The sequence below is a fragment of the Bacillus tequilensis genome (assembly GCF_012225885.1).
GTDB classification, from domain to species: domain Bacteria; phylum Bacillota; class Bacilli; order Bacillales; family Bacillaceae; genus Bacillus; species Bacillus tequilensis.
This window is the reverse complement of the sequence record NZ_CP048852.1, coordinates 906,493-1,021,835: the sequence shown is the minus strand read 5'-3', so window position 1 is coordinate 1,021,835 and position 115,343 is coordinate 906,493. Positions and strand designations below refer to the sequence as shown.

The 115,343-nt window shown below is 44.3% G+C and carries 116 protein-coding genes and 6 pseudogenes (2 of these 122 only partly in view); 48 read left to right on the top strand and 74 right to left on the bottom strand.

From position 1 onward, the window contains the following. From hemY to G4P54_RS05385, 4 genes are all read right to left on the bottom strand, one after another. Positions 1 to 1,375: the 5' portion of a protoporphyrinogen oxidase gene (gene hemY, locus G4P54_RS05400; RefSeq protein WP_167872009.1), read on the bottom strand. Its footprint begins 38 nt before the window's first position; 1,375 of the gene's 1,413 nt are visible here — the first part of the coding sequence; the start codon lies at positions 1,373 to 1,375; its stop codon lies beyond the left edge, outside the window. Positions 1,376 to 1,389: 14 nt separating this feature from the next. Then, entirely contained in the window at positions 1,390 to 2,322 is a 933-nt protein-coding gene (gene hemH / locus G4P54_RS05395) for a ferrochelatase (RefSeq protein WP_167872008.1), read from the bottom strand. A 71-nt stretch (positions 2,323 to 2,393) separates the two neighbouring features. Continuing rightward, a complete protein-coding gene (gene hemE / locus G4P54_RS05390) occupies positions 2,394 to 3,455 on the bottom strand; it encodes a uroporphyrinogen decarboxylase (protein WP_024712899.1) in 1,062 nt (353 codons plus the stop codon). 121 nt (positions 3,456 to 3,576) lie between these two features. Next, positions 3,577 to 5,721 carry a transglycosylase domain-containing protein gene (locus tag G4P54_RS05385; protein ID WP_167872007.1) on the bottom strand — a complete coding sequence of 715 codons (2,145 nt, stop codon included), beginning with the start codon at positions 5,719 to 5,721 and terminating at the stop codon, positions 3,577 to 3,579. A gap of 121 nt (positions 5,722 to 5,842) precedes the next feature. On the opposite strand from G4P54_RS05385, the gene hmoB reads away from it, so the two are divergent. The 4 genes from hmoB (at position 5,843) to sndC (ending at position 9,342) form a co-directional block, all read left to right on the top strand. Then, complete coding sequence (gene hmoB, locus G4P54_RS05380; RefSeq protein ID WP_024712897.1) at positions 5,843 to 6,343, top strand: heme-degrading oxygenase HmoB; 501 nt, start codon at positions 5,843 to 5,845, stop codon at positions 6,341 to 6,343. Between the two features lie 43 nt (positions 6,344 to 6,386). Further along, a complete protein-coding gene (locus G4P54_RS05375; protein ID WP_167871449.1) occupies positions 6,387 to 6,620 on the top strand; it encodes a hypothetical protein in 234 nt (77 codons plus the stop codon). 68 nt (positions 6,621 to 6,688) lie between these two features. Continuing rightward, on the top strand, positions 6,689 to 8,080 hold the full coding sequence (locus G4P54_RS05370) for a hypothetical protein (RefSeq protein ID WP_167872006.1): 1,392 nt from the start codon (positions 6,689 to 6,691) through the stop codon (positions 8,078 to 8,080). Positions 8,081 to 8,151: 71 nt separating this feature from the next. Beyond that, positions 8,152 to 9,342 carry an N-acetyl amino acid acetylase SndC gene (gene sndC, locus G4P54_RS05365; protein WP_167872005.1) on the top strand — a complete coding sequence of 397 codons (1,191 nt, stop codon included), beginning with the start codon at positions 8,152 to 8,154 and terminating at the stop codon, positions 9,340 to 9,342. Positions 9,343 to 9,358: 16 nt separating this feature from the next. Here sndC and G4P54_RS05360 read toward each other — a convergent pair whose 3' ends face one another. From G4P54_RS05360 to ecsA, 3 genes are read right to left on the bottom strand one after another with little or no spacing between them, the layout of a single operon-like run. Beyond that, a complete protein-coding gene (locus tag G4P54_RS05360; RefSeq protein ID WP_167872004.1) occupies positions 9,359 to 10,069 on the bottom strand; it encodes an EcsC family protein in 711 nt (236 codons plus the stop codon). 20 nt (positions 10,070 to 10,089) lie between these two features. Further along, complete coding sequence (locus G4P54_RS05355; protein ID WP_024712892.1) at positions 10,090 to 11,316, bottom strand: ABC transporter permease; 1,227 nt, start codon at positions 11,314 to 11,316, stop codon at positions 10,090 to 10,092. Then, positions 11,309 to 12,052 carry an ABC transporter ATP-binding protein EcsA gene (gene ecsA, locus G4P54_RS05350; RefSeq protein WP_024712891.1) on the bottom strand — a complete coding sequence of 248 codons (744 nt, stop codon included), beginning with the start codon at positions 12,050 to 12,052 and terminating at the stop codon, positions 11,309 to 11,311. Before ecsA ends, G4P54_RS05355 begins: the two co-directional genes overlap by 8 nt. Positions 12,053 to 12,540: 488 nt before the next feature. Here ecsA and G4P54_RS05345 point away from each other — a divergent pair, with 488 nt between their 5' ends. The 3 genes from G4P54_RS05345 to trpP all read left to right on the top strand — a co-directional run bounded on the left by G4P54_RS05345 (position 12,541) and on the right by trpP (position 14,845). Then, entirely contained in the window at positions 12,541 to 12,978 is a 438-nt protein-coding gene (locus G4P54_RS05345; RefSeq protein ID WP_024712890.1) for an HIT family protein, read from the top strand. Positions 12,979 to 13,123: 145 nt separating this feature from the next. Continuing rightward, complete coding sequence (serC, locus tag G4P54_RS05340; protein ID WP_167872003.1) at positions 13,124 to 14,203, top strand: 3-phosphoserine/phosphohydroxythreonine transaminase; 1,080 nt, start codon at positions 13,124 to 13,126, stop codon at positions 14,201 to 14,203. Between the two features lie 123 nt (positions 14,204 to 14,326). Beyond that, complete coding sequence (gene trpP, locus G4P54_RS05335; protein ID WP_024712888.1) at positions 14,327 to 14,845, top strand: tryptophan transporter TrpP; 519 nt, start codon at positions 14,327 to 14,329, stop codon at positions 14,843 to 14,845. A gap of 73 nt (positions 14,846 to 14,918) precedes the next feature. Here the strand turns inward: trpP and yhzF are convergent, their stop codons facing one another. Further along, positions 14,919 to 15,110: a membrane protein YhzF gene (gene yhzF, locus G4P54_RS05330; protein ID WP_024712887.1), complete on the bottom strand. Its 192-nt coding sequence runs from the start codon at positions 15,108 to 15,110 to the stop codon at positions 14,919 to 14,921. A 131-nt stretch (positions 15,111 to 15,241) separates the two neighbouring features. Between yhzF and G4P54_RS05325 the strand changes: the two genes are divergently transcribed. Continuing rightward, positions 15,242 to 15,598 carry a YtxH domain-containing protein gene (locus tag G4P54_RS05325; RefSeq protein WP_024712886.1) on the top strand — a complete coding sequence of 119 codons (357 nt, stop codon included), beginning with the start codon at positions 15,242 to 15,244 and terminating at the stop codon, positions 15,596 to 15,598. 177 nt (positions 15,599 to 15,775) lie between these two features. Further along, positions 15,776 to 16,387 carry an HTH-type transcriptional regulator Hpr gene (locus tag G4P54_RS05320; protein ID WP_024712885.1) on the top strand — a complete coding sequence of 204 codons (612 nt, stop codon included), beginning with the start codon at positions 15,776 to 15,778 and terminating at the stop codon, positions 16,385 to 16,387. On the opposite strand, the gene G4P54_RS05315 is transcribed toward G4P54_RS05320, so the two are convergent. Further along, positions 16,384 to 16,725, bottom strand: a complete 342-nt coding sequence (locus G4P54_RS05315; RefSeq protein WP_167872002.1) for a YhaI family protein — start codon at positions 16,723 to 16,725, stop codon at positions 16,384 to 16,386. The genes G4P54_RS05320 and G4P54_RS05315 overlap by 4 nt on opposite strands. 208 nt (positions 16,726 to 16,933) lie before the next feature. Here G4P54_RS05315 and G4P54_RS05310 point away from each other — a divergent pair, with 208 nt between their 5' ends. After that, positions 16,934 to 17,452, top strand: coding sequence for a DUF3267 domain-containing protein (locus G4P54_RS05310; protein ID WP_024712883.1), 519 nt, complete (start codon positions 16,934 to 16,936; stop codon positions 17,450 to 17,452). 107 nt (positions 17,453 to 17,559) lie between these two features. After that, positions 17,560 to 17,742, top strand: coding sequence for a hypothetical protein (locus G4P54_RS05305; RefSeq protein ID WP_024571667.1), 183 nt, complete (start codon positions 17,560 to 17,562; stop codon positions 17,740 to 17,742). A 50-nt stretch (positions 17,743 to 17,792) separates the two neighbouring features. Here the strand turns inward: G4P54_RS05305 and yhzE2 are convergent, their stop codons facing one another. Next, positions 17,793 to 17,879 (bottom strand): sporulation protein YhzE2, encoded by an 87-nt coding sequence (gene yhzE2, locus G4P54_RS05300; protein ID WP_032681524.1) that lies wholly within the window; start codon positions 17,877 to 17,879, stop codon positions 17,793 to 17,795. A 124-nt stretch (positions 17,880 to 18,003) separates the two neighbouring features. Then, positions 18,004 to 18,090: a sporulation protein YhzE1 gene (yhzE1, locus tag G4P54_RS05295; RefSeq protein ID WP_003327753.1), complete on the bottom strand. Its 87-nt coding sequence runs from the start codon at positions 18,088 to 18,090 to the stop codon at positions 18,004 to 18,006. A 159-nt stretch (positions 18,091 to 18,249) separates the two neighbouring features. Between yhzE1 and prsA the strand changes: the two genes are divergently transcribed. Further along, positions 18,250 to 19,122: a peptidylprolyl isomerase PrsA gene (gene prsA / locus G4P54_RS05290; protein WP_167872001.1), complete on the top strand. Its 873-nt coding sequence runs from the start codon at positions 18,250 to 18,252 to the stop codon at positions 19,120 to 19,122. Between the two features lie 41 nt (positions 19,123 to 19,163). On the opposite strand, the gene yhaL is transcribed toward prsA, so the two are convergent. The 6 genes from yhaL to G4P54_RS05260 all read right to left on the bottom strand — a co-directional run bounded on the left by yhaL (position 19,164) and on the right by G4P54_RS05260 (position 26,902). Next, a complete protein-coding gene (yhaL, locus tag G4P54_RS05285) occupies positions 19,164 to 19,376 on the bottom strand; it encodes a sporulation protein YhaL (RefSeq protein ID WP_024712881.1) in 213 nt (70 codons plus the stop codon). A gap of 125 nt (positions 19,377 to 19,501) precedes the next feature. Beyond that, positions 19,502 to 20,446 carry a 3'-5' exoribonuclease YhaM gene (yhaM, locus tag G4P54_RS05280; RefSeq protein ID WP_167872000.1) on the bottom strand — a complete coding sequence of 315 codons (945 nt, stop codon included), beginning with the start codon at positions 20,444 to 20,446 and terminating at the stop codon, positions 19,502 to 19,504. A 73-nt stretch (positions 20,447 to 20,519) separates the two neighbouring features. Next, entirely contained in the window at positions 20,520 to 23,417 is a 2,898-nt protein-coding gene (locus G4P54_RS05275) for an ATP-binding protein (RefSeq protein WP_167873827.1), read from the bottom strand. 4 nt (positions 23,418 to 23,421) lie between these two features. Then, positions 23,422 to 24,648 (bottom strand): metallophosphoesterase family protein, encoded by a 1,227-nt coding sequence (locus tag G4P54_RS05270; protein ID WP_167871999.1) that lies wholly within the window; start codon positions 24,646 to 24,648, stop codon positions 23,422 to 23,424. Between the two features lie 105 nt (positions 24,649 to 24,753). Continuing rightward, complete coding sequence (locus G4P54_RS05265; protein WP_024712877.1) at positions 24,754 to 26,013, bottom strand: ABC transporter permease; 1,260 nt, start codon at positions 26,011 to 26,013, stop codon at positions 24,754 to 24,756. Further along, positions 26,006 to 26,902, bottom strand: a complete 897-nt coding sequence (locus G4P54_RS05260) for an ABC transporter ATP-binding protein (RefSeq protein WP_024712876.1) — start codon at positions 26,900 to 26,902, stop codon at positions 26,006 to 26,008. Before G4P54_RS05260 ends, G4P54_RS05265 begins: the two co-directional genes overlap by 8 nt. 127 nt (positions 26,903 to 27,029) lie before the next feature. Here G4P54_RS05260 and G4P54_RS05255 point away from each other — a divergent pair, with 127 nt between their 5' ends. Then, complete coding sequence (locus tag G4P54_RS05255) at positions 27,030 to 27,215, top strand: YhzD family protein (protein ID WP_167871998.1); 186 nt, start codon at positions 27,030 to 27,032, stop codon at positions 27,213 to 27,215. 20 nt (positions 27,216 to 27,235) lie between these two features. On the opposite strand, the gene G4P54_RS05250 is transcribed toward G4P54_RS05255, so the two are convergent. Then, positions 27,236 to 28,003 carry an enoyl-CoA hydratase gene (locus G4P54_RS05250; protein ID WP_024712874.1) on the bottom strand — a complete coding sequence of 256 codons (768 nt, stop codon included), beginning with the start codon at positions 28,001 to 28,003 and terminating at the stop codon, positions 27,236 to 27,238. 164 nt (positions 28,004 to 28,167) lie between these two features. Between G4P54_RS05250 and G4P54_RS05245 the strand changes: the two are divergent. The 3 genes and pseudogenes from G4P54_RS05245 to khtU all read left to right on the top strand — a co-directional run bounded on the left by G4P54_RS05245 (position 28,168) and on the right by khtU (position 30,289). Continuing rightward, positions 28,168 to 28,507 (top strand): annotated as a pseudogene (locus G4P54_RS05245) (hypothetical protein). Between the two features lie 60 nt (positions 28,508 to 28,567). Then, complete coding sequence (gene khtT / locus G4P54_RS05240) at positions 28,568 to 29,065, top strand: K(+)/H(+) antiporter subunit KhtT (RefSeq protein WP_024712872.1); 498 nt, start codon at positions 28,568 to 28,570, stop codon at positions 29,063 to 29,065. 6 nt (positions 29,066 to 29,071) lie between these two features. Then, on the top strand, positions 29,072 to 30,289 hold the full coding sequence (khtU, locus tag G4P54_RS05235) for a K(+)/H(+) antiporter subunit KhtU (protein WP_167871997.1): 1,218 nt from the start codon (positions 29,072 to 29,074) through the stop codon (positions 30,287 to 30,289). Between the two features lie 17 nt (positions 30,290 to 30,306). Here the strand turns inward: khtU and G4P54_RS05230 are convergent, their stop codons facing one another. Further along, positions 30,307 to 31,812: a coproporphyrinogen III oxidase gene (locus tag G4P54_RS05230; protein WP_167871996.1), complete on the bottom strand. Its 1,506-nt coding sequence runs from the start codon at positions 31,810 to 31,812 to the stop codon at positions 30,307 to 30,309. A 110-nt stretch (positions 31,813 to 31,922) separates the two neighbouring features. Continuing rightward, entirely contained in the window at positions 31,923 to 32,789 is an 867-nt protein-coding gene (locus tag G4P54_RS05225; RefSeq protein ID WP_167871995.1) for a Cof-type HAD-IIB family hydrolase, read from the bottom strand. 485 nt (positions 32,790 to 33,274) lie between these two features. Between G4P54_RS05225 and G4P54_RS05220 the strand changes: the two genes are divergently transcribed. Further along, on the top strand, positions 33,275 to 34,348 hold the full coding sequence (locus G4P54_RS05220; RefSeq protein ID WP_167871994.1) for a DNA alkylation repair protein: 1,074 nt from the start codon (positions 33,275 to 33,277) through the stop codon (positions 34,346 to 34,348). Positions 34,349 to 34,390: 42 nt separating this feature from the next. Here the strand turns inward: G4P54_RS05220 and G4P54_RS05215 are convergent, their stop codons facing one another. Together G4P54_RS05215 and G4P54_RS05210 are read right to left on the bottom strand one after the other, a co-directional pair. After that, positions 34,391 to 34,744: a YlbF/YmcA family competence regulator gene (locus tag G4P54_RS05215; RefSeq protein WP_167871993.1), complete on the bottom strand. Its 354-nt coding sequence runs from the start codon at positions 34,742 to 34,744 to the stop codon at positions 34,391 to 34,393. A 92-nt stretch (positions 34,745 to 34,836) separates the two neighbouring features. Continuing rightward, positions 34,837 to 35,970 carry a DUF445 domain-containing protein gene (locus G4P54_RS05210; protein WP_167871992.1) on the bottom strand — a complete coding sequence of 378 codons (1,134 nt, stop codon included), beginning with the start codon at positions 35,968 to 35,970 and terminating at the stop codon, positions 34,837 to 34,839. A gap of 266 nt (positions 35,971 to 36,236) precedes the next feature. On the opposite strand from G4P54_RS05210, the gene spaC reads away from it, so the two are divergent. The 6 genes from spaC (at position 36,237) to G4P54_RS05180 (ending at position 40,553) form a co-directional block, all read left to right on the top strand. Beyond that, positions 36,237 to 37,328, top strand: a complete 1,092-nt coding sequence (gene spaC / locus G4P54_RS05205) for a spore coat associated protein SpaC (protein ID WP_167871991.1) — start codon at positions 36,237 to 36,239, stop codon at positions 37,326 to 37,328. Then, entirely contained in the window at positions 37,318 to 38,679 is a 1,362-nt protein-coding gene (yheD, locus tag G4P54_RS05200) for a spore coat associated protein YheD (RefSeq protein WP_167871990.1), read from the top strand. Before spaC ends, yheD begins: the two co-directional genes overlap by 11 nt. Positions 38,680 to 38,829: 150 nt before the next feature. Then, positions 38,830 to 39,048 (top strand): YheE family protein, encoded by a 219-nt coding sequence (locus G4P54_RS05195; protein WP_167871989.1) that lies wholly within the window; start codon positions 38,830 to 38,832, stop codon positions 39,046 to 39,048. 211 nt (positions 39,049 to 39,259) lie between these two features. Continuing rightward, entirely contained in the window at positions 39,260 to 39,463 is a 204-nt protein-coding gene (gene sspB / locus G4P54_RS05190) for a beta type acid-soluble spore protein SspB (RefSeq protein WP_003233287.1), read from the top strand. Positions 39,464 to 39,768: 305 nt separating this feature from the next. After that, entirely contained in the window at positions 39,769 to 39,894 is a 126-nt protein-coding gene (locus G4P54_RS05185; protein WP_167871988.1) for a hypothetical protein, read from the top strand. Between the two features lie 38 nt (positions 39,895 to 39,932). After that, positions 39,933 to 40,553 carry an NAD(P)-dependent oxidoreductase gene (locus G4P54_RS05180; protein WP_167871987.1) on the top strand — a complete coding sequence of 207 codons (621 nt, stop codon included), beginning with the start codon at positions 39,933 to 39,935 and terminating at the stop codon, positions 40,551 to 40,553. A gap of 48 nt (positions 40,554 to 40,601) precedes the next feature. Here the strand turns inward: G4P54_RS05180 and bmrD are convergent, their stop codons facing one another. Both bmrD and bmrC read right to left on the bottom strand, forming a co-directional pair. After that, the gene (gene bmrD / locus G4P54_RS05175; protein ID WP_167871986.1) at positions 40,602 to 42,623 is read right to left on the bottom strand and encodes a multidrug resistance ABC transporter ATP-binding protein/permease BmrD; all 2,022 of its coding nucleotides are present in this window, start codon (positions 42,621 to 42,623) and stop codon (positions 40,602 to 40,604) included. Continuing rightward, the gene (gene bmrC, locus G4P54_RS05170; RefSeq protein ID WP_167871985.1) at positions 42,620 to 44,377 is read right to left on the bottom strand and encodes a multidrug ABC transporter ATP-binding protein BmrC; all 1,758 of its coding nucleotides are present in this window, start codon (positions 44,375 to 44,377) and stop codon (positions 42,620 to 42,622) included. Before bmrC ends, bmrD begins: the two co-directional genes overlap by 4 nt. A 443-nt stretch (positions 44,378 to 44,820) precedes the next feature. Here bmrC and G4P54_RS05165 point away from each other — a divergent pair, with 443 nt between their 5' ends. Together G4P54_RS05165 and nhaC are read left to right on the top strand one after the other, a co-directional pair. Beyond that, positions 44,821 to 45,321: a universal stress protein gene (locus tag G4P54_RS05165; protein ID WP_024712859.1), complete on the top strand. Its 501-nt coding sequence runs from the start codon at positions 44,821 to 44,823 to the stop codon at positions 45,319 to 45,321. Between the two features lie 125 nt (positions 45,322 to 45,446). Then, positions 45,447 to 46,808, top strand: coding sequence for a Na+/H+ antiporter NhaC (gene nhaC / locus G4P54_RS05160; protein WP_167871984.1), 1,362 nt, complete (start codon positions 45,447 to 45,449; stop codon positions 46,806 to 46,808). A 40-nt stretch (positions 46,809 to 46,848) separates the two neighbouring features. Here nhaC and dat read toward each other — a convergent pair whose 3' ends face one another. Continuing rightward, positions 46,849 to 47,697 (bottom strand): D-amino-acid transaminase, encoded by an 849-nt coding sequence (dat, locus tag G4P54_RS05155; protein WP_024712857.1) that lies wholly within the window; start codon positions 47,695 to 47,697, stop codon positions 46,849 to 46,851. 250 nt (positions 47,698 to 47,947) lie between these two features. On the opposite strand from dat, the gene G4P54_RS05150 reads away from it, so the two are divergent. Continuing rightward, positions 47,948 to 48,796: a polysaccharide deacetylase family protein gene (locus G4P54_RS05150; protein WP_167871983.1), complete on the top strand. Its 849-nt coding sequence runs from the start codon at positions 47,948 to 47,950 to the stop codon at positions 48,794 to 48,796. 25 nt (positions 48,797 to 48,821) lie between these two features. Here the strand turns inward: G4P54_RS05150 and srtN are convergent, their stop codons facing one another. The 3 genes from srtN to G4P54_RS05135 all read right to left on the bottom strand — a co-directional run bounded on the left by srtN (position 48,822) and on the right by G4P54_RS05135 (position 51,007). Continuing rightward, positions 48,822 to 49,565 carry a sirtuin NAD-dependent deacetylase gene (srtN, locus tag G4P54_RS05145; protein WP_167871982.1) on the bottom strand — a complete coding sequence of 248 codons (744 nt, stop codon included), beginning with the start codon at positions 49,563 to 49,565 and terminating at the stop codon, positions 48,822 to 48,824. A gap of 73 nt (positions 49,566 to 49,638) precedes the next feature. After that, complete coding sequence (mscY, locus tag G4P54_RS05140) at positions 49,639 to 50,754, bottom strand: small-conductance mechanosensitive channel protein MscY (RefSeq protein WP_167871981.1); 1,116 nt, start codon at positions 50,752 to 50,754, stop codon at positions 49,639 to 49,641. A 145-nt stretch (positions 50,755 to 50,899) separates the two neighbouring features. After that, complete coding sequence (locus tag G4P54_RS05135; protein ID WP_003224203.1) at positions 50,900 to 51,007, bottom strand: YhdX family protein; 108 nt, start codon at positions 51,005 to 51,007, stop codon at positions 50,900 to 50,902. Positions 51,008 to 51,239: 232 nt separating this feature from the next. On the opposite strand from G4P54_RS05135, the gene G4P54_RS05130 reads away from it, so the two are divergent. From G4P54_RS05130 to crcB, 3 genes are read left to right on the top strand one after another with little or no spacing between them, the layout of a single operon-like run. After that, positions 51,240 to 51,971, top strand: coding sequence for a glycerophosphodiester phosphodiesterase (locus tag G4P54_RS05130; RefSeq protein ID WP_167871980.1), 732 nt, complete (start codon positions 51,240 to 51,242; stop codon positions 51,969 to 51,971). Further along, a complete protein-coding gene (locus G4P54_RS05125; RefSeq protein WP_167871979.1) occupies positions 51,958 to 52,350 on the top strand; it encodes a fluoride efflux transporter FluC in 393 nt (130 codons plus the stop codon). Before G4P54_RS05130 ends, G4P54_RS05125 begins: the two co-directional genes overlap by 14 nt. Beyond that, positions 52,350 to 52,706: a fluoride efflux transporter CrcB gene (gene crcB, locus G4P54_RS05120; protein ID WP_167873826.1), complete on the top strand. Its 357-nt coding sequence runs from the start codon at positions 52,350 to 52,352 to the stop codon at positions 52,704 to 52,706. Before G4P54_RS05125 ends, crcB begins: the two co-directional genes overlap by 1 nt. Positions 52,707 to 52,719: 13 nt before the next feature. Here crcB and G4P54_RS05115 read toward each other — a convergent pair whose 3' ends face one another. Both G4P54_RS05115 and G4P54_RS05110 read right to left on the bottom strand, forming a co-directional pair. Then, complete coding sequence (locus G4P54_RS05115) at positions 52,720 to 54,102, bottom strand: hemolysin family protein (RefSeq protein ID WP_167871978.1); 1,383 nt, start codon at positions 54,100 to 54,102, stop codon at positions 52,720 to 52,722. A 291-nt stretch (positions 54,103 to 54,393) separates the two neighbouring features. Next, on the bottom strand, positions 54,394 to 55,575 hold the full coding sequence (locus G4P54_RS05110) for a pyridoxal phosphate-dependent aminotransferase (protein WP_167871977.1): 1,182 nt from the start codon (positions 55,573 to 55,575) through the stop codon (positions 54,394 to 54,396). Positions 55,576 to 55,728: 153 nt separating this feature from the next. On the opposite strand from G4P54_RS05110, the gene cueR reads away from it, so the two are divergent. Both cueR and G4P54_RS05100 read left to right on the top strand, forming a co-directional pair. Beyond that, positions 55,729 to 56,160: a Cu(I)-responsive transcriptional regulator gene (gene cueR, locus G4P54_RS05105; protein ID WP_032681536.1), complete on the top strand. Its 432-nt coding sequence runs from the start codon at positions 55,729 to 55,731 to the stop codon at positions 56,158 to 56,160. A 60-nt stretch (positions 56,161 to 56,220) separates the two neighbouring features. Continuing rightward, a complete protein-coding gene (locus G4P54_RS05100; protein ID WP_024712847.1) occupies positions 56,221 to 57,555 on the top strand; it encodes a hemolysin family protein in 1,335 nt (444 codons plus the stop codon). Positions 57,556 to 57,615: 60 nt separating this feature from the next. On the opposite strand, the gene G4P54_RS05095 is transcribed toward G4P54_RS05100, so the two are convergent. The 3 genes from G4P54_RS05095 to G4P54_RS05085 form a co-directional block, all read right to left on the bottom strand. Then, a protein-coding gene (locus G4P54_RS05095) for an IS3 family transposase (RefSeq protein ID WP_167871594.1) occupies positions 57,616 to 58,766 on the bottom strand; the annotation gives its coding sequence in 2 pieces (ribosomal slippage) (positions 57,616 to 58,493 and positions 58,493 to 58,766; 1,152 coding nt in all). Positions 58,767 to 58,913: 147 nt separating this feature from the next. Continuing rightward, positions 58,914 to 59,513: a 1-acyl-sn-glycerol-3-phosphate acyltransferase gene (locus tag G4P54_RS05090; protein ID WP_024712846.1), complete on the bottom strand. Its 600-nt coding sequence runs from the start codon at positions 59,511 to 59,513 to the stop codon at positions 58,914 to 58,916. A gap of 133 nt (positions 59,514 to 59,646) precedes the next feature. Further along, positions 59,647 to 60,642, bottom strand: a complete 996-nt coding sequence (locus G4P54_RS05085; protein WP_167871976.1) for an aldo/keto reductase — start codon at positions 60,640 to 60,642, stop codon at positions 59,647 to 59,649. A gap of 196 nt (positions 60,643 to 60,838) precedes the next feature. Between G4P54_RS05085 and sigM the strand changes: the two genes are divergently transcribed. Genes sigM through G4P54_RS05070 form a run of 3 tightly spaced genes read left to right on the top strand, consistent with a single transcriptional unit; the run spans position 60,839 to position 62,674 of the window. Beyond that, the gene (sigM, locus tag G4P54_RS05080) at positions 60,839 to 61,330 is read left to right on the top strand and encodes an RNA polymerase sigma factor SigM (RefSeq protein WP_024712844.1); all 492 of its coding nucleotides are present in this window, start codon (positions 60,839 to 60,841) and stop codon (positions 61,328 to 61,330) included. Next, the gene (locus G4P54_RS05075; protein WP_167871975.1) at positions 61,320 to 62,396 is read left to right on the top strand and encodes an anti-sigma factor; all 1,077 of its coding nucleotides are present in this window, start codon (positions 61,320 to 61,322) and stop codon (positions 62,394 to 62,396) included. Before sigM ends, G4P54_RS05075 begins: the two co-directional genes overlap by 11 nt. After that, entirely contained in the window at positions 62,384 to 62,674 is a 291-nt protein-coding gene (locus G4P54_RS05070; RefSeq protein WP_167871974.1) for an anti-sigma factor, read from the top strand. Before G4P54_RS05075 ends, G4P54_RS05070 begins: the two co-directional genes overlap by 13 nt. 30 nt (positions 62,675 to 62,704) lie before the next feature. Here G4P54_RS05070 and G4P54_RS05065 read toward each other — a convergent pair whose 3' ends face one another. Next, the gene (locus G4P54_RS05065; RefSeq protein WP_024712842.1) at positions 62,705 to 63,133 is read right to left on the bottom strand and encodes a GNAT family N-acetyltransferase; all 429 of its coding nucleotides are present in this window, start codon (positions 63,131 to 63,133) and stop codon (positions 62,705 to 62,707) included. Between the two features lie 109 nt (positions 63,134 to 63,242). On the opposite strand from G4P54_RS05065, the gene pdxR reads away from it, so the two are divergent. Next, entirely contained in the window at positions 63,243 to 64,652 is a 1,410-nt protein-coding gene (pdxR, locus tag G4P54_RS05060; protein WP_167871973.1) for a MocR-like pyridoxine biosynthesis transcription factor PdxR, read from the top strand. A 34-nt stretch (positions 64,653 to 64,686) separates the two neighbouring features. Here the strand turns inward: pdxR and G4P54_RS05055 are convergent, their stop codons facing one another. The 4 genes from G4P54_RS05055 to citA form a co-directional block, all read right to left on the bottom strand. Next, complete coding sequence (locus tag G4P54_RS05055) at positions 64,687 to 66,042, bottom strand: sodium-dependent transporter (protein WP_167871972.1); 1,356 nt, start codon at positions 66,040 to 66,042, stop codon at positions 64,687 to 64,689. Between the two features lie 117 nt (positions 66,043 to 66,159). Beyond that, entirely contained in the window at positions 66,160 to 67,557 is a 1,398-nt protein-coding gene (gene bcaP, locus G4P54_RS05050) for a branched-chain amino acid transporter BcaP (protein WP_024712840.1), read from the bottom strand. Positions 67,558 to 67,804: 247 nt separating this feature from the next. Continuing rightward, positions 67,805 to 68,674: an SDR family oxidoreductase gene (locus G4P54_RS05045; protein ID WP_167871971.1), complete on the bottom strand. Its 870-nt coding sequence runs from the start codon at positions 68,672 to 68,674 to the stop codon at positions 67,805 to 67,807. A 76-nt stretch (positions 68,675 to 68,750) separates the two neighbouring features. Then, positions 68,751 to 69,851, bottom strand: a complete 1,101-nt coding sequence (citA, locus tag G4P54_RS05040; protein WP_024712838.1) for a citrate synthase CitA — start codon at positions 69,849 to 69,851, stop codon at positions 68,751 to 68,753. Positions 69,852 to 69,959: 108 nt separating this feature from the next. On the opposite strand from citA, the gene citR reads away from it, so the two are divergent. Beyond that, positions 69,960 to 70,835 carry a transcriptional regulator CitR gene (gene citR / locus G4P54_RS05035; RefSeq protein ID WP_167871970.1) on the top strand — a complete coding sequence of 292 codons (876 nt, stop codon included), beginning with the start codon at positions 69,960 to 69,962 and terminating at the stop codon, positions 70,833 to 70,835. A gap of 70 nt (positions 70,836 to 70,905) precedes the next feature. On the opposite strand, the gene lytE is transcribed toward citR, so the two are convergent. Further along, a complete protein-coding gene (gene lytE / locus G4P54_RS05030) occupies positions 70,906 to 71,910 on the bottom strand; it encodes a peptidoglycan endopeptidase LytE (protein ID WP_167871969.1) in 1,005 nt (334 codons plus the stop codon). Between the two features lie 484 nt (positions 71,911 to 72,394). Here lytE and phoA point away from each other — a divergent pair, with 484 nt between their 5' ends. Beyond that, the gene (gene phoA, locus G4P54_RS05025) at positions 72,395 to 73,771 is read left to right on the top strand and encodes an alkaline phosphatase PhoA (RefSeq protein WP_167871968.1); all 1,377 of its coding nucleotides are present in this window, start codon (positions 72,395 to 72,397) and stop codon (positions 73,769 to 73,771) included. A 29-nt stretch (positions 73,772 to 73,800) separates the two neighbouring features. Here phoA and spoVR read toward each other — a convergent pair whose 3' ends face one another. Next, positions 73,801 to 75,207 carry a stage V sporulation protein SpoVR gene (gene spoVR, locus G4P54_RS05020; protein WP_024712834.1) on the bottom strand — a complete coding sequence of 469 codons (1,407 nt, stop codon included), beginning with the start codon at positions 75,205 to 75,207 and terminating at the stop codon, positions 73,801 to 73,803. 169 nt (positions 75,208 to 75,376) lie between these two features. On the opposite strand from spoVR, the gene G4P54_RS05015 reads away from it, so the two are divergent. The 3 genes from G4P54_RS05015 (at position 75,377) to lytF (ending at position 79,057) form a co-directional block, all read left to right on the top strand. Then, entirely contained in the window at positions 75,377 to 76,903 is a 1,527-nt protein-coding gene (locus G4P54_RS05015; RefSeq protein ID WP_167871967.1) for a mechanosensitive ion channel, read from the top strand. A 111-nt stretch (positions 76,904 to 77,014) separates the two neighbouring features. Next, on the top strand, positions 77,015 to 77,455 hold the full coding sequence (gene nsrR, locus G4P54_RS05010; protein WP_167871966.1) for a nitric oxide-sensing transcriptional repressor NsrR: 441 nt from the start codon (positions 77,015 to 77,017) through the stop codon (positions 77,453 to 77,455). 150 nt (positions 77,456 to 77,605) lie between these two features. Continuing rightward, positions 77,606 to 79,057 (top strand): peptidoglycan endopeptidase LytF, encoded by a 1,452-nt coding sequence (gene lytF, locus G4P54_RS05005; protein WP_167871965.1) that lies wholly within the window; start codon positions 77,606 to 77,608, stop codon positions 79,055 to 79,057. A 43-nt stretch (positions 79,058 to 79,100) separates the two neighbouring features. Here lytF and G4P54_RS05000 read toward each other — a convergent pair whose 3' ends face one another. Continuing rightward, entirely contained in the window at positions 79,101 to 79,424 is a 324-nt protein-coding gene (locus tag G4P54_RS05000) for a YqzG/YhdC family protein (RefSeq protein ID WP_167871964.1), read from the bottom strand. Between the two features lie 203 nt (positions 79,425 to 79,627). On the opposite strand from G4P54_RS05000, the gene G4P54_RS04995 reads away from it, so the two are divergent. Then, positions 79,628 to 79,870, top strand: a complete 243-nt coding sequence (locus G4P54_RS04995; protein ID WP_003224139.1) for a YhdB family protein — start codon at positions 79,628 to 79,630, stop codon at positions 79,868 to 79,870. Positions 79,871 to 79,884: 14 nt separating this feature from the next. On the opposite strand, the pseudogene G4P54_RS04990 reads toward G4P54_RS04995, so the two are convergent. The 14 genes and pseudogenes from G4P54_RS04990 to G4P54_RS04930 form a co-directional block, all read right to left on the bottom strand. Next, positions 79,885 to 80,353 (bottom strand): annotated as a pseudogene (locus G4P54_RS04990) (NADPH-dependent FMN reductase). Further along, the gene (locus tag G4P54_RS04985; RefSeq protein ID WP_167871963.1) at positions 80,350 to 80,997 is read right to left on the bottom strand and encodes a response regulator; all 648 of its coding nucleotides are present in this window, start codon (positions 80,995 to 80,997) and stop codon (positions 80,350 to 80,352) included. Before G4P54_RS04985 ends, G4P54_RS04990 begins: the two are co-directional and overlap by 4 nt. Then, on the bottom strand, positions 80,994 to 82,136 hold the full coding sequence (locus G4P54_RS04980; protein ID WP_167871962.1) for a GAF domain-containing sensor histidine kinase: 1,143 nt from the start codon (positions 82,134 to 82,136) through the stop codon (positions 80,994 to 80,996). Before G4P54_RS04980 ends, G4P54_RS04985 begins: the two co-directional genes overlap by 4 nt. Before the next feature lie 151 nt (positions 82,137 to 82,287). Continuing rightward, positions 82,288 to 84,033, bottom strand: coding sequence for a phospho-sugar mutase (locus G4P54_RS04975; protein ID WP_167871961.1), 1,746 nt, complete (start codon positions 84,031 to 84,033; stop codon positions 82,288 to 82,290). 132 nt (positions 84,034 to 84,165) lie between these two features. Then, positions 84,166 to 85,833, bottom strand: a complete 1,668-nt coding sequence (gene glpD, locus G4P54_RS04970; RefSeq protein ID WP_167873825.1) for a glycerol-3-phosphate dehydrogenase — start codon at positions 85,831 to 85,833, stop codon at positions 84,166 to 84,168. Between the two features lie 141 nt (positions 85,834 to 85,974). After that, on the bottom strand, positions 85,975 to 87,465 hold the full coding sequence (gene glpK / locus G4P54_RS04965; protein WP_167871960.1) for a glycerol kinase GlpK: 1,491 nt from the start codon (positions 87,463 to 87,465) through the stop codon (positions 85,975 to 85,977). Between the two features lie 18 nt (positions 87,466 to 87,483). After that, positions 87,484 to 88,308, bottom strand: a complete 825-nt coding sequence (glpF, locus tag G4P54_RS04960) for a glycerol uptake facilitator protein GlpF (protein WP_024714721.1) — start codon at positions 88,306 to 88,308, stop codon at positions 87,484 to 87,486. Between the two features lie 176 nt (positions 88,309 to 88,484). Next, positions 88,485 to 89,060, bottom strand: a complete 576-nt coding sequence (gene glpP, locus G4P54_RS04955) for a glycerol uptake operon antiterminator GlpP (RefSeq protein ID WP_167871959.1) — start codon at positions 89,058 to 89,060, stop codon at positions 88,485 to 88,487. A 30-nt stretch (positions 89,061 to 89,090) separates the two neighbouring features. Continuing rightward, positions 89,091 to 90,443, bottom strand: coding sequence for an aspartate aminotransferase family protein (locus tag G4P54_RS04950; RefSeq protein WP_167871958.1), 1,353 nt, complete (start codon positions 90,441 to 90,443; stop codon positions 89,091 to 89,093). Positions 90,444 to 90,591: 148 nt separating this feature from the next. After that, a pseudogene (locus G4P54_RS21610) lies at positions 90,592 to 90,709 on the bottom strand (AEC family transporter); the annotation flags it as partial. Positions 90,710 to 90,843: 134 nt separating this feature from the next. After that, positions 90,844 to 92,385: a bifunctional GNAT family N-acetyltransferase/carbon-nitrogen hydrolase family protein gene (locus G4P54_RS04945; protein ID WP_024714725.1), complete on the bottom strand. Its 1,542-nt coding sequence runs from the start codon at positions 92,383 to 92,385 to the stop codon at positions 90,844 to 90,846. 15 nt (positions 92,386 to 92,400) lie between these two features. Next, positions 92,401 to 93,063, bottom strand: coding sequence for an HAD family hydrolase (locus tag G4P54_RS04940; protein ID WP_167871957.1), 663 nt, complete (start codon positions 93,061 to 93,063; stop codon positions 92,401 to 92,403). 125 nt (positions 93,064 to 93,188) lie between these two features. Then, the gene (locus G4P54_RS04935; RefSeq protein WP_024714727.1) at positions 93,189 to 93,611 is read right to left on the bottom strand and encodes a CBS domain-containing protein; all 423 of its coding nucleotides are present in this window, start codon (positions 93,609 to 93,611) and stop codon (positions 93,189 to 93,191) included. 137 nt (positions 93,612 to 93,748) lie between these two features. After that, positions 93,749 to 94,144, bottom strand: a complete 396-nt coding sequence (locus tag G4P54_RS04930; RefSeq protein ID WP_167871956.1) for a YhcU family protein — start codon at positions 94,142 to 94,144, stop codon at positions 93,749 to 93,751. Positions 94,145 to 94,253: 109 nt separating this feature from the next. On the opposite strand from G4P54_RS04930, the gene G4P54_RS04925 reads away from it, so the two are divergent. Further along, complete coding sequence (locus tag G4P54_RS04925) at positions 94,254 to 95,162, top strand: RluA family pseudouridine synthase (RefSeq protein ID WP_167871955.1); 909 nt, start codon at positions 94,254 to 94,256, stop codon at positions 95,160 to 95,162. 30 nt (positions 95,163 to 95,192) lie between these two features. Here the strand turns inward: G4P54_RS04925 and srtA are convergent, their stop codons facing one another. Next, the gene (gene srtA, locus G4P54_RS04920; RefSeq protein WP_167871954.1) at positions 95,193 to 95,789 is read right to left on the bottom strand and encodes a sortase SrtA; all 597 of its coding nucleotides are present in this window, start codon (positions 95,787 to 95,789) and stop codon (positions 95,193 to 95,195) included. 397 nt (positions 95,790 to 96,186) lie between these two features. Here srtA and G4P54_RS04915 point away from each other — a divergent pair, with 397 nt between their 5' ends. After that, positions 96,187 to 96,840, top strand: a complete 654-nt coding sequence (locus G4P54_RS04915; RefSeq protein ID WP_167871953.1) for a spore coat protein — start codon at positions 96,187 to 96,189, stop codon at positions 96,838 to 96,840. Here G4P54_RS04915 and G4P54_RS21225 read toward each other — a convergent pair. After that, positions 96,772 to 97,741, bottom strand: a pseudogene (locus G4P54_RS21225) (gluzincin family metallopeptidase). The gene G4P54_RS04915 and the pseudogene G4P54_RS21225 sit on opposite strands and share 69 nt — an antisense overlap. A gap of 119 nt (positions 97,742 to 97,860) precedes the next feature. Further along, the gene (locus tag G4P54_RS04900) at positions 97,861 to 98,430 is read right to left on the bottom strand and encodes a YhcN/YlaJ family sporulation lipoprotein (protein ID WP_167871952.1); all 570 of its coding nucleotides are present in this window, start codon (positions 98,428 to 98,430) and stop codon (positions 97,861 to 97,863) included. A gap of 149 nt (positions 98,431 to 98,579) precedes the next feature. Here G4P54_RS04900 and G4P54_RS04895 point away from each other — a divergent pair, with 149 nt between their 5' ends. The 3 genes from G4P54_RS04895 (at position 98,580) to G4P54_RS04885 (ending at position 100,466) form a co-directional block, all read left to right on the top strand. Next, a complete protein-coding gene (locus G4P54_RS04895) occupies positions 98,580 to 99,017 on the top strand; it encodes a hypothetical protein (RefSeq protein ID WP_081719841.1) in 438 nt (145 codons plus the stop codon). A gap of 575 nt (positions 99,018 to 99,592) precedes the next feature. Continuing rightward, on the top strand, positions 99,593 to 99,910 hold the full coding sequence (locus G4P54_RS04890; RefSeq protein ID WP_024714736.1) for a PadR family transcriptional regulator: 318 nt from the start codon (positions 99,593 to 99,595) through the stop codon (positions 99,908 to 99,910). Next, positions 99,897 to 100,466 (top strand): DUF2812 domain-containing protein, encoded by a 570-nt coding sequence (locus G4P54_RS04885; protein ID WP_167871951.1) that lies wholly within the window; start codon positions 99,897 to 99,899, stop codon positions 100,464 to 100,466. Before G4P54_RS04890 ends, G4P54_RS04885 begins: the two co-directional genes overlap by 14 nt. Before the next feature lie 72 nt (positions 100,467 to 100,538). Here the strand turns inward: G4P54_RS04885 and G4P54_RS21220 are convergent. Together G4P54_RS21220 and tcyP are read right to left on the bottom strand one after the other, a co-directional pair. After that, positions 100,539 to 100,649 (bottom strand): annotated as a pseudogene (locus G4P54_RS21220) (hypothetical protein); the annotation flags it as partial. A gap of 114 nt (positions 100,650 to 100,763) precedes the next feature. Further along, positions 100,764 to 102,155, bottom strand: a complete 1,392-nt coding sequence (tcyP, locus tag G4P54_RS04880) for an L-cystine transporter TcyP (protein WP_167871950.1) — start codon at positions 102,153 to 102,155, stop codon at positions 100,764 to 100,766. A 159-nt stretch (positions 102,156 to 102,314) separates the two neighbouring features. Here tcyP and dgcK point away from each other — a divergent pair, with 159 nt between their 5' ends. Further along, on the top strand, positions 102,315 to 103,394 hold the full coding sequence (dgcK, locus tag G4P54_RS04875; RefSeq protein ID WP_167871949.1) for a diguanylate cyclase DgcK: 1,080 nt from the start codon (positions 102,315 to 102,317) through the stop codon (positions 103,392 to 103,394). 2 nt (positions 103,395 to 103,396) lie between these two features. Here dgcK and G4P54_RS04870 read toward each other — a convergent pair whose 3' ends face one another. Continuing rightward, on the bottom strand, positions 103,397 to 104,227 hold the full coding sequence (locus tag G4P54_RS04870; RefSeq protein WP_167871948.1) for a MetQ/NlpA family ABC transporter substrate-binding protein: 831 nt from the start codon (positions 104,225 to 104,227) through the stop codon (positions 103,397 to 103,399). 425 nt (positions 104,228 to 104,652) lie between these two features. Here G4P54_RS04870 and cspB point away from each other — a divergent pair, with 425 nt between their 5' ends. After that, the gene (cspB, locus tag G4P54_RS04865) at positions 104,653 to 104,856 is read left to right on the top strand and encodes a cold shock-like protein CspB (RefSeq protein ID WP_003224086.1); all 204 of its coding nucleotides are present in this window, start codon (positions 104,653 to 104,655) and stop codon (positions 104,854 to 104,856) included. A gap of 91 nt (positions 104,857 to 104,947) precedes the next feature. Here the strand turns inward: cspB and G4P54_RS04860 are convergent, their stop codons facing one another. The 13 genes and pseudogenes from G4P54_RS04860 to prkA all read right to left on the bottom strand — a co-directional run. After that, positions 104,948 to 105,889, bottom strand: coding sequence for an ABC transporter permease (locus tag G4P54_RS04860; RefSeq protein ID WP_167871947.1), 942 nt, complete (start codon positions 105,887 to 105,889; stop codon positions 104,948 to 104,950). Further along, on the bottom strand, positions 105,882 to 106,799 hold the full coding sequence (locus G4P54_RS04855; protein ID WP_024714742.1) for an ABC transporter ATP-binding protein: 918 nt from the start codon (positions 106,797 to 106,799) through the stop codon (positions 105,882 to 105,884). The genes G4P54_RS04860 and G4P54_RS04855 overlap by 8 nt, the downstream gene beginning before the upstream one ends. A gap of 12 nt (positions 106,800 to 106,811) precedes the next feature. Next, positions 106,812 to 107,510 (bottom strand): ABC transporter ATP-binding protein, encoded by a 699-nt coding sequence (locus tag G4P54_RS04850; RefSeq protein ID WP_024714743.1) that lies wholly within the window; start codon positions 107,508 to 107,510, stop codon positions 106,812 to 106,814. A gap of 1 nt (position 107,511) precedes the next feature. Continuing rightward, positions 107,512 to 107,877, bottom strand: coding sequence for a GntR family transcriptional regulator (locus tag G4P54_RS04845; RefSeq protein ID WP_024714744.1), 366 nt, complete (start codon positions 107,875 to 107,877; stop codon positions 107,512 to 107,514). A gap of 2 nt (positions 107,878 to 107,879) precedes the next feature. Beyond that, positions 107,880 to 108,641 (bottom strand): hypothetical protein, encoded by a 762-nt coding sequence (locus G4P54_RS04840; protein WP_167873824.1) that lies wholly within the window; start codon positions 108,639 to 108,641, stop codon positions 107,880 to 107,882. A gap of 9 nt (positions 108,642 to 108,650) precedes the next feature. Then, positions 108,651 to 108,796 (bottom strand): annotated as a pseudogene (locus G4P54_RS04835) (hypothetical protein); the annotation flags it as partial. Continuing rightward, positions 108,796 to 109,170, bottom strand: a complete 375-nt coding sequence (locus G4P54_RS04830; protein ID WP_167871946.1) for a hypothetical protein — start codon at positions 109,168 to 109,170, stop codon at positions 108,796 to 108,798. The gene G4P54_RS04830 and the pseudogene G4P54_RS04835, both read right to left, overlap by 1 nt. A 12-nt stretch (positions 109,171 to 109,182) precedes the next feature. Beyond that, positions 109,183 to 109,713 (bottom strand): NAD(P)H-dependent oxidoreductase, encoded by a 531-nt coding sequence (locus G4P54_RS04825; RefSeq protein WP_024714747.1) that lies wholly within the window; start codon positions 109,711 to 109,713, stop codon positions 109,183 to 109,185. A gap of 22 nt (positions 109,714 to 109,735) precedes the next feature. Continuing rightward, positions 109,736 to 111,340 (bottom strand): MFS transporter, encoded by a 1,605-nt coding sequence (locus tag G4P54_RS04820; protein WP_024714748.1) that lies wholly within the window; start codon positions 111,338 to 111,340, stop codon positions 109,736 to 109,738. A 40-nt stretch (positions 111,341 to 111,380) separates the two neighbouring features. Continuing rightward, positions 111,381 to 112,046, bottom strand: a complete 666-nt coding sequence (locus G4P54_RS04815) for an HlyD family secretion protein (protein WP_081719842.1) — start codon at positions 112,044 to 112,046, stop codon at positions 111,381 to 111,383. A 35-nt stretch (positions 112,047 to 112,081) separates the two neighbouring features. Further along, entirely contained in the window at positions 112,082 to 112,546 is a 465-nt protein-coding gene (locus G4P54_RS04810) for a MarR family transcriptional regulator (protein ID WP_024714750.1), read from the bottom strand. Between the two features lie 159 nt (positions 112,547 to 112,705). After that, positions 112,706 to 113,884 carry a sporulation protein YhbH gene (gene yhbH, locus G4P54_RS04805; RefSeq protein ID WP_024714751.1) on the bottom strand — a complete coding sequence of 393 codons (1,179 nt, stop codon included), beginning with the start codon at positions 113,882 to 113,884 and terminating at the stop codon, positions 112,706 to 112,708. 179 nt (positions 113,885 to 114,063) lie between these two features. Next, positions 114,064 to 115,343, bottom strand: the 3' portion of a protein-coding gene (gene prkA / locus G4P54_RS04800; RefSeq protein ID WP_167871945.1) for a serine/threonine protein kinase PrkA. It continues 616 nt past the right edge of the window; only the last 1,280 of its 1,896 coding nucleotides appear in the window; its start codon lies beyond the right edge, outside the window; it ends in the stop codon at positions 114,064 to 114,066.

The window sequence follows — 115,343 nt, the reverse complement described above, 5'->3', positions numbered from 1 at the left end:
CTTTTCCTTGATCGATGCAATCGGGAATTCCGACACCCTCAAAAGAAGCGCCTGTCATATAGACACCCGGATACGCGGAAGCCAGTGCTTCGCGCAGCTCTTTGACGCGCTGCTTATGGCCGACATGGTACTGCGGCATGCTTTCATGCCAGCGGGTGACACATGTCATTTCCGGCTCCCCGTTTATGTTCATGACTTTCTTTAAGTCTTCTAACACAATGTTGATAATGTCGTTATCTGAGAGATCGACAATGGATTCGTCTCCGGCTTTTCCGACATATGCCCGAAGCAGCGTTTTGCCTTCCGGCGCTGCGTGCGGCCATTTTTTGTTCGTCCACGTACAAGCTGTGATTGCGAAATCACTGTTTCTTGAGATAACAAAGCCCGTGCCCTCATGTTCCATTTGGACGGCGCCTTCTGGGAAGCCCAGGGCGACATTTGCCACTGATGTGGAGTGCATATTTTTCAAATGGGAAATGGCCGGAAGCTCAGAAAGCATTCCTGCAGCCGCTTTATGCGGAGCGGTCACTATTACTGAATCAGCATCAAGTGTGACGCCGTTATCCAGCTCAAGGGAATAGCCAGTATCGCTGCGGCTGATCTTGGTCACTTTTGTGCCTTTGTATACCTTCGTCAGCTTTAATTGCTTTTCAATCTCTTCTACAAGGGTCTGCAAACCGGTTGACAGCGTTTGAAACTGCCCTTGTTTTTTTGCCGTCAGCTGTTGGCCGGAGCCTTGGGGTCTTGTTTTTTTCATGCCGAGAATCAGGCTTCGGTGCTTTTGTTCTGTCTGGTAAAATTGCGGGAATGTCGACATTAGGCTGAGCTTGTCAATGTCGCCCGCGTAAATGCCTGACAGGAGCGGCTCGATTAAATTCTCAACCACTTCATCTCCGACACGTCTGCGGAAAAATTCTCCCAATGACTGGTCGTCTTTTGACTTGCTTGCAGGCAGAATGAAATCCATAGCGGCTCTCGCCTTACCGGACAAGGAAAACAGACCCGTAGAAACAAACGGCGCAATTTTTGTTGGTATCCCCATCACGGCGCCCTTTGGCATTGGATGCAGGGTGCTGTTTACCAGCACATAGGATTGTCCTGTCGCATTGTTGACAAGCAAATGCTCAAGCCCTAAGTCTTTGACGAGCTGCGGAGCGCTTTTCTTCCGTTCCAGAAATGAATCAGGCCCTCTTTCGATGACATAACCGTCTTTCTTGATTGTCTGGATTTTCCCGCCGACTCTCGGACTTGCCTCAATAAGCGTCAGCTCAAGCGGCAGATTTTTTTCTTTGATTTCTTTTTCCATATAGAAGGCGGCGGCTAAACCGGTAATGCCGCCGCCGATGATGACTACATTTTTTTTGCCGTCACTCATGTTCATCGCCTTCTTTAACGTCCTATTTTTTTTAATACAACTGTTGCTAATGCATCAATAAATTCCGGCTTGGCATTGGGCATTTCCGGGCGGTAGTAGCTTGCGCCGATATCGTCAGCGACCACTTTGCATTCATAATCATTATCATAAAGCACTTCTAAATGGTCCGCGACAAATCCGACAGGGACGTATACAAATGCCTGATAGCCTTTTTGTTCGAACAAATCACGTGTTAAATCCTGTACATCAGGACCAAGCCAAGGATCAGGCGTGTTCCCTTCGCTTTGCCAGCCGACAGCATATTCGGAAACGCCTGCGCCTTCAGCAATCAATTTCGCAGATTCATGAAGCTGATCCGGATACGGGTCTCCAAATTCTTTGATTTTTTCCGGCAGACTGTGTGCGGATACGATAAGCATCGCGTTTTCTCTTTCATTCTCAGACATTGACGCATATGTGTCCTTCACTCGGTCAACCCAATATTTCACGAACTTTGGTTCATCGTACCAGCTTTCAACAGACGTAATCGTTAAGCCGCCTAGTTTCTCAGCCTCTTCTTTGGCACGTTTGTTGTAGGACTGCACGCTGAACGTGGAGAAATGCGGTGCCAGCACAATGCTGACCGCTTCTGTAATGCCGTCCTTATGCATCTCTGCCACAGCGTCTTCAATAAACGGCTCAATATGCTTCAGACCGATATATGCTTTAAATGCAATCTCGTCCTGAATCTCATTTAGGTGCTGTTCAAGCTTGTGCGCTTGCTCTTCTGTGATTCTCGCAAGAGGTGAAATGCCGCCAATTGCTTCATATCTGTCTTTCAAATCTTGAAGCATTTCAGGCTCAGGCTTTCTGCCTCTTCTGATATGTGTATAATAACGTTCGATATCTTCTTCTTTATAAGGCGTGCCGTACGCCATCACGAGAAGCCCCATTTTCTTTCTACTCACTGTTTACACCCTCTTTAATGATCTGATACAAACATTTTGACAGGATATCACCATGATACCAAAAGATATGCTTAGGAATATTGACCCATTTTCTTGTTTTGTGAATATTTATGGACAAATGCTGTCAGTTTTTTCAAAACCTCAGGACTGACGTCAGGAAATACCCCGTGTCCAAGGTTAAAAATGAAGTTGTCCGATTTCATGCCTTGATCAAGTATTTCAGTCGTTTTCTTCTCAATGACTTCCCAAGGCGCAAGCAAAATAGATGGATCCAGGTTGCCTTGCACTGTTTTGGTAATGCCTTTTGATCTGGCTTCATCTATGCTGAGTCTCCAATCAAGCCCGACAACATCGAGAGGAAGGTCATGCCAATCATTTGCCAGATGGCTTGCGCCGACGCCAAACATGATCAGCGGCACATTCTCCTGTGCAAGCTCTGAAAAGATTCGGTTCATCACCGGTTTGATATATGTTCTGTAATCTGCCTGGTTCAGCGCGCCGACCCACGAATCAAAGATTTGAATCGCTTTTGCGCCTGCCTTAATCTGCGCTTTCACATACATGATGATCATGTCGGCAAGCTTGGACATCAGCAGATTCCATGCATCCGGCATGCTGTACATGAAAGCTTTTGTTTTATTGTAGTTTTTCGACGGGCCGCCTTCGATCATGTAGCTTGCCAGCGTAAAAGGCGCACCTGAGAAACCGATGAGCGGGACGTTCAGCTGCTCATTGACAAGCAGTTTAATCGTCTCAAGCACGTAGGGCACGTCCTGTTCCGGATCAATCTGGCCGAGTTTTTCAATGTCCGCCATAGACCGGATCGGCTGATCAATCACAGGTCCGATCCCGTTTTTAATTTCAACATCGACACCGATTGCCGGAAGCGGAGTCATGATATCTTTATATAGGATTGCAGCATCGACTCCGTATTGCTCAACCGGCAGTCTTGTGACATACGCACAAAGTTCGGGCTGATGCGTGATCTCAAACAATCCGTATTTTTCCTTCAGCTTACGGTATTCCGGCTGTGAGCGCCCTGCTTGTCTCATATACCATACAGGCGTGTGATCCGCTTTCTCTCCCCGTGCAGCTTTTAAGAACGTCTCGTTAAACGTTTCTCGTTTACTCATCTGATTTCCACCTTTCATACTGCAACCATACGTTCGTATTTCTTGACTTATTACACTATACCTTGTTTTAGGCAAATGGTATAGAAATGAAGCTCAAAGTTCAAAAAATCGCCGAATTCCATTATGAGGAAAACAACTTAGGCTGAACGTAATCGGTTCCTTCCCCTTCTCTTTTTGTCTGTGTATTATAAGGCACGACTTTATAAGAAGCGCCTGAAAACAAGTTGGCATAAGGGATTTCATAGCTTCCCTTTCCTTCGACTGAATCAAGAAGCGTCTCCTTGCCGTCCTTGTTTACATAAATTCTGTATACAGCCCGGTCATCCTCTTGAGCGTTCCAATTTAATTCAATGGTAAAGAGCCCCGCAGCTTTAAATGTGTAATCCGCTTTCAGCGTTTTGACCGGATCCAGCTCAATCGGGCTTTCCAGTTCTTTGACGTTTTTAGGCTTCGTAAACACATCACCGGTTTCTCCAGCCTGTGTCAAAATATCCTTAAACAGTCTTGTTGAATATGCGCTTCCGCCTTTTAAGTAATGGCTTTGATCTGTTTTGTCATAGCCCATCCAGACAGCCCCGGTGATTTTTGGCGTATAGCCTGCAAACCAGGCGTCCTTTGTCGCTCCGGAAACGCCTGTATAAGTCGTAGAACCGGTTTTCCCCGCCAAATCGCCGTGATAGGTGCCGGACGTTGCCGTTCCCTTTTTGACCACCTGCTGCAGCATTCTCGTCATATTCCAGGACGTCTGCTTGCTGAATACCCGATTTCCTTCTTCCTTATGATCGGCTATTGCTTCTCCGTCTTCATCTATTATGCTGGAAATAAAGTATGGCTCAGTATACAATCCATTCGCGGCGAACGTATGAAACGCGCCGGCAAGCTGAAGGGGGGAAACACCTTTTTCCAGGCCGCCGAGAGCGAGCGCAAGGCCTTCGTCAGGGATATCAATGCCGTTTGCTTTCAAATATGATTTTCCTGTTTCGACGCCAATCTCATTCAGCGTCCATACAGCCGGCGCGTTTTTGCTGTACGTAATGGCGTCAGACATGGTCACTTCGCCCTCATACCGGCTGTCATAGTTTTTTGGAGTATAATCTCCGTAGGATTGCAGCTCATCCTTTAATAGAGAATATGGTTTGAATTTCTTTTCCTGCATCGCCGGTCCGTATACGGCAAGCGGCTTAAATGTGGAACCCGGCTGGCGGACAGCCGTGACGCGGTTATATCCTTTGGCTGTGTAATCTCTTCCGCCGATCGCCGCTTCCACACCGCCTGTCTTATTATTGATAAAGACCGCGCTTCCTTCAGCATGCTGATCTGTTCCCGGATAATAGCTTCCCTGCTTCATCACTTGATAAGCCGTCTTTTGCAGCTTCGAATCGAGCGGCACCTTGATCGTGTATCCGCCTTGAAGCAGCTGCTCTCCGGAAATTGAATACTTATCCTCGGCCTCTTTTATCACAAGGTCGATATAGCTGTCAAACCATGGTGTTTCCGACTGTTTCTTTACGTTCAGCCCGAGCGTCCTTCCCTGCGCGCTGACAGCCTCTTTCGCACTGATGTAGCCTTGGTCATTCATCATGCCAAGAATCGTATCACGCCGCTCCTTGCTTTTATCAGGGTGCAAAACAGGAGAATACATGGAAGGCGCCTTCGGAATAGCAGCCAATACCGCGCCTTCGGAAACGGTTAAGTCTTTTACTTCTTTATTAAAGTAATAATGGGATGCGGCTTGGATGCCGTAGACTCCATGTCCGAAGTAAAGCTGGTTCAAATACATTTCCAGCAGCTTGTCCTTGCTGTAATCCCGTTCAAGGTTGATCGCAATAATGACTTCTTTCGTTTTTCTTAAAAACGTTTTGTCGTGTGTCAGAAAAATATTTTTGGCAAGCTGCTGGGTGATCGTGCTTCCGCCCTCCACCTTTCCGCCAGCTAAAATATCGCGGTACACCGCCCTTCCGACAGATTTTGTATCAATGCCGCGATGCTCATAGAACCTTTTATCCTCAACAGCGATAAACGCTTCTCTAACCTGCTTCGGAATCTCATTGATCGAGACTGGCTCGCGATTTTCTGTATACAGGCTCGCAACCTCATCCCCGTTTTGATCAACGATTTTTGAAGAGGCATGAAGGATCAGTTTTTTTTCATCTATCACATAATGGCCGAGAAAAATAATTGAAATATATCCTATTAAAGCGAGAAAAGCAGTTAGCACTAAAATAATAATAGGTATAAAAAGTTTCTTTTTCTTTATCTTAAACATGAACTCACCTCGCCTTTCTAAAGGTAGTATGGGAAAAATTGTTTTGAATTATGTTCGAAGCACTCGCCAATAGAAACTTATACCATTGTTTTGATATACTAGCAAGCAGGAGGTGGCTGATATGAAGGTTTATATTACATATGGAACAGCCGATTTTTTAAAAACGATCGTAGAGAAGCATCCCTCAGAACATATCCTTTTGATGCAGGGGCAGGAAAACGCGATTTTAATCCACGAAACCAGCGGAGAGACGGTTTTCCAGGCACCACATGCTTATGAAGTCATTGATCAAGCCGGAGAGATGAAGCATCCCGGTTTTGCAGTGTTGAACAATATTGCTGTCACTCAGGAAGGCCGTCCGCTGTTTGAAAACAGATTTAAAAACAGAGCGGGAAAAGTCGAAAATGAGCCTGGTTTTGAAGCGATTCGTGTGCTCCGTCCTCTTGACAGTGACACCTACGTCATTCTTACCTTGTGGGAAACCGAAAGAGCCTTTCAAGACTGGCAGCAATCAGCGTCATACAAAGAAGCCCATAAAAAACGAGGCACGTCTGCCGGAATTGACACAACGTCGATCTTCTCCCGTCCTTCTTACGTCACCACGTTTTTCGCTGTCGAATAGCTGCCGGCATGTCCGGCAGCTTATTTATTTGGAGGCATGCAAAATGAAGCATACTTGCCAAGGCTGCGGGTTTAAGGGATTGACGAAACCGCCATATGATCATGAAATCTGCCCGTGCTGCGATTTCCAGTTCGGATTTGATGATTACGAGATGCATCGCCAGGATGGTTCATATTTAGATCCTTCGGAAAACCTCGTCCCTATAGAAAACACATGCTTGCTGACAGTGCTGTTATTTTTTTCTCCTGATTGCTATGCGGCACATCTTCCATTATAACCCTTCCTTCTGTCCCGGCACCTTCCGCCCGCCTATGAATAATCTGTAGGAAGCGGAAGGAGTGATCAATGATGGAAGCCGGGATTTTGCCTATCCATATTCTGTACGTGTTATTTATCGGGGCGATTATCCTATTTATGCTGCTGCGGAAAGACACAACCTTTATCTCCTTATTTGGTATTTTCACCCTATCGTTATGGGCGAGTCATTCACTTGCAGCTTCTGTCAGCAGTTTATTCCGCAGCTTTATCTACGCGGCGGGCGAGCTGCTGCCTACAATTTTCATCATTTGTTTTATCGTTTCGATGAGTGATTTGTTAACTAAAACAGGGATAAATGAAGCAATGATTTCTCCCTTTGCAAGCCTTATGAAAGGTCCTGTGACTGCCTATTGGCTGATTGGCGGCCTGATGTTTGCCATTTCTCTCTTCTTCTGGCCTTCACCTGGTGTCGCTTTGATCGGCGCCGTGCTGCTTCCGGCAGCTGCCCGCGCCGGTTTTCCGCCTATTGCCTCCGCCATGGCCATGAGCTTATTTGGACATGGTTTCGCCCTGTCAGGAGACTTTGTCATTCAGGCTGCGCCAAAGCTGACAGCCGATGCGGCCGGTATTCCAGTCGGCGATGTCATTTCGGCCAGCATTCCTCTTGTGCTGATTATGGGCGCGACCACAACAGCCGCCGCCTTTCTCATGATTCAGCGCGAGCGCAAAAAACAGCTGGCTCCAGCTTCTTTTCCCCCCTTACATGCTGGTGAGCAAGACACCTCGCTGTACTTGCCGAAACGTCTGCGGTCCATACTAGCTTTGTTGATTTTGCTTATCTTTCTTGCGGATATCGCCTGCATGCTGTTGTTTAACCTGCAGGGAAATGATGCGACCGCGTTAATTGGCGGGTCTGCGATCAGTATCCTTCTGACCGTTCATTTTCTCGTGTATAAACACAAAGGACTTGAAAAAATCACTGGTTATTTTATTGATGGATTCCAATTCGGCTTTAAGGTTTTCGGCCCCGTCATCCCGATTGCCGCTTTCTTTTATCTTGGCGATTCAGGCTATGAAAGTATCATGGGCGATTCACTCCCTGAAGGTTCTCACGGAATTGTCAATGACCTTGGCATTGCATTATCCCATATGATGCCTATGTCAAAGGAGTTTGCCGCGGTTGCTTTAACTGCCGCCGGAGCCATAACCGGCCTCGACGGATCAGGTTTTTCAGGCATTTCCCTCGCCGGCTCTATCGCTAAGCTCTTTTCGTCCGCTCTTCATACTGACCCCGCCGTTCTGACCGCGCTCGGACAAATATCTGCCATCTGGGTAGGCGGCGGAACACTGGTTCCATGGGCGCTGATTCCCGCCGCTGCCATTTGCAAGGTTGATCCTTTTGAATTAGCCAGAAAAAACTTCATCCCCGTCGCAATTGGCCTTTCAGTCACAACCATCGCAGCCATGTTTTTCATTTAAATCACGACGAGTTGAAATATTCAGACTTTTTATATACAATATGGAAAACCATAGAAAAGGGGGAAGCGGCTTTGTCCATATCCACACTCCAGAAAGAGATAAACAAACAGCTCGACAGCTGTTTTGAAGAAATGGTCGAGATCAGGCGCCATTTTCACATGTATCCCGAGCTCTCGTACCAAGAAGAAAAAACTGCCGCGTTTATTGCTTCCTATTATGAATCGTTAGGCGTTCCGATCCGCACGAACGTCGGCGGCAAAGGGGTTTTAGCATATATAGAAGGAAGCGAACCCGGCCCTGCCGTCGCTTTGCGGGCCGACTTTGACGCTCTCCCCATTCAAGATGAAAAAGATGTTCCTTATGCCTCCAAAGTGCCCGGTGTCATGCATGCATGCGGCCATGACGGCCATACGGCAGCTCTTCTCGCAGTGGGAAAGGTCCTTCACCAAAACAGACATGAGCTGAAGGGAACATTTGTAATGATCCACCAGCATGCGGAAGAGTATTATCCGGGAGGCGCAAAGCCAATGATTAATGATGGCTGTCTTGAAAACGCGGATGTAATATTCGGCACGCACCTTTGGGCAACCGAGCCGACTGGAACCATTCTCTGCCGCTCTGGCGCCGTAATGGCGGCGGCGGATCGATTCACGATCAAAATCCTCGGGAAGGGCGGCCACGGTGCCCACCCGCATGATACTAAGGACGCCGTCCTGATTGGCTCGCAAATCGTTTCCTCTTTGCAGCATATTGTCAGCCGCAAAGTCAATCCGATTCATTCCGCCGTCATCTCGACAGGCTCTTTCATCGCAGACAATCCGTTTAATGTCATCGCAGACCAAGCAGTACTCACCGGCACAGCGCGTTCTTTTGACGAAAATGTCCAGAGCATTCTGGAAAAAGAAATCGAAGCCGTTGTAAAAGGAGTGTGCAGCATGCACGGCGCATCCTACGAGTACGACTATGAACGGGGCTATCCGGCGGTTGTGAACCATCCTGCAGAAACAAACCATTTGGTGAGCATCGCAAAGAATACGGAGGGCGTTCAGCAGGTCATTGACGGCGAACCGCAAATGGGCGGCGAGGATTTTGCTTACTACTTACAAAACGTCAAAGGCACCTTTTTCTTTACAGGTGCCGCTCCTGAACAACCGGAGCGAGTCTATTCCCACCACCATCCTAAATTTGATATCAATGAAAAAGCGATGCTGACAGCGGCAAAAGTGCTTGCGGGCGCCGCGATCACCTATCATACGCTATAAAAAACAGCCGGAGTGTTTATTCTCCGGCTGTTTCCTTTCCTATTCTCAAATGAAAAACGTGCCTCGCCGTCTCACCAAGCTGAGCGAGCAGCTTATAATTAGCAATGCCGCCGACTGCGGCTCCTACTCCCGGCAACAGCTGAAACAGCTTCACGACGTCGATATAATCGCGATATTCCTGCTGGAACACTCTCCAGTCGATGCTTTTTTTCTCCGTCTCCCAATTGTCAATGACAGAAAAAAGCGATTTACGGCCATCATCACTTGAAAACGCAAGCTGAAATACAAGCAGTAAAAACATTCTTTCTTCTGAATCCTTCACATCAAAGCCATAAATTGAGGATAAGGTAAATAAACATTTCATCTTAATCGAAAGCAGCAGCGGGAAATCGGCAATGCCTAAAAATATGCCACCCGCTCCGGTGCCGACTCCCTCAGCAGCCGCCACCTTCTGATAAGATGCAATCGTTTTTTTCGCCAGTTCGTTTTTTTCACTGAGCGAAAGTGCGCTTGTATCCTTCTTATAGGTAATGATATTGGAGCCCGCCATCGTCGCTTCCACCATCTTTTTCACACTTTCGGTGACGACCGAATGGATTTTTTCAGGAATCCGCTCATTCACCTTCGTTTGCACACGCTTCGAAAAGCGTTCAAACATGGAATCTTTTCGCAAAAAATGCATTTTCCATTGAAGGGCTTCCTGCATCAGCAGCTGATTGTCTGTCATTTGACCTACCCCTTTTCAGCTCACAGCTTGCCATGTTTTTTCAGTCTGGTTGTCATATAAGACGGCAGAACAGCAAAAATCAAAACGGCAGAACCGAGCAGCGCGTACAGAAGACCTGTCATGCCGGCAGCATAGGCAGATGCAGCAGACATCAGCAGCGCTTGAACGCTAAGTGCAGTTTTTAATAAAGAGAAATAGCTTTTCAGCTTCATTTCTTTTTTGACAGGGTAAAGCTCTTGAAGCGCCAGGTGATCAAAGTGCCCAAACAGCGGCAGAAGCTGAATCCCCGTAATGAAAATGGTAAACACAGTCAAAACCCCTGCAATGAGCGGGCTTGCCGACACATACATAATAATCAGCGCGAAAATAATCGTTAATCTGACGAGAATGCCTAAATAATCACTTGAACGCAAAAAGGCGCGAGTGAACATGTAGGCAAACGTTTTCCGCTGCTCAAACGGCACAAGCCGCAGCAAAAAGTCGAGATACGCCCTGCGTTTCGCTTGCTTTCGTAAATGGGGCACATCAGTGAACAGGTTGGCAATCCGATAGAAACGCTGCTTTCGTCTCAATTCGGACTCAATATGGCTTTCCCATTTAAATGTTTTCCGCTTTGCTGAGGAAGACATATACAGATAAAAAGCAGCCATAATGGCATAGACAACAAGCGCATACATATAAACAGATTGCAAAACAAAATAGAGAACGAGCGTATTCGCCACGAAGCGAATGATAAGATCCATCCGTTTCATGCTTCGGTCATTCTGAAAGGTCGTGCGCCATTCCAGCACCTGATTCCACGCTTTCAAAAGCAAAAGCTGGATGAAGACCGCCGCATACGATATGAGCGAAGCCCCCGGTGAGACAGCGAAATACAGCGGCATTGCGACAAGACTCAGTGCAATCAGCGGAAACAGCTGAGACACAAAGCTGTAGACAAACGCCTGCTTCAAGTAAGGCTCCATTTTTGCCTCAAGCGGCAATAAGAAAACAAGGTCAGCCTCCTTCAAAAGCGTCCGCACATAAGAGCTTGTCAGCACGAGCGAAAACAGTACGGCCATCACCCAAAAGGACGGAAAATGAGCGGGAATGTCCCGTATCCATTTGCTGTACCAGCTTGCAGCGCCCGCGAGAAAAAAGATCAAAACAATGACGAGGTGATCGTTGAGCATGTATTTCATGTAAGTTCTTGTTTCTTTGATATGCTCCTGCAGCCGCGACTGCCAAATATCAAGCATATTATTCATGGCCAGCGTCTTCCTTTGTAAGCTCAAGATACAAATCGTCCAGCGCCGCGTCTTTCATTCCAAACTGCTCTCTGAGCTCGGACAGCGTGCCGCGCGCCCGCACCTCGCCGTTATGTAAAATAATAAACGAATCACAATAGCGTTCTGCCGTTGCCAAAATATGCGTTGACATCAGCACGCTCGCCCCGCCCTTTTTCGCTTCATTCATTCGCTCAAGCAGCGCGTTAATCGCAAGCGGATCAAGCCCCAGAAAAGGCTCATCAATAATATAGAGCGAGGGCTCAGCCAAAAATGCGCACATGATCATCACCTTCTGTTTCATTCCTTTAGAAAAATGAGCCGGGAACCACTTCAGCCTCTTTTCCATTCGGAATTCCTTTAACAGCGGCGGCAGCCTTTTCTCCATCGTTTCTTTTGACAGGCCGTATGCCATGGCTGTTAATTCAAGATGCTCCATCAGTGTCAGCTCTTCATATAAAACAGGCGTTTCAGGTATATAGGTGAATTGTGAACGGTAGCCTTCCGGATCCTCAGCAAAGGTTTTTCCATTTAATTCGATCGATCCTTTATGCGGGTCCATCAGCCCGATGATATGTCTGATTGTTGTACTTTTACCAGCACCATTCAGCCCGATTAAGCCGACAATTTGATTCGGTTCAAGGGTGAATGACACGTTTTTCAAAACCGGATTTCTTGTATACCCGCCGGTTACATCATTTACTGATAGCAGAGACATAGTTTCTCCCCTTATATTGTTTTTCTTCATAGTACCAAAAACGAAGCCTGATTTGAAACAATTCCCTTTTAACAAATAATCAATTTGCTGTCATAAAGAAACAGGGTTCTGGACATGATAATAGTCGTAGAGGAAAAGCATATCAACTGAAAAATGAGGTGTTTGTCAAAGACGTCTTAGATACAGTTGGATAGAAAATCAACATGTCCAATGCTGAAACCATTTCTCTTCACTGAATTGATGAATTCTTCATCTATGAAGCAAATTGTCAAATGAGGTGTTTATCGCAGGAATCGTTAGGCATTAAACAAGTCTTCATTTTATTAACAAATGAGGTGCTTACCAAAGGCATATCACATTTTCTTCATATAAGCTCTTCCTCTGCATTCAGGGTGAACGCTCGCCGTTCATCCTGTTTTCTATTTCCTGCATTTCTGTGGTACGATGAGTGTATACATACTAAACAATTTCATAAGGAGGAACCCCTCATGCATTGTGCAGAGAATTGTATCTTTTGTAAAATTATCGCCGGCGACATCCCGTCCGCAAAAGTGTATGAAGATGAACATGTGCTGGCCTTCCTTGATATCAGCCAAGTGACAAAGGGTCATACGCTTGTCATTCCGAAAACGCATATCGAAAATGTGTATGAATTTACGGATGAATTAGCAAAACAATATTTTCACGCCGTTCCAAAAATCGCCCGCGCCATCCGGGATGAATTTGAACCGATTGGCTTAAATACGCTGAACAATAACGGCGAAAAAGCAGGACAATCCGTTTTTCATTACCATATGCATATCATCCCGCGCTACGGAAAAGGAGACGGATTCGGAGCGGTTTGGAAAACGCATGCTGACGATTACAAACCGGAGGATCTGCAGAAGATTTCTTCCTCTATCGCAAAACGCCTGACCTCATCATAGGATGAGGTTTTTTGTTTGTGAACATTTCACAAACATTCGTCAATTTCTTTTGATTATTCTAATTTTTTTATCTAAAAACTGAATTTTTGTGATAGGATAATTGTATTATTTTATACATAATCGTGGAAAACAGGGAGAGATCATAATGGAACGTACAACGAATTTTAACGCAGGTCCTGCAGCGCTGCCATTGGAAGTTCTGCAAAAGGCACAGAAAGAATTTATTGATTTTAACGAATCCGGCATGTCTGTTATGGAGCTTTCTCACCGCAGCAAAGAATATGAAGCGGTGCACCAAAAAGCGAAAAGCCTTTTAATTGAACTGATGGGCATCCCGGAAGATTACGAAATTTTGTTTCTTCAAGGCGGGGCAAGCCTCCAATTCTCCATGCTTCCGATGAACTTTTTAACACCTGAAAAAACCGCGCATTTTGTGATGACAGGGGCTTGGTCTGAAAAAGCCCTCGCTGAAGCAAAGCTGTTCGGGAACACCTCTGTGACAGCCACTAGTGAAGCGGATCATTACAGCTACATTCCGGAGGTTGACCTTACGAAGGCAAAAGACGGCGCGTATTTGCATATCACGTCCAACAATACGATTTTCGGCACACAGTGGCAGGAATTCCCGAATTCCCCTATTCCGCTCGTCGCTGACATGTCCAGCGATATTTTAAGCAGAAAAATCGATGTGTCCAAGTTTGACGTGATCTACGGAGGCGCTCAAAAGAACCTCGGCCCTTCCGGTGTAACAGTAGTTATCATGAAAAAAACGTGGCTGCAAAATGAAAATGCGAACGTTCCAAAAATCCTGAAATATTCAACGCATGTCAAAGCGGATTCACTCTACAACACGCCGCCGACATTTGCGATTTATATGCTGAGCCTTGTTCTTGAATGGCTAAAGGAAAACGGCGGTGTTGAAGCTGCCGAACAGCGCAATGAACAAAAAGCGCAGGTTCTCTACAGCTGTATCGATGAAAGCAGCGGATTCTATAAAGGACATGCCAGAACGGACAGCCGCTCCCGCATGAATGTGACCTTCACGCTTCGTGATGACGAATTAACAAAAGCATTCGTTCAAGAAGCAAAAGAAGCCAAAATGGTCGGCCTTGGCGGACACCGCTCAGTGGGTGGCTGCCGCGCTTCTATTTATAACGCGGTGTCTCTCGAAGACTGTGAAAAATTAGCTGCGTTCATGAAGAAATTCCAGCAGAAAAATGAGTAAAAAGTCTGGCTATGCAAACCGTTCGTTTGGTATACTGTTTGCATATCACATTCTTTAAGCCTTCGCAATAAATGATGAGCATATTATTGGAGGGCAAGAAGCTTAGCAGAGGAGAGCATAGATATGAAAACAAAAGAGTTAGTTATTATGGCTCTGTTTGCCGCAATCGGCGCAGCGCTCCATTCCATTATTCCGCCCTTTTTAGGCGGCATGAAACCAGATATGATGCTAATCATGATGTTCATGGGCATCCTCCTGTTCCCAAGAGTGCAAAATGTACTCGTCATCGGAATTGTGACCGGAATTATTTCCGCGCTTACAACCGCATTTCCGGCGGGACAGATTCCCAACATCATTGATAAACCCGTGTCAGCGTTTCTGTTCTTCTTCCTGTTCCTCATGTTCAGAAAGAGCCGGAAAACAAGCGCAGCCGCTGTACTGACAGCGATCGGGACTATTATATCGGGGATTGTCTTTTTATCATCAGCTTTATTGATCGTCGGTTTGCCTGGCGGTTTCGCCGCATTGTTCGCAGCTGTTGTTCTGCCTGCCGCTGTACTGAATACAATCGCAATGATCATTATTTTTCCGATTGTGCAAACCATTTTAAGGCGTTCGAGCATTATGGAAGCTGTTAAATAATTACCATCCAAAACCTCTTCCGCTTCCGGGAGAGGTTTTTTCGGACAGAGAGCCCGCAGCATGTCTGCATGTTTTAAGCGAAGAGTTTTGTGAAAAAGATAAGACATAGTGTAAAGGCAGTTCCGGTTGAACAAACAAACGCTTTCTGCCGGATAACCTTCTTGGGCGGATAAGAAGCAGCCTGGCTGAGAAGTCTGATATAGTAAACAGCCCCTGAAGCGAAGGCGAGGGTGATACAGGACAATACAATCATAAAGACAGACAACCTTCTCCCTCCTTTTCACTTAAAAAATATGCTAAAATAAAGCAAGCTATGTATAGAAGTTCAGGGCTTTCAACAAAAATTGAAACATGCTGAATGAATCCTATTTTCAAGAAAAAGACGGGGTGATTGTAATGGCAAGCGGACGTTCTCTATTAACAGGACTATTCGTAGGCGGCATCATCGGAGGAGCAGCGGTTCTTCTTACCGCACCTTCCTCAGGAAAGCAGCTGCGTGAAAAAATGAAAACCAATTATGATTCTTTCGAAGAAACGATCAAACGCTTAAAATCAGACGGGCTTGCGTTAAAAGACCAGCTGATCAAAGCGGCCAAAGAAAGCACAGATGTGATTAAAGACGTGAGCGGCGAGCTCCAAACGTCAATTAAAAAATGGCGGGAAGAGATCAAGCCTCATCAGCAGGATCTGCAAAAAGAAATTGCTGATATTGAAGAGAAAATCAGACAGCTGGAGAAAACCTTACAAAACTAATATCCTATTCTAAACAAAAAAATGCGGACCCAATGGGAACCCGCATTTTTTGTTTCCGAAAAAGCCTCTCACCGCAACGGATTTTGAATTTATTAAAAAATTCTTACACTTTCATCTTTATTAATCTTTATTTTATTGGCATAATAGAGAAAAAGAAAAAGAGAAGCAGGTGACGTAATGAATCGAGTGGAACCGCCTTATGATGTGAAAGAGGCTCTTGTCTTCACCCAGAAAATGGCTCAGCTTAGCAAGGCTCTTTGGAAATCGATAGAGAAGGATTGGCAGCAATGGCTCAAACCGTATGACTTGAATATTAATGAACATCATATTTTATGGATTGCGTATCAGCTGAATGGAGCATCCATTTCTGAGATCGCGAAATTCGGGGTCATGCATGTATCAACGGCATTCAACTTTTCAAAAAAGCTGGAAGAACGGGGATATTTAAGGTTCTCCAAACGGCTGAATGATAAACGGAACACATACGTCCAATTAACCGAGGAAGGCACTGAGGTTTTCTGGAGCTTGCTTGAGGAATTTGATCCGACTCGCAATGCGGTTTTTAAAGGGTCACAGCCTCTGTATCATTTATTCGGAAAATTCCCTGAAGTGGCAGAAATGATGTGTATGATACGCCATATATATGGCGATGATTTTATGGAAATTTTTGAAACGTCTCTGACCAATATTGATAATGACTTTGAAAGCGTAAACGGAAAACTGAAGAAAAAAGCTAAGGACAGTGCGGCGGATGAACTGGCAGAAGAGCTAGAACCTGTAAACAGTTAATCAAAGTGCTTCATAATGTCGATAAAGACTTCCATCAGCTCTTGATAAAGCCCCTGTTCATACAGGGCAAAAATCGTTTCATGAACATCTAATTTTTCATTCAGCTGTCCGGCAAAAAGCGCAAGGAGCTTATCGAAGGTTACAAATCCTTGCGCTTTTTGTGCTGCCAGCTCTTCTGACAATTCAACGCATATCCTCATAACCTCTTCCCCTTCTTCCTTGCTCAGCCCTTTATCAATGAGAAGCGCATAGAAAGGGTACTTGTCCATATCTACTGTTTTCACTAATAATTGTATGTAATATTCCAATCGCTCAATGCGATGATCCATCGAATCCATCCACACCACTTCTTTCTATCTTTAATCTTATTTTAGCTGATAATTGACTGAGAAGAAAGTTCTAAACCCATATTTCGCAGTTTGTTTGCCCGCTTCAAAAAAATACCTGCCTTATGATATTTTTTTCTCAAAAAAGCATTGATTTTTTCTCTTGGGAGGAGTAAATTATTTTGAGATTCTATTCAAGATGTATGGAAGGATGACTTTGATGAATTGCTGGAAGACCATAAATCTCATGAAGGATTATGGCGCCATTCGCATAATATTAACTGCTGTATGTTTTATGATTTCGGTTTTTATATCTACTTTTTTAGCATTTGAGCTGCTGCGGCCTGGCACAAGCTTAAGCGATGAATATGTACCTTTATTCGGCGGTTTGCTCGTCGTTATTTTATTTGTACATAAAGTCATTCATGTCCTGCCAATCATCTGCAAAAAAAGAAAAATAGAAAAAAAGTTTTACATCTTGCGTATGCGCACATGGAAACGAATACCAAAAACAACAATGCTGATTTCACTCGTAAGCCCGTTCTTGCTGATTACGCCTGTATTATTTTACGCCGCGCTGGCATTTCCAAATCACGCTCATTATTTCTGCATGATTTCAGGCATTCATGCAGGCTACTGTCTTCCTGACTTTTTGCTGGCTCTCAAGCTGATACAAGCGCCAAAAGCCTGTTTTATTGATCAGGAAGCGGACGGCTTGGATATTCTTGTTGAAAAGTAGCACAACCTTGGCGCTATTGGCGATTTTTCAATTTGCATTCTATCTTTTTTAATAAATATTTGGTAATGTAATATGGGACAGTTCAGAGAGAGGGGGAATCTCCCATCATTTTATTCTATTTTATCGTGGCTGCCGTGTTTATTTTATATTTTATAAACAGGCTCACCAATACATTATGCCTTGTCAGAGAGATTCCTGAAGAGCGGCAGGATAAGGTATTTCGATTTATTAATGTTTCTATATTAATTTTACTGATCTCTTCGTTTGTGGAGATCTCCTTTACAGTGTAAATACGAAAGAAAGCATAGCTGCGATTTAGCAGCTATGCTTTTTATTTTGATTAGCACAGCCAAGAAGCGCCGATGATAATCAATAAAATAAATAACACAACCAATAAAGCGAATCCGCCTGCAAATACCTCACCCATCTTAAAAAGCACCTCCTGTAAAAAGCTTTATTTACCAATTACATCTTATGCAATTCATGATTGAAACGATTAGGCGCTAGTGAAAATAAAGGATCGCTTATCTTGCAAGCGATCCCCGGGCTGCTTAGTAGATGTAAGCTGCACCTACGATGATAAGCAAAATGAACAGTACTACGAGCAACGCGAATCCGTTAGAGTATCCTCCGCTCATGTTACATACCTCCTTTTCTTGATCAATATATAAGTATGTCATCAGCAAAAATTTGACTAGACGAATGCCCTTTATTTAAAATCTTTTTACAGAAAGCCACAATATGTTATGATACGCATAGGTAATTTAATTTGGAATGATTAGGAGTGTTTGAAAACTATGAAGAAAATCGCAATAGCAGCTATCACTGCAACAAGCATCCTCGCTCTCAGTGCTTGCAGCAGCGGCGACAAAGAAGTGATCGCAAAAACAGACGCAGGCGATGTAACAAAAGGCGAGCTTTACACAAACATGAAGAAAACAGCCGGCGCGAGCGTCCTGACACAGCTCGTGCAAGAAAAAGTATTAGACAAAAAATACAAAGTGACGGATAAAGAAATTGACACCAAGCTGAAAGAATACAAATCACAGCTTGGTGATCAATATTCAGCCCTCGAAAAGCAATATGGAAAGGATTACCTTAAAGAGCAAGTGAAATATGAATTGCTCACACAAAAAGCGGCTAAAGATAACATTAAAGTTACAGATGCTGATACTAAAGAGTACTGGGAAGGCTTAAAAGGCAAAATCCGCGCAAGCCACATCCTTGTCGCTGATAAAAAGACTGCTGATGAAATAGAGAAAAAGCTGAAAAAAGGCGAGAAATTTGAGGACCTTGCGAAAGAATACTCTACAGATACACGTTCAGCATCACAAGGCGGGGACCTTGGCTGGTTCGCCAAAGATGGTATGGTTGCTGATTTCAGTAAAGCTGCATTCAACTTAAAAACAGGTGAAGTCAGTGATCCTGTCAAAACACAATACGGCTACCACATCATTAAAAAGACAGAAGAACGCGGCAAATATGATGATATGAAAAAAGAACTGAAATCCGACGCGCTTGAACAAAAACTAGGTGACAATGCAGCTGTGCAGGAAGCTGTTCAAAAAGTCATGAAAAAAGCTGACATCGACGTAAAAGATAAAGACCTGAAAGACACGTTTAATACGGAAAGCAGCAACTCTTCTTCCTCTTCAAACGGTTCTAAATAATAAAAAAAACTGTGCAGGCTCATTGAGCCGCACAGTTTTTTTTATGCGATGGAATGGTTTTGATTTTCTTCATCATGCTGTTGAGAACTGCGGCGTTCTCTCTCCTTTTCCATCCTCTCTATATAAATCTGCCCTTCTTTTTCAATAAACGATTGATCTACTTTTTCTTCCTCTTTGGCTGCCGCCACAAGTTTATATGCACTGAAAATGATGCCTACAATACAAAGATACACCCACCATGGAAAAAACAACACGGGCTCCTCCCCCTTTTTGCATAGATTCTTTATTGTTAACCATATGCGGGAATGAGACGAGTTATGAGCGTCAAAAGCGCATAAAAAAGGACTGACCTGAATGATCAGCGTCAGTCCTTTTTTGATTATTTGTGAAAAGTCGGTTTATAAAAGGAACGGTTTTCCAGCGCAAATACACGTTCAGTATATTCGCCCGGCTTCACGCGCTCAAGCGCTCTGTCCATCATGTTCATTTTGGCATCCAGATTATCGATATAGTGTAAAATTTCCGCTTCCTTCACCATCGGCGGTTTCGGGCTTCCCCATTCTGCTTTGCCGTGGTGACTCAAAATCAAGTGCTGAAGAATTAACACCTCTTCACAATCGATTTGAAGCTCCTCAGCCGCTTTTGACAGCTCTGTCACCATAATCGAAATATGGCCGAGCAAATTGCCTTCGACCGTATACGAAGTTGAGACAGGGCCAGACAGCTCTTTCACCTTGCCAAGGTCATGCAGGATAACACCGGCATACAGCAGGTCGCGGTCAAGAGACGGATATAAATCTGCAATGGATTTTGCCAGATTCAGCATCGAAACGACATGGTACGCTAAGCCTGAGACAAACTCATGGTGGTTTTTCGTAGCCGCCGGATAATCCATAAATTCAGCTTCGTGTTTTTTGACTAAAAACCTTGTGATCCGCTGGATATTCGGGTTTTTCATTTCAAATATATATTGAGTGATGGTATCCATCATTTCATTTTTCGGAATCGGCGCGGTTTCTAAAAAATCATCAATATTGACATTTTCATTTTCGCTCACCGGTCTGATATTTCTCAGCTTCAGCTGGGTGCGCCCGCGGTAATGATGAACATCCCCCACGACTTTCACAATCGTCTGCGGCGCATAGGTCACTTCATCACTTTGCTTGGCATCCCACAGCTTTGCTTCAATATCACCTGACTGGTCTTGCAGCATCAGCGTTAAAAACGGTTTCCCATTGCTGGCAATCCCTTTCGTCGAGGATTTAATCAATAGATATTGGTCCACCTGTTCGCCAACTTCATGTAGCATAATCCCTTTAGCCATTCTATTAAAGCTCCCTCCGTATCTTACATAATACCAGTATATCACATACCGATTTACAGCTATAGAACCTCTTTTATGACACCAAATGGATGACTTGGCTGCTTTGAAATGCATCTTTGACATGGTCATGGCATGTAAAATACAAAATCTGTCTTCCGCCTTCAGATAAATCATAAAGAACGTCTAATACACGTTTCAGCCTTTCCTGATCAAAATGAACAAAGCTGTCGTCAAGCTGGAACGGAAGCCCTGCCCCATCCTGGCGCGTAACAGCCAAGGCAAACCGGATCGCTGTATACAGCTGCTCGCACGTCCCTTGTGACAGCTCTTCCGCATGATAGACAGTTCCGTCATCATGCATAACGATAATGGAGTCATCCGTTTCAGAAAAATAAATCGCCTTGTAGTTTCCGTCAGTCAGCGGGCGGAAAAATTCTCCGGCTGTCTCCAGAAGGCGCGGAAGCTCGACTTTTTTATGACGTTCCAATTTATTTGTGATTACCTGTTTAATCATTTGGATCGAGGCCCATTTTTTAGCTGACTCTTTCACACGCTCTTTTTGCATTTCGATTTGCAGCTTGAGGTCCGAGACCAAACCTGAAGCCTCTAATTGTTCCTGTTTGACAAAGTGCAATGCGATTTGACTGCGAAGCTGCCGGATCTCCTCAGTCAGCCGCTCTTTTCTATCATTCTCACTGAATTGCTTGTTTTCCAATTCAGAAAGCGTATTGGAATCCGCCAGTTCAAGCTCCTCCGGATGCCCGCCTTGAAGCTGTGCGTTTATGCGATGCAGCTTGCTCTCTGTCTCCTTCAATTGCCTGCTGATGTCTGCGATGGTGCAATACTCATTTCTGTCTTTTGCACCCGCCGCGGCAAATAACTGTTCGATCTGCGCTTGGAAATACTTTATTTCTTGTTCCAGCTCCAGCATCTGTTCCTTTGTATAATGAATATCTGTTTCAATTCCCTTTTTTTGCTTCTCGATTTCTTTTTCACGTTCAACGTTTTTTTGCAAGGTGTGAAGGGCGTCCGAAATAGAGATGTTCTGACTATGATTCTCAGACATGAGCATGCTGACTCGTTCTTCGAATGTGCGCCGGTGTTTTTTCAGCCGCCCTGCTTCAATTGTCAGCTCATGTTTTTTCTTCACTTCTTTTTTGACATCCTTCATTAAGCTGTATGCATCAAGCAAAAAAGACGGATCTTCCTTAAACCCAAGCTCATTCATAAAACGCTCGGCTTGAGTAAAGGACGGGGCCATATCGGCCTCCCACTGTTCAAACTGCTGGATGACCCTTTCATACGCCGCCTCCTTTTGCTGGAGCACTGCACGCTGTGTGATGAGATGCTGTTTATTGCGGTCATCCTCCCATAACGCTTCTCGAAGCGCTTCAGCTTCTGCCGGCGAAATGTCCGTCATCGGCTGTCTCATCCCCCGGCTGTTTCGAGAAGGCGGTGTTTTTTTTCCTGATGCAAGCCCATACACAATAAGTGCAGCGCCGATACTTATGGCGGGAATCCATTGCTGCAGCAGCAGAAAGAGGACAATGAACAACATACCAGCTGCAATGACCATCTTTTTCTGTTTCGCCTGCTGCCTTTCAAAAAAGTTCAGCTGTTCTCTCAGCTCCGCTTGTTCCTGATATTGCCCCTGTGCTTCATCATATGCTTTAAGAGCGGCTTCTTTATCTTTTCTCTGACTGTTTTCAAGGATGGCGGACGAAGCGGCTTGGACGGCCTTTTCTGCGGCTTCCAGCTCCTGCCGGGCAAGTTCAAACGTCTCATCAAGCTGCCGTTTTCGGTCTCTTGCCTGTACGTATTGCTGCACCGCCTGCTGAAGCTGCCATTCATAGTCATATGACGTGTTCATCGTCAGGAGCTCATTTTCATCCGTTTTATTGAGCTGTTCCAGCCCTGCCGCTGCCTCTGCAGACGACTGGCGCAGCTGTGCCTGAATCGCGGCGAGCTGTTCACCGCAGGACTGGTACATATGAAACGCTGCCGAAAGCTCTTGTATGAGCGTTTCCTTCGCCAACAGTTCTTTATCTGGGGTAAGCCTTTGCCTTTGTTTGTCCAGCTCCGCCATTTTCACCCGAAGCGCCTCCAGCTGTGCGGATTTCGGGTGAAAATGAGATTCATATTTTTCCAGCTGATGAAGTCCGTCAGCTGGAAATTGTCCCGCCTGTTCCGGATATTGCGCCATTTCCTGTTCAAGTGCCGCTTTTTCATGCAGCAGCGGATTCAGCTCAATGGCTCCCTCAATCGTTCGGATATATCCTGCAGTCTCTTTCAATTCAGTTTCCGCTTCTGCAAGACGGGCTTCAAGTGTTCTTTTTTCCTCAAGAATCTGGTGATAGCCCGCTTCTTCTGTTTCAGCCTGTTTTAGCTTTACTGCCAGCTGCTTAAGCGTTTCCAGCTCCTGATTCAATTGGGGATTTCGCCCGTTTGGTTTATAGAGCCTTTCGCTTTCCTTCGTCAGCCGCGAATCAAGCTTAGAAACTGCCTCAGCGCCAAACAAGCTGGAAAACAGCAGAAACTCCCCGATCTTGTCCCGATTAAAGGCGTGAATTTCCTGCAGCCCGAATACGTCAAAAGAATAGATGGCTTTATACAGCGACCTGTCCGTTCCATGGAACAGCTGCTTTAAAACATCTCCCTGCATCACTTCGCCCTTTTCTGTGTACACTCTCAGCTTTTCGGCAGTCCCTTTCGTGCGTTCAATCTTCATGACTCCGTACTCAGGATGTTCAGCTTCAAGAATACCGCCGTAGACACCGCCTGTTTTCGGTTCATATTTTTTCGTTTTCGGAAAACCGAACAGCATGCTTTCAATAAATGACATCATCGTCGTTTTTCCTGCCTCATTTAATCCGTAGATTACTTGGACAGGCGAGGCGGAAAAGTGAAAGGTCCGATTGGAAAATTTCCCGTAATTATATATATGTAAAGATTTAATTCGCAAAGCCTTCACCGCCTCATGTTTCAAGCACCTTAAGCTGCCGTTTCAGTAACATCTGTGCCTGCGCTTTTATTTCCTGTAATTCCTCTTGGCTAAACCGGTCCGCGTGCCTTCTATACACAGGATGCCGCTCAAGCCCTTCCAGCACCTCTGTCAGATCGCCGCGCTCAATGTCTGCAAATAAACCGCCAAAAAAAGGATCAAGGTTTGTAACGTTTGCTTCATTTTCTGTCTCATCATCCAATGCAAGCGGCCAAACGAAATGTTCCTCCTCCGCTTCTTGCTCCCGAAAGGCTTCAAGAAGCTCATCCAAAGTGCCTTTCGGCGCCTTCAGCAGCCATTCCGGAGCCGTTCCTTGTAATACGAGTCTTATACAAACAGGGCTCTCCTTTATCCGCAGCTTCGAAAACGTGTCCTCAATCATTTGGAAAAGGGCGGTCATATTCTTTGCCTCCGTCACATCAACAGCCGCTTTTTCCCACAGAACATCATGCGCTTTCTGAAATTCATAAGAGATGTCTCCATTTGTCACTCGAACGAGATAATAGCCTTTTTCTCCCGTCTCCTTCATATGGCGCGCTTGCGTGTTTCCCGGATAAATGACTGCCGGGTGCTCAGCAGAAAGAATCTGGCGTTTATGTATATGGCCAAGCGCCCAATAATCCATCCCGCTTTTCACAAGATCGTCATGTGTAAACGGGCAATACGGATCGTGTCCTTCAGATCCTGATAGCGTGCCGTGCAGCATACCGATATGAAACGGCGCGTCTGTTGTTTTCCGGTAATGGGCGGCTAGGTTTTCCGTTACGGCTCTGGCCTGATAACTGAAGCCGTAAATGCTTGCCGCGCGTCTCTCTTCCTTATAAAATGATTTTTCTTCAGGAAAAGCGGACGAAAAAATGTGGACATTCTCAGGCCATTCAATCGGCGTCCACTCCCCGCCCAGATGATCGTGGTTTCCAAAGATTACATAAACTGAAATCCCGCACTCTCTCAGTCTTTCAAACTGCTTTTTTAAAAAGAGCTGGGCCTTTAAGCTTCGATTGGCTTCGTCAAACAGATCCCCCGCAAGCAAAATGAAATCAACGTTTTCGCTTATTGCTGCATCTATCATGTGTCTCACGCTTGCAAACGTGCTTTCTTTAATCCGGGCAAAAATCGGTTCCGGCAGATGCGATATCCCGTAAAACGGGCTGTCGAGATGCAGATCTGCCGCATGAATAAAGGTTAGATCAGTCAACATTCTGCTCCTTTCAAGAATGAAGTACCCTTATTTTAGCACCGAATTCTTGCGAATGCACGTTCTGTATATAAAGAAACAGCCTGAGGATTCCCAGGCTGTTTTCAATCAGTTTTTCGCCAAACGAAGCGCTTGTTTGATCGCTTTGAACGCGCTTGAATTTCCGTAAATTAACACGCCGCCTTTGTAAATTCTGGCGCCGATGACGGCCAGTATGACAATGGTGAGCAGTGTGATTCCGATTCCTGTGGCCGCCTGCCAGAACGGAATATCAAGCATGCCGACACGCAAGAACATAATCATTGGTGTAAAGAATGGAATAAACGAGGTTACCGTAATAAATCCTGCATCAGGTGCATTCAAGCCGAACATCGCGATCATAAAACCAGCGACAACCAAAAGCGTCATCGGCGTGATCGTTTGCTGCACGTCCTCTATTCTTGAGACGACACTGCCGAGAAACGCGGCGAGTGTCGCGTATAAAAAGTAACCGAGCAAAAAGAAAATAACAGCATAAACGACAGTTGTTGCTGAGACATCGGTCAAATTGAAGAATCCGCCGACAGATGAAGCTGTTTCGCCCGTTTTGTTCAGCTTAAGCGACAGAGCGCCGGCTGTTATGATGACAGCAAGCTGCGTGATCCCGACAAGCCCGATGCCAACCAGCTTTGCAAACATCTGCTGGATCGGCGGCATGCTTGAGATCAGAATTTCCATGACGCGCGAAGATTTTTCGGTTGCGACCTCCATCGCAATCATGCTGGCATACATAATGACTGAGAAATAAATGACAAATAGCATAATGTAAACAAGCCCTACCGTCTGTCCAAGCTCTTCCTCAGACTTCGCTCCCTCTTTCAGCGCCTTTTGCCCGACAGTAACGGGCGCGTAAAGACTGCTGATCGTTTCCTGCGAAACACCAAGCTCGGCCGTTCCGACAGCCGTTTTGGTTTGCGTCAGGGCCTGCTGCAGCGTTTGGTACGTGCTGTCATCAGAAATCGTTAACGCTTTATATGTACCTGAAATGGTTCCTTTTCCATCTCGTTTGATGATGAGCATGCCATCGAGCGTTTCATCTTTGACTTGCTTTGTGACCTCATCCTCCGATTGCTTCGACTGCTTTACATCAAGCTCGCCGTCAGTATCCACCGCTTTCAGCTGCTTCGAGAATATCGGATACAGTTCGTTTGTTTCATCAACAACGGCGATTTTTTCTTTCGCATCATCACCTTGAAACAGAGAAATGATCGACTCCAGATTCGTAACGACTAATACAAGCAGTACTGTGATGGCTGTCGAGATCATAAAGGATTTTGCCATAATTTTATTTTTGTATGTATGAGAGAGCATGATCCAAAATTTATTCATAGACGGCCCCCACCTTTTCTATAAAAATATCATGCAGTGACGGCTCTTCAAGCTCAAACTTTCTGATAAACCCTTTTCCTTGGAGCATGGCAAATATCTCCTGAGAAATGTCTTCATTAGCGATCTGCAGCTTGACGCCGCCGGCCGTTTCCTTCCATTTGAGAATGCCTTCATGAGACTGTAAAAACCGCAGGTCGTCATCAGAATGAATGGTGACATTCTTTTTGCCGAAGGAACGTTTTATCTCCTTCAGCCTGCCTTGCACAACCGGCTTTCCTTTCTGCAATATGCAAAGGTGTTCACAAAGCTCCTCCACATGCTCCATCCGATGGCTTGAAAATAAAATAGAAACGCCGCTGTTTTTCAGAGAGACCACAGCCTCTTTTAACAGCTCAACATTGACAGGGTCGAGCCCGCTGAATGGTTCATCTAGGATCAGCAGCTCCGGCTTATGCAAAACAGCCGAAATGAATTGGATTTTCTGCTGGTTTCCCTTCGAAAGCTCCTCCACCTTCTTATTCTCGTAATCTGTAATGTTGAAGCGTTCAAGCCATGTACCGAGCTCTTTTTGAGCCTCCCGCTTCTCCATCCCTTTTAATCTGGCAAGATAGACAAGCTGATCCTTTACCTTCATTTTCGGATAAAGGCCCCGTTCTTCCGGCAAATAACCGATTTTGTTGCTGATACTGTAATTCACAGGCTGGCCCTTCCAGCTGATTGAGCCCTCCGTAATGCTTAACAAGCCCAGGATCATGCGAAACGTTGTCGTTTTTCCCGCTCCGTTTGCGCCTAATAGACCGAACATTTGCTGCTCGGGAATGTCTAAGTCCAATCCGTCAACGGCTTTATCGTCTCCAAATGTCTTTGTTACGTGATCAATCTTAAGCACCGAATCTCCTCCTTCCCTGACCCATTATATACTAATTTTGGATGGATCATAATAAAGGATTTTGATTTTCTTTTTAGAATATAAATGAAGAAAGACTGATAAACCTTGAAAATGGAGGAGAAATCTGATGGCTGATTATTTCCTTACAGCTTTTGATCCTGCGGGGAAACCACTGGTAAACGAGCGATTCGAGGCGGAAACTGAGGAAGCGGCAAAAGAGCATGGGGAAGCTCTGTTACAAGCAAAAGAGCTCCACAGTCATACCCATCGTTTAGTAAATGGAGCCGGAAAGCTGATTTTGTTTCACAGATGATCAGCTTTCCGGCAGATCTGTTACGCTTGAAACTTCGGCTCTCGTTTTTCTAAAAAGGCACGGATTCCTTCTTGATGATCCTTCGTCTTTCTCATTTTCTCTTGGGCGCTGCGCTCAAGAGAAAGCACCTTTTTCAGTTCTTCAAGCTGGAGGCTTTGAAAGATGCCTTTCGTTTCGATCATCGCCAAAAGAGGCGAGGCCAAAAGGGTTTCGATAAAGGGTCTTGCGCCTTCTGCAGGATCTCCGGCAAATGTCCCATCCAGAAGGCCCATATCAGCGGCTTCCGCGGAGGATAGTTTTTTCCCGCTCCAAATCAGCTTTTTCGCCTTCGCTTCCCCTATTCTTTTCTTCAGCAAATAATGCCCTCCGCCGTCCGGAACAAGCCCAATGCCGATAAAGTTCATTGCGAGAACGGCGTTTTTTTCCGCGAGCACAATGTCAGCGCAAAGCGCCAAACTCAGGCCCAATCCCGCGGCGGCGCCGTGAATAGCAGCAATTGTCACTTTCTTCATCTGATATAACGCCAGAGTGACAGCCTCAATCGTATCCATCAGCCGCTTAAATTGATCAGGGTCATGCTCTGACGTCATCATCCGGATATCCCCGCCAGCCGAAAAGCCTTTCCCGGTTCCTCTCAGGAGAACGATGAGCGCCTCGCTTGCAGCCGCCTTTTCAACCGCTTCCTTCAGTTCAGACAGCATCTGTTCATTCAAGGCGTGATGGGCATCGGGACGATTCAGGATAATCTCCGCAACAGCTCCATGACATTCATATTGAATAAACTCCATATAATACACCTCCATGTATGCGCTTGCTTTTTTCTTTCTCCTATACATTCCCCGCCACCCTCACATAAACCTTTTTATTTTTCAAGGTCAATAGATACTGAAAAATGCATATTGTTTGAATGGGAACATAAAGTTTTATATAGTGAAAAAGAAGGGATATTAGGATGAGAAAGGAGGAAAGGAAACATGGATAAATGGCTGATTAGTTTTCTGTTAAGTTTATTTATGGTGTACTTTCCGCCTTCGGATGTGGTTCTGCCTTCCCAGCTTGAAGCAAGCACTGACAGCTATGTACCCATGTCCTCCTATCCGCAGGAAACACAATCGGCCAAAACGCCGTCGCCCGGCAGCCTGTACCCGGCAGAGCTGAACAAAGAGTACAGTCCGCTGGCGCAGTCTGTCAGGCAGCTGTCTGTCAAGCCCCTTGACGAACCGCTGATGAACAGGCTGGAAAAGGTTTGTGCCGTGCCTGTCAAATACCAGTCTAATTACCTCCGAATCTAAATCTCCAACTTTATTTGCAACTCACCCCGCTTGGCCAACACTACATTCGGAGGGATTTCATTGAATATTAAAGAAAACGATCTGCCGGGCATCGGCAAAAAATTTGAAATTGAAACGAGAAGTCACGAAAAAATGACGATTATCATTCATGATGACGGAAGAAGAGAAATTTACAGGTTTAATGACCGGGACCCGGATGAGCTTCTTTCCAACATCTCATTGGATGATTCTGAAGCAAGGCAAATAGCCGCTATTCTAGGAGGCATGGTCTATAAACCGCAAGCGCTGGAGTCCATCGAAATGGCTTTCAGCGACCTCATCATTGAATGGTTTAAGGTTGAAAAAGGCGCCAAATCGATCGGGAGCACGCTCGGGGAGCTTGATGTCCGCCAAAACTACGATGTCACTGTAATCGCCATCATCAAACACAGTCAGGAAAAGCTTCTAAATCCCGGAGCCGATTCGGTTATTGAAGAAAATGATACACTTGTCCTCTCAGGTGAGAGAAAGCATCTGAAGAAACTGATTCACGATTTCCTTTCTGGAGAGGGCGTGTAGCCGCCGATGGATCATCTTGTATTTGAAGTCGGAACTGCGCTTGTGCTTGTGGCGTTTGCCAGTGTGATCGCCAATAAAATTAAGTTTTCGATTATTCCGTTTCTGATTGTGCTGGGAATGCTGGTTGGGCCGCACGCGCCGAAAATGGGGATTATTGACCTTACATTTATAGAAAGCAGTGAAATCATCGAGTTCTTCGGGCGGATGGGCGTACTGTTCCTCCTCTTCTATCTCGGACTCGAATTCTCCGTCGGAAAGTTAATCAAATCCGGAAAATCAATCGCGGTCGGCGGAACGATTTATATCTTGATTAACTTCAGCCTCGGAATGCTTTACGGGTTTATCACAGGTTTTTCCTTTCTGGAAGTCCTCGTCCTCGCAGGCGTCATCACCATCTCGTCAAGTGCGATTGTCGCAAAAGTCCTTGTTGATTTAAAAAGAACGGCCAATCCGGAAACCGAGCTGATTCTCGGCATTATTATGTTCGAAGATATTTTCCTTGCCGTATATTTGTCCGTTGTTTCCGGCCTTGTGCTGGGTGATGCGACAACCGCAGGGAGTGCACTCTTGTCCATTTTGATCGCCTTCGGCTATATGCTGCTGTTTTTTATCGCAGCCAGAAAACTTCCGCCGCTGTTGAATAAACTGTTAGACATTCGCTCAAATGAAGTGTTTATTATCGTCATTTTCGCAGCGCTCTTTTTTATCGCCGGGTTTTCAGAGACAATCCATGTAGCGGAAGCAATCGGCGCGCTGCTGCTCGGTTTGGTCTTTTCAGAAACAGAACATTCCGATAGGATTGAACACCTTGTCGTTCCGTTTCGTGACTTCTTCGGTGCCATGTTCTTTTTCAGCTTCGGCCTCAGCATCGATCCATTTTCGCTTGGTGACGCGGTTTGGCTTGCGTTGGGAGCGGTGATGTTGACCATTTTCGGAAACTTTATAGCCGGAATGGTTGCCGGACGGCGCGCAGGGCTCTCCCATAAGGCTTCATCGAATATCGGGCTGACGATCGTCTCTCGGGGAGAGTTTTCGATTATCGTTGCAAACCTCGGGATCGCCGGCGGACTGTCCGCCACATTAAAGCCGTTTGCCGCATTATATGTCCTCATTCTGGCGATTTTGGGACCGCTTTTAACAAAGGAATCAAAACGAATTTATCGCTTGCTGAATAAGGTTTTCAAATGGAAGCCTAATGTTCAGCCAGCAAAAAAACAAGGATAAAAAAAGCAGCACTGTGATCAGTGCTGCTTTGTCGTTTTCTCAAAAATCTGCTCTAAATATTTGATTTTTTCGTCCGTGTAGTGCTCAAAGCGCTCATTATACGATTTTGGATCTTTCGGATTGGCAAAGTGGGTGATTTTCCCTGTCTCCCGATCAATAAATTTACTTGCCGCGCCGCAGCCAATACCGATAATCGTCTGAACCTCTTCCATAATCATAATGTTGTAGATGCTTTCTTGTCCCGGCAAAGAGTATCCGACGTTTTCAAGGTTTCCAAGGATGTTTTTCTGGCGGTATAAATAGTAAGGCACGTACCCATGCTCCTTCGTCCAAACTACTGCGTCATCCATCATTTGAGAAACCTCTTCCCTGCCGGCGACTTTGTACTTATGCTTGTTTCTCGTCATTTCTGACGCCCGTTTAAAGGAAAGGGTATGAACCGTAAGTGATTCCGGCATCAGCTTTTCCGTTTCTGAAAGACTGTGTCTGAATTCCTTCACGCCTTCCCCGGGCAAGCCGATAATCAGGTCCATGTTGATATTATTCATGCCGTGCCGGCGTGACAAATGATATTTCTCAATGGTCTCCTCAACTGTATGATGCCGCCCGATCGCCTTTAGGGTTTCGTTTTCGTAGGATTGCGGATTAATGCTGATCCGGTCAATATCATATTTGTTTAAAACGGCGAGTTTTTCTTCTGTAATCGTGTCAGGACGGCCGGCTTCTACCGTGATTTCGCGAATATTTTTCACATCCGGGAAGGAGCGGACCATTTCTTCATACAGCAGGTCCATTTCCTCCGCTGTAATGCTTGTCGGCGTCCCGCCGCCAAAGTAAATGGTTGTAACCTTAACATCATGCGCCTTCAGCCATTCGCCGATTTTCTGCATTTCGTAATGCAGCCCCCATAAAAATGAACCGACTCTGCCCGCCTGTCCTTGGATCGCGTACGCGGGGAATGTGCAATACGCGCATTTTGTCGGACAGAACGGAATGCCGATATAAATGCTGACTTCATCTTTTACTCGATACAGATCCGGCACTGCCGCCAGCTGCCGGTCCACAATTTCCTGCATTAACTCGATTTTCTCATCATGAATTAAATAGTCTTTTTTCAATTCTGCGTGTGCTTGCTCCCTCGGCATTCCGCTTTGCAGCTTTTTATGAAGCAGCTTTGTCGGCCGAATCCCTGTAAGGATTCCCCATTTTTGCGTGATGCCCGTATGCGCCTGAAGAAGATTGAGATATACATAAGAAATCGTGTTTTTCACTTGCTTAAACGCTTCTTTTTCATTCATGCCGGGAGAAAAAGATTTTGTATGCTGTTCCTTTATGCACGTTTCCTTCACTTCTCCCGATACCGTCACATGCTCATCCGTTTGTAAGCAGTCTAAAGAAATGACAACATCTGCAGGCTCATCTCCGCCGTATACAAGTTCGCACTCTTCATAAAACAAATTTGCAATATTTTGAAGAGGCCGATGCAGGCGGTCATCATGTATGCCTTCTATTTTAATTTGCAACTTAATCACCTAATTTATCAGATTCAAAACTTTCTTTAGTGTACAGAAATAAACCGCTAAAATCAATCGGCAAAAAAGCCGCCGCGCCTGCCAGGGCGCGAGCGGCTTTTTTACACACGTTTCATGTGGAACTTATCAAGAAATCCTTTTCGCTGCTGCATTCGGAAATATTCCTTCATCATATAAGCGACACCTTGCTCGTCATTGGACCTTGTGACCCAATCGGCTTTTCTTTTAATCTCCGGAGCGGCGTTCCCCATCGCTACCCCAAGGCCGGCTAGTTCAATCATTGGGAGATCATCAAATTGATGGCCGATGACCACGACATCATCCATGGTCAGCCCAAGATCTGAAGCGACGAGCGCCAGCCCCGCTTCCTTCGAGACACCTTTCGGGACGATATTCAGCTTCTCATCGTTTACGCGAATTACGTCAACCGCAGGAAAGGCTTTCGTAATCGTTTCTGTAATGTCATCCTGAATATCGTGCTCTGTATACACTTCAATGACAGGCGCGCTCACCGGTTCATCCATGAGAAGGTCGCTTAATGATTCAACAAATTGGACTGGATAAAAGATCGGATCGGACGGATGAATGAGCGCTTTTCCCAGTAAATTGGAATTTACCTTTTGCTTGTTTCCAATGGAATACTTCTCGTGAAGAAGCCGAATGTTACATTGGTAGCTCTCCAGCACTTGCACAATATTAAAGGTGTGACCGTCAGAAATTCTTCTTTCAAAAAACGGGGCGTCTATTTTCTCAGCGATATATGACCCGCTATGGGTGATCAGCTTGGCATCAAGCTTCAGCGATTTTGCTATTTTCTGAGCTGAACGAAAATGGCGATTGGTCACGAGTGTGACGTAAATCCCTTTTTTCTTCACATATTCAATCGCGTCTTTTGTTGCCTGATGAATTTTCCCGTTCGACCGAAGCAGCGCTCCATCTATATTTAAGGCAAGCAATTGTTTTGACACAGAGATGTCCCCCTCCTTGATGACTGTACTTGTGTATAGGATATGACCCTGTCTCTGTGTTTAGAACAACCTTTTCAGAAAAGCAAAAAAAGCCTGGCTCAGCAGACTTTATGTTTGGCATGTTGATAGGATACGATCGAAGCAGCCATTCTCCCTAATATCGTTGTTTCGATTTACGAAAAATCATGTATCAGGAACCCCTTGTTTGACCGATGATGCGCTCTGAACACTTACTCTCTGTTGCTTATCCCCTCTATATAGCGGCATGATATGCGACCGTATCCATTTGAAATCAGGTAAGTGTAGGCGCTTTCAATGAGTATTATCTCAGTTTATCTTGCTGATGACAAGGGTTTTTTTAACTAAAAAAAGCAAACGAATTATGTATCCGAGGTCGGAGATGTTGTAAATTTCTGGATTTTAAAGCTTGACTCAGAACATATATTCTCATATAATATATATGAAAATGAAAAAGCGGTGATCAGATGGCTGATTTAAAAGATATATACAATGACGAACTGATATCTCGATTGATACACCATATAAAGGCGTCTTGTCCTGATTTTAACCAAGACCGCTTCGAGGAACAATTGCTGCTGGAAGATTGGCCTGAACTCGCTTTAAAAGAGCGGATGCGCCGCATTACAGCATCCTTATACGAAGCACTGCCAAAACAGTACAGTGAAGCGCTTGCGATTTTACGGGATACAGCTCCTCATTTTAAAGGACTCAGCGGAATTCTATTCCCTGATTATGTCGAACTGTACGGGTTAGCATACTGGGAAGAATCAATAAAGGCATTGGAATATTTCACACAATATTCTACTTCAGAATTTGCTGTGAGGCCTTTTTTACTTTTAGATCAAGAAAAAATGATTGCACAATTGCTTGCTTGGGCAGAGCATGAAAATGAACACGTGAGAAGACTGGCGAGTGAAGGAAGCAGGCCCCGTCTGCCATGGGGAAAATCGATACCTGCTTTAAAAGCGGACCCTTCCCCCATCCTGCCGATCCTTGAAAAACTGATGCAGGACGAGTCCTTGTATGTAAGGAAAAGCGTGGCCAACAACCTTAATGATATTTCAAAAACACATCCTCAATTGCTGAAAAAAGTTGCAGATCAATGGTACGGAATCCACCCCCACACCGATTGGATCATCAAACACGCCTATCGGACTTTATTAAAACAAGGTGATAAACAAGCTTTAGCGCTTTTTGGTTATGGAAACGCTGATTCGATACTATTATATGATTTCACGTGTCAACCAAGCCGTATACCGATTGGCGAAAACATTGAATTTTCTTTTTATATTCATTCAGACAGGGAACAAAAAGTTAGAATTGAGTATGCCATTGATTTCGTGAAAGCGAGAGGCCAGCGCCATCAAAAAGTATTTAAAATAGCAGAAACAACTATACGAAAAAATGAAACCAAGTCATACAAAAAAAATCATTCCTTTAAGAACCTAACAACCAGAAAACATTACAAAGGAATTCACACATTATCTGTGATCATCAATGGAGAGGCAAAAAATTCACTGGATTTCGAAGTTTGCTGAATGAATAAAAAATCCCTTCTTTTCCAAGAAGGGATTTTGCGATTAGCCTTCGACACTGCCGTAAAGCTCTTCTAAAGGCTTCATAATGATTTTGTTTAATTCTCCGATCAGCATGCTCATGCGCTGCTCCGCTTCCATCAGCTGAGAAATGGTTTCGTGCTGCTGTACAAGTGCTACGGTTTTTTGAGCCTGCATCACTTCATCCTGTGTAATTTCTTCTCCTGCCATTTGTTTTTGCTGGAGTCGCAGCTGCACATCACGGAAGTTTTCAAACATGCGCTTCGCTGATTCATCCGCGTTCACTTCATCGTAAAGGTTTTTTAAACGAGAGAACTCTTCGCTCCCGCGTAATGCATGTTCCAGATCATATGCTACATCATAAAAATTAACAGCCATTATAAATAGCTCCTTTCATCATTGCCGTTTGACATACCACTCCACTATAACAAACTATGGAGCTCCTTTCATTAATCCAAAACCATTTTCTCTTAAAAAAGGATTACAAACAGCGCTTGAATGGCACCTATGATTCCCCCGAGAAGTCCTCCCAAATAGGTAATCATTTTAAATTCTTTTTTTGAAATGGACAAAACCATTTCTTCAAGACGCTGCACTGGGAATTGATCCACCTGCTCCTTAACGATTTCCTCAAGGCGCATCCGTTTTAAGACACTTTCAAGATTGACCGAGATCCCTTCAAGCAATTTGTCTAACAGTGCCGGCAGCATTTGCTGAGTCAGCTCAGATTCATAACGGACGGTAAGCGCGCCAATGGTATTGTCGAAGAAAGGAGCAGTCGAAAATGTTTGCAGCACGCTTCGTTTCAGGCTGAAAATGAGCGCTTTTGCATTCCATTTTTCGTCCGCTTCATTAAACGTATACTCCCTCAGCTTACCCCATTCGTTTTTCAAGAGATCCGAAAGTAATTTATTTGTTTCTTCATTCCTCAAAAACTTCAGCAGCTCCGGCAGCACACGGTCTGCTAGACTTGAATTGCCTAGAAACATCTGCACCATGCTTCCAAGCATGCCGCGTTCTTTTAAGAAGTCGTCAATCATATTGCCGAGACGGATTTTTCCTTCATCACTTTCAAAATAACTGACACTGCGTGACAATATATATCCTGAGATCATCGGGATCTTTTCCTCAAGCTTTTCCTGCACTTCCAAAGGCAGCAGCTCTTTTAGCGATTGGTGCTCGTATTGGCGGAAAAGCTGGTTTAATTTATGATCCGTCCAGTTGCTGATCCATGCGTCTGCCGCTTCTTCAGGACGCTTCATCCCGGCTTTTTCCAGCGCTTCTTTTACGGTCATTTCAGAAAGTGACAGTTTTTGAATCAGCTGTTCCCCGATTTGAAGGGCCTGTATTTTGGCTGTATCAGAGACGAGCCGCTTTTTAATGCCTTCAGGTGTTAAGAGATGATTGACGACCATCAGTCCCATTTGTTTTGCCAGTTCATCCCGTCTTCTCGGAATCAACCCGGGCGTAAAAGGGACGCGTTTTCCAAACAAATAGTACGCCCTATATGGCCTAAAGAGCATTTGAATTGCTAAATGATTGGTCACCGCGCCAATGACGGCACCGATCACGATCATAAAAATAAAGGTTCCTGCAATACCCATTCCTATTCATCTTCCTCCATCTGTGCTCCAACTTTTTTTATCTAGATCATGTACCTATTCGTATTATAGAGGCTGATGCAATCACTTAGCAAACGAGGAGACAAATTCCTGTTGTCAGAAAATCAGCTTGTTCATTTGGAATAGGGCAAGGTGAAACATCGTATTCTGTAAAGTAGAATACCGTCAGCTGCGTTCGTCTTACATGTATTTAGCGTAAAGCTGCCGATACCGGCCGGCAGCTTTTGAATAAAAGGGGGAGTCTCACCATGATAACACTCGGTTTTATGTCCTTGTCCCGCCAGCATGAAGCGGACTATTCAACAGAATTAGCCAAAAGAGCACCCGAATTTGGCATACGCTTCGTCCGATTTACACCATTTGATATTTTACCTGACACCTTGCGTGTCAAAGCATCAGCCTATCACTCGGCCAGCGGCACATGGAACGAAACGGAAATGGCGATTCCAGATTATATTTACGATCGCTGTTTTTACGGCAAGGATTCACAATCCCAAAAAGCAAAGCCGATCGTTGAGTGGCTCAAGAATTATCCGGAAACGGAATTCATCGGGCGGGGCCTTCCTGATAAATGGACCGTCCTTCATGACTTGCAGCAGCACCCTGTAATCAATCCTTATATTCCGGAAACGATGAAAGTGAGCCGCTATGACCAAATCCACTCCTTTTTATCCAAAGAAAAAGCCTGCATCTTAAAACCGGCATTCGGCGCAGGAGGCAGAGGTGTAATTCTTTTAGAGCTGGGTAAGAAAAACATCACTGCCACTTATCACATCGGAAAGGATAAGCAGACAAAAACGTTTTCCAACCAGGCTTCTTTTAAGACATGGTGCAAAAAAGTGCTTCAGCATCAATATTTGCTTCAGCCTTATTTAAATATTCAAGATAAGGAACAATACCCATGCGATATCCGCCTGTTCATGGAAAAAAACGAATCAGGTGAATGGAATACAGTCGGAAAGGCAGTGAGACGCGGATACAAACACGGGCTGCTGGCGAATTTGTCAGGCGGATCTGCTGCGCAGACATTCGATTCATGGTTTGAAGATATACCGAAAAAACAGCAAGTGGTCTTGCTTGATGACGTATTCTCGATTACCCAGTCGGTTCCGTACTACCTTGACGAGCGCTATGGGCCGCTGTTTGAACTCGGCCTCGATATATGCCTTGCGAAGGACGGGAGAATATGGATCATGGATATCAATTCCAAACCGGGCAGGAAATCAATCGTGCGTGTCGCTCCCGAGCAAAAAGAACAGCTGTACACTTGTCCCCTAAAACGATGCCAATATCTGTTTTCTGAGCAAAGCCAGAAAGGAGTTATTCCGCGTGAATCGTAAACGGTTTTTGATCGGTATAGACAAAACCAGTGAAAATACCATGTTTCTGCCCGCTTCGCTGAAGCGGCCCGGACTTTTGCATGCCGCGTTCGGGACGAAGGTTGTCAGATGCCACGTTTCTTACAGGCGGCACCTGGAGCAAACCGTGCTTCTTTCTGAAAATCTGTTTCATGAGCTTTTGCTTCCCCACCGAAGCAGGGCTGATATTCTGATTCATGATCATACGGTGCACATCGGGCCGTTAATCGGCATCTTTACGGCGGGATTCACCGCATCTCTAGAGCGCCCTTTTAAGGATCGCTCCCTCTTTTTTTCTAAGCTCGTCACATTACACGAGCAATCCGGAGGCTACTGCTTCGTTTTTGGCGCGCACCAAATCAATTGGGAGGAAGGGACGATTGAAGGGCTCCTTTACAGGGAAAACGGCTGGGAGAAAAAAATCGTTCCATTGCCGAACGTCGTTTATGACCGTTTGCCGAACCGAAAAATCGAAGGTTCACTTCTTTTGCAGCATACAAAAAAGAGATTGATCGATGAATATCAAATCCCGTGGTTTAATAAAACGTTTTTCAATAAATGGAACGTTCATCAATTGCTTGAAAAAGATCCGCGAACAGCTCCTTTTTTGCCGAAATCTGAGCTGACACCCTCTGAGGAGCGGATTGATGAGCTCTGTGATGCATACAAAAAAGTCTATATCAAACCAGCGAACGGAGCACTCGGCACTGGCATTTATCAGCTGACAAAAACAGACGATGGCCTGACGGTGAAGCATACGAATGACGCCAAAACGTTTTCTTCAATCGAATATGCCGATGCCGCCGCATTTCTGGCAGAATTTCAAAAGCAGCACGAACCGTCTGATTTTCTCATTCAGCAAGGCGTCGATCTCATCGAATTTCAAGGTAAGCCAGCGGATTTCCGTGTCCATACCAATAAAAACAGAAAAGGGAAATGGACAGTGACAGCAATAGCCGTAAAAATTTCTGGAGAAAACAGCATTACAACACATCTTTCTAACGGAGGAGCCGTAAAAACACTTGCAGAAGTATACGAAGATCCCGCAGAAAGAAATGAGGTCATTAAAAAACTTTCTGCTGCAGCGCTGACGGCAAGCCATGTGCTTCACGATCATATCGAAGGGTTTATCGGGGAGATTGGTTTTGATTTTGGCATTGATCAGAACGGGAAGGTATGGATGTTTGAAGCCAATTCACGGCCGGGCCGCAGTATTTTTTCTCATCCGAATTTGCATCATGTTGATTCTCTGACAAAACGAAGAAGCTTTGAATACGCGTCATATTTATCTGAGAAGGCAATCACATCCCCTGAAGCTCTGTGGCCTTCGTAGGCTGTCCGCTTTTTTTAATAAAGCGGGCTTATCTTTATCCAAAGCTTGGACAAACTGCATCATCAAAAATCCTTCAATGATGCTCTGCAACAGTGATACAATAAACATCATTCGTTTTATTCAAGTTAATGAATACCAAATGTAAGGAGCGTGGCCGTCATGATTTCTCATTTCAGCTGGAAACCTTTGTTCCAAAAAGAAAAGCTGCCCGGATGGAGCATTTCATTTTATTATAAAGGAACCCATTATGAAGGCATTTATCATAAGAGCGGTGAGATTGAATGGGGAGATGTGTTTCCCGCCCGTGCTGACCAGCCTGCTCTTACAAACGAGATACATGAACTGATGCTTTTTCATATTTATGACTAGCTTAGCCTGAACGGCTAAGCTTTTTTATGCCTTCTCAAGATTTACCACTCGATTTTCCGCATGAGTTTCCGGCGATTTTAACATAATACGTAGTAACAAGCAGGCAAAGCATTGGGTTACGCCGAGACGGCAGTGACACCCGAGACGGGTCCGCAGACTGGTGCAACTCCAGTTAACCCAACCATACTAAACAAAAAAGGAGATTTTACACATGGCTAACCAAAACTCTTCAAATGACTTACTAGTACCTGGCGCAGCTCAGGCTATCGATCAAATGAAACTTGAAATCGCTTCTGAATTCGGCGTTAACCTTGGAGCGGATACAACTTCCCGCGCTAACGGTTCTGTCGGAGGAGAAATCACAAAACGTTTAGTATCTTTTGCTCAGCAGCAAATGGGCGGCAGAGTACAATAACAATTCAATATATGGCTATAGAGAGAGCGCGGTTTCCGCGCTCTCTTTAGATTATTGACAAGATCCTAAAACTGTTTATGTTTTAGGATCTTGTCATCTTTTCAGCGTGATTGAAAGCCCTTGAAGTCTAGGAAAGATGAGCATCGGAGCGCAGCGAATGCTGAAATTCGTGAGCACCGAAGCACAGCCTTGACAACGAATGCGAGGGTTTGTCTACACGCTGAAGGCGCGGTTTCCGCGCTCTCTTGATATTTGTCACCCTTTTTCCTGTTCCACATATCCTAGGAAAAAGGGAGGGAATACGGATGGCATTCATCACTTTTTTGAATTGGGAGCTGGTTCAGTTTGTAAATATATCCATGATTCATGAATATGTTTCCCATCATTCTGTTTGCTTGTACAGGTATTCTTTCCCGCGCTGTTCAAACTGAGAGCATCCTCTTATAATGAAGGGCGAGGAGGTATTTTGATGAAAATCGCTTTATTTGGAGCCAGCGGCCGTGTCGGACAAGCCTTTATCAAACAAGCTGCCGCAGATGGACAATTTGACGTTTACGCTCTGGTCAGATCGCAACATACAGAGCTTCCCCTTCCAAAAGACCGAATCGTCATGGGAAACGCGCGCAGCCGGGAAGATGTGAAAAAAGTGATGAAGGATGCGGAAATCGTGATCAGCTGTCTTGGCACAGATGGTGATGATACCCTGTCAGCAACTATGACACACATTATCGGCATTATGCGAAAACAGCATATCAAACGGCTGATTACAATCGGCACCGCAGGCATTCTTGATTCACGATATGAACCGGGAAAATTCCGGTTTGAAACAAATGAATCGAAACGAAGGCAGACCCGCGCGGCCAAAGAGCATGCAAAAGTATACGAAATGCTTAAAGAATCATCATTAGACTGGACACTCATCTGCCCCACTTACCTCCCGGACGGAACAGCAACTGGCGTTTATCGTACGGAGCGTAACGTTTTGCCTGAGGGCGGCACAAGCATTTCGGTCGGCGATACTGCGGACTTTTTATATCGTGAGCTCGTTACAGGTAAGTATGTCGGATATCGAGTCGGACTGGCTTATTAACTACATAAACTAAAAACCCAAAACACGATTGTTTTGGGTTTTTGAGCGTTATGCAATGGAATGTTTCTGGCCCTTTTGCAGCTTATACATTTGATAATATTGGCCTTTAACGGCCATCAATTCCTCATGGTTCCCTCTCTCAACAATTTCTCCTTTATCAAGGACCAAAATCTGATCCGCGTTTCTGATTGTTGACAGCCGGTGGGCGATGACGAAGGTAGTGCGCCCTTGTTTCACGACATCGAGCGCCTTCTGGATCACAGCTTCTGTCTCAGTATCAATATGCGCCGTTGCTTCATCTAAAATCAAAATGGCAGGATCAAACGCCAAAGCTCTTGCGAAAGAAATTAACTGCCGCTCTCCAGAGGACAGCGTGCTGCCTTTTTCAATCACTGGTTCATTGATGCCTTTCGGAAGCTTTTTCAGAAGCGGCTCGGCACCGACTTGACGCAGTGCTTTTTTCATATCTTCTTCGGTCATTCTTTCGTCATCCAGACTTACGTTAGATCCGATTGTGCCCGAGAATAAGTACGGGTCCTGAAGCACAATGCCCATATGGGATCTAAGCTCCTGTCTTGACATGTTGTAAATGCTTTTCCCATCAATCAGCACATCCCCCTTTTGCGCGTCATAAAAACGAAACAGGAGATTCAAAATTGAGCTTTTTCCTGATCCGGTATGACCGACGAGCGCTACAGTTTCTCCTTTTTGCGCGGTAAAGGAAATATGTTTTAATACCTCTTCACCATCTTGATAGGCAAATGACACATCGCGAAATTCCACCCGCCCCAGCGCTCGCTCCTTCGCCGGTTCACCCGCTTCTTCTGTATTTTTTTCGTCAAGCAATTCAAAAACACGTCCGGCAGAAACCCGTGCAAGCTCCAGTTTTGAAAACTGATTGACGATGCCTGTAATCGGCTGAAATAACCGGTTTAAATAATCGACAAACGCGTAAAGCACACCGATAGAAACAATCCCGGCCGCATTCAGGCTTGCACCGCCAAAATGCCAGATCAGACTGACAAACGCAAGGTTGCGGATGACATTGACAAGGTTATGGGACATTAACGAGTTTAAATTCAGCATCCTGTTTTGAAAATAAAAATGAGATTCGTTTAATTCTTCAAATTCCCTCATCGTTTCTTTTTGATGACGGAAAGCCTGAATAATCGGCATACCTTGAATGGACTCATTCATTTTTGCGTTAATGTCACTGTTGATCGAGCGGATTTTCCGATTGTAATATGACGCGTATTTTCGGTATATGACTGACCACAGCCAGATCATCGGCACGATTGCCAGACACACAAACGCGAGCTTAACATCCAGCAAAAACAATGCTGTGAATATCCCGAGCATATAGATTCCGCTTGTCACAAAGGTCGACAGCACTGTGACATATAAATCCCTGATGGCCTCCGTATCGTTGGTAATCCTCGCAACCACTTTTCCGGCCGGAAGATTGTCAAAATAGCGGATCGGCATTTTCTGAATGTGAGAAAACACGTCCTCTCTCATCTTTTGAACAATCCGATTGGCGCTCATCTGCAGCAAATAATGCTGTCCGTATTGAAAGAATACAGAAAAGACAAGCAGCCCCCCATACAGGCAAATTAGAAACACCATTCCCTTTATTTCCGGCTGATAGAACCCGAAAAGCTCCTGCTTTGTCAGCTTTTTGGCAGCATATGTCCGGCTCTTGTCTCCGTTTGTGATCGTCAGCTTTCCGTCAGAAACCGTTCTGTTCCCGTCAAAGCTGACAGCCTGATCAACAAAATAGAATGCCGTTCCCACTTGATAAATATGAGCTTCTTTTTCTTTTGAAACAGGCCCCTGCATACGGTCCTCTCTCACATATGAGGCGCCGTGAAACTGAACGGCGTTTTTATTTTTTCCCGCAGCTTCATACCATGCTTTCTCAATGCCGAGGATATGGTCATCAATCATTTTTTTGCCGATAAACGGTCCGGTCAGTTCTGCCCCGACTGCAACCGTTAGCAATAGGACGGCTGTGATCAGCATTTTTCGATAAAGGAGTGCGTATCTCCATAGTGTTTTTCCTGTTTTCACGCCCCTGCTCCCCCTTCATTCGCAGTGAACAGCTGCTGTCTTTCATATTGTTCCCGATACCATCCATTATTGGCCAGCAGTTCTTGATGCGTGCCTCTCTCAGCAATAACGCCGCCATCCATCACTAGAATCAGGTCAGCATGCTCTACCGCGGATAAACGGTGCGTCAAAATAAATGTCGTTTTCCCTTTTCGGTTTTCTCTGATGTTCCTGATAATGGCCGCCTCTGTTTTGGCATCTACAGCGGAAAGCGAATCATCCAGGATCAAAATCTCCGGATTCGCCATGAGGGCTCTGGCAATCGAAATTCTTTGTTTCTGCCCGCCTGACAGCGCCACGCCTTTTTCGCCGACCATTGTCTCCAGGCCGGACGGAAGCATGTGTAAATCCTTTTCGAAGTGTGCTTCAGCGATGGCTTGCCGAACCTCTTCATCACTTGCATCCTGTTTTCCATATAAAATATTTTCTTTTACAGTCCGCGAAAACAGCAAATGATCCTGCGGCACATATCCGATCCACCCGCGGAGCCGGTCAAGAGGGATCTGCTCAATCGGCACGTCTGAGAATGTGATGCTTCCTTTACCGGCAGGATACTGGCGCAAAAGCTGTTTAATAATCGTCGTTTTTCCACTTCCGGTTTTACCGGCGATCCCGACAGTCTGCCCTTTTCGCACTGTAAATGAAACATCCTGAATATTGGCGCTTGCTGAGCTGGGATATGTAAAGCCGACATGGCTGAATATGATATCTCCAGGCTCTTTCAATGCAGCGGGCTGCTTTGGATCGGTTACGTCCGGCTCATAAGAAAGGGTTTCATTTACCCTGTCTAGTGACGCATTGCCTCTCTGCATCACATTGATGAGTTCACCGATTGCAAACATCGGCCAAATCATCATGCCGAGATAAACATTAAAGGAAACAAGCTCGCCAAGCGTCAGCTCGTTCCGGAACACAAGAAACGCTCCGTAGCCGAGCCCGATCAGATAGCTGGCGCCGACGAGCAGCTTTACCGTCGGCTCAAACAGGGAATCAATAAAAGCCACTTTCATATTTTTCTGATACACATCGGCGGTCATTTCATGAAACCGGCGGACATCATTTGTTTCCTGTACATACGCGCGAATCACCCGCACGCCTGAAACAGATTCAAGCACCTTGTCATTCAGCGCCCCGAATGCATTTTGGGCTTCCGTAAACCGCTCATGAATTTTACTTCCGTATAGACTGATGGCAATCGCCATAATAGGAAGCGGAATAATGGCGGCAAAGGTCAGCTTCCAGCTGATCAAAGATCCCATTGTCAAAAAGATCGTCAACATAAACATCGTAGAGTCGACTAATGTTAAGATGCCAAACCCCGTCGTTAAACTGACAGCCTGAAGATCATTCGTCCCCCGCGCCATTAAATCACCTGTCCGGTTTTTTTCATAAAACGGAGGCGACATAGTCAGCAGATGTCCCACCAGCTTCGTACGGAGAATTTTCTCCATCAGATTCGCTCCTCCGAACAGCTGATGCATCCAAAAATAAGACATGATATACACAGCGGCCGTCAGCACAAAAAAGATACCGATATAAAACAGCATCCCTTCCGCAGTAAACGCCCCTGATTTCATATCATCTATGGCGTTCCCCAAAAGCTTAGGCGGAAACATTTCAATGACATTAACCCCTAATAAAAGCACAATCGCAATCGTATAGCGCAACCAGTAGGCTTTAAAAAACCAGCCTAGCTTTTTCAATACTGAAAACATTTATCTCCGCCTCCTCATCAGCCGCCTTCTATTTTCTCCTTGCAGCTTTTTTCACTCAGTTTGCTATGAGCTGTCCTCGTCTCTGGATTTGTCTTCACATCCCATACACCTGTCTTTCCGTAAGATTTGTATATAAAAAAGGCATGAAGCGTCAGCTCCATGCCTTTTTTAACCAATATAAATGCACAGCGCTTTTCAGCGCGCGGCCAGGCCTAAAAAACCATTCAATCAATCAGGACACAGGGTTTGCCGCGCCAATATGAAACTGTTTTGTAAAGACACAAATTCTTTGGCATAGCAAACCCTCCTTCCATTCCGTTTTCATCTTTTTTCCATCATATAAACAAAACCTTTTTTTGTCAATCACTACTTGAATAGGAAAAGGTTAATAGTTCTCGAATCCGGGTATTGTGCTGTAAGACGTTTTTGAAAGGGTGAGAATGATGTTTCATGCTGACCGTATCATCGTTGCGTTTGACGGAAGTGAAAATAGTAAGAAAGCGCTGCAGACAGCCATCGATCTTGCTAAAACCGTAAATGCCGCCATTACCGTCGCCCATTCACATGATATGAAAGACAATCAGACCGTCATCGACCCGCCGAGGCCCGCATCCGGGGCAAGCTATATTGGCGGAGGCATGGCAAGTGTTCCTGAGCCGCTTATTTCAGACGTTGCACCGCCAGAGCCCATGATCTATGAAGACCGTACAGAAGAAGTCATCGCCGAAGCCAGAATGATGCTGAATAATCAGCAGGCAGATGGAGATATCGATATATTAGAAGGCGATCCGGCTGAATCCATTATCGAGCATGCAAACCGCATGTCTGCCGATATGATCGTAACCGGAAGCAGAGACCAAAACAAGCTGAAAAAGCTATTATTCGGAAGTGTAAGCGAAAAGCTTTCAGCAAAATCGGATATACCCGTTCTGATCGTGAAGTGAGCATGCTCTGTGCTCACTTTTTTATATTCATAATTGTGAAAAAACATAGATTTTCATTTTTTTCTGTTATAATGCTTTCGTGCCCAAAAGCACAAAAGCATTAAAGATACATATGGGGTGTTATTTTGGATTCTCAAAAAAAGCTGACGTTTCCGTTAGCCGTCAGTTTATTTATATTCATGTTAGGCATCATTATTTCTTGCTTATTCTTTCTTCATACAGAACCGCATATCCCGCTGTTTCTATGTGTTGTCATGCTTTCAGCAGCTGGTTTATGGTTCGGTTTTTCCTGGAAGAGCCTCGAAACAGGGATTGTAGAGGGGTTCAAAAACGGCGTACAGCCGATTATTGTTCTGGCCCTGATCGGGATCTTAATCGGAGCTTGGATGTACAGCGGCGCAATACCGTCCGTGACCGTTTACGCCCTGTCCTTTATTGAGCCAAGCCATCTTCTGTTGACAGCTCTGTTTTCATGCATGATCATCAGCACACTTGTCGGCTCAAGCCTGACAACTGTAAGCACGATCGGGGTAGCGCTGATCGGCGTGGCAAGCGCGGCCGGCGTTCCGCTTGAATGGACGGCAGGCGCAGTCATATGCGGCGCTTGTTTCGGCGATAAAATGTCGCCGATGTCGGACACAACCAATTTTGCCGCAGGCATAGGTGAAATACCGATCTTTGAACACATTCGCCATATGATGGGCACGACTATTCCGGCCTTGCTCATCACCGTCGTTCTGTTTTACTTTCTCGGTTTATCCGTGTCAGCAGAGGCTGCTTCAACCGATGATATTCACCGTGTCATAACCGGAATCAAGGATGCGGCAAACGTGACACCGTGGGCCCTTCTTTCCCCGCTTTTAGTCGTTTTGCTTGCGATTAAGCGGGTGTCTGTGATCCCCGTTCTGACTGTCGGAATTATTTCCGCGGGAATATTGACTGCTATATTTGTACCTGACAGCAGCCTTCAGGCATTTATGACCGCTTTACAAAATGGCACATCGTTCGAAACAGACAATGAGGCCGCCGCTAAAATTATCAACAGAGGCGGACTGCAATCTATGATGGGCTCAGTCTCTCTCATTATGATTGCTTTTGCACTCGGCGGATTAATGGAGAAAATCGGATTGATTTCTGCCCTATTGGAAGGCGTCATGAAGGGCATCCGCTCAAAAGGCCGCCTTATTGCGGCAACTGTCGGCTCAAGCATCGGTGTCAATCTGGCAACCGGTGAACAGTATTTATCGATATTAATACCGGGACAATCATTTAAATCCTTATACGACAAGCAAAATATCCAGCGGAAATTTCTGACCAGATCATTAGAGGACGGCGGGACATTAATTAATCCGTTGATCCCTTGGGGCGTCAGCGGCGCTTTTATGGCGAGCGCTCTCGGGGTTCCCGTCATTGACTATATCCCGTTTACTTTTTTCCTCTATATATCACCGATGATCTCCATTTTAATTGGATTTGTTAAAAAATAAAAAGAGTCCGCTTGCAAAGCGGACTCTTTTTTATGCTTTATTATGAGATGCTTGCTGCCTGCTGAATGCTTTCTTGAAAAGCTGCCTGAAGCTGTTTTGTCACCGGCCCGGGTTTACCGCTTCCGACCGATTCTCCATCAAGGGTCACGACAGGAATAATTTCTGCCGTCGTTGACGAAATAAAGATCTCTTCCGCCTGTCTCAGTTCTTCCTCACTGACAGGCTTCTCTTCAAGCTTGATCCCATTCCTTTCAATCAATCCTAAAATATTCATTCGTGTAATTCCATTGAGAATGAGCCGATTAGCCGGATGTGTTCGCACCGTTCCGTTGATAACAGCATAAACGTTAGAAGATGTACCTTCCGTAACAATGCCTTCTCTTAACAAAATAGCCTCAAACGCTCCCGCTTCAGAGGCTTTTTGCTTCGTCATGACATTATACAGTAAATTCAGACTTTTGATGTCGCATCTCAGCCAGCGAAGGTCTTCATCTGTAATAGCCGCCACGCCGAATGCCTGCTCCTGCTCGGGCTTTTTCACAGCAAACGTATAAGCAGTAGTCTGCGGCTCAAGCCCGGCTTCATACTGGTGTTTTCGCGGCGCCACACCCCGTGTTGTCTGAATGTACACCGCTCCCTCACCGACCGCATTCTCCTGTACAAGCTTTTGGAGGTCCCATTCAAGGTCTTCTATACTAAAGGGCAGTGACATTCCGATTTCAGCCGCACTTCTGAAAAAACGCTCCGCATGCTCGCGCAAACCGAACAATACCCCTTTGTACACTCTGATAACCTCATAGATACCGTCACCAAACTGATATCCGCGATCCTCCAAATCGATCGACGCTTCGCTGCGTTCGATCAGCTGGCCGTTGACTAAAACCTTCATAAAAACACTCCCTTTTTCGAGATGTCCCTGATGTTTTTCTGGCTGTCATTGTCACTTATTCTACCATATCGGACCGGAAGGAGATTATTTTTTCCTTAAAATCTGATATTTCGACAAGTTTTTTATGTTCTTTCCAGTTTTATTCCTGTATACTTGACTGGTAATACATAGGTTGTAAACATATGGCATCTTCATAAACTGCCTGCTGTACAGCGATATGTAGAGATTTTATGCCAATGGAGAGATTGTTATGCGACAAACGAGAGGAGACGTGTCTCCTTCTGCAGTTTCGCTTGCTTTTAAATTTGCAAGTTTAGCAGTTTTATGTGTGCTGCTTTTGCTTATGGTGATTTTAGGTTATTCCAACAGCTCATCGAAAGCAAAAGAAGTCACGATCACAACAAACGGGCAGCTTCGAGACGAGAAGGAAAGCCTTAAGCTGAAAAACGACTCCCCCGATCTGCTGATGAAACATCTGCAGACAGAACGGAACATGGGAGATAAGACGGTTTACTTAACCTTCGATGACGGCCCGTCAGCCTACACAAACCGCCTGCTCGACGTACTGAAACGCGCTGATGTAAAAGCGACATTCTTCATGCTGTCACCGCGGATGAACGAATTCAAGCAAGCTTTGAAAAGGGCAGAAAAGGAAGGCCACGCTCTCGGCTTACACGGCGTCACCCACAATAACAAATTGTTCTATCAAACACCGACGTCCCCGTTAAAAGAAATGCAGGAGGCGCGTGACACGCTGCAAGACATTACAGGATATAAAACAGATCTTGTCAGAACGCCATACGGGAGCAAGCCGTCATTGACCCCCTCACAAATCCGCAATCTTGAAAAAGACGGTTTTGTATACTGGGATTGGACGATTGACAGCATGGACTGGAAATACCGGAATTCAAAATATGTGACGGCAGTATTACAGCAGCTCGAGAATATGGAACACAGCCATTCAAACCGGCCGTATGTGATTCTCATGCATGATCTACCCGCTACCGTAAACGCGCTGCCGGCATTAATCAATAAACTAAAAGAAAAGGGCTATTCCTTCGGAGTGTTAGAGGACACAATGGTTCCTGTTCATGAATAAAAAAGTGAGGCGCTTACGTGCGGCCTCACTTTTTTATTCCTAAGCTCAGGGCAAACTCCCCAATTTTTTGATGGATAACCAGATCAAACAAGCTGTCGCAATACGTCGGCTCAAGGTTAATGATGACTTTCTTCATGCCGGGAATGCGGCTTGCATCCTCAGGCACAAATCTGGCGGGAGCCACTTCCAGAGACGTGCCGATAACCAATAAAAGATCAGCTTGATCCAGCTTTTCATAAAGGGTGTCAAAGTGTAAGACGGCATCGCCAAAGAGAACAACATCGGTTTTTAATACCGTCCCGCAACGGTCACCATTTTTTCCGGACGCCGTACACTCCGGCACCTCCCGCTCCAGCAAATGCGGGAGTTCATATCGGGCGCCGCACGCCGGACAAGCTGCTGTTTGGATAGAGCCGTGCAGTTCGTACACATGTCTGCTCCCGGCTTTTTTATGAAGACCGTCAATGTTTTGCGTGAAAATATCGACCTGCTTTCCCTGTTTCTCCAGCTCAGCTAAAAGCAAGTGTCCTTCATTCGGTTCAAAGCTGCCGCTCATTTTCATTTGGAACAATTCTTTAAATTTGGGCCAGAACAAACGCGGATGGCTTAAAAAATAATCAAGGCTCATCGCTTCCATTCTTGAGGCATCCTCCGTCCAAATACCTCCGGCTGAACGAAAGTCCGGAATGCCTGATTCTGTGCTCATTCCCGCTCCAGTTAGCACGACAATTCGCTGCGCTTCATTTAGAATATCGCTGAATGATTCCAACTCAACACCGCCTTTTTTCTCTTATTTTACCACGAAAAAGACTCCGCCTCTGTTAGACGATAGTCCTTCCCTCTCAAACCCGCTCCTTTTCCTCTTTATTGAGATTGACTTGAAATGGGTCGTTTTCGTGCTTTTGCTTTACAACAACCATTTGGCCGGGATATGCAAACTGGACACCTTCTGCACCGAGAATGTCAATGATTTTATAGTTGATGTCCTCTCTAATATTGAGATTTTCAGCCCAAACTGTTGTTTTTGTATAGAAGTTGAAAAATAAATTGTAATAGCTGTCGGCAAACGTATCAAAGTTGACCATGATCGTTTCATTATCAACGCCCTCATGCTCCAAGAGCATGGTTCTGAGAGAATGAATGGATCGTTCAAGGTTCTCAATTGGCGTAGCGTAGGACACATGAATGGAAAACGTAATCTGGCGTTTGGTCATTCTTGTCCAGTTCGTGATCGCTTCCATCGACAGCGTAGAGTTCGGCACCGTTACAAGCGCCCCCTGCGCTGTTCTGAATCTCGTGCTTCTGAAGGTAATATCCTCGACTGAGCCGGTTACCGCCGACGTCTCCACCCAATCGCCGATGGTAAACGGCTTTTCAGTAATAATAATGATACCGCCGAAGAAGTTGCTGATGGTATCCTTCGCTGCAAGCGCAAAAGCCAGTCCGCCAAGGCCAAGACCCGCTACAAATCCGTTGACATCATAATTGAATTCCTGAGCGATCACACTGACACTGAGCGCAATGATCACAAAACGGAGCAATTTGGATAAAAACGGCGCCAGAATATCATCCATGTCCAGCTCAAAGCGCTGATTCACCTTATGGAAAATAAACGAAGACGCTGCGGTCAAATTACAGAGTCCCCAGCACAAAAGCGCTACAATCAGCGAGCGGTATATTTTGCTGATGAGAGGCATTTGCGCGTCTAAAAACGGTGAATACCGGATTGCTAAAAACAGTCCCAAGGCAACAAAAAACCATCTGGCCGGCTTGTCAAACGCTAAAACCACTTGTTTGAAAATTTCTGTTTTCGGACGGTTTGTCAAATTAAAAAGCAACTGAAAGAAATATCTTGTAAACAGTTTTCTAAGTATAAGAAACACCAGCAAAATCGCCAAGCTGATGCCGATTTGTATAATTTTATCAAGCGTGAAATATTGCTGCAGATAATCTGGCATGACAGTCTCCCTTCTATCTAATCGAATGTAATACTAAAAGATTCGTTCAGGTGCTCTTCTAAATGTCTTTTGGCAGCACAAAACCCCGGCGTTTCGCCGGGGCCATTTTTCAATTCATTTATTCAGCCAGATTCAATAGGGACAGTCACTTACTTTTTTTCGTTTGTGTCTGATCAAGGAGAGTTGCTTTTTGCATTTCAGCATCCGTTTCGGCTTTAATTCTTTCCTCCACTCTGATTCTCCCTTTACCCATGATCTCGCCTCCTTTTTTGCTATTATAAAGGAACAGAATGTTTTGTGAACATGTCGAAAGACCTAATTTCTTGACGAAATATGTTCTGGAGCGCTGAGTGTCTTTTTTTAGTTATACGCATTCCCCAGCCCGTACGATTCCATGTGGCAGAAAAAATTCACCTGTTTGTATCGCGGCGCATATATGGATTTGATACAATAACAGAAATGCCCATACGAGGAGCTGACTGAGCTTGTACATCATTGCCCATCGCGGAGCATCCGGCTACGCTCCGGAAAATACGCTGGCCGCTTTTGAAATGGCGGCGAAAATGAATGCAGATATGATCGAACTGGATGTCCAGCTTACAAAAGACAGAGAGATTGTTGTGATACACGATGACAGGGTTGACCGAACAACAAACGGATCGGGCTTTGTTAAGGATTTTACATTGGAGGAATTACAGAAACTTGATGCCGGAAGCTGGTACGGCCCCGCTTTTCAGGGAGAGCGTATTCCAACCTTGGAAGCGGTGCTTAAGCGATATCACAAAAAAATCGGTTTTTTAATTGAATTAAAAGGCCATCCATCTCAAGTCGGAATTGAAGAAGAAGTGGGACAGCTGTTAGGGAAATTTTCTTTTTCTATCAACAATATTGTCCAATCCTTTCAGTTTCGCTCCGTCCAGAGGTTTCACGAGCTTTATCCATCGATTCCGACAGCCGTCATTACAAGGCCCAATTTTGGCATGCTGTCCAGAAATCAGCTGAAAGCCTGTCAATCTATCGCAAACTATGTCAATATCAAATACACTCGTCTCAACCGGCCGATGATCGCATCCGCCCATAAAAACGGCTTAAAAGTTTTTGCATGGACTGTCAAGAATCAAAAGACCGCAGCTAAATTACAAGCTATGGGAGTGGACGGCATCGTAACAGACTACCCGGATTTCATCATAAAGGATGGCAAACATGAAAGGATATAGCGCGGTTTTTCTCGGAGGCGCGCTTGGCGCCTGTCTCCGATACGGATTAAACATATGGATACACACCGATCAGTTTCCGGCAGCAACCTGGCTGGAAAACGCGGCAGGCAGCCTTCTATTAGGGATTCTGACCGGATTTTTTATGATCAGGGCAAAAAAGCCTCTGCTTTCAGCTTTTTTAGGCACCGGCTTTTGCGGCGGCTTTACAACAATGTCCACATTTTCAAAAGAAACAGTGATGCTTATGCAAGCACAATCCTCACTGGCTGTTTTATATATGACAGTCTCATTGATATCAGGAATCTGTCTTGCGCTGATTGGCGTTTTAGCGGGACAGCGCATAGCAGGCATCCATCGAAGAAAGGAGCAGCCTGAATGATGACACTAGCGGGTATCTTCATAGCAGGCGGACTTGGCGCGATGCTGCGCTTCTGGCTTGGTAATGTCATAACAGCCAAAGCCAAAGGCCTCAGCCTGCCCATTGGGATATTAACAGTCAATATACTCGGAGCTCTCGGGCTTGGGATATTTACTGGGCTGCACGTTACAAATGCTTCGGCCTCCCTCATCATCAGCACGGGATTTTTCGGCGCCTTTACGACCTTTTCCACCTTCAGCGTTGAAAGTGTTCAGCTCCTGCTGGACAAACACGTAATGAAAAGCATCCTTTACATCGCCCTGACGCTTTGCGGGTCGCTTTTGGCGTTTTGGTGCGGCTGGACAATCGCAACGTAAAAAAACCTTGAGCTTATTTCTCGCTCAAGGTTGCGCTGTTCAGCATGACACGCTCGGGCAACGGCAGCGTGTGGTGCGCCGTAATTCCTGCTGTACTGCCGTCTTCTTTTATATCGATTTGCTTGATTAGTCGGCCGTCCATCTTCAGTACCGTTATCGCATATGAACCGATGCGAATCGATTCACCAGCTTCAATATCGATGTTTTCTTTCAATATCAGCCCGCCGATCGTATCGACGTCTTCTTGAATCGACGCGCCGAGAAGGCTGTTAACCTGATCGATCCGAACTTTGCCATCCATCACATAATGGCGGTCGCCAAGCTTTTGGATCAACGGCTGTTCATCTTCATCAAATTCATCTCTGATCTCGCCGACAATTTCCTCAAGAATATCCTCTGTCGTCACAAGTCCAGAGGTTCCTCCGTACTCATCAGACAATATGGCCATATGAATGCGTTCGCGCTGCATTTTGATCAGCAAATCATGGACCGGGATGGTTTCCATCACTTCGATTACCGGCCGGACATACGGGTGGATCGTCATCTTCATTCGTTCCTCTTCTGTCATAAACAGCAAATCTGAAAACAGATGCTTCGTATTGACCAGACCGATGACACTGTCTTTGTCCCCGTCAGTGACAGGCCAGCGCGTGTATTTTTCCTTCAGCATGACTTCAAGCATCTCCGCCATCGTCATCTCTGTTGACACAGCCGCCATTTCCTTCCGCGGTATCATAATTTCTTTGGCGATCCGATTATCAAATTCAAAAATCTTATTCACATATTTATATTCAGACGGATTAATCTCTCCGTTTTTTAAACTCTCAGACAGCAGCATTCTGAGTTCTTCCTCAGAATGGGACCCGCCATGTTCTGACGCAGGCTTTAAACCGAACATGCCGCATAAAAGCCGCGCCGATCCATTGAGGATCCAAATAAATGGAAACAGGAGCAAATAGAATAAACGCAAAGGACCGGCTATCAGCAAGGTCAGCTGTTCTGCCTTTTGAATCGCGACCGTTTTCGGGGCCAGCTCGCCTACAACAACGTGCAGGAACGTGATCAAGCCGTACGCGACCGCAAAAGAGACCGCATGAGAAACCGATTCCGGCAGGCCGAGCAGTTCAAACAAAGGATGCAGCAGCCGTTCAAATGCCGGTTCCCCCAGCACGCCAAGCCCGATTGATGTCAATGTAATGCCCAGCTGGGATGCAGATAAATATTCATCCAAATCTGTAATGACACGCTTTGCGAGTATCGCCCGTTTGTTTCCTTCTGTTATAAGCTGATCAATTCTCGATCTCCTTACTCTAACAATTGCAAACTCGCTTGCAACGAAAAAAGCGGTTAAAGCAATGAGCACGCCAATTAAAATCAGACTGTCAATATCGTCCATTTAACCTTATCCCCTCATTAAAGGATAAGGAGTCACCTCCTGATATCATCATTTTTCCTTAACATTGAGGTACGCGGTGTATTGTTGCCTAAGCTGAGGGCCCCATCATACCACCTCCAAGTCAAAGTTCGATTATAAATTGTATATTTTATTGTAACACAACTCATTCCAAAAATTGATTTTTGATTTTTAATTTTTAGACTTTTATCACGGAGCGGATGGATTGGAAAAGGAGAGGTGAATATAAAAAAAGAAAACAGCATTCTAGCCGTTTTCTTTTTCTTTGCTTTCCTAAGCAAAATCTTTATATAAGGATACGAAAATATCCCGAGAATTTTTAATCTGCTCGATCGGCACACTGAAGGATAAACGGAAATGCCCCTTCATTCCAAAACCGCTGCTCGGCACGATTAATAATTTGTATTTTTGGGCGGCGTGCACGCAAAAAGCGACTTCATCTTCTATCGGCGATTTCGGAAAAACGAAGAAGCCCCCCTTCGGCATTTCAAATTCAAAACCGGCTTCCTTTAAAATGCCGACCATTAAATTCCTGCGCTCTTTATAAGCGCTTGCGTCTACTCTTAAATCATCCATTCTTGCCACAGCCCGCTGCATCATGACAGGCGCATTCACAAATCCAAGCGTTCGATTACAATACACAAAAGCGTTGATTAAAAGGCCGGCATCCGGCATCTTGCCGTCCAACCCGATATACCCGAGCCGCTCCCCGGCTATCCCGAGATCCTTACTGAATGAACTCGCCAAAATCACCCGATGATATGATTGAAACGGATTTGCCAATTCCTCATCATAGATTAATTGACTGTACGGTTCATCAAACAGCACATAAATCGTCTGACCGCTCTTCTCTTCTACTTCTTTTAATAAAGCCCCTAAATCATCGATATTTTTCTGGCTGAGAACAGTGCCTGTCGGGTTATGAGGTGTATTGAGGATCAGCCCTTTCGTTTTTGGAGTGATCGATTGCCTTACCGCTTCAATATCAATCTCGAACCGGGACGTCAACGGGCAGCTGACAGCCTTGCCCCCGTAGTTCTCAATATACAATTTATACTCGGCAAAATAAGGTGCGAGAATGATAACCTCTTCACCCGGGTTTATGATACTTTTTAACGCGACATTCAAGGCACCGCCAGCACCCACTGTCATGACGATGCGTTCCGCCGAGAACTCCGCTTCAAAACGGGTCGCCAGAAATTGCGCGACTTTTTCTCTCGCTGCAGGAAGTCCTTGGTTTTGTATGTATCCGTGATGACCTTTTTCAGCTTCCTCTATTAACGCTCTCTTAAAAGCTTCAGGCGGTTCCACAATCGGGTTGCCTAGTGAAAAATCAAACACCTGGTCATCTCCGAACTCTTTCTTCAGCCTTGCGCCTTCATCAAACAGCTTGCGGATCCATGATCCTTTATGTAAGTTTTCTTCAATTTCCCGCGATAATCCTGCCAATGTCATCTGTCCCTTCCGCATATAAAATTTGAAAATTCTTTCTTTCTATGTTACTTGAATCAGTTTGCGAATTCCACACCTTCCAATTTTCGTATAAAAAACAATAAACTTGTGCAAGACACCGTTCATATATTAAACTATTCTCATAACTATAACGTGATGGTTGGGAGGGATTTAGATGGGGCTGAGACTTATCGCATCAGTGAACTAGCGGCACTTGCCGGAGTAACGAAACGGACAGTTGACTATTATACGAATCTCGGTCTGCTTACGCCGGCCAGATCCTGTTCGAATTACCGTTACTACGACAAATATGCACTCAAACGGCTTATATTTATTGTAGATTGCAAGAAGCAGCGATTGGCCCTGTCCGATATTAAAGATCGACTGGAGAACCAGTTTCCCTCTTCAGCTGAAAATCATGATGAAATTGGAAATCTGGCATTAGAAATTGATCATATGAATCAAAACATCTCCGGAATCTTGCATCGGTTTGAACGGCTTGAGCCCGAGGATCGTGACAAGCTGAAAAGCAAGCTCACACCTGAAAAGCTCGCCGTGCTCCAATCATTTATGCTGCTGTTAAGTTAAAACTATTTTATTTAACAGGAGGTGTTACCTTCATTCTCATTGCTAGAGTGAAGGTTCTAATTGGACATAGTGAATTTGATTTTAGTCGCTGTTTTAATCGCCCTGACGGCATTTTTCGTAGCATCTGAGTTTGCCATTATCAGAATCAGAGGCTCACGGATCGATCAGCTGATTGCGGAAGGAAATAAAGCAGCAATAGCCGTAAAAAAAGTGACCACGCATCTTGATGAATATTTATCGGCGTGTCAGCTCGGAATTACATTGACTTCCATCGGATTAGGGGTTTTAGGTGAATCAACGATTGAAAGGCTGCTTCACCCGCTTTTCGTACAATTGAACGTTCCAGGATCCATTTCACATGTGATATCGTTTATTTTTGCGTATGCTATTATCACGTTCCTGCACGTCGTTGTCGGAGAACTTGCACCTAAGACATTCGCTATCCAAAAGGCGGAATCCGTGTCTATGCTGTTTGCGAAACCGCTGATTTGGTTTTACCGCATCATGTTCCCGTTCATCTGGCTTTTGAACAATTCCGCACGGTTATTGACAAAAGCATTTGGTCTGGAGAGCGTTTCAGAAAACGAACTCGCTCACTCTGAAGAAGAGCTGCGAATTATTCTTTCTGAAAGCTATAAAAGCGGTGAAATTAACCAGTCAGAGTTTAAATATGTGAATAAAATCTTTGAATTTGACGACAGGCTCGCGAAAGAAATTATGATTCCGCGGACCGAAATTGTCAGCCTTCCGCATGATATCAAAATTTCTGAAATGATGGAGATCATTCAGATTGAAAAATATACCCGCTACCCTGTGGAAGAGGGCGATAAGGATAATATTATCGGGGTTATTAATATTAAAGAAGTGCTGACCGCCTGCATCAGCGGCGAGGTATCAGTTGATTCCACGATTTCACAATTCGTCAACCCGATCATTCACGTCATTGAATCTGCGCCGATCCAAGATCTGCTTGTCAAAATGCAAAAAGACAGGGTCCACATGGCCATCCTGTCTGATGAATACGGCGGTACTGCCGGGCTTGTGACGGTTGAAGACATCATCGAAGAGATCGTTGGCGAAATTCGCGATGAGTTTGATATTGATGAAATTAACGAAATCCGCAAAATCGCCGAAGGCCATTATATTCTTGACGGAAAAGTGTTAATCGACCAAGTCAACGACCTGCTCGGCATTCACTTAGAGAACGAAGAAGTCGATACAATCGGCGGCTGGTTCCTTACCCAAAAATACGATGTGGAAAAAAACGATTCTATCATCGAAGAAGGCTGCGAATTCATCATTAACGAAATCGACGGCCACCATGTCGCTTATATTGAAGTGAAAAAACTTCAAGAAGAAGAACTTCTGGAAGCTGCTGAACAGCAGGAAGCATAATAAAAAAGCACCTTTTACAAGGACTGACCCCCGTTTTTGAGACAGGGATCAAAACACCTTTTAAACAGCCAATTGCCGATAGTTTATCGGTGATTGGTTGTTTAGTTTAGTTTGGATACGAATATTGTTATAATAATGAATGTATTCTATGACAGTGCGTTCTACGATGGCGGTCGTAGTTCGATCAATGCTGTTAAGATAGAACGTTTCAGACTTTAGTGAGGAATGAAACGATTCGATGGAGGCATTATCAGCGGGCGTCCCTTTGCGGGACATGCTCATGGTAATGCCTTTTGTTTTAACAGCTTTTTGATACTCGTAAGATGTATACACAGAACCTTGGTCACTATGTAACACGCAGTTCTCAGGCAACATTGGCAGCTGATCAAGTGTGTCTAAGACAAAGGCTGTATCCTGCTTATCCCCAATCGTAAAAGCAATCACTTCTCCATTGTATAAATCCAATATACTGGAAAGGTACAATTGTTTCTGTCCATAAGGCAAATACGTAATGTCCGTTACTAGTTTTTCAAGAGGGCGATCAGACTGAAAGTTCCGATCCAATATATTATCGACCACGGCATATGGCTGCCCATCCTTCTTGCGCTTTTTCACCTTAACCCGGCACTGCCATTGATTTTTCTGCATAATACGTTGAACCGTTTTATGGTTAATATGCATACTCTTTTTTAGTATAGCTGTGATTTTTCGATATCCATATCGATACTTGTGCTCTCGGCACAACGTGCCGATTTGTTTTTCCAAATGGCGCTTGGGATGATCCTTCATCGGATTCTTCTTCCAGCGATAATAAGACGCTCGAGAGATACCTAAATGAATACAGATATCCTGTATGGTCATTGTGCTGTTCAATATTTCTACAAGTTCGACTGACGTTTCGCTATCAACTTCCTTTCCAATTCGTTGTACTTTTTTAAAACTTCATTCTGTTGTCTCAGGTAACGAATCTCTGCCTGCATTTTCTCTAATTCGGAAGAATACTCCGGACCTTTTCCGTAAGTGTATTGCTTTCCAACAGGCTGTTCGAATCGATGTGTATCCCCAGCCTTATGCCATCTAACCCATGTCTGAACCTGTGTCTTATTCTTAATATTCAACTCCTGCATGATCTCTTTCATAGGTACGCCTGCCAATCTCATTTCTACAGCCTTCTGTTTCACTTCAACCGGATAACTCACTCTTGTCCCCATAGAAAAAACACCTCCAAGTCTAATTTCGGATAACAATCATCCGTATTCAAACTTGAAGGTGTTTTTTATTTGTCTCATCTTATGGGGTCAGTCCCTACAAGGTGCTTTTTTATTTTCTTTTGAAGGAAACGTTGTACAGTACGTGCTTTATAACTGTTCTAGTTTATCCTCTAATTCTTTAATCCGCTCATTCAAAGCCTCTGTCATGGCTGCAAGTCTTTCCTTAGACGGCAGGTGGGCAAAATCAGCCTGGTGAAGCGGCTCACCGATAATCAGCCTCATTTTTCCTTTTTTGAACAATTCCTTTCCGCTTGAAGGGCCCTGATATGCAGCAGGAACGAGCGGCGCTTTCCCCATTTGCGCAATCGTTACCGCGCCTCTTTTCAAAGGCACGTCCTCAGAGGTTCTTGTTCCGCTTGGGAAGATACCGACGATCTCGCCTTCTTTCAGCAGCTTAATCGGTGTTTTAATACTGCTTGGCCCGGGATTTTCCCGATCAACCGGAAAGGCATGAATTTTCTTCAGAAACGAACCGATCCATTTATTTTGAAAAAGCTCTTTTTTCGCCATGTAGTGTATTTGATAAGGAAGAATCCCGACTCCGAGTGTGATCACATCAACCCAGCCGGAGTGTGTACACGCGATGACAAAACCTGAATCGGCCGGAAGGTTTTCTTTGTTATACACCTTCACTCCTCCGCGAAGAGAAAGAAGAACTTTTAAAGCATTTGCACAAAACTTATACATATCGCACTTCCTTTGTCGTAATCAATGATTCTTTCTGTTATCTATTATAACAATATTTTTTATTACCTGGTACTAATTTTTAAGAATTCTCCGGTTAAAACGCCAAAAAGCTGAGGATTCGTCCTCAGCTTTGTTATATTTCCTCTCTGGTCGGCGGTGCCATAAACTCCGGCCCGACCGGTTCTGATATCGTATGTTCCAAGATGTTGTTGATGTCTCTTTGATCTTCGCTGCTCAACGTCCAGCCTGTTATCTCAGATACAGCCTCAACCTGCTCAGGCTTTCTTGCCCCCCAAAGAGCAATATCCGCTCCCGGCTGATCTAAAATCCATCTGACGGCCAAGTGAATCACTGATTTTCCATATCGCGTCTTCGCCAGCTCATCCAATTGATTGACAGCAGAAAGGTACTCTTTAAAGCGGGGCTTCTGAAATTTCGGATCGTGATTTCTCAGGTCATCGCCCTCAAAAGTATAAGTTTCGCTCATTTTACCTGTTAACAGCCCTCTGCATAAACTGCCGTATAATAAAGTTGTGATCTGTTTGTCTTTCGCATACGGAAGAACATTCTCTTCGATTTCTCTTTCAAACAGATTATATGGAGGCTGAATCGTATGAAGCGGTGCTGCCGCTCGAAATGTAGCCATTTGCTCAACTGAAAAATTGCTGACGCCAATCGCCCGGATTTTCCCGGCGTCATATAATTCCTTCATGACTTCCGCCGTTTCTTCAATTGGCACAAGCGGGTCGGGCCAATGCACCTGATAAAGATCAATATAATCCGTTTGAAGCCTTTTCAACGAATCCTCAACTTCCTCTATGATCCTCGCTCTGTTCGCATGGCGGAAAAGCTGGTTGTTCTTCCAGTCAAGGGCCGTTTTCGTTGCGAGAATCACCTGATCTCTGCTGCCGTGCTCCTTGATCGCCTTCCCGACGATTTCTTCGGACTGTCCGAAGCCGTAAGCCGGCGCGGTGTCAATCAGTGTGATCCCTTGATCAAGAGCGGCGCGGATTGTTTTGATGGATGTTTTTTCGTCAGTGCCGCCCCACATGCTTCCGCCAATCGCCCATGTGCCGAGGCCTATTCTGGAGGCTTTGATTCCCGTATCTGCAATACTGGTATATTCCATTGTGCCACTCCTTCACTTTTTCACTATCTTTTCCCAGTTGAGAAAAATGTTAAACATTTCTCAGCACTATCTTTTAAGGCTATTTTTGGGTACTATATAGAAATGGTGTTTGATTAGGTATAAAAAAGCCGTTTGCACGTAATGTGCAACTTTAAACCTTTCTTATGCGTGTATAACATAGAGGGGAGAAAAGGCAGTGACGATCGATGAAATTTACCAATTGTACATGAATGATGTTTACAGGTTCCTGCTCTCCATGACAAAAGACAAGCATCTTGCCGAAGACTTGCTGCAGGAAACCTTTATGCGGGCATACATACACATTCACTCCTATGATCACAGCAAAGTAAAGCCCTGGCTTTTTCAAGTGGCGCGAAACGCCTTCATTGATTACGTCAGAAAGCATAAGAAAGAAGTAACGATTTCCGATGACATAATCGGAAGCCTCTTTCAGAATGCTGTTCAAAGCCCTGCCCATCAGGTAGAGATAAAGGAAGTGCTGACTGGTTATATGTCCGAGCTCCCTGATAATTATCGGGAGGCCTTAACGCTATATTATTTAAAAGAGCTAAATTACAAAGAAGCATCCCATATTATGAATATTTCAGAGGCGAATTTTAAAAGTGTTTTATTTCGTGCCAGACAGCGGCTGAAAGCACTTTATAATAGAGGTGTTAATGATGAATGAAGAATTTAAAAAGCGTTTTGATCAATATAAAAACGGAGAAATGAGCGACCAGGAAATGACTGCATTTGAGGAAGAACTTGAAAAGCTTGAAGTGTATCAGGAACTGATTGACAGTGAGCTGGAGGACGATCACGATTGGGATGTCGGCATCAGTCCTGAAAAACAAAAAGCGATTTTAGCTTACGGCAAACGTAAGTCTTATTTGCGAATTTCGGTGCTTGCCGTCATTTCGACATTAATGATTTTGCCGTTTTGCACGCTGGGAAGCTACCTCTATTACGGAATGGGAGGAAAACACAGCACCGGCAATGAATTTATGGAAACCGCCGCAGTCACTGTAGCCCTGACCATGCCGAATGTTCTTGTTAATACATCCGAACTGAAAAGCCAAGTGAAGCTGTTTGGTATGAATACGGAATTCCCGCTGCAAAAGCAGATCGGCACGAAGACGGCTGCCGTAGGGAATGAACGGGTTGAAATGTTTTATAACAAAGTAAAAGCGCCATCCGTTAACTACTATGACTTAGAAGCACATAAAACCGGACATTACTTTACACACCCATCAAATGCATCAGAACAGACAACCGCAAAAGCAGAAAAAACATTAAAGTCATTGCCTGAAGGAACGGTATCCGAGGTTTACCTTTCATATGACCGCGCATACCCGACGAAAGAAGTGTATAACAAGTTTAAAGGCTATGATGTCAGCTTTTTGTGGAATGCAATCGAAACAGAGAAAAACACAAATGAGCCAGCCTACACAGAACCACTTGGCTACCCTGGCAAGGATTCAAAATTCTTGGCTGCGCTTAATTCAAAAGGCAAGTCAAATGGCGATCAGTTTATCAACGCCTTGACATTCATATCCAAGCACGAAAAATGGGCGCAGGTCATTTCAAAACGAAAAGACCTGCATGTTGATAAGCGATTGGATTATGTAGAGAAAAACGGTGTTAATGTATATGGTTCGGTCGTTACAGGACCAACCAAGGAAATCCAGCGCATGCTGAAAAACAAATCTGTAAAATCAGCAAGTGTCGGCGAGGTGGAATTATGGAACTGGTAAGAATTTTTAAAGAACACAATGTATTCGGCTGGATCTCTGTCGGGACAGCGGTTCTGTCCCTGCTCTTGCTGAATTTGGCGATTATCAGCAACGTCACATTTTATTCCTATCAAATGCTTCCGTTCGCCATGGCTGCTGTTCCGTTTGGCATTATTGAACTCTTCATCAAGAGAGGACGCACAGGTCCCGGCCTGCTTGGCGTCATACTGAATCTCTTTGTGATTATTTGTGTGTATACCATTGTATCTGTTGATACCAATTTACAGTTTGGCTTTTAAAAAAGACGCCTGAAAAGGCGTCTTTTTTCATTACACCGGTTTTCGGAACAAATAGCTTTCTATAGCAAAACCCATTTTTTCTGTATAAAATCGATGTGCGTCTTTACGCTGAAGGCCAGATGAAAGACTGACAAAACCAAGTCCGGCTTTTCTCGCCCATTCTGCGGCATAATCCAAAAGCATTTTGCCGTATCCCTTTGATCGGCTAGGTGCCGTTGTCACTAGATCCGCAACCCACAAGTGCTCTCCTTTATGAATGGAAACCCTCGGCTGAGCGCCGCACAGCGCTCTGATTGCTGTATCTTCATATAAGGCAAACAACATATACGATTCTTTCTGCACACAGGCTTCAAGCCTTTGCAGATATGTCTCGATATCTAGCTCTGTTCTCAATTCACCCATGACCGGATACGATTCAGCCCATTCTTCTTTCGTGGTTAATTGTTTGATATGAATCATCTTCTCAATCCCCTTTCCTTTCGTTACAATGATCATAGCTAATAAATCGCATTTTCCAAATAGCCAATATCAGAAAAAATGACCCTGCCAGATAAAAAGGAGACACGAGATGGATGTCACGCCGTTTCTTGATAAAAAGAGCAAAACACCGCTGTATGAGCAGCTCTATAGCTTTTTCAAACAAGAGATTTCACATGCGAGAATCACAAAGGGAACAAAACTTCCTTCAAAACGCAGGCTCTCCAGCTTGCTCGATGTCAGCACGGCAACAATAGAACGAGCTTACGAGCAATTAAGTGCCGAAGGCTATGTCAAAAGCAAGCCGAAAATCGGCTGGTTCGCGGCGGAAGTAGAACCAGACTTTCCGTCAGCTCCTGACCATTTTCAGCAGTCTGCACAGCCTGACCCACCTAAAAAGAACGCACCTGCTATTGACTTTCATCAAGGCAATGTTGATCCCGCCCTCTTTCCCTTTAACGCATGGAGAAAAAGCATAGTAAAAAGTCTGGATCGCTATTCCGATTCGTTTCACACCTCTGGCGACCCTCAAGGAGAATACGAACTCAGGCACATGATTGCCCGGTTCGTCAGGCTGTCTCGGGGAGTAAATTGCGAGCCCGACCAGATTATCATTGGCGCAGGAACCACCGTGCTCCTGCAAATTCTTTGCCTTATGCTAAAACCAGGTACAAAAATTGGGTTTGAAGAACCGGGCTTTCACCGTTCAAGAAGGATGTTTGAAGCAAATCGCATGAATGTCATTCCGATTTGTACTGATGCAGAAGGCGTCCTGCCGGATGAGCTCTACCGCCAGAATCCGTATCTTATGTATACCACTCCTTCGCATCAGTTTCCGCTTGGGACCATCATGACGATAACCCGCAGACAGGAGCTGCTTGCATGGGCAGCAGAATCAAATTCATTCATTATAGAGGATGATTATGATGGGGAATTTCGCTACAGCGGCCATCCTATTCCGTCTTTACAAGGTCTTGATCCAAATGGCAGAGTCATATATCTTGGTACTTTCTCAAAGTCACTTCTGCCTTCCTTGCGGCTTAGCTTCATGATTGTGCCCCCTGAACTCATGAAATCGATCAAAAACAACAATCAGTTAATGAAGCAAACCGTCTCTGCCCACTTGCAATTCGCACTGGCAGACTTCATCAAAACCGGAGAGTGGCAAAAACACATAAATAGAATGAGAAGCTTATACCGAAAAAAACACGCTATCCTGTTAGAAGCCATCCGCTCTGAACTAGGAAACACCGTTGAGATTCTCGGTAAGAACTCGGGGCTTCACATCCTGCTGCGCCTTTTGTTTCCAGCAAGTGAGGAAGAAGCAATACAAGCAGCCGCAGACCACGGTGTAACCATCTATCCCGTGTCTCCCTCATATAAAGAACAGACGCCTTTTGCTTCTGTCTTAATCGGTTATGGCGGTTTGTCAGAAGAGGATATCAGGCTCGGCATCCAAAAACTGAAAACGGCATGGGTGCCGTTGATAACATCTTATTAAATAAAAAACAGGCCCCGGGAACGGAGCCTGTTTTTTAAAATGATAAAATTCCGATTAAATTTAAGAAAACGATAATAATGGCCAGCGGCACGATAAAACGAAGCAGATAAAACCATGTATAAAAGAATGCTTTACCTGCATTCGATCCGTTTCTCATTTCTGCCAAGAGCTCATGTTTCGGAATTTTGAGCGGAATAAATAGAGAAATTAAAAGAGCGCCTAATGGCATCAAAACATTGCTGACGGTAAAATCAGCCATATCAAAAAACGTTTTTCCGAATATGTGCACATCACTCAATACACCGTAAGACAAGCAGCATGGGATTCCGACCAAAAAGATCAAAATCCCGCTCGTCCATGACAGTTTTTTTCTCTTCCTTTCGTTTCCTTTTCCGATTGTGGCGACAATAATTTCAACCATCGAAAACGCTGAAGTTAGGGCCGCAAATAAAAACGCAATGAGAAAGCCGATAAAAAACAACGTGCCGAACGGAAGCTGTTCAAAAACGGCCGGAAGCACCGTAAACAGCAGTGTCGGACCTTCATTTGGCTGAAAGCCGAATGAAAAAACCGCCGGAAAAATGGCCAAACCCGCCAAGAGTGTCACAATAATATTCATCGCGACAATAGAAGCTGCCGAGCGCGGGATGTTTTGTGTTTTTGGCAGATAGGAGCTGTAAGTCACCATTACCGAAACCCCGAGTGTTAACGTAAAGAACGCTTGTCCCAGCGCGAATAATATGGATTCCGGAGTCAGATCTCCGAAATGAGGCACAAGCAAAAATTTCATGCCTTCCATTGCCCCAGGAAGCGTGAGGGACCGAAGAACGAGCAGAATAAACAATAAAAACAAAATCGGCATCATTACCGCGCTTACCCGTTCAATCCCTTTTTGAACCCCTCTGGCAACTACTAATACAGTCAGCACCATAAAAACAAACTGAGCCGCCAGTGTTTGGACCGGATTTTGAATAATAGAAGCAAAAAGAGCGCCATATTGCGTCTGGGTAAGCCCCGACAGTGAACCTGACGCTGTTTTCACGATATACAGCAAAATCCACCCTCCAATTACACTGTAAAACGACAGGACTAAGAAACACGCAGCTACGCCGACCCAACCTGTAAGAAACCAAGCGGATCGCGGCGCTTCTTTTTTATATGCATCAATGGCATTCGTCTGGTTCCGTCTTCCAAAAATGAATTCCCCCACTAAAAGCGGATAGCCTAAAAGGATGGTAAATAACACAAAGATAAGAAAAAAGGCGCCTCCTCCATTGGTCCCCGCTACATAAGGGAACTTCCAAATCGCGCCCAAGCCGATGGCCGATCCGGCGGCTGCCATGACGAAACCGATTTTCGAAGCCCATTGGACTGGTTTTTGTTCAGACAATAAACGTCACTTCCTTTCCAGCCTATATTATCTCTTATTTTTGTCTTCATTTCTATATATTCAGGATCAAGAATATAAAAGAGAGCGGCCTGAATCGCCGCTCTCTTCATCAAAAGGTTATTGATTTAATTTTGAATGCTTTCTTGAGTACAAGAAATAGATCACTAAGCCGATTAGCAGCCAGACAAAGAAACGGACAATCGTCACCCAGCCAAGATTTAAAATTAAGAACAGGCAGAACAGGATCGCCAGGCCTGGGATAACTGGGACCCCCGGGCATTTAAAGGCTCTCGGAAGATCCGGCTGTTTCTTTCTCAACACGATAACGGCGACAGAAATCAGCACAAACGCTGACAGCGTTCCGATGTTCACAAGCTTAGCAAGTTCATCTAATGGGACAAGTGAGCCGAGAAGCGCCGACAGCGTTCCGAAAAACCAAGTGGCGACATAAGGTGTTTTGTGCTTCGGATGCACCTTAGAAAGTGAACCCGGCACCAGTCCATCACGCGACATGGCAAACATGACGCGTGTCTGTCCGTAAAGCATGACGAGCATAACTGTTGTCATTCCCAAAACGGCGCCAATATCAATGATGCCTGCCACCCAGTTTTGCCCGGCGCTTTGAAGCACGAGAGAAACCGGATGATCTACACCCGCAAACTGAGCAAACGGGATAACCCCTGTCATGATTGCTGATACGATGACATATAAAATCGTGCAAGCCAATAAAGAAAAAATAATGCCTTTAGGCAGATCCTTCGCAGGATTTTTTGTCTCTTCCGCAGCAGAGGATACAGCGTCAAATCCGATAAAAGCAAAGAACACGAGCGCCGCTGCGCTGAATACGCCGCCAAAGCCCATCGGCATAAACGGCTGCCAATTGTGAGGCTTTACGTAAACGGCTGCCACTGCGATAAATAGCAGAACAACCAGCACTTTTAAGATAACCATGATGTTGTTGACTCTTTTTGATTCTTTAATGCCTAAATAAAGCAAAAACGTTATCGCCATGACAATGACAAATGCAGGAAGATTAAAAATGGTGAATGTACCTTTCACCGCCCCAGGTGCCGCTGTTAACGCAACAGGAAGATGAATGCCGAGCCCTGATAAAAATGATTGGAAATAACCAGACCAGCCGACTGACACCGCGCTTACCGCCAGCATGTATTCTAAAATTAAATCCCATCCGATAATGAAAGCCAGAAGCTCTCCCAATGTCGCATAAGTGAATGTATATACTGAACCTGAAACAGGCACACTTGAAGCAAATTCTGCGTAAGACAAGGCAGCGAATAAACAAGCCAGCGCGGCCACAACAAATGAAATGGTCAATCCCGGACCAGCCGTGACTGCACCTGTTCCTGTCAGTACAAAAATCCCTGTGCCAATAATGGCTCCGATTCCAAGCAACGTTAAGTCGAATGCCCCTAGTTCTCTTTTTAAAGATTTTTCACCGCTCGTCGCAGCGAGTAAATCTTGAATGCTTTTCTTCCTAAATACGCTCCCTTTCATTCCCCTTCAACTCCTAGAATCTATTTATTTATATTTTATTTGAATTTTCTGAATTCAATAGCGACAATGGTCATTTTTCTTTTTTCTGCTCTATTTGTACCGGTAGCGAATCATTCCTTTCTCCTACTCAATATTATATATAAAATCACAAAAAAGAAAACAAAATTTTTAGAAAAGTCGATAATTTTTTTATTTTAAAATATCTTCCAGCATAAAAAAAACCAGCCATCGCTGGTTTTTTCGTTCATTAAGTTGAAACAAAACGGCCTCCATTTACGTGAACGGTCTGCCCTGTCATATAGGAAGCCTCGTCAGACGCCAGCAGGACATAGGCGCCCGCATGCTCAACCGGCTGTCCCGCTCTTCCCATTGGGGTATCCAAGCCATGCTGCTTCACTTTTTCCTCAGGGAATGTTGCCGGAATAAGCGGTGTCCAAATCGGGCCGGGCGCCACCGCATTCACTCTGATGCCTTTATCCGCAAGGGACATCGCCATGGATCGCGTAAAGGAAACAATCGCACCCTTTGTGCTGGAATAATCAATTAACGCCGTATCCCCTTCATAAGCGGTAATCGATGTCGTATTAATAATGGCACTCCCCTCTGTCAGGTGGGGCAACGCTTTCTTCGTCATATGAAACATGGAAAAAATGTTTGTGCGAAATGTTTTTTCCAGCTGTTCTGTTGAGATATTGAGAATACTGTCCTGCGGATGCTGTTCAGCCGCATTGTTCACCAAGATATCAAGTTTGCCAAAATGGTCAACTGTTTGCTGCACAGCTTGTGCACAATGGTTCTCATCCCCGACATCTCCCGGAATCAGCAGGCAGCGGACATTTTCCTTTTCGATTCGTTTACGCGTTTCCTCTGCGTCCGAATGCTCATCTAAGTAAAGAATGGCAACATCTGCCCCTTCCTTAGCAAACGCAATCGCTGCGGCTCTTCCAATTCCGCTGTCGCCACCCGTAACGATCGCGGCTTTTCCTTTCAGTTTTCCGCTTCCCTGATAATCCCCGTCCTCAGACAGAGGCAGCGGATTCATTTCTGATTCAATGCCCGGCTGTCTGTCCTGATGCTGCGGCTCTTGCCCTTCTGTTTGTCTGTCCATTGGGTTCATATTCATCATCACTCCTAGACATGTGGTTGATATTGAACGTTACCACGCCATAGAAGCGAATAAACGACAAAGTGTGTTATGAAAGAACTTCTTCAGGAATGGCACCTGTATATTTCGCTGACGGACGGAAAATCATATTGTTTTCTGCCTGTTCCAGCACATGGGCGCACCATCCTACCATTCGGCTTGCTGAAAAGGTCGGTGTAAACAATTCATCGTCAAAATCGATCGCCTTCATGACAGCCGCCGCATAAAATTCAACATTTGTATACAGCTTGCGTCCCGGTTTGTAGATTTCAAGCAAACGAATTGCTTCTGCTTCTACATGCAGTGCAAGATCAAGATCACGGTCATTGCCGGCCACCTCTTCTGCTTTCTGCCTCAAGGCTTCAGCCCGCGGATCCTTCGTCTTATACACCCTGTGGCCGAATCCCATCAGGCGTTCTCCTTTTTCGAGTTTATCTTTCAAATATGCTTCAGCCTTATCTTTTTCTCCAATATCTTCAAGCATTTTTGTCACCGCAGAAGGAGCGCCTCCGTGCAGCGGGCCTTTCATCGTGCCCAGAGCGGCAGTAACGGCTGACACTAAATCACTTTCTGTAGATAATGTGACCCGTGCCGAAAAAGTGGAGGCGTTCATACCGTGCTCCATGGCAAGAATCATATAAGTTTCAAGCGCTTTCTTCTTCGCCTCTGAAGGCTGTTCACCCGTGAGCATATAATAGTAGTTTTCGACATGTCCGTACTGGGAAGATGGCGAAATAGCTTGTTCACCGCGCGCCCATCTTTTTCTGTACGCGATAATGGAAGGCGTGATTGCAATCATCCGAATCGCTTCTTCTGTTTTCGGATAGAACGTGTAAGCATTTTCCCCCAATGCTGAAACAACCGTTCTCAGCACCGACATGTCGTCCATGTTGTTTGGCAATGACTGAATCAAACGCTCAATGTGTTCCGGCAGATGCCGTTCTGCAGCGAGCTTCCCTTCAAACGTCCATAATTCTTCAGATGAAGGCAGTTTTCCAAATAAGATCAAATAAGCGGCTTCTTCAAAGCTGTGATTCAGCGCGATGTCTTTTGCATGATGGCCTCTGTAAATCAGACGGCCCTTTTCGCCGTCAATATGGCTGATGGCTGTTTCTACACAAGTAATTCCCTTTAATCCGTAATGTACCATTTGTATTCCCCCTATCCTTTTCTGTTATTATAGTAAATATAATATTTAAAAAATATTGAATATTTTAAAGGGAATTAATTAAAATTATTAATCAGAGGGAGAATCGAAATGGATTTCAAATGGCTTCACACCTTTGTGACCGCTGCAAAATATGAAAACTTCCGAAAAACAGCGGAAACGCTTTTTTTATCTCAGCCTACTGTGACCGTGCATATTAAGCAATTGGAAAAAGAAATCAGCTGCAAGCTGTTCGAGCGGAAAGGCAGGCAGATTCAGCTGACTGATGAAGGCAGGGCTTATTTGCCGTATGCGCTCAGGCTTCTTGACGATTACGAAAACAGCATGGCAGAGCTTCACAGAGTGAGACAAGGCTACTCTCAAACCTTACAGCTCGCGGTTTCTCCGCTAATCGCAGATACAGTGCTTGCTTCCGTCATGAAACGATACACAGCAATAAATACAGAAACGGAAATGGCAGTAACGATTTTTGAATCGGCGGAAATCGCCTCGCTGATTAAAGCCGGGGAAGCGGATATCGGACTGAGCTGTTTAAAGGTACAGTCCTCCTCTTTAACCTGTCACTGCTTATATAAAGATCCTGTTGTCCTTGTCGCTCCGCCCGATCAGCGTCTCATAGAAAACAAAGAAATTGATGCCAAAGAGGTGCTGGAGCAATACCTGCTTTTGACCCACAATCATCCTGATTACTGGGACGACTTGCTCCGTCAAGTCAGAGTGACATTTCCATTTGTGAGAACAATGAAGGTCACTCAAACACATATAACGAAACGGTTTATCAAGGAAGGGCTGGGCGTTTCATTTTTGCCTTTATCTACAGTAAAGCGTGAATTAGCAGAGAAACAGATGATCAGGATCCCTTATCAGTCTGTACAGCTGCCCTATGCGGGCGCTTACGCAATTGCCCTTTATGAAAATAAGAAAGAAAAAAAATTTTTGGATTTTTTATCACATTTTCATTTTTAGGAGCAACCAAAACGGATGTGCTCCGTCTAATGAAAAAAACCCGTTCCAATGAACGGGTTTCCTTCTCATATTAGAATCTTTTCGCACCTAGGTAACGAGGCTTCCAGTAGCTGTTGTTCAGGCTGCTGATTTGCACGCCGTCAGATCCCGCATGAACGAAACTGTTGTTTCCGACATAAATTCCCATGTGAGAAGGGCCGGATTTATATGTTGTGAAGAAGACAAAATCACCGACAGACGGGCTGGAAATGCTCTTCATAGAACTCCAGTAACCAGCAGTGCTTGTTCTGCCCGCACTTGTTTGTTTATTCAGTACATACCAGATGAATCCGCTGCAGTCAAAGCCGGAAGTTGTCGTTCCGCCCCATTTGTACGGCGTTCCGATTAACGCTTTTGCATCTGAAACAAGCTTGCTCACATTAAGTGATGTAGCAGATGTTTTGCTGCTTGAAGATGATGAAGGTCTGGAAGAAACCGTTTTGGAGCTTGTGCTTGTTCCTTTTACTTTCAACACTTGGTTGACATAGATGACATCTGATTTTAAGCCGTTTAAGCTTTTTAATTTGCTGACTGTCGTGCCGTATTTGCTCGCAATTTTAGAAAGGCTGTCTCCGCTCTTCACTTTATAAGTAGAAGCTGAAGACGTTGATACCTTTGATGAGCTAGAGCTTGTTGAGCTTGTTGACCCTTTCAGTTTCAGAACTTGTCCAATGCGGATCAAATCTGATTTTAAGCCATTCAGCTTTTTCAGTTCACTAACTGTCGTGCCGTATTGTTTTGCGATTTTAGACAGACTGTCCCCGCTCTTTACTTTGTATGTAGAAGAGGATGAAGAACTGCTGCTTTTTGAGCTTGCAGATTTGCCGTTAATCGATAAAGTCTGCCCCGCAAAAATGATGTCAGAACGAAGATGGTTTTCCGATTTAATTTTGCCGATTGTTGTGTGGTATTTTCTTGAAAGATCCCATAACGTGTCGCCTTTTTTCACCTTGATGCTTTGTGCAGATGCCGCTCCTGCAAATAATGTCGAACCTAAAACAACTGCTGTCGTAGCTGTAATGATTTGCTTTTTCATATTTTCCTCCCCAAATAGTAAATCTATCTATATGTCTCTCTTTTTTTAAATTAATCTTATTGTTTTCTATTATAAGGATAGATTCCCAACAGAAACAGTCTTGACTTCATGTGACAAATTTCTTAATTATTCGTTCTTAAAAAAAGTTTTTAAGGGTATTAAATATTTCATTTTCGTTTCAAAGGTGACAAAAACCACGTGCTTTTGTCATGTTTTATGGGGGTTTTTTCAATATGTAGGAAATAATCGGGAAAATTCAGGGTTAACTCATTTATCGGAAGAACGTGCGAAAAAGAATAGTCGAGGAAGCTGCGGTGATTCGCAGTTTTTTTATTTAAACAAACATATCATGCACGGGCTCAAGAGGCAAAGATTTTTCTAAAAAATGAATGCTTTCCATCAAATAAGGCAAGATAACGAAACAGCCGTATGTAACAACATTCCCCTAACATGTTAAACAGACTACATAAAGGAGGCATGCAAAATGAATTTGTTTCAAAATATGAAAACAAAACTTTTGCCTATCGCCGCTGTTACTGTCCTTACAGCTGGAATCTTTGCCGGAGCCGAGCTGCAGCATACCGAAAAGGCAAACGCCAAAAAACAAGACAAGACCGAAATCAAAAATGTCATTGTGATGATCGGCGACGGCATGGGGACACCTTACATAAACGCCTATCGTTCCATGAAAAATAACGGAGAAACACCAAATAACCCGACATTAACTGAATTTGACCGGAACCTGACAGGCATGATGATGACGCACCCGGATGACCCTGATCATAATATTACAGATTCAGCAGCCGCTGGAACAGCATTAGCGACAGGCGTCAAGACATACAACAATGCAATTGGCGTCGATAAAAACAGAAAAAAAGTAAAATCTGTACTGGAAGAGGCCAAACAGCAGGGCAAATCAACAGGGCTTGTCGCAACATCTGAAATTAACCATGCCACTCCAGCCGCTTACGGCGCCCACAATGAATCACGGAAAAACATGAACCAAATCGCCAACAGCTATATAGATGACAAAATAAAAGGCAAACAAAAAATAGACGTTTTGCTTGGGGGCGGTAAATCGTATTTTAACCGCAAGGACAGAAATGTAACAAAGGAATTCAAACAAGCCGGCTACAGCTACGTGACAACGAAACAGGCACTGAAGAAAAATAACGATCAGCAGGTGCTTGGGCTTTTCGCAGACGGAGGGCTGGCTAAAGCGCTCGACCGAGACAGCAACACACCGTCTCTCAAAGACATGACGGTTTCAGCCATTGACCGCCTGAATCAAAATAAAAAAGGTTTTTTCTTGATGGTAGAGGGCAGCCAAATAGACTGGGCGGCCCACGACAATGATACAGTAGGAGCCATGAGCGAGGTTAAAGATTTTGAACAGGCCTACAAAGCCGCGGTTGATTTTGCGAAAAAAGATAAGCATACGCTTGTCATTGCAAATGCTGATCATACAACCGGCGGATTCACCATTGGTGCAAACGGCGAAAAAAATTGGCACCCGGAGCCGATTCTCGCAGCGAAAAAAACACCTGAATTCATGGCCAAGAAAATCAGTGAAGGCAAACCGGTCAAAGATGTGCTCACACGGTATACAGATCTGACATTTACATCCGAAGAAATCAAAAGTGTTCAAACCGCTGGACAAGCTGACAAAAGCAAAGGCGCCTACAAAGCCATCATCAAGATTTTCAACACACGATCTAACAGCGGCTGGACAAGTACCGATCATACCGGTGAAGAAGTGCCGTTATACGCGTATGGCCCCGGAAAAGAGAAATTTCGCGGACTGATTAACAATACCGATCATGCACACATCATCTTTAAGATTTTAAAAACTGGAAAATAAGAAGGATGCAGAACGCTGCATCCTCTTTTTTATAGATATCTGCGGTGAACACCATTTCCATCGTACGAAAACATAACTTCTTTATCCTCAAGCACAGACTCGATGTGCACGCTTCTCCCCCAAAGCTGGAATAAATAAGGAAGCACTTTCTCTAAATATTTCAAATCCAGCTCTATGCCTTCATACCAATGCTTAATATAGAGCTCGTTATTTTTCATATAGTCGCCATCGTTTACCGTCAAATACGGAAATCCCCCGTTTACCCGCATGCTCACGAGCTGGTCGCGCACCGACTTCCATTCTTTATCGACGATTTTATAATCTCTGCCCTGCTTTTGAAACAAATAAAGATCCTCGCGCATGACTAAGTCTTTTGTTAAATAATTGCGGATGAACGAAATATCGGATTCAATTTCCCTGACCTCAAACATCTTCTCCCGGCCCGAATCAGGCTGAACGCCCATTTTCTTCATTTCTTCCGTCGGATTGTTGTACCGCTCTTCAATGTCTTCAAATATTTTCAGCCCTAAATAATAAGGATTGATGCCTGTTTTAGACGGCTGAACGACACCTGCATTCAGCTTGGCGAACTCTATCGCTTCATCAGAGGTTAAATCAAGCTCACGTATAATTCGCTGGTGCCAATACGAAGCCCAGCCCTCATTCATAATCTTTGTTTCAAGCTGGGGCCAAAAATACAGCATTTCCTCTCTCATCATCGTTAAAATATCACGCTGCCATGGCTCCAGCTCCCGGGAATGCTCCTCAATAAAAAGCAGAATATCTTTTTCCGGACGCGGCGGGAAAGGTTTTTTCGATTTTTTCACTTGTTTTTTCGGTTTCTTCTCATCCAAGGACCATAGATCATCGTACGGCGTCGCTCCTTCTTCCATTTCCTCTTCCTCATCATCCACACTCCATAAGAGCTTCGGACGGACCAAGGACGGATCGATATGCTCCTGAATCGACAGAATGGCATCTAAAAAAGCCTCTACTTCCTTTATCCCGTGAACCTGTTCATAGTGCTTGATCCGTTCGGCCGTTGCCGCCATGCTTTCCACCATATCGCGCTTCGTGTTTTGGAATCGGCAGTTGTTTTTGAAGAAATCACAATGGGCGAGAACGTGAGCGACAATCAATTTATTTTGGATGAGTGCGTTGCTGTCCAGCAAAAAAGCGTAGCATGGATCTGAGTTAATAACCAGCTCATAAATCTTGCTTAATCCAAGATCATAATGCAGCTTCATTTTGTGAAACTGCTTGCCGAAGCTCCAGTGGCTGAATCTTGTCGGCATCCCGTACGCTCCGAATGTATAGATAATTTCAGCCGGGCAGATTTCATATCTCATCGGGTAGAAATCAAGGCCGAAGCCTTTTGCAATTTCGGTAATTTCCTCAATTGCCCGCTGTAATTCCTTCTTCTCCTCCGCGTTCAACCGAATCCCCCCTACTTGGACTTATCCTTATCTATAATGTATGAACCCGCTTGACAAAAGATGATAGCCTCACTTGAGCAGCAAAAAAATTCCCCGGCACATTTAGCCGTTTACCAATTAAATTAATGGGTAAAAACACACCATATTACGAAAAAAGGAGCGATACCAATTGAATGTAGCAGACATGTTTTCCTCTTATCTCAGTAGACTGCCAAATGTAATCATTGCTTTACTCGTCTTATTAATCGGATGGGCTATCGCTAAAATCATTGAAAAAGCGGTGTACAAAGGGCTCAAAAAAACAAAATTTGACGATAAACTTTTTGCTGGGAAAAAGCCATCACGCTATTCCTCGGAAAAAGTCATAAGCAAGGTTGTTTATTTTATCGCATTGATTATCGTCTTTATTTTATTCTTTAACATTTTGCACCTGACAACAGTGGCATCACCGTTTGTCAGCATGCTTTCCGCCATTACAGCCGCTATCCCAAGTGTGCTGAAGGCCGGACTCATTCTGCTGTTAGGATGGGCTGCTGCCTCTGTATTAAGCTTCCTTGTCAAAAAAATCGGGATGAAGCTGAACACGAGTGACAAACTGCGCAAGTGGAATTTGGTATCTGAAGGAAAAGATATTCATCAGGCAGTCAATGCCGCTTCAAAAATTGTCTTTTATCTCGTGCTGCTTGTGTTTCTGCCAGGGGTCTTATCTTCTTTGAAAATTAGCGGCATTTCAGGGCCGTTTACAAACATGATGGAAAGCGTGCTCGCTTTTCTGCCGAAATTATTTGCCGCCGCGCTTATCGTTTTAATCGGCTGGCTTGTGGCTCGCCTCGTACGTGACATTATTACGAATTTCCTTGCAAGCATCGGCACGGAACGATTCGCCGCACGTATGGGTTTATCTATTTACTTAAAAGATACAAGCCTTTCAGCAGTTATCGGAACAATCGCCTATGTGCTGATTTTAATACCGGTTGTCATTTCAGCGCTTGACCAGCTTGATGTCGCCGGCATTTCGAAACCGGCTGTCTCCATGCTGAATACCATTTTAAACATGCTTCCGAATATCATTATTGCCATCGTGCTTGTTTTAGCGGGTCTGTGGGCAGGAAAATGGATAAACACCATGGTGTCCGGGTTGCTCCATCGCGCAGGCTTTGATTCTGCCTTAGGGAAAATGGGCATGGGAGACGGAACGCCCGCCAAGCTGTCCTTGTCTCAAGTTGTCGGTATGATTGCGCAAATCATCGTCATCCTGCTGTTTACAGCCGAGGCGCTGCAAATTGTTCAGCTTCACTTCCTCGTAGAGATTGCGACCGGCATCATCGCGTATCTGCCGAATGTCCTTGTCGCTGTATTCATTCTCGGCATCGGCCTTTACGCGGGAGAATTGGTGCGAAAAGTGCTCGCAAGCATCATCAAAGGCCAGGAATTCAAGTCTTTAGCCGCCATTGCTAAATATACGGTTATCGCACTTGCGTTCTTTATGGCCCTGGATCAGCTTGGTGTCGCTGCCACAATCGTTAATTCCGCATTCATCATTGTGCTAAGCGGCTTCGCACTTGCTTTCGGTTTATCCTTCGGTCTTGGCGGAAAAGATTTTGCATCACGTTATCTGTCTAGATTTGAACGCAAAATGCAAAACACCGAGATTGATAAAAACAGTAAAAACCAAAACCCGCCGAATAACATGTAAACAAAAAACGTGCACCCAGCAGGGTGCACGTTTTTTCAACTAATTCCTTTTTTTTCATTTTTCAATCGATTATGATATGATATAGAAAATGTCTTATTTTGAGGTCTTATTATGAAGTTAACAAATTACACAGATTATTCATTAAGAGTATTGATTTTTCTGGCTGCAGTACGTCCCGGAGAACTTTCAAACATAAAACAGATTGCCGAAACGTATTCTATTTCCAAAAATCATCTCATGAAAGTCATATACAGGCTTGGTCAGCTCGGCTATATAGAAACGATCCGCGGACGAGGCGGCGGTATACGCTTAGGAAAGGCCCCTGAAGACATCAACATCGGTGAGGTTGTCAGAAAAACGGAAGACGATTTTAATATTGTTGAATGTTTTGACGCGAACAAGAATCTCTGTGTTATTTCTCCAGTGTGCGGCTTAAAACATGTGCTTAATGAAGCGCTTATAGCCTATCTTGCAGTTTTGGACAACTACACACTGCGCGACCTTGTCAAAAACAAAGAAGACATCATGAAGCTTTTAAGAATGAAGGAATAGATAAGATTCCTTCTTTTTTATGCCCTTTTTCCCCATTTTTGTTAAGATAATATGGCGGTTTTAAAAAAAAGGCAAAACGATGGAGCAAACGTGCCGATATAAAAAAGAAACAGCAAATTCAAAATCATTGGGGGAAAAAGGAGAGCTCAGATGAAAAAGAAATTAGCAGCAGGGCTGACAGCATCTGCGATTGTCAGTACAACTTTAGCAGTGACACCAGCTGATGCAGCAACGATTAAGGTCAAAAGCGGAGATTCTTTATGGAAACTGGCACAAACCTATAACACAAGTGTGGCGGCCCTCACATCCGCCAACCATCTGTCATCTACTGTTCTGTCGATCGGCCAGACGCTGAACATTCCGGGCAGCAATTCCGGCACTTCATCTACTTCAAGCTCAACAACGAAGAAGAGCGGAAGTTCTGTTTACACAGTCAAAAGCGGCGATTCGCTTTGGCTGATCGCAAATGAGTTTAAAATGACGGTGCAGGAACTAAAAAAAGTAAACGGACTAAGCAGCAACATGATTCGTGCGGGACAGAAATTAAAGGTGTCCGGTACAGTTTCCTCAAGCTCCAGCTCTAGTCCAAGCACTAGTTCCAGTAAAAAAAGCAGTTCCAATAAGAGCTCAAGCTCTTCATCTTCTGCCGGAACCTATAAGGTGCAGCTTGGAGATTCACTTTGGAAAATTGCAAACAAGGTCAGTATGTCTGTCGCTGAATTGAAGGTCTTGAACAACTTAAAATCAGACACCATTTATGTGAATCAAGTGTTAAAAACAAAATCAACGGGTTCTGATACGTCTTCCAAAGACACTCAATCTCATTCGGACAAACCTTCACCAACAACGACATACAAGGTGAAAAGCGGCGATTCGCTTTGGAAAATTGCAAACAGCTATAACCTGACCGTACAGCAAATCCGAAACAGCAACAATTTGAAATCAGACATGCTGTACGTCGGACAAGTGCTGAAGCTGACAGGCAAAGCATCTTCAGGCACTTCTTCATCGTCGTCTTCTTCGTCAAATGCGAGCTCTGGCACGACGACTACATATACGGTGAAAAGCGGAGATTCCTTGTGGGTGATTGCTCAAAAGTATAATGTGACAGCTCAGCAGATTCGGGAGAAAAACAATTTAAAAACGGATGTCTTACGGATTGGCCAAAAGCTGGTCATTGCCGGAAAAGCTTTATCTTCAGGCTCTTCTTCATCCGGTTCTACAAGCACGTCCAGCTCAACTAGCGCTAAAATTAACAAAATGATCGCAGCCGCTAAGGAGCAGCTTGGAGTTCCGTATCGCTGGGGTGGAACGACTCCGAACGGATTTGACTGCAGCGGTTTTATGTACTATGCACTGAACAAAGTCACATCCGTATCAAGACTAACAGCCGCCGGATATTGGAACACAATGAAATCGGTCAGCCAGCCAGCTGTCGGTGACTTCGTTTTCTTTACAACCTATAAAGCAGGCCCTTCCCACGTCGGAATTTATCTTGGAAACGGGCAATTCATTAATGCCAATGATTCCGGCGTTGTGATTTCCAATATGAACAACTCTTACTGGAAACAGCGCTATCTCGGTGCAAAACGTTATTTCTAAAAACAGAAACTGTATGGCCTTTGCGGCTGTACAGTTTTTTTGTTTAGAGCCTAAAGACGTTGATGCTGATCATATGCTTTGTCACCGGATGAAAATAGACTTCGGCCCGAACAGAAAAGATATTGTTATTCTGTCTGACGGTCACCCGGAAGACATCTTTCGTCTGCTCATCATTTACCTCGGTACGCCCCATATAAGCGTAATCAGAAAATGCAGCGCCCTTATATTCATCCTGAATTTTGCTCCAGGCGAGCTGTTCCCACTTTTGAACGGACTCATTTGTGTCCGCTGAATGCCCTTTTGCAGCCATTGATACAATGATCATGCCGCAAAAAAGAAGCGCAATGGTATACGGCATTGATTTCATGTGTTTTTAGTCTCCTGTAACCAGAATATGTTCTCTCATATGATTTCCAAAAGCGATGGCTTCATTCAGGCATTTTGATTTTATGTCTCCCTCATATTGCTACCCTTGTACTTGTGCAGACGCCAAGTTTTGCCCCGACAATAATATAGGATGCAGCATAAACTAATCACGAACTTCTTCACACAGGAAAGGAGAAGCGATTCATGGATTATGCCGATTACGATAAAGCACTGTATTACACACATCGTTCCCAATGGGATAATTTATTGATTTTAATGGTGCGTACAGAGGATGATTTGTTATCAAAACGCATCGAGCATTTTCTGCATGCGTATCATTTTGAACAGGATTACGCCGTTCTTGAAAAGATGCTGTATTCTCTTCTCCGTTATATTGATCATGCCACAGAGCTGACGTATGAAGACCAATTAGCCCTGCTCACATAAACAAATCCCGGCGTTCAGACGCCGGGATTTCCTGCTTTTGCGAACATGCTGAGTTCTTCGACAAGCTCTTTTATTATAGGACGGCAACATTTTCCACATCAATGTGCTCCAGATCAAGCACAGGCTGCTTCGGAATGACATTCCTGCATCATAGTTCTCATATTGTTCAGCGTGTTGATGCGCCTTTACCGCCGCCCGCCGCTGCCAATCACGCCACGGGCTTATATTTGGATTGTTCGCTGCTTAGAAAATCCAGCGCATTTTTTAAAGCGCCGCTCATGCCGCTGTGATATCAGGAGATCATAAGACAATCGCATCCGCTCTCGTGACACGCTGCTTAAGCTCCTGCGCCTGCAAACTCCGCTTCCCCATTAAAAATCGGCAATATAAACTCGCTTCGATCAATCAAATCTGTCTGATACAGCGCTGAAAATATAGGATGCGTTGTTTTCTGGAGGCGCCGTTTATGACTAACATATTCACTTCCTGATCTCTCCATTCAGGTTATATTTCACTGCGAAAAGCGCTGCTTGCGTACGGTCGGCCACTTCAAGTTTTGCCAAAAGATTAGACACGTGAGTTTTCACTGTTTTTTCTGAAACAAATAAAGCTGCCGCGATCTCTTTATTGCTTTTCCCGTTGGCAATTTCATTCAGAACGTCCTTTTCCCTGCGTGTTAATTGATAAAATTTTTCTTTTTCCGGATCGTGCTGATTTCTCATATGTGTCAGCACATGGGGCATAATAGCTGACGACAGCATGTATTCGCCGGCATGCACTTGCCTTAGTGTTTTTACCAATTCCTCGGGCTGCGTATCCTTTAATTGATACGCCTTCGCTCCCGCCTGAATCGCCGGAATGACGTGCTCCTGATCGGAGTAGCTCGTCAGCACAATGATATTGATTCCCGGAAATTGCTGTACTGCTTTTCTTATGGCTTGAATGCCGTCCATTTCTGGCATAGACAGATCCATCAGCACAAGATCAGGCTTTGTCTCTTCAATGACACGGAGTGCTTCTGTTCCTGTTGCGGCCTCTCCGGCAACTTCAATATCATCTTGGGTGGCAAAGAAAAAACGAAGCCCCTTTCTGACAACATGATGATCATCCGCAATAACAATTTTCATTGCATTGTCCTCCCATTCTGATTAGTCAGCGGAAGCCTGACGGACAGCTTTGTCCCCGCTCCAAGCTCTGACTCGATCAAAAACTCGGCGCCGGCTGTTTCCGCCCGTTCTTTCATACCCTTGATGCCGAGTGAAGGCAGCCCGTCATGCGCTTCATAGCGAAACCCCGTCCCATGATCGATGATATCCAGCTCCGCATGGCGCGAAGAAGCAGTCAAGCTGACATACGCCGTATCCGTTCCAGCATGTTTTTTGGTGTTATTTAAAGCTTCTTGTACGACGCGCCACAGCATATGCTCCTGTTCATCTGTAAGAAACGGACAGCCTTTTTGTGTAAAAATAACATTCAAGCCGATGAGCGCGCCATAGCTTTTAATGGCTTCAGACAGCCCTTTTTCCAATCCTCCCGGCCGAAGCTGCCAAATTAACGCCTTCATTTCTGCGAGCGCATCCTGTGATAGGTTTTGGATGAAATCAATCATCTGCTGCAAATTCTCATCTTTTGTTAATGTCTTTGCGGCTCTGGCTGTTAAACTGACGGAAAACAACATTTGATTGACAGAATCGTGAAGCTCTTGGGCCAGACGGTTGCGCTCCATTAAAAGAGCATTTTTTTGTTTATATTCAGAAAACTTCATACGCTGGATCGCCGTTCCGATCTGAAAGGCGACAGACTCGAGTAAATGCAGCTCTTCCTCATCAAACATGGTTTTTCCAGCCGCCGCAACATTTAACAATCCGAATCTCCTGTCCCCATCTTCTAAAGGCACAGTTGCATGATGTGTAATCCCCTCTGTGTCAAAGCAGTGCAGTTCCTTAGCTGATTCTATGCGCTTGCAGTTCATGATATTAGCTGCCCTTCTAAGCCCTCCGTGATTAAACTTTGTCAGACAGTAGCACTCCCCTTCGCACATCAGCACTTTTTCCTTGCGGATTAAAGCCGGAGGCAGGTAAGCGTCCGCCGCTAACGTATAGGAACCGTCTTCTCCGATCAGAAAAATCCATCCGGATTGAAGGTTCGTCAGACTCAGCAATTCTTTTAAAACCTCATCCAGTGTTGCTTTGATATCGTGTCCTTGATTTAAGATTTCCGCAATGGTTTTCAGCGTTTTTAATTTCTCCATCCTTGTTTTGCTCACGTTCCTCACTCCGGCAAATGATCTTGTTATTTCAGATTATACCAGTTTTTTGTATTTCACTGCTTTGCTTGAGGACTGATTTTCTTTCAGACTTTTGGATGAGAAAAAGAAAAAAGCCGGATCATTTACAATGATCCGGCGTATGCTCGAACTATTTTGCTGTAGCCTCTACAATGTCGTCTACCGTCTTCATCACATCATCAGAAAGCGCTGCAAGACGCTTTTCACTGTCTTCTAAAGAGGTTCCCTTTACAGCGAAATAGAATTTGACCTTCGGCTCAGTTCCGGAAGGACGGAGGCAGAACCAAGATCCGTCTTCCAGGAAGTATTTCAGTACATTTGATTTGGGCAAGTCGATCGCTTCTTCTTTGTTTTCCTTCAGAAGCGTCCGTTTGCTTACAGCGTAATCTTCAGCTGTCACAACCTGTTTGCCGGCCATTTTTTGCGGCGGGTTTTGTCTGAAGGAAGCAAGGATCGCTTCGATCTGTTCTGCCCCCTGTTTTCCTTTCAGCGTCAAGGACTTCAGCCCTTCACGATAAAATCCGTATTCGTTAAAGAGCTTGATGAGCGCTTCATATAAGGACATTCCTTGTTTTTTATAGAACGCGCAAACTTCAACCGCCAAAAGCGCCGCCTGAATAGCGTCCTTATCTCGGGCAAAATCCCCGATTAAATAACCGTAGCTTTCTTCATAACCGAATTGGAAGGTGTACTGGCCTGATGCCTCGTATTCCTTAATCTTTTCGCCGATAAACTTAAAGCCTGTCAGCGTATCAATCGTATCAAGACCGAATGAAGAAGCGACCGCACGTCCGATTTCACTTGTGACAATTGTTTTGAGAACAACGCCGTTTTCAGGCAGGATGCCTTGTTTTTTCTTTTCAGAAAGCAAGTAATGAAGCAGCAGCGCACCGGTTTGGTTTCCTGTCAGCACTGTGTATTTGCCTTGATCGTTTTTCACTGCGATGCCGAGGCGGTCAGCGTCAGGGTCTGTTGCGATGAGAATATCTGCGTTCTGCTCCTCCCCATATTTCATGGCATATTCGAAGGCCGCATGCTCTTCCGGGTTTGGAGAGCTGACAGTAGAAAAGTTTGAATCAGGCTGCTCCTGTTCTTTAACAACTGTTACTTTTTTGTAGCCGAGTGCTTCAAGACCGCGTCTGACCGGCTTATTCGCGGTTCCATGCAGCGGCGTGAACACAACGTTTACATCTACTTCTTTCGATAATTCAGGATGGACGGAAATGGATGTCAGTTTTTCTGTATAGACTTTATCAATGTCTTCACCGATGATCTTGATTAAGCCTTTTTCTTTTAACGCTTTTTCATCGTCGACTGTGATCGTCAGCTCATTTTCAATCGCGTTTACCTGATTAATGACGATGTCAGCTTCCTTTGGAGGCAGCTGGCCGCCGTCATCTCCGTATACTTTGTAGCCGTTATATTCAGGCGGGTTATGGCTTGCTGTCACCACAATCCCGCCATAGGCGTTCAGCTGTCTGACAGCGAATGACAGCTCAGGTGTCGGGCGAAGTTCATCAAATACATATGTTTGAATGCCTTGTGTCGCAAGTGTTTTTGCAGCTTCCATCGCGAACTCCGGCGATTTATGGCGGGAATCATAAGCAATGACTACGCCCCGTTTTTTCGCTTCCTCACCTTGCTGCGAGATGTATGCCGCAAATCCGGCTGACGCTTTGCGCACAGTGTAAATATTCATCCGATTCGTTCCGGCTCCGATTTCTCCGCGCATTCCGCCGGTGCCGAATTCAAGATTTTTATAGAAGCAGTCCTCAAGAGCCTGTTCATTCCCCTCCAATTCAGTGAGGCGCTCTTTTAATTCCGGATCTAAATGATCTGTCTGTTTCCATCGTTCATAGCTCTTTCTCCAAGTCATGTTCGTCCTCCTATGTATCAGCTTATGCCATTATTTTATATGAAGCGGGTGCCTCTGTCACTTGATAACTTGAGTCCTGGAACTTTCGGCATGTAAAAAGAAATAACGGGCTGACAGACAGCCCGTTATGATTTATTGCTCGAGCGGCACAACCGCATCGTGTAAAAGCTTGTTGAGGTTTTCTGTATGTTTGTTTTTCGCCTGCTCATCCCATTGGAATCGCTCGCTCATAAAATCAATAACGGCATCTTTATACGTTTTTACCCAATTGATATCAAAGAATAAACGTCCCGTTCTGCGGACAAAGAAATCAGCAGGTGTTGCGGTCATCTCTTCTTCTATACTGTATTCTGCCTCAGCGAGAATATGAACCGGAACATGGCGTTTCGCGGCTTCTTCTTTCAACGCTTCCACTCGGTTAAATACACGCTCTACGTTAGAACCGTATCTGATCGCCAGCTGTTTTGCGTCTTTCTCTGATAAGCCGGCTGCGATGCCTTCTTTTGTTTTCGCCGTAACGAAGGACATGAGATTTTTTGAACCGCCGACGTGTCCGCCTGAGATTGGCATGTTTTTCGTTTTACATGAACCGAAATCTTTTTCGCCTTCTTCTTTTAAGCGATCACGTACAAGATCGACGATGTGCTCCGCCATTTTTCTGTACCCTGTCAGCTTACCGCCGGCGATTGTGATCAGGCCAGAGTCAGATGTCCAAATCTCGTCTTTCCGAGAAATTTCGGAAGGGTCTTTTCCTTCTTCATGAATCAGAGGACGCAGCCCCGCCCAGCTGGATTCGATGTCATCCGCAGTGATATTCAGTTCTGGGAACATGTAATTGACTGACTTGATGACGTAATCACGATCCTCCTTTGTCATTCGCGGATGCTCAAGCGCTTCTTTGTAAACAGTGTCTGTTGTTCCCACATATGTTTTGCCTTCACGAGGAATCGCAAATACCATACGGCCGTCAGGTGTATCGAAATATACCGCCTGTTTCAGCGGGAAGACAGACTGGTCAAATACAAGGTGAACACCTTTTGTATGCTGTAAATGCTTTCCGTTTTTCGAATGGTCTTTTTCTCTGAGCTGATCGACCCATGGCCCTGTCGCATTGACAATTTTTTTCGCATACACTTTATATTCTTTCTTTGTCAGCATATCTTGAATTAATACGCCGACTGCTTTGCCTTTTTCGTAAAGGAGCTCCTTTACTTTGGAATAATTCACGGGCTCTGCTCCGAATTTGACCGCTTCCTTCATGACTTCGATTGTCAGTCTCGCATCGTCAGTGCGGTATTCCACATAGTACCCGCCGCCTTTTAAACCGTCTTTTTTCACCAATGGCTCTTTTTGCAGCGTTTCTTTTGCAGAAAGCATGCTTCTTCGTTCTGATTTTTTCACGCCTGCAAGGAAATCATAAACTCTTAAACCGATAGAGGTTGTGAATGAACCGAATGTGCCGCCTTTATGAAACGGAAGCAGCATCCATTCCGGCGTGGTGACGTGCGGGCCGTTTTCGTACACAATCGCCCGTTCTTTCCCCACTTCTGCAACCATTTTCACTTCAAATTGTTTTAAATAGCGTAAGCCGCCATGAACAAGCTTCGTTGATCGGCTTGATGTGCCCGCCGCGAAATCCTGCATTTCGCTGAGCGCGACTTTCATTCCCCTTGATGCCGCGTCAAGAGCTGTTCCCGCTCCCGTAATTCCTCCGCCGATAATAAATAGATCGTATGTTTTTTTCGTCATGTCTGTCAGCATGCGGTCTCTTTCAAGACTTGAAAATGGATGTTTCATTATGGCTCCTCCTTGTTGTCACGGTGTGTAAATAGAAAAAGAGACCACAACAGCCAAAGTGCATGGTTACACTTTGGTGCTGTGGTCTCTCCTCATCTCAGGACCGTTCTTATTAACTTGTAATCAGTATATCATACTCTCATTCTATTTAAAAGCCATAGCCGCTTTTACGGCTTTTTGCCAGCCTGTATACAGCTCATGTCGTTTTTCTTCTTCTAATTCAGGCTCAAACCGTTTATCCAGATTCCACTGGTTCGCGATTTCAGAACGGTCCTTCCAGAATCCCACAGCAATACCTGCCAAATAGGCCGCGCCAAGCGCAGTCGTTTCATTAATTTCCGGACGCTCCACAGGCACATCCAGAATATCTCCCTGGAACTGCATCAGGAAATTATTTTTCACGGCGCCTCCGTCTACACGAAGCGTCTTTAATGAAATATTTGAATCAGCTTCCATTGCGTCAAGCACATCTTTTGACTGATATGCCAATGACTCCAGTGTCGCACGGATAAAATGTTCTTTTGTTGTGCCTCTTGTCAGGCCGAAAACCGAACCGCGCACGTCGCTGTCCCAGTAAGGCGTTCCCAGGCCGACAAATGCCGGAACAACATATACGCCGTCGGTTGAATCCACCTTCTCCGCGTAAGATTCGCTGAGTGCGGAATCCTGGAACATTCTCAATCCGTCTCTGAGCCATTGAATGGCAGAGCCTGCTACAAAAATACTTCCTTCTAAAGCATATTCAACTTTTCCGTCAATGCCCCATGCGATTGTCGTTAAAAGGCCGTGTTCGGACTTAATTGCTTTTTCCCCCGTATTCATCAGCATGAAACATCCTGTGCCGTACGTGTTTTTTCCCATGCCCTCTTCAAAGCACGCCTGGCCAAACAATGCGGACTGCTGGTCTCCTGCCGCACCTGCAATCGGGATATTTTTTCCGAAGAAGTGATAATCAACAGTTTCCGCATACACATGGGAAGACGGCTTCACCTCAGGCAGCATGGGTTTCGGTATATCTAAAATGTCGAGAAGCTCGTCATCCCATTTTAAATCGTAAATATTAAACATCAGTGTTCTGGATGCGTTTGAGTAATCGGTCACATGCGCTTTTCCGCCAGACATTTTCCAAATGAGCCATGTATCAATCGTCCCAAACAGCAGCTCGCCTTTTTCCGCTTTTTCTCGTGCGCCTTCCACATTGTCTAAAATCCACTTCACCTTCGTGCCGGAGAAATACGGATCGATTAAAAGCCCTGTTTTTTCTCTGAAACGCTCATTATATCCTTTTTCACGAAGCTCCTCACAAATGCCGGACGTCTGCCTGGACTGCCAAACAATCGCATTGTAGACAGGCTTTCCTGTGTCCTTATCCCACACAACCGCCGTCTCACGCTGGTTTGTGATACCGATGCCGGCAATTTGAGAAGCGCTGATTCCCGATTCAGAAATGACTGATGCGATAACAGCGAGGACAGAGCCCCAAATTTCATTCGCATTATGCTCAACCCAACCTGGGTGCGGGAAGTATTGTGTAAATTCCTTTTGAGCGGAGTGAACGATTTTGCCTTCTTTATTAAACAGAATCGCTCTTGAACTTGTCGTCCCCTGGTCTAAGGATAAAATGTACGTTTCCATAAGATGTCTCCCCTTTGATTACATATATTTTGAATTTGATAATGTTTTAGCAGAATGTGATTTCGTATAAACATAGAGCCCTAACAATACCACAACCAATATAACGCTTACAATCCAGAAGCTGCTTGTGATCTGCCCTTTAAATGCGGCGTTGTAAAATACGCCGCCGAACGATCCGCCTAAAATCGGGCCGGCTACCGGAACCCATGCGTATTTCCAGTTTGATGAGCCCTTGCCCGGGATCGGAAGAAAAGCGTGGGCAATCCGCGGCCCTAAGTCGCGGGCCGGATTAATCGCATAGCCGGTGGTGCCCCCAAGAGAGATACCGATCGCCACGATGAGAAAACCGACAATTAAAGGATTAAGCCCTTCTGTAAATTGATTTGCCCCAATCGCCAAAATGCCAAGCACAAGAACAAATGTCCCGATTACTTCACTTAAAACGTTTGCAAATGTATGCGGGATGCTCGGACCTGTTGAGAAAACACCCAGCTTGGCAGCGGGATCATCCGTTGACTTCCAATGAGGCAGGTAGTGCAGGTAGATAATCACCGCACCGATGATCGCACCGATCATTTGCGCCGCAATATAAACCGGAACCTCTTTCCACGGAAAATCGCCAACAAATGCAAACGCTATCGTTAATGCCGGATTCAAATGTGCTCCGCTGATGCCGCCAACCGCATAAGCCGCCATGGCAACACCCAACCCCCATCCAAATACAATAACAATCCAGCCAGACTGGAATGAAAGCGATTTCTTTAAATTGACACCTGCACAAACACCGGCCCCAAAAATGATAAGCAGCATCGTACCGATGACCTCTCCCCAAAATGCTGTCATAGCACATTCCTCCTAAAGTCACGATTAAAAGTATGATAGAGAAGAAGAGAATAAAAAACCACAACAAACCGCTTTACGGGTGCATAGACATTTACCGTAAAGAGCTGCTGTGGTCTCCGAGTTCTCCATCACAATGTATTAACCTAGTGCAATTGTATCAGCCGATGAAAGCGTTGTCAATCTTCCTTCGTCAAAAAGTTTTCATATCTCTTCCATAATTTGGTGTTTGATGTTGTGACAGCAACAGCCCCTGCTTTCAAGGCCTGTTCTACATCCTCTTCCGTACGGATGAAACCGCCGGCAAAGATGGGAATTCCCGTTTTCTCTTTTATTTCTTGAATGAGTGACGGAACGATACCGGGCAGCACTTCAATGAAGTCAGGCTTATGCTTGCCGATAAACTCCATACTTTTCTCCATCGCGCTTGTATCAAGCAGAAACAGGCGCTGAATCGCATAGATTTTCTTCTGCTTCGCTTTGGCAATCACGTTCGATCTAGTTGAAATAATCCCGGCGGGCTTGATGTCCTGGCAAATAAACTCTGCTCCGTATTCATCATGCTTGATTCCCTGGATAAGATCGACGTGCACCATCATCTTCTTTCCGTGCTTTTGCGCCTCTTTGATCACGCCCTTCAGCTGGCCGAGATGAATATCGAGAATAACGCCGTAGGAAAATGAACTGTTCAAAAACTCATCAAATTGCTTCATATTGCGAATAGCCGGTAAAATCGGCTGATTGTGAAAACTCATCGTGTGCTCCTTTAACAAATCACTTTTATATTAAATCGTCTGAAAGCTATCTTTCACCGTTTTCACGATAAAGGAGAGGCCTTCTTCTGTCAGGCAAAATGGCGGCGCGAGCTGGATGACATTGTTGTAGCCTGCGACGGTATCTCCGTTTTTGCCGATGATCAGCCCTTTTTCTTTGCACGCCGCAACCACTTGGTTTACTTTGTCAGCATCAGCCGGCTCTTTTGTCAATTGATCTTTGACGAGCTCGATTCCGATCAGCAGCCCTTTTCCCCTCACATCTCCGACTGCCGGGTGTTCTCTTAAGGCTTGAAGCTCACCCAAAAGCACTGCTCCAAGGTCGCGGGATCGCTGAATCAGCTGTTCATCCTCCATAATTTGCAGATTTTTCAATGCCAATGCACAGGCAGCCGGGCTTCCGCCGAACGTGTTCACATGACGGAAACGGTCGTAAGGCGCATCACCCTGGTACGCTTCAAAAATATCGCGTTTCACAGCAGTCGCTGACAATGGCAGATACGCGCTTGTAATTCCCTTTGCCATCGTAATGATATCAGGCTTTACGCCGTAATGCATAAATCCGAACGGCTCGCCTGTCCGTCCAAAACCGCAGATGACTTCATCGCAAATCAAAAGAGCTCCGTGGCGGCGGCAAATGTCCTCCACCTTCTTCATATAACCGTCCGGCGGCATCAAGATGCCCCCGCCTGTAATGATGGGCTCCATGATCACCCCGGCAATCGTTTCACTTAATTCCCATGTCATGATGCGGTCAATCTCATTTGCGCTTTCAAGCGTGTCTGCATCCTTTGGGTTCCGATAGACATCCGGCGGGGCTGCATGCAGGAACCCCTGGCTTAAAGGCTCATATTTATATTTCCGCTGCGCTTGTCCCGTTGCTGAGAGTGCTCCCAATGTGTTGCCGTGGTATGCTCTGTATCTTGAGATGAATTTATAACGGCTGTGATCGCCGTTTTGCAGATGGTACTGGCGGGTGATTTTAAAAGCAGTTTCGTTTGCTTCCGAACCGCTGTTGGAAAAGAAGATGACATAATCGCCGCCAAGCCATTCATTCAGCTTTTCCGCCAGTTGAATCGCCGGTGCGTGACTTTGCGTTAACGGGTAGTAAGGCAGCTCCTTTAATTGCTCATAGGCGGCCTCCGCAAGCTCCTTTCTGCCGTAACCAATATTGACGCACCACAAACCGGACATCGCATCCAAATAACGGCGCCCTTCTATGTCGGTCACCCAGGCCCCTTCCGCCTTTTGGGCAATCAGGCTGTCCGCTTGATGCGCTCCCTTCATGGCATGCCACACAAATTGCTCATCTTTTTGCTTTAATCCCTGATTTTGCTGAATGTTTTCCATCCCCAACATCTCCATTTCATTAGCGTTCGCTAAAGTGCCAATTCAATTGAAACAGACCTTCTCATATGTGATGTCTTGGTGATGGTTTCCCTGCCTACAATATAAAGCCAGACTGGGCTAGAGTCAATAAACCCCGGAAATCATAAGCTTCCTCTTTCTCAAGAAGAAAAATTGTGTTGGCAGCGGTCGGCATAGCGGCAATCATCATTTGTTTTGCCATGTCATCCACAGGCAATAACAATGTAATCAAGCGCAATCAACGGGGAAACCATCAGCTCTAAAGCGTAGACAAGAACTAAAACAAACAGACTCCGTAAGGTATTTTCTTGCATCCAATTTCCTTTATTTTAAAACAAGTATGTAAGCGCTTCAATTCCATTTTAAAAAAACCCGCCAATTCAGGCGGGTATCGGGATTATTTTTTATATTGGATATGATAAACATCACGCCGTCTGTCTTTTAGCTGGCGCACTGTACCGTTTTGACGCTGCCTTCTGAGAATTTCCAGGTCAACATCGCCGATGACGACCATTTCGATATTCGGGTTTGTTTCGCCGACAATGCCATCTCTGGCGAATTCGAAATCAGAAGGTGCAAAGATGCCTGACTGTGCGTATTGGATATCCATATTTTCCGTTTGCGGAAGGTTTCCAACCGTTCCCGAAATGACCGTATAAATCTGATTTTCAACCGCTCTTGCCTGCGAACAGTATCTGACACGCAAATAGCCTTGGCGGTCTTCTGTACAAAACGGCGTAAAAATGATTTTTGCGCCTTTATCCGCAGCAATCCGGGCAAGCTCAGGAAATTCAATGTCATAACAGATTTGAATGGCGATTTTTCCGCAGTCCGTATCAAACACGCGAACCTGGTCTCCGGCGCTGATTCCCCACCATTTACGTTCATTCGGCGTAATATGGAGTTTATATTGCTTTTCGATTGTTCCGTCACGTCTGAACAGGTAAGCAATATTATAGATCTTGCCTTCCTCTTCGACGAAATGAGATCCGCCGATAATGTTGACGTTGTACTTTACGGCCAAATCAGTAAACAAGCTGATGTAATCCTCTGTATACTCGGTGATTCTCTGTATCGCCAAGCTCGGTGACCGTTCCTCAAGGAATGACATGAGCTGGGTAGTGAAAATTTCCGGGAAGACCGCAAAATCAGATCTCGCGTCGGAAGCGACATCGACATAGTATTCTACTTGATTGGCAAATTCCTCAAAAGAATAAATTTTCTTCATTTCGTATTGAATCACACAAATTCTCACAGGGAACGCCGATTTATAATAGCGTTTTGTCTGCTGCGGAAGATAATCGACATTATTCCATTCCATCAGCGTCGCATACTTGATCGAAGCTGTATCATCCGGGAGATAATTCGGGTTAATCCGCATAAGGGTAAAACCGTTCATCAGCTGAAAAGAAAGGACCGGATCGTAAATTTGGTGGCGTGTCACCTGTTCAACGTACGCTCTTGCCGTCATTTCTTCTGCATATTTATGATAGTTCGGAATCCGTCCGCCTATGATGATGCTTTTCAGATTTAAGCGTCTGGCCAAATCCTTTCTCGCCTCATACAAACGGTGGCCGATCTTCATTCGTCTGTATTTTGGATCCACCATAACCTCAATCCCGTACATATTTAAGCCGTCCGGATTATGGTTGGTGATATAACCGTCATCTGTAATGTCCTGCCACGTATGGCGGTCATCATATTCATCAAAATTAATCAGGAGACTCGAGCACGAGCCGATAATTTCACCTTCGAATTCTGCACAAAACTGCCCTTCGGGAAAATGCTCCAAGTGACTGATTAAATGCTCCCGCTTCCAAGGCTCCATCCCCGGGAAGCAATCCTTTTGCAGATCGATAATCTTTTCGATGTCTTTTTCTTCGATATTGCGGATGACCATTTTCTTTTCAAAACGGGTCAAATCTAATTTTTCAGACAAACTGCTCGCTCCTTTCTAGTGTTGTGAGTTCAGATGATCAAGCAATAAGGCGAGCTCCATCTCTGCCATTGATTCAAGCCTGTGATCATAGTCTTCAAACATCAAAGTGCCCGTCACTTTATTCGGGACAATCACACACTTCATTCCTGCTCTTTTCGCAGCAATTGAACCATTCACAGAATCCTCAAACGCAAGACATTCCGATGGGGATACACCAAGGTTCTTTGCCGCCAATACATACAGTTCAGGATTCGGCTTTACCTCTTCCACATCATCCGCCGTTTGGATGACCTCAAAATCGTCAAACAGGCCAAGTTGCTTCAAATGGCCCGACACCCACTTATAATCGGAGCTGGAGGCAAGGCCTACCTTTAAACCTAAATCCTTTGCCGCATTCAAATACGCTTCAACACCCGGTCTTGCTTTTTCGTTCTCCATGCGTTTCGCAAACCGTTGTCTTCTCAATGCTGTCAGTTCCTCATGGTTCAGCTTTTTGCCAATCTGCTCTTCTAAATACTCAAAAGGCCGAAATCCCGCCGCTGTTCCGATCACCTTTCCCCAGACAGACATAGGCAGGGCTGATCCATGCTCCTCAAATATTTCCTGAAGGACTTCATATTCGTGAGTTTCTGTATCTAGAATCAGTCCGTCAAAGTCAAAAATTAACGCTTTAATCACTGCGTACAACTCCTTTAGTCCAAATTGAGACATATGTATACACTCACTATACCCCGAAACATGTCTGCTTTCAAAAAGTAAGGTTTATGTGAAGAAAGAGCCTGCACAACGCAAGCTCTTTCTTATTAATGAATGTTTTGATGAGAAATGTTTGTCAGCGCTTCTCCCGCAGACTCGTTCGACATCTGATTGACTGCCAGGTCTCCAAGCGCAACGATCCCGACTAGATTGTTTTGATCTACAATAGGAAGGCGGCGGATTTGGTGCTGGGCCATCAGCTGAGACGCGTCTTCCAGACTCATATGAGGGTTTCCCGATACGAGATCTGTTGACATCACTTCTGAAACGGGTGTATGGCCATCTCGGCCCTGAGCTGTAGTTCTTAATGCAATGTCACGGTCAGTCAGCATTCCTTTTAAAACACCTTGCTCTACAACGGGAATGACCCCGACGTTATGCTGTTTCATGAGAGAAGCCGCTTCCTGAATCGTTTGATTCGGTGAAACGGTTGCCACCTGCGTTGTCATTGTATCTTTTACTGAACTCATTGCCAGCACCCCTTTCAATCATTAGTATGTTCAGACGCGAGCCGATTAAAAAGGAAGTTAGAGGAAAGGTTTTATGATATGATTTCACTGATGCAAAAAAGAGCTTTTCTGAAAATAGAAAAGCTCTTGCTGCCTGATTATATCAGCCTTCTGAGACCGAGAATGGCTTTGTTTGTTTTCGTTTGAAAGTCAGAAAAAGCAAACGGAAAATATATCCCGAAATCATTCAGCATCTTGCTGTTTTTCTCAAAAATTGCCTGATCACTCACATTAAAATGCGGCGAAGGCTTTGTCAGGACAATATGTATCATTTGCAGACAAGCCATAATTTGAAACGCTTCTTTTAACGTTCCTTGGTAATAATGGTTATTTAAAGACAAAACGCCTTTCTTTTTAAAGCGCTGTATATCCAGTTCGGAGAAATAAAGAGGAAATACGTCATGGAAAAGCTCCATTGAAAGCTCCTTGATAAAGCTCTCCTGTTCTTCAGTTGCTGCGTTCACAATTCTCACGTCAATCACCTTTCTTGCCATCGAATATCCTAAGTCTTACTCAAGAATAGCACAGAAAAAAACGCGAAAGCTAAGGTAAGTGTTTCCTATAGAAACAAATGCCTTCCGCTTCGAAAAGGAGCCATTAAACATGAAACAAAAAGGCAGAGGGCTTGAACTCCTCATTAACGACAAACACGATGGACAATGGCTGTTTTCTGTACTGAAAACAGCGCTCAAAGCCTCTAAACCCGTGATTCAAGACTGGATGTCCCATCATCAGATAAAGGTCAATCACGAATCCGTCATCAACAATGTGGTCGTAAAAAAGGGAGACCGCGTGTTCATTGATCTTCAGGAAAAGGAAGAATCCACCGTCATACCGGAGTATGGAGAGCTTGATATTTTATTTGAGGACAATCACATGCTCATCGTCAATAAACCGGCAGGCATAGCGACTCATCCGAATGAAGCCGGCCAAACCGGCACACTGGCTAATTTGATCGCATACCATTATCAGGTGAATGGTGAAACATACAAGGTGCGCCACGTCCATCGCCTTGATCAGGACACATCTGGCGCAATCGTTTTTGCCAAGCATCGTTTGGCACACGCCATCCTGGACCAGCAGTTAGAGAAAAAAACGCTGAAACGCACGTATACCGCGATCGTTGAAGGAAAGCTAAAGACAAAAAAAGGGACAATTGATTCACCGATCGGCAGAGACAGATCACACCCGACTAGACGCCGGGTTTCACCCGGCGGACAAGCAGCCGTCACTCACTTCAAGGTCATTGCCGGCAATGCGAAAGAGCGCCTGTCGCTCGTTGAATTAGAACTCGAAACAGGAAGAACACACCAAATTCGTGTTCATATGGCGAGCATCGGCCATCCGCTGACAGGTGATGCGCTTTACGGAGGCGGGAGCAAGCTGCTCAACAGGCAGGCGCTCCATGCCAAAAAGGTGCAGGCGGTTCACCCGATAACCGGCGAGCTGATTGTTGCCGAAGCGCCTTTCCCGGCTGATATAGAAAACCTTTGCCGCACATATTTTTCATGAAGAATAGCCGCAGGACTTGCCTGCGGCTTTTTATGTAACCCGTTTGCCATATATAATATAGCGCTTTGGGGCATCTCCGACATATGAAAACGGATAGCAAGTCGTCAGAATTAGTTCTTCCTGTTCGTGCTGGAGCGTAATAATGGATGTGTCATCCTTATCGACAATTTTTGAATTTACAATTTCATATGTAAAATCTCCATATGGCAGGAGGATACGAAGCCGGTCTCCCTTTTCCAGCTCTCCCGTCCTGCGAAACACGGTATCCCGATGTCCCGATAACACAATTTGCCCGTTTTCATCAGGATAATAGCTATCCTTGTAATGCCCCACACCTTTTTCTAAATCATCTGCATCGGTACCCTCCACGATCGGAAGCTCTGCATTGATTTTCGGTATTTCCAAAATCCCGCTGGCTTGTCCGGTTTCTGGCTTAAATAATGCTTTATCCTTTGTCTGATCTTTGCTTTGTTTCACACCAAAAGCTTTCTGCGGCTTTTCAGCCATCAGTTTGGCTTCTTTTAATGTCTGTTCAGTCTTCCTATTCGTATCTATCAGTGTAAGGCATCCATAGCCTGTGATCATAAGACCGGCCGCAATGATGACGAGCGGAATAACCTTTTTCACGTCCTCGAGGCACTCCTTTTTCTTCTGACATATAGATAAGTTCAAGACAACGCCACTCCCGACCGCTTTTCTTCCGGGAGATGATGATCAGATCCGCTTAAACACGATGTACTAATCTTGCCGGCATCCTCCGTATTTCACCCCTTCAAAATAGCTGCAGGCGGCAGCAAGCTGAATTCTTCCCTCTTTTGTCATCAAAGCTATTCACGTGCTCAACTGCCGCGTCCAAACCAGTAATCCGGTTGGGTGCTATTTTGCACCTGTCGCCGTCACATAAAATTGATGCTGTCTGCTTATCACTTCGACAGACAGCATATCATTCCTTTCAGGCTTCTGCATAAAACGAAGCATACTGAGACAAAATACAGCTGATCTGAAAAAAAAGGAGGAATTCGGTTTGGATCAGTTAAATCAGCAGCAGCAATCCCAGATGAACAAAGGCATCCCTGGAAAACCGCATAAAAACCACGGCGGACATGAAATGTTTGATATGCACGAGGTGCTATCCGGAACACTGACTGTGCTTGATCAATTTATGATGCTGAGACAATTTTGTAAGGATCAGGAATTGTTAAATATCCTTGATCGCCAACATCAATTTATTACGTCTCAATTTAACTTAACTGCAGAATGCTTCAAAACAGGAAGCGAACCGTCACAAAAAACAGCAACTTACATGATGAAGGAAGACAACCAAACTGTTTACGGCATGCAGCCGTCACAGCCTAAAAAACCGGTTCAATCCATGAATGACATTGATGACAGCATCATCAGCCGACAAATGCTTTGCGCGGTTAAAGCACAGGCTTCTATGCTGACGATGGCTTCTCTGGAAATGACAAACCCAGCTGTCAGACGCGTACTGTCAGCGCAAATTCAGCAGTATGTTGAAATGGCTTTTGAAATTTTCTTATACCAAAACAAGCACGGCTATTACCAGGTTCCTCAGCTTGATGCGCAGGATATGGAACAGCTGAGAAATTCATTCGCCCCTGCCCAAGGACAAATGCCTCCAACACAAGGCGGAATGGGTCAGCAAGGACTTCACTAATAACAAAGGGCATTGGATAGATACTATCCAATGCCGCACTGTTTTTTTCGAATTTTTTCTTAAAATCTTTTTCAAATTGATCAAGACTTTCCTTTGTTGCTGATTTAAACCCTTTTTTAAAGTCTCCTTTTTTTGCCGTTTCCTTTATCATTTTTGACATAACGTCTTTCCCGTATTTGTCCGTCAGCTCATTGATCATATAAAAGCTTTGCAAATAGACATCTGTGTCATATTCGGTTCGTGCTTCCTGCCAGTCTTGATCTGTCTGCAAACGGTCAAAGGGCACGACAGAAAACGAGATCGGATCTATGAGCAATTCATAGTTCGCGATCCACTCGCTTAATCCTTCGTGAAACCATAACGGAAACTCATCAGGATCTGCTTTAAGCTCCTTCAATTTCTGGTGAAACGCATGGTGAGTGTATTCATGTATCAACAATCTCTGATACAAATAAACTGCTACTTCATCACCTTCTAAAAGCAACTTTTTCTCTTCAGGCAGCAACCCGATCAGCTGCTCCCTCTCAGAATAAAAACCAACGACATCCAATAAACCGGAGTAAGCCTCCATCTGTTTTTCGTTAGAAAAAAAAATAATATCAATAGGCTTTTGACTCGAATATCCAATCATAATCTGATTAATACTGACCGCATATTCAAGCGTATCTTTCGTCAATGGCAGTAAGGACTTTTCCTTGGAAGTGTAATAAATATCGGCTTGTTTGAATGACTCTTTCTTCATGTGCTTCGTCACTTGTTCTTTTGTTATACCAGATGCCTGCTCTGGCAAAGACAGTATATACATCGAGCTTGATACGATGGCCGAGCTTACAGCCAGCATCACAAGGACGCCGCACAGGAATAGAGCGGATGCCGCACGCTTTCCTATGCCACCCCGCAAACGTCTCCCTCCCTGAGCCGGTCCGTCTTGTACCTTTTATTTTTACTCTATGCAGCTTGAGCGCGCGGTGTGTCATTAACGCAAAGAAAAAGCCGCATAAATGATGCGGCTTTTTGCATTTATTCAGCGTTAGGGAATACGCGCTGTACAGTTTGTGTAAATTCATCAAATAATCCGGCGATCGGGTCACCATTTTGGATACGCTTTCCATAACCTTGCATACGTTCTACAAAATCAGGGTTCGCAGAAACGTAAACATTATCAATGCTTTTGTCAGTAGATCTTACCTTTTTGGCTATTTTTTTCTTTAGATTATTTTCTACTGTGCCTTTATTTCCATTTGTTAATACCACTGCGACGTAGGCTTGATTTCCAGCTACAATAACATCTGCATGCTTAACTTCTTTTAGATCAGTTACTTTATCAGCTGCTTTATCCGCAACCTGAAGTTTTCGATCGTTGTCATGATTGTCATTTACGTTATTGTTATTGACATTATCATTAACATTATTGTCAACGTTATCCCGGTTGTTTACATTGCGAAGATCATCATTCGCCGGATTGCGATAATTAACATTTCTTGCATCATTATTATCACGTCTGCCCTCGCCTTGGTCGCCCATACTGCAGCCAGTCATAAGCAAAGGAATAAGAAGCATAGACGCAAAGACTTGTTTTTTTCCAAACATGTGAATTCCTCCTTTATCACTTTACCTATAGGTTTTTCTAACTGGCTTTAATTATGCATGCAAATCTGAAGGAAATGCTTTCCCGGGAAATAGACCGGTTAATTTGGCTAATGAAGGGGAACATATGAATACACTGTAAAGGAGGGATCATATTGTTCAGCCAACGAAGAGGAATCAGTCCCGGGGCTTTGATTATAGGGTCAACGATACTTATTGCCGCTTTATCACCTCAGATCCGCCAAAGAATCAGCGGATTTGTCACAGGACAAATGAACAGACGGAATTCGGAAAATAACATGTTTGATGCTTCTAATGTAGGAAATATGGTCAAACAAGCATTTGGCGGTGATAACCAGGACCGATCTCAAAATGAAAGCCAGCGGCAAAATGGCCGTCAGCACCAGCATGCCGGACAGCAGCAAACCCAACACCAGCATACACAGACACAATCTAGGCAAACTGAAACAGCCGCAAAAAAAAGACAGCCTCATTATGCTGAGCCCATTCATTTTGAACAAAGCGCAATGAATGTCATGGACGACAACACCATGATGGAAATGCTGGAGGACTTAGAACCCGGCCGTTAAAAAAACGTAAAGATTGCATAATAGTTCAAAATGGATAATTATATTGGTTTTTCTTACAGATGTTTTTAACTTTTACTGGTTTTCATTAAAGAAATCCTTCTTTTTTCAATAAAGAAAGCTTGAAAGGATTTTTATGCTGACCTGCCGCATAAAAAGATGAAGAGGACAGAACACTGTTAACACTTGCCAATATAATCCGATTAATTTTCATTAATAATCTCTTCTTTTTTCATTTTGTTTCTTTGTTCAAAGCTCAACATTTAATATTCACTGAAGTGTTTGAAATCCTGTTTTGATGAAAAAAGAACCATTGCTAAACAAAAGTTAAACATCTATCTTGAACTAACCGGTTTGTAATTAATGAGGCAATTTAATTGAATGAAAACTACACTAAAAGTCGCTTTCCTTACATAAGGAAAGCGACTTTTTAGATTTTTCCCTTTTCATCAAGCTTTTACTTTAAATTGCTTTGACTAGCTTTGAAAAGTTGACTATTCAGTTGAACTGTATTATGTTATTATTAAGTTGAACTGAATAGTTGAACTAAATAGTTGAACTGAATAGAGGATGAGGATATGAAACATAAATTATTACCGCTGTCTGAAACCATGCATTATATTTTATTAGCTTTGCGGGAGCCGCTTCATGGCTATGCCGCCATGCAGAAGATCGAAAAGATGAGTAACGGAACTGTTATTTTAGCAGCCGGCACATTATACGGCGCGATTGAAAACTTGAATAAGCATGGCTGGATTGAACCTGTTGGAGAGTCGGGCCGGAGAAAAGTCTATATGATAACTGCAGAAGGAAACGCCATTTTGAAAATGGAACAAAACAGGTTATTGCATATTTTATCCCTGTACGAAGGAAGTGAATCGAATGAAGACATTTAAGATGTTTTTTGATATTGAAAAAGAGGAGCAATGGCTGAACGAGCAATTACAAAAAGGCTATCGTTGTACAAATATTAGCGGATTAGGAATATACACCTTCGAAAAAACCGATAAGAGATATGTGATGCGAGTGGATTATCAAGATTATTTATCAAAGAAAAAGTTCAAAGATTACAAAGGGATCTATGAAGACTTCGGCTGGAGTTATATAAATGGCCCTTGGGGGGTTGGAACTCGATATTGGCAAAAAGAAGATGATGGTCAAAATGAAATCTTCTCGGATCGCCAATCAAAGAGTAATTATTATAAAAGATTAATGAGTTATTCATCTTGTTTTGGTTTACTTTGCTTATTTTATTCTTATTTGATTTACAAGGATTCAGGTTTGTATTTAGCTGAAGGTCTGTGGAGTATGGAAGGCGCAATGTTTTGGAAAGCATTTTTATTTGAAACTCCATTTGCCCTTTTGAGGTCGCTTCCCGCTCTTATGGCTGTTGTCTTTGGCTGCAGTTACTATAAAGCGTATCGAAAATTTTCAATGTTAATAGAAAAATAATGAAAGGAGGTTAATTATTAACTTTTTTAATTCAATAAGGAATTGAGGGAATGCATCTACCACAGGCGACCACTTTTCTCTGTATGCCTCAGATAAGTTAGCGTCTTCCAAGATACCTGGAATACTTGTTAAAAAAGTAATTTTTATTTCAATCAGATCATTCCATTGATCAGCAATGCCGGCTGATCTTCCCTAAAAATGAGAAAAAGAAACCCATGAAACCTTTATATTACAAGGTTCATGGGTCTTTTATTAAGATTAACCAGTAATCCCTGATGGATTACACGTTTTCATATGTTACGCTTCTTCAGCTTCGATCACTCTTGTTTGATCATTGAATACCCTTGGATCAATTTCCTTTGTGACCTTACTCGTAATGAGGCCAGATGTCATACTTCCGCTGACATTCAGGGCAGTACGCCCCATGTCAATTAACGGTTCGATTGAGATTAATAAACCGGCGAGTGCGACAGGCATATTTAATGATGATAAAACAAGAAGCGCCGCGAAAGTTGCTCCGCCGCCAACTCCGGCAACACCGAAGGAGCTGATGGCAACGACCGCGATAACTGTGATGATAAATACCGGATCAAACGGATTTTGGCCGACAGTCGGGGCAATCATCATCGCCAGCATCGCAGGATAAATGCCGGCGCATCCATTTTGGCCGATCGAAAGGCCGAATGAACCGGCGAAGTTTGCGATTCCTTCCGGCACACCCATGCTTCTCTGTGTTTTAATATTCAGCGGCAATGCACCCGCGCTTGAGCGTGACGTAAATGCAAATACAAGTACGGGCAGCGCTTTTTTCAAATAAACAATCGGATTCAAGCCGCTGATCGTCAGCAGCACCAAATGAATGATAAACATAGTGATTAACGCAGCATACGAAGCAATTACAAACATTCCTAATTTTAAAATACTGTCAATATCACTCGTAGCAATCGTTTTTGTCATAATGGCCAGCACCCCATAAGGCGTCAGTCTCAATATGAGCGTGACAACACGCATGACAATGGCATAAGCAGCATCAACCATTTTTTTGAAGGTTTCTGCCTGTTCCGGCTGTTTATGCTTCACACCGAGGAATGCCATTCCAAGGAAAGCGGCAAAAATAACGACTGCGATCGTTGAAGTCGGTCTGGCTCCCGTAAAATCTAAAAACGGATTTCCCGGCAGCAATTCAACAATCTGCTGCGGCATCGTTTTCGCTGTCATATCCTCTGATTTCTGCTGAAGCTCCTGTCCACGCGAAAGCTCTGTATTTCCTTGGTCAACCTGAATTGCCTGCAGGTCAAAAGAAAGCGCGGACGCAATGCCGACAGCCGCCGCTACCGCTGTTGTTGCAATTAAAATTCCAATAATCAAACCGCTGATTTTGCCGAGATTTTTTGTCAGTTTCAGCTTTGTAAATGCACCGAGAATCGAAATAAAGACGAGCGGCATGACAACCATTTGAAGCAATTTGACATATCCGCCCCCGGCAATATTAAACCAGTCGGCTGTTTGAATGACTATATTTGAAGTCGGGCCATAGATCAGCTGAAGCGCAAATCCGAATACGATCCCCAACCCCAGCGCAGTAAATACACGTTTAGAGAAGGAAACATGTTTTTTCTGCATAACAAAAAGCCCTAAAATAAGTAAAAATAAAATAAATACATGTAATACAACCAGTAAAGTCTCCAAAGCAGGTAAACTCTCCCTTCAAATTTTCTCATTTACTATATTATACTAATTCCGATCGGTCAAGTGCGGATTATGATAACTCATCATGAACTAAAAAAATCCCTTTTTGTTCTTTTCTTTCCCATCCATCTTTAGTACCTTATATAAGGGTGATAATATTTGCTGAAAGAATTATTTGTAAACTTGACCATTTTAATCACATTTAATTATCTGTTCACCCACCTGTTTAAAGAAAGGTTAGTACATAAAAAAGACAGCATATACTTCCAAGCTGTTAAAGGACTGGCCTGCGGTTTGCTCGGGGTTATTCTAATCGTTTTTGGATTTACCTATCAGCATTCAATCATCGATCTTCGACATATTCCTATTATGATTGCCGCTCTTTATGGGGGCTGGGTTTCAACGGCAATGGCCTTGGTGGTGATCGCTGCTGGCCGCTTACTGATTACGATGAACACATCTGCAATATACTCGGTAATAATCATTTGTTTCGCTGCCATCCCGTCACTCATTGTTTCTAAAAGAAAAAAAGTTCAATTAAAACATGCTTTCTATCTCATGATCATTACAAATACTCTGATCTCCATTTCCTTTTATTTTTTTATAGACTTACATTCATATCAACTTCACTTATATTTTTGGATCATCTCAATAACGGGCGGTATGCTGAGTTTATATATTATTGACCATGAAACTAATGCACATCTCCTTTTTAAACAATATAAGTTTCAGGCGCACTTTGATTTTTTAACCGGGGTTTATAACCGAAGAAAATTTGAAGAAATCACACAGACGCTGTATCAACAGGCGGCCAATACCCCGCATTTTCAATTCGCACTGATTTATATGGATATCGACCATTTTAAAACCATCAATGACCAATACGGCCATCATGAAGGCGATCAGGTGCTGAAAGAGCTTGGTTTACGTCTGAAGCAGAGCATCCGAAACACTGATCCTGCCGCACGGATCGGCGGTGAAGAATTTGCCGTGCTCCTGCCAAACTGCACGCTTGCTAAAGCAGTCCAAATCGCGGAACGGATCAGAGGCGCTATCAATGACGCACCCATTAGATTAACAAACGGAGAAGAGCTGTCAATTACGGTATCGCTCGGGGCCGCTCATTATCCTAATAATAAAGAACACCCAGAATCTTTGCCTATTCTTGCCGATCAAATGCTGTACAAAGCGAAAGAAACTGGACGGAACAAAGTATGTTTTTCAGAAAAAAAAGAATGAATTCAATGTTCGAATTCATTCTTCCAATCTGAAAGACGTTTCAAAGGCAGAAAAGCAGGGACAAGATCCCCCTGATACTGTTTTTCTATAAATGCCGCTGTATCATCAGCTTGGTAGAGCTTAAGAACAGCTTGCAGCGCTTCCTGATCTTGATCCTCCGCTCTGACCACAATCAAATTCATCTCTTCCTTAGACATTTGCCCGCCGCTCTTTGTGGTTTGTTTTTTCAGGTTCAGACCCGATTTTTTTGCTTCAGACGGTTTCATGACAAACACGCCGGTGCCGCTCACTGCATCCTGTTTCCGGACTGCTTTTAATTTTAGGTGTCTCGGATTATCTTTAATCATATCGATTGAACCTGTTCCGTTAAATCCGTTTTTCAACGTGAGCAAACCGGCGTCCCGAAGCACCGTTAGCGCCCTGCCAAAGTCGAACGCTTTATCCGGAACAGACACGGCAGCCCCGCGCGGTATATTCTGGATTCGATCATATCGTTTTGAATAAATGCCCATTGGCGCTATGTATGTCGTACCGAGCGGTGCCAGTTTAAGTTTGTATTTTCGAGTGAACGACTGAAAATATGAAAGGGTTTGAAAGGCGTTGGCATCAATTTCTTTGTTTGCCAGCGCGATATCAGACTCGGCATAATCAGAAAAAGGGATCAGCTGCATATCAAGCCCTGTCTCTTCAGCCTTTTTAGCAATATAGTTCCATATTGCCTCGTCAGACTCAGCAATTCCGATTTTTATCGTTTCATGTTCTGCTGACGGTGAGCATGCTGCAAATGAAACGAGAAAAATAAGAACAAAACTGCATATAAGCCACTTTTTCATTGTGACCATACTCCTATCTATGTATTAGAGCATGCAAGCAATATCAGACATACACTATCTTAGTTGATAACCGTTGTCATTTGTAATATTGTTTAACTTTTACCTTACTCACTTCCAATAAGGTTGTCAATTCCTATTATATTCTCTTCCCGAAAAGAAGGAATATTTAAGGCAAACGTGATCACATATCGAGAATGCAGATGGATTTCCGTTAATAAATCTCAAATTAAAAAATAATGTCGTACTTTCAGAAAAAAGTTTCACTTAACAGTTGTTTTTTCTGAAGATTACTGGTAGAGTAAAGGTAATTATTTTTGTTCGAACTATCTTTAAGAAGAAAGTTTTGTAAGAGTTTTCGTCTTGAAAGTTTGTTAAGAGCAAGAATAGTGAATTTAAGCGTTATGATCGCTTTAGGAGGAAATTTCATGTTAGAAGGTAAAGTAAAATGGTTCAACTCTGAAAAAGGTTTCGGATTCATCGAAGTAGAAGGTCAAGACGATGTATTCGTTCATTTCTCTGCTATTCAAGGCGAAGGCTTCAAAACTTTAGAAGAAGGCCAAGCTGTTTCTTTCGAAATCGTTGAAGGAAACCGCGGACCACAAGCTGCTAACGTTACTAAAGAAGCGTAAGCATAAATTGATATGAAAAACTGCGGGTGCGAACCCGCAGTTTTTATTTTGAGAAAAAAGCTGTTTTGCTTAAGCAAAACAGCTTTTTTCATTAGTTCGCAATATCCCGTTTCATAAAGGTGCCGAAAGCAAGCAGCAGGAAAACAACAAAGTAAACTGCCAAAATGACAACGGAGAAAGTCATCGTCATCCCTTCCACTAGCGGTGTTCCATCTACGTATTGCAGCAAATTAACATTGGCAAATAAAATATACTTCGCCCAGTCAAATTTCGTTGCAATAAATGCAGTGGCTGTAGTACCCGCAACCAGCAAAAAGATTGAAAATCCGACTGCAAGAGAGCTGTTTCTAAATACAGCAGACAGCATAAACGCCATCGTCGCCACCATTAGAGCCGAGACGGATTCAGAAAGATACGTTGTGGCTAAATACCCCATCATGTTCTGCTCAATTACATGGCCATCCTTATAGATTAAATGGATATTCGCCGCAGTGTCACCACCCGTTCCGAAGAAAATGAGCCCTAATAAAGTGGAACCCAGAAATAAAATAAGCAGCAATAGGAACCCAAACAGGAGAACGGTAATATATTTGGAAAGCAATATCTGAAAACGGCTGAGCGGCCGAATCATTAACAGCTTAATGGTTCCCCAATTAAATTCGTTCGCGACAATTCCGGCTGCGATAATTATGGTAAACAGTCCGGTGAGGATTGTAAAACCTGCTGAATCCGTTACATAAGACCATACCGTATAGCCCGTATCATTCGGGATGTTATGTTCAATACGGTAGTTGTTGACTGTAATTGTTTCTTCATAATCATCTTTCATCGAAGGATATTCTTTCATTGCTTTCTTCAATTCGGCATTTTCCGCTTGAAGTGTTTGTTTCCATTTCGGATTTGCTTCATCGGATGAAAAATGGTTTGTTAAGAATGCCCATCCAATCATGGTCAATGCTAAAATCCCGATCATCACCCATGTTCCGGCACGGCTGAAAATTTTGATCCATTCATTGTAAATCAAATTAAGCATGTTGAGCCTCCTCTTTCACTTCACCTGTCATTTCTAAGAAACGGTCCTCTAATGATTTTGTTATGACCTTGACCTCATAAATGCGGATTTGCTGCATCACCAGCAATTCGATAACCGCAGGGACTTCGGCTTTAGGCATTTTGACTTCTATACCATTTGTCTTACTCACCACATCGTACTGTTTTAGAGCAGCAGCGGCTTCATTCGGCTGCTCAACCTGGATGAAATATGTATCGTTCTCATTTTCGTTTTCATCTTTTACATTTTGAATATCGATAAGCTTTCCTTTTTGCAGAATCGCAATTCGGTCACACATCAGTTCCATTTCTGACAGCAGGTGGCTTGAAACGATGACAGCCATTCCTCTTTCGCGCGTCAGTTTTTTCAAATGATCTCTGATTTCTCTGATCCCCGCCGGGTCAAGGCCGTTTGTCGGTTCATCCAAGATCAGCACTTTCGGATCATGCAGAAGACTTTGCGCCAAGCCAAGACGCTGTCTCATCCCTAGGGAATATGTTTTCACCTTGTCGTGGATTCTGTCTGTTAAACCGACCAGCTCAACGACTTCATCAATTTTTTCCTTCGTAACACCCTTAACCATCCTCGCGTATTGCTGCAGATTTTTATATCCGCTTAAAAATTTATACAGCTCTGGATTCTCTACAATAGCCCCAATATGCTTAACCGCCTTGGCATAATCTTTCGTAATGGATTGGCCGCAAATGAGCACATCACCTTTTGACAGCTTCATTAATCCAACCATCATTCGGATGGTTGTCGTTTTCCCTGCTCCATTCGGCCCCAAAAAGCCGAATACTTCGCCTTCACGAATCGCAAAACTCAGATGATCAATGATCGTTCGGCCTTTGATGTTTTTTGTTACATTCTTCAATTCCAATACTGTTTTCATGAAATTCCTCCTCTAGCAAACTTCCATTTTTGATTTAAACCATTGCAGCACAGACATGCCTTCCCGCTCACGAATATCTTCTACAACACACTGTTCAACTTTGGCTCCATTTGCGAGTATGATGACTTCGTCCAGCAAAGTTTCAATTTCATCAATCTCATGCGTCGCAATCACGACAATCTGCTGCTCAAAATCAATGTATGACACCAGGCTGTTTACAATGGAATCCCTGACCATCGGATCAAGCCCGGAAAAAGGTTCATCAAGCAAGATGACGGAAGCCTTTCTTGCCAAAGCAAGGACGATTTTCAATCTTCCCCGATTTCCTTTTGATAGCTTTTTGATCTTTTTTTCCGGGTCAAGCTGCATCTCATTCAACAGCTTATAAGCTTGTTCTGTTTGAAAATCAGGAAATTGCGACCGATAAAAATTCACCATATCCTTTACAGTGAAATGCGGATAAAACATATCAAGCTCTGTAAGATAAGCTGCTTGACGCACCATATCCCTCGTAACCGGCTTTTCATCCACTTTCACGAAACCCGAAGTCGGAAACAGAAGACCGGCTATCATTTTTAAGGTCGTTGACTTGCCGCTGCCGTTCGGTCCGATCAGGCCGTAAATCCGCCCGGATGATAAAGTGATTGACACATCATTGACGGCAGTGTGGCGGCCGTATTTTTTTGATACATGTTCTAAAGAAATTTCCATTTTAGCCTCCCTCAGTGAATGTTTTTATCCCTTCCACCATTTCCTCTTTCGTTAGTCCCAGTTCTTTCATCTGCTTCACAAAGCCTTCCACCACTTCTCGTGTGAGCCTGTCTTTCAGCTCATCTACGATTTCTGCTTTCTCGGCAATAAACGTCCCTTGACCTCTTCTCGTTTCCACAATACCCAGCCTTTCCATCTCACTGTAAGTTCTTTGAATTGTATTGGGATTTACCTTGGTTTGAATCGCCATTTCTCTTACTGAAGGAAGCTTGTCTCCTGGGAGCAGCTCCTTCCTGACCAGCCGATAAAAGATCTGATCAGCGATCTGCAGATAAATCGGTTTCGAGGATTGGAATTGATTATCCATATTCACACCTCTACTTTACGATCAAGCAGTTTTGAAGCCATGATGAGCAGCAAGATCGTGATAACAATCGCAATAGGAAACCCGAGCACTGACAGGTGTATCGGTTTTAACTCCAATCTCCAAACATCATGGTAGTTGAAATCTAAGTTACAATAGACTGTTACTGGCCAGAAATGTTTTTGAGATACAACTAAAGGGCTAATGATATATTCATCAAAGAAGTACCACACTGCGGCCAACAGCCCCATCGCAAGCCATCGCGTTCCGCGCCAATTCTTAAGAGAGTGAAAAACAGTCCAAAAGACAACTATTGTTACTGACATATATAACGAGGAAATAAGCCCGAACACATTCAGCAAAACGACTGTACTTGTCATATCAACATGATGCTCCAGCAGGTTTTTCACAGAGAGCATATGATAAATCCCAATGCCATAGGCTGTTAATGCCAATTGAATCAGAAATTGATAGAGCAAGGATGCTGTCAATTTAGAAGAAAATAGCAAGAAGCCGCCATTTGGATTGTACAGCCAAAGCTGTGATTTCCCTTCCTTGCGAAGATGATAAAACACAAAAACAGGAGATAAGAAAAACAGAAAAAAAGCAATTACCACAAAAAAAACAAAAATAACCAGAGGTTCTTTCGTGCGATAAGCTATCATATGACCTGTTCCCAATAAAAAAATGATTCCGCATATCAATACAAGCAGCCACATTCTTGAAAGCTTGATATCTTTCTTTACCAGACCTAAAAAAGAATCCATGTTTTTACCTCCCGGGAGCCTCTTCGGTGTATGAGTAACATAGTACACTAGTTTAAAGCACATTACAACATATTCCATGGATTTATTTGATAAAAAAACATATAAACAGCAAAAAAGGCAAACCCGCCATGCGTAAACGGATTTGCCTTTTTCATTACTTATTTTTATTTTTCATGGAGAGCAGAGCATCACGATAGCTTCTGTCCTGCATTTTGTCACTTTCTTCAGTGACCTCTTCTTCCGCCTGAACTTCATCAGAATGCTTAAACTTTTGCAGCGCCTGCCTGTAAATATCATCACCCATTGTGTTTCGTTTCTCTTCTGGAGAATCGTTTTTCACAACGGCTGGCGTATGCTCGGCAGCCCTTGCTTCAGCAGGGTATTGCGCTTCGTTTGTATCCTCTTCTGGAGGAGCGATTCTTTCGGTCGTTTCTTGCATCTCAGGTCCAGGAGAAGTGTTGCGGACATTGAATGTAATAAGAGCCGCAATGACGATGACAGCAGCAATAATTGCTATAATAATGGCCATTTCAACCTCTCCTTACTGTCCTGATGTTAGGTTTCCTGTGACTTCGCTGACGCGTCTTCCTAAAGCGCGTCCAAGCTGAATGCCTTCCTCGGTCATTAACTCATCACTATCAACAGGACAAGTGACGCCCGCACCGTAGTAAGAGCCGTACAGTGCGTTTTCAGGCACGTTGCCAGGCAGACCGACAACGATCATGCCTTGGTGGAACATCGGCGTAATTAAGTTGTGCATTGTCATTTCCAAGCCGCCGTGTGTTGTGGCCGTTGTGCAGAAAACAGCGCCGACTTTGTTGATCAGCTCGCCCTCAGCCCACAAGTAGCCGAGTCTGTCGATCCAAGCTTTAAGACCGGAGCTGATTGTTCCGAAATGCCCAGGGCACCCCCAAATAATCGCATCCATCTCTTTCAGCTTGCGGATATCGGCTTGATCAACATGGTCGATCAATACCTCAGCCGCCTCGTTCTCTCTCGCGCCTTCAGCAATCGCTTCTGCAAGAACTTTTGTATGTTCACCTTCACTGTCATATACTACATAAATTTTCATTCAGGAAACCTCCTTATACAGATTAAGATTCCTTCACTTCTTTTGGAGCTGGAAGCAATGAAAGCTCCTCTTGTTTCTTTTTCTCAGCACGCGCTTTATCTTTTCTGACGTCACGCAGGAAGAGAGCCAGAATGAAGCCAAACACACAGAATATTGTTGCCCACATAAAGGCATCATTAATCCCCATTACGTTTGAATCAAGAGATGCATGCTTGTAAAGATGTGAGTAAACATATGTTTTTGCTGTGTCATAAGACATGTTCATATTCACCATTAAATTCGTAACTGCATTTTGGAATGCATGGAGGAAGTTCGGGTCCGCCGTGCTCGTTTTATCTGCAATTTGTGAATAATGGAATGTCGTACGGTTTGTATAAATCGTCGTAATTAAGCTTGTACCGATTGATCCGCTGATTTGGCGAAGCGTGTTGCTCATCGCCGTACCGTGGCTGTTCAGACGGGCAGGAAGCTGGTTCATCCCCGCTGTCATAACCGGCATCATTAAGAGTGACATACCGAATGCACGGATTGAATAGATCAGCATGATGTGTGTATATGGTGTATCAATTGTTAATTGCGTGTATTGATATGTTGTCACCACTGTAACGAGAAGCCCGATAATCGCAAGCGGTCTCGGACCGAATTTATCAAACAAAATACCGGAGATCGGTGACATGATCAGCATGACGATCGCACCCGGAAGCAGAAGCAGCCCGGATTGAAGCGCCGTAAAGCCGACTAGATTTTGAAGATAAATCGGCAGCAGGAACATACCAGTGTACAATGCTACTGTAATAATAATGTTAATGACGCTTGAAAGCGAGAAAATGTCATATTTAAACACTCTGAAGTCAAGCATCGGATTATCATGACGCAATTGTTGGATAACAAAAGCAACGATCGCAATACCACCTATCACAACTGTGGACAGGACAATCGGATCAGTCCAGCCGTCAGATCCCGCTTCACTGACTCCGTATAATAAGGAGGCGAATCCGACAATCGAAAGAATCGCTCCAAGCGTATCGAGTTTGATTTTTTGCGGCTCCACCATATTTTTAAAGATGAAGAAAGCCACGATAATCACGATTGCGCCGATTGGCACAAGTCCGTAAAACATGATGCGCCATGTGTAATGCTCAATGATCCATCCGGAAAGAGTCGGACCGACCGCCGGAGCAAACATCATCGCAAGTCCGAAGATCCCCATTCCTTTCCCCCTGCTTTCAGGCGGGAAAATTAACAGAATGGTTGTCATAACGAGCGGCTGCAAGATTCCTCCGCCTACGGCCTGAATCAAACGGCCGACCAGCATTGTAGAGAAGTTAGGTGCGATACCGCAGACTAACGTACCGAGCGTAAAACAGAACATGGCGATGAGAAAGAGACTCCGTTGGCCAAACCGTGTAATCAGGAAGGCAGATAACGGAATCAAAACGCCGTTAACAAGCATGTAACCTGTTGTGAGCCACTGAATCGTCGTTGCACTTACACCAAATTCAGTCATTAAGTGAGGCATTGCGACGTTAAGCAGCGTTTGGTTAAGTATTGCCAGAAACAGCCCTGCCATTAGCACAATCAGCAATGACATTGGGCTTTTTGCATTATTTTCTTTGACTGTAGCCATCTAAGACAACCTCCTTTCATGGTTTGATGACTGACCTGATTTACTCAGAAATTTTAACAGTTGCGTTCATACCAGGAAGCACTTTGTCAGATGGGTTTTTAATTGAAATTTTAACAGGAACTTTTTGTGTTACTTTTGTATAGTTTCCGCTTGAATTAGAAGATGGAAGCATATCAAAAGTTGAGTTTGTCGCATAACCGATTTCTTCTACTGTACCGTCAAATGTTGTACCAGGGTCTCCATCAACTACTACGTCTACACTATTTCCTACTTTAACATCCGAAAGGTCTGTTTCTTTAATATTTGCAGTGATATACAAGTGATCCATGTCAATTGTTTGGGCAATTGTTGTGCCGGCTTGTACTGTTTGGCCGTTTTTCACTTCATTTTTCACAATTGTTCCGTCCATGATGGATTTTACGTCAACAGATTGTTCACCTTTGATTTTTGCTACTGTGTCGCCTTTTTTAACTGTTTTTCCTTCGTCAAGATCCCAGTCAGATACTTTACCTGCCGCTGGAGCTGTAATAGCAGCCATATCACCGGCTACTTTCGCTTCGTCAGTTTTTACAAAGCTTGTGCTTTGATAATAGTAATAAGCACCTCCGCCTATAATTGCAAGAACAACAATCAAACCGATAATGTTGGTCAGAATTAAACGTCCTCTGTTCATTTTGTTTTCTCCTTTCGTTTCATCCTCTATCATTTTGCGGAAAGATGGTGAAAATATGTGGGAAGTTTTTAATTACCGCTTTTTTCTGAACAGCCTTGAGCAAGCTTCGTTAAACTTCCGGCGAGCTTGCGCAAATACTGCAGCTGGGATGTATCGAGCTTCTGATACAGGCTCGCCCCCATTTTCGCATACTGCACAGCGGCGTTTTCTAATAGTTCTTCCCCCTCTTCGGTTAACTGAATCATGACGATACGGCGGTCATCCGGACTGTCATACCGATTCATCAATTGGCGCTTATACAGAATATCTGTCATCCGCGTCACAGAAGCGGGCTTAAGATCAAGCGACATTGCCAGCTTGCTTAGCGGGGTGCTTCCGCTTTGATGAATTTTAAACATCAGCAAATATTGAAGGACTGTAATATCAAAAGGCTCAAGCACAATCTCCAATATCTTCTTCTGTTTTTTATAAATCGCCCGAGACGTATCGAAGAGCTGTTCAAAAGTGAGCAAAGCACGTTCTGATTCAGTCAACTCCTTTTCACCTCATTCCTCAATAATAGTTCACAAGATAAAATATTAATAAATGAAAGAAGATTTGTCAAAGGAAAAATTTCTTTTTCCTGCGTATTTTTTTCGCAAGCGTTTTCTTGCTTTTATTAAATAAAAAAAAGCCCTGAAATGGGCTTTTCATTACGAATATTGATGGCTTACACCAGACTCTTCATTTTTGAAAAAGTTCTTCAAGGCCTGAAAAACATCAGATTTCTGTTTTAAAATATAGTACTTAAATTTCTCGTCCTTCACATTTTTGTATGCGGACATTAATGTTGAATGCCTGTTATACTGATTGACCTCTCCGTAGCAAAAAAGATTGGACTTCTTCATAATATCATTGACCAGTTTCACACAGCGCGCGTTATCAGATGTCAGGTTGTCACCGTCAGAAAAATGGAATGGGTAAATATTATAGCTGGCGGGATTGTATTTTTCATCAATCAGCTCAAGCGACTTCCGATATACGGATGAACAGATCGTTCCGCCGCTTTCTCCCTTTGAGAAGAAGTCCTCTTCTGACACGACTTTTGCTTCTGTATGATGAGCAATAAATTCAATTTCCACAGTCTCGTACTTCGTCCGCAAAAAACGGGTCATCCAGAAAAAGAAGCTTCTGGCCATGTATTTTTCCCAGACACCCATGCTGCCGCTTGTATCCATCATTGCTAAGACGACGGCTTTTGACTCGGGCTTTGTTATGTCATTCCACGTCTTATATTTCAGATCCTCCGGGTAAATCGGATAGAACGACGGCTTCCCTGTCATCGCGTTTCGTTTAAAAGCCGACATCATCGTTCTTTTCTTATCAATATTACCGGTTAACCCTGTTTTACGGATATCATTAAACTCAATATCTGTATGAATGATATTGTCCCGCTCTTTTTGCTGGAGATTCGGAAGCTCTAGTTCCTTAAAAAGCGCTTCTTCTAAATCCATTAATGAAACTTCCGCTTCATAATAATCTTCGCCTGCCTGATCACCGGCGCCTTGCCCTTTTCCAGGCCCTTGTTTTTTGTCTGATCCATCCCGTGCCACAACATCTCCAACCTGGCTTTCGCCGTCTCCTTGCCCTACATGTTTGTTTTTATCATAGTTATAACGGATTTTATACTCATCAAGTGAACGGATTGGGATTTTCACTACATCTTTTCCATTTGACATAATAATGCTTTCCTCGGTCACGAGATCAGGAAGATTGTTTTTGATCGCTTCCTGCACTTTTTTCTGGTGGCGCTGCTGGTCATCAAAGCCTTTTCGATGGAGGGACCAGTTTTCCTCAGAAATCAAAAAATGGCCGCTGTCATTTTGGGACATGAATTCCCCTCCTTAACCATTTGTGGTCGTGATATATACGTATTCCGGCTTGTGCCAGATTATGAAACAAGTCTTTCGAAAAGATTTATATTCATCATATGCACAAAAGTACGGTTAATTGACAAACTATTTAGAAAATGAGACAAAATAACCCGCCCTTTTCGGACGGGTTACAGCACTTATCGGTTTAGCAGGCTGCCGACATATTTCAGCAGCTCATTGGCGCTCGTCGAGTTGTAGCCGTGCTCATCAATTAAACGGGCCACGACTTCATTTACCTTTTTCAGCTGCTGCTCATCCGGCGTTTTTGTTGAAGTCGTAATTTTAACGACATCCTTCAGATCGGCAAACAGCTTTTTCTGAATGGCTTCACGCAGTCTTTCATGAGAATTGTAATCAAACCGCTTACCTTTTCTCGCATAGGCCGAGATGCGGATTAAGATTTCTTCGCGGAACGCTTTTTTGGCGTTTTCCGAAATCCCAATCTGCTCTTCGATTGATCTCATCAGCTTTTCGTCAGGATTCATTTCTTCGCCTGTCAAAGGATCACGAAGCTTGTTTTTATTGCAATAGGCCTCTACGTTGTCGAGGTAATTGTCCATAAGTGTTTTAGCTGATTCTTCATACGAATACACAAACGCTTTTTGAACTTCCTTTTTCGCAATGTCGTCATATTCCTTGCGGGCTGCGGAAATAAAGTTCAAATACCGCTCCTTGTCATCGCTTGAGATCGAAGGATGCTGATCAAGACCTTCTTTTAAGGAACGAAGCACATCAAGAGAATTAATCGACTCCATATTTTTTCTGATAATCGTTGAAGAAATCCGGTTGATCACGTACCGCGGGTCAATGCCGCTCATGCCTTCATCATTATATTCTTTTTTCAAATCCTCAACGTCAACAGAATTATATCCTTCCACACTTTCTCCATCATAGAGCCTCATTTTCTTTACCAGATCAATATCCGACCGCTTCGGTTCTTTTAATCTGGTAAGAATCGAGAACATCGCAGCGACCTTCAACGTATGCGGGGCAATGTGAACATCCGCCACATCGCTTTCTGCAATCATTTTTTCATAAATTCTCTCTTCCTCAGACACTTTTAAATTATAAGGGACAGGCATCACAATGATTCTTGAGTGCAGAGCTTCATTCTTCTTATTAGAAATAAATGAGCGATACTCCGTTTCATTCGTATGAGCCACGATCAGCTCATCAGCAGAAATTAACGCAAATCGCCCCGCTTTAAAATTCCCTTCCTGTGTCAATGAAAGCAAATGCCAGAGAAATTTCTCATCACATTTCAGCATCTCCTGAAACTCCATCATCCCGCGGTTCGCTTTATTGAGCTCGCCGTCAAAACGGTATGCGCGCGGATCTGATTCTGAACCGTACTCGGCGATTGTGGAGAAATCAATACTTCCCGTCAAATCTGCAATATCCTGAGATTTCGGATCTG

Coding starts and splice junctions, on each gene's coding strand:
- hemE (WP_024712899.1), bottom strand. CDS start 3,455: ATGAGTAAACGAGAAACGTTTAACGAGACGTTCTTAAAAGCTGCACGG.
- G4P54_RS05385 (WP_167872007.1), bottom strand. CDS start 5,721: ATGTTTAAGATAAAGAAAAAGAAACTTTTTATACCTATTATTATTTTA.
- hmoB (WP_024712897.1), top strand. CDS start 5,843: ATGAAGGTTTATATTACATATGGAACAGCCGATTTTTTAAAAACGATC.
- G4P54_RS05375 (WP_167871449.1), top strand. CDS start 6,387: ATGAAGCATACTTGCCAAGGCTGCGGGTTTAAGGGATTGACGAAACCG.
- G4P54_RS05370 (WP_167872006.1), top strand. CDS start 6,689: ATGATGGAAGCCGGGATTTTGCCTATCCATATTCTGTACGTGTTATTT.
- G4P54_RS05360 (WP_167872004.1), bottom strand. CDS start 10,069: ATGACAGACAATCAGCTGCTGATGCAGGAAGCCCTTCAATGGAAAATG.
- G4P54_RS05355 (WP_024712892.1), bottom strand. CDS start 11,316: ATGAATAATATGCTTGATATTTGGCAGTCGCGGCTGCAGGAGCATATC.
- ecsA (WP_024712891.1), bottom strand. CDS start 12,052: ATGTCTCTGCTATCAGTAAATGATGTAACCGGCGGGTATACAAGAAAT.
- G4P54_RS05345 (WP_024712890.1), top strand. CDS start 12,541: ATGCATTGTGCAGAGAATTGTATCTTTTGTAAAATTATCGCCGGCGAC.
- serC (WP_167872003.1), top strand. CDS start 13,124: ATGGAACGTACAACGAATTTTAACGCAGGTCCTGCAGCGCTGCCATTG.
- trpP (WP_024712888.1), top strand. CDS start 14,327: ATGAAAACAAAAGAGTTAGTTATTATGGCTCTGTTTGCCGCAATCGGC.
- G4P54_RS05325 (WP_024712886.1), top strand. CDS start 15,242: ATGGCAAGCGGACGTTCTCTATTAACAGGACTATTCGTAGGCGGCATC.
- G4P54_RS05320 (WP_024712885.1), top strand. CDS start 15,776: ATGAATCGAGTGGAACCGCCTTATGATGTGAAAGAGGCTCTTGTCTTC.
- G4P54_RS05315 (WP_167872002.1), bottom strand. CDS start 16,725: ATGGATTCGATGGATCATCGCATTGAGCGATTGGAATATTACATACAA.
- G4P54_RS05310 (WP_024712883.1), top strand. CDS start 16,934: ATGAATTGCTGGAAGACCATAAATCTCATGAAGGATTATGGCGCCATT.
- yhzE2 (WP_032681524.1), bottom strand. CDS start 17,879: ATGGGTGAGGTATTTGCAGGCGGATTCGCTTTATTGGTTGTGTTATTT.
- yhzE1 (WP_003327753.1), bottom strand. CDS start 18,090: ATGAGCGGAGGATACTCTAACGGATTCGCGTTGCTCGTAGTACTGTTC.
- prsA (WP_167872001.1), top strand. CDS start 18,250: ATGAAGAAAATCGCAATAGCAGCTATCACTGCAACAAGCATCCTCGCT.
- yhaM (WP_167872000.1), bottom strand. CDS start 20,446: ATGGCTAAAGGGATTATGCTACATGAAGTTGGCGAACAGGTGGACCAA.
- G4P54_RS05270 (WP_167871999.1), bottom strand. CDS start 24,648: ATGTTGACTGATCTAACCTTTATTCATGCGGCAGATCTGCATCTCGAC.
- G4P54_RS05265 (WP_024712877.1), bottom strand. CDS start 26,013: ATGAATAAATTTTGGATCATGCTCTCTCATACATACAAAAATAAAATT.
- G4P54_RS05255 (WP_167871998.1), top strand. CDS start 27,030: ATGGCTGATTATTTCCTTACAGCTTTTGATCCTGCGGGGAAACCACTG.
- G4P54_RS05250 (WP_024712874.1), bottom strand. CDS start 28,003: ATGGAGTTTATTCAATATGAATGTCATGGAGCTGTTGCGGAGATTATC.
- khtU (WP_167871997.1), top strand. CDS start 29,072: ATGGATCATCTTGTATTTGAAGTCGGAACTGCGCTTGTGCTTGTGGCG.
- G4P54_RS05220 (WP_167871994.1), top strand. CDS start 33,275: ATGGCTGATTTAAAAGATATATACAATGACGAACTGATATCTCGATTG.
- G4P54_RS05215 (WP_167871993.1), bottom strand. CDS start 34,744: ATGGCTGTTAATTTTTATGATGTAGCATATGATCTGGAACATGCATTA.
- G4P54_RS05210 (WP_167871992.1), bottom strand. CDS start 35,970: ATGGGTATTGCAGGAACCTTTATTTTTATGATCGTGATCGGTGCCGTC.
- spaC (WP_167871991.1), top strand. CDS start 36,237: ATGATAACACTCGGTTTTATGTCCTTGTCCCGCCAGCATGAAGCGGAC.
- sspB (WP_003233287.1), top strand. CDS start 39,260: ATGGCTAACCAAAACTCTTCAAATGACTTACTAGTACCTGGCGCAGCT.
- G4P54_RS05185 (WP_167871988.1), top strand. CDS start 39,769: ATGGCATTCATCACTTTTTTGAATTGGGAGCTGGTTCAGTTTGTAAAT.
- G4P54_RS05180 (WP_167871987.1), top strand. CDS start 39,933: ATGAAAATCGCTTTATTTGGAGCCAGCGGCCGTGTCGGACAAGCCTTT.
- bmrC (WP_167871985.1), bottom strand. CDS start 44,377: ATGTTTTCAGTATTGAAAAAGCTAGGCTGGTTTTTTAAAGCCTACTGG.
- G4P54_RS05165 (WP_024712859.1), top strand. CDS start 44,821: ATGTTTCATGCTGACCGTATCATCGTTGCGTTTGACGGAAGTGAAAAT.
- dat (WP_024712857.1), bottom strand. CDS start 47,697: ATGAAGGTTTTAGTCAACGGCCAGCTGATCGAACGCAGCGAAGCGTCG.
- G4P54_RS05150 (WP_167871983.1), top strand. CDS start 47,948: ATGCGACAAACGAGAGGAGACGTGTCTCCTTCTGCAGTTTCGCTTGCT.
- mscY (WP_167871981.1), bottom strand. CDS start 50,754: ATGCCAGATTATCTGCAGCAATATTTCACGCTTGATAAAATTATACAA.
- G4P54_RS05135 (WP_003224203.1), bottom strand. CDS start 51,007: ATGGGTAAAGGGAGAATCAGAGTGGAGGAAAGAATTAAAGCCGAAACG.
- G4P54_RS05125 (WP_167871979.1), top strand. CDS start 51,958: ATGAAAGGATATAGCGCGGTTTTTCTCGGAGGCGCGCTTGGCGCCTGT.
- crcB (WP_167873826.1), top strand. CDS start 52,350: ATGACACTAGCGGGTATCTTCATAGCAGGCGGACTTGGCGCGATGCTG.
- G4P54_RS05115 (WP_167871978.1), bottom strand. CDS start 54,102: ATGGACGATATTGACAGTCTGATTTTAATTGGCGTGCTCATTGCTTTA.
- G4P54_RS05110 (WP_167871977.1), bottom strand. CDS start 55,575: ATGACATTGGCAGGATTATCGCGGGAAATTGAAGAAAACTTACATAAA.
- cueR (WP_032681536.1), top strand. CDS start 55,729: ATGGTTGGGAGGGATTTAGATGGGGCTGAGACTTATCGCATCAGTGAA.
- G4P54_RS05090 (WP_024712846.1), bottom strand. CDS start 59,513: ATGTATAAGTTTTGTGCAAATGCTTTAAAAGTTCTTCTTTCTCTTCGC.
- G4P54_RS05085 (WP_167871976.1), bottom strand. CDS start 60,642: ATGGAATATACCAGTATTGCAGATACGGGAATCAAAGCCTCCAGAATA.
- G4P54_RS05075 (WP_167871975.1), top strand. CDS start 61,320: ATGATGAATGAAGAATTTAAAAAGCGTTTTGATCAATATAAAAACGGA.
- G4P54_RS05070 (WP_167871974.1), top strand. CDS start 62,384: ATGGAACTGGTAAGAATTTTTAAAGAACACAATGTATTCGGCTGGATC.
- G4P54_RS05065 (WP_024712842.1), bottom strand. CDS start 63,133: ATGATTCATATCAAACAATTAACCACGAAAGAAGAATGGGCTGAATCG.
- pdxR (WP_167871973.1), top strand. CDS start 63,243: ATGGATGTCACGCCGTTTCTTGATAAAAAGAGCAAAACACCGCTGTAT.
- bcaP (WP_024712840.1), bottom strand. CDS start 67,557: ATGAAAGGGAGCGTATTTAGGAAGAAAAGCATTCAAGATTTACTCGCT.
- G4P54_RS05045 (WP_167871971.1), bottom strand. CDS start 68,674: ATGAACCCAATGGACAGACAAACAGAAGGGCAAGAGCCGCAGCATCAG.
- citA (WP_024712838.1), bottom strand. CDS start 69,851: ATGGTACATTACGGATTAAAGGGAATTACTTGTGTAGAAACAGCCATC.
- citR (WP_167871970.1), top strand. CDS start 69,960: ATGGATTTCAAATGGCTTCACACCTTTGTGACCGCTGCAAAATATGAA.
- lytE (WP_167871969.1), bottom strand. CDS start 71,910: ATGAAAAAGCAAATCATTACAGCTACGACAGCAGTTGTTTTAGGTTCG.
- phoA (WP_167871968.1), top strand. CDS start 72,395: ATGAATTTGTTTCAAAATATGAAAACAAAACTTTTGCCTATCGCCGCT.
- nsrR (WP_167871966.1), top strand. CDS start 77,015: ATGAAGTTAACAAATTACACAGATTATTCATTAAGAGTATTGATTTTT.
- lytF (WP_167871965.1), top strand. CDS start 77,606: ATGAAAAAGAAATTAGCAGCAGGGCTGACAGCATCTGCGATTGTCAGT.
- G4P54_RS05000 (WP_167871964.1), bottom strand. CDS start 79,424: ATGAAATCAATGCCGTATACCATTGCGCTTCTTTTTTGCGGCATGATC.
- G4P54_RS04995 (WP_003224139.1), top strand. CDS start 79,628: ATGGATTATGCCGATTACGATAAAGCACTGTATTACACACATCGTTCC.
- G4P54_RS04985 (WP_167871963.1), bottom strand. CDS start 80,997: ATGAAAATTGTTATTGCGGATGATCATCATGTTGTCAGAAAGGGGCTT.
- G4P54_RS04975 (WP_167871961.1), bottom strand. CDS start 84,033: ATGACTTGGAGAAAGAGCTATGAACGATGGAAACAGACAGATCATTTA.
- glpK (WP_167871960.1), bottom strand. CDS start 87,465: ATGGAAACGTACATTTTATCCTTAGACCAGGGGACGACAAGTTCAAGA.
- glpF (WP_024714721.1), bottom strand. CDS start 88,308: ATGACAGCATTTTGGGGAGAGGTCATCGGTACGATGCTGCTTATCATT.
- glpP (WP_167871959.1), bottom strand. CDS start 89,060: ATGAGTTTTCACAATCAGCCGATTTTACCGGCTATTCGCAATATGAAG.
- G4P54_RS04950 (WP_167871958.1), bottom strand. CDS start 90,443: ATGGAGATGTTGGGGATGGAAAACATTCAGCAAAATCAGGGATTAAAG.
- G4P54_RS04935 (WP_024714727.1), bottom strand. CDS start 93,611: ATGAGTTCAGTAAAAGATACAATGACAACGCAGGTGGCAACCGTTTCA.
- G4P54_RS04930 (WP_167871956.1), bottom strand. CDS start 94,144: ATGGCAAGAAAGGTGATTGACGTGAGAATTGTGAACGCAGCAACTGAA.
- G4P54_RS04925 (WP_167871955.1), top strand. CDS start 94,254: ATGAAACAAAAAGGCAGAGGGCTTGAACTCCTCATTAACGACAAACAC.
- G4P54_RS04900 (WP_167871952.1), bottom strand. CDS start 98,430: ATGTTTGGAAAAAAACAAGTCTTTGCGTCTATGCTTCTTATTCCTTTG.
- G4P54_RS04890 (WP_024714736.1), top strand. CDS start 99,593: ATGAAACATAAATTATTACCGCTGTCTGAAACCATGCATTATATTTTA.
- G4P54_RS04885 (WP_167871951.1), top strand. CDS start 99,897: ATGAAGACATTTAAGATGTTTTTTGATATTGAAAAAGAGGAGCAATGG.
- G4P54_RS04870 (WP_167871948.1), bottom strand. CDS start 104,227: ATGAAAAAGTGGCTTATATGCAGTTTTGTTCTTATTTTTCTCGTTTCA.
- cspB (WP_003224086.1), top strand. CDS start 104,653: ATGTTAGAAGGTAAAGTAAAATGGTTCAACTCTGAAAAAGGTTTCGGA.
- G4P54_RS04860 (WP_167871947.1), bottom strand. CDS start 105,889: ATGCTTAATTTGATTTACAATGAATGGATCAAAATTTTCAGCCGTGCC.
- G4P54_RS04855 (WP_024714742.1), bottom strand. CDS start 106,799: ATGAAAACAGTATTGGAATTGAAGAATGTAACAAAAAACATCAAAGGC.
- G4P54_RS04850 (WP_024714743.1), bottom strand. CDS start 107,510: ATGGAAATTTCTTTAGAACATGTATCAAAAAAATACGGCCGCCACACT.
- G4P54_RS04845 (WP_024714744.1), bottom strand. CDS start 107,877: ATGGATAATCAATTCCAATCCTCGAAACCGATTTATCTGCAGATCGCT.
- G4P54_RS04840 (WP_167873824.1), bottom strand. CDS start 108,641: ATGGATTCTTTTTTAGGTCTGGTAAAGAAAGATATCAAGCTTTCAAGA.
- G4P54_RS04830 (WP_167871946.1), bottom strand. CDS start 109,170: ATGGCCATTATTATAGCAATTATTGCTGCTGTCATCGTCATTGCGGCT.
- G4P54_RS04825 (WP_024714747.1), bottom strand. CDS start 109,713: ATGAAAATTTATGTAGTATATGACAGTGAAGGTGAACATACAAAAGTT.
- G4P54_RS04820 (WP_024714748.1), bottom strand. CDS start 111,340: ATGGCTACAGTCAAAGAAAATAATGCAAAAAGCCCAATGTCATTGCTG.
- G4P54_RS04815 (WP_081719842.1), bottom strand. CDS start 112,046: ATGATAGAGGATGAAACGAAAGGAGAAAACAAAATGAACAGAGGACGT.
- yhbH (WP_024714751.1), bottom strand. CDS start 113,884: ATGTCCCAAAATGACAGCGGCCATTTTTTGATTTCTGAGGAAAACTGG.